Source organism: Nocardia sp. NPDC004711 (assembly GCF_053601595.1).
The window spans coordinates 112,405-225,736 of sequence record NZ_JBSGCB010000004.1 but is presented as its reverse complement, the minus strand read 5'-3'; the positions used below and the strand labels follow the sequence as shown (position 1 = coordinate 225,736).

Sequence of the window (113,332 nt, the reverse complement as noted above, 5' to 3'; positions counted from 1 at the left end):
CCTGATCTGGGGCGGCGGCTGGTGGTCGCAAATGGGTGCGCTCGACTACTCGGGTGGATATGTCATCCACCTGGCCGCGGGCACCACGGGCTTCGTGGCCGCGGCGGTCATCGGACCGCGGCTGACCCGAGACCGGGAACGGGCGGTGCCCAACAACCTGCCCATGGCCGCGGCCGGGGCGGGCATCCTGTGGCTGGGCTGGAACGGCTTCAACGGCGGCGACCCGTACTTCTCGGGTGCGGATGCCTCACTCGCCGTGATCAATACCAATCTCGCCACCGCGGTCGCGGTGCTGACCTGGGTGATCTGGGACATGCTGGCCGGTCCGTCGCGGCGGCCCAATTTCCTGGGCGCGGTCAACGGCATGATCGCCGGCCTGGTCGCCATCACCCCGGCGGCCGGCTTCGTGAACAGCTTCGGGGCCATGGTGATCGGTCTGATCGCCTCGACCCTGGTGTGGCTGTCCTGGAACAAGCTCGGGCGGACCCGGCTGTTCCGCAAGGTCGACGACACCCTCGGCGTGGTGCACACCCACGGCGTGGCCGGGCTGGCGGGCGGCATGCTGGTCGGCGTGCTGGCCGACCCGAACATCCGGGTGTACCTGGGCACCGGCGGCGCGGCCGACGCCACCTACGGCGGCTGGCTCTACGGGCACAATCCGAAACTGCTGCTCTGGCAGGCGGGTGCGGCCGCGACGGTGATCGTCTGGGATGCGCTGGTCACCTTCGTCATTCTCAAGGTGCTGAGCCTGTTCATGAGCCTGCGCATGCCCGACGAAGTGCTCGAGACCGGTGACGTCGGAGCGCACGAGGAAGAGGCATATCCGGACGACACGCTCGTCCACGCGCAACCGTCCGTGCGGAAAGCGGTGCGAACGGAAGCGGCCGTGCGGCAGGACGGAGCGGAGATCCCGGCCAAGGAATCCTGATGTCGGCGCCGCTGCACCTCGGCGGCATGATCGGTTACCACAATATGGACCCGGGCGGCGGTGCGGACGCGAAACTCCTCACGCTGGTGGTGCCGCCCGGCCTGTTCGATCAGATCAAACAGGCCCTCGCCGCCTTCGGTGTGCGGCGCATGGTGGTCACCCAGGTCTATCGCGTGGACGACCGTGACAACCGCGTCGAAAGCTATCGCGGACAACGCTTCGAAACCGATGTCTCCGCCGGACTGCGAGTCGAATTACTCGCCCGGATCGAGGATGTCACCGATCTGGTGCGCATGATCGGCCGGATCGGCTCCAACCACGAAGCCTCCAATATCGAGATCTGGATGATCGACGCCCGCCGCTTGTGAACGGCCGGAAAACTCGATTGCCGCGCTTCCGCCCCGATCGTATGGTCGGGGCGGGAGTGTGCCGTGCTGATTCGAGGCGGCGTGGCAATTCATCGGTGGGAGTTCGGGTTTGGCAGTGCAGTTGGCCTTCGGCGTGGTCGCGGAACGTGATCGGCGCGCCTGGCTGGTCGAGACGGGGGAGGCGATCGACCACGACGGGCCCGAGGGTGCGGCGGTCGTCCTGGGCGCACGGGACAGCGATCCCGCCCGCGTGGCCATCGCCTGCGCCGACCTGGCCGGGCTCATCGAGCTCGGCGGCACGGTAATCGCCGGGGCCGGAATCGATCTCGGCGACGGTTTCGTGTCCGCACGGCTGGCGGGCGCCGGCGGTGACCGGCGGGACGCGGTGCTGGCGGCCCTGCGGGTGCTGAAGGTCGGCGGCGGCCGGCGGCTCGGGGAGCGGACGGCGACCCTGGTCGCGCTGTTCGGGGTGACGGCCACCAAACCCGTGGGCGCGGCCGCCGAACAGGCCATCGGCGAGGGACGCTGGGCCGCAGTGGTATTGGCGTCCGCGGCGGCGGATCTGCTCGGACCCGAGCAACTGGTGCGGGTGCTCGAGCTGCGGGCGCCCGACGGCATCGATCCGGTGCCCGACGGCGCGGCGTCGGTGCTGGCGGCGAACCTGGGCCGGGTCCTCGAATCCTGCTCGCGCCCACGGCGGCTGGAGCTGGTGCTGGACCTGTGGGAGCAGGTGTGCGCGCGGCAGCGCGCCGTGCTCGAGCGCGAGCGGCTGCTGGCGAGCCATGATCTGAGCGGACTGGAGTCGCTGCGCGAACGTTCGAACCGGTTCTACGAGCAGCAGCTGGTCGAACTCGCGCAGGGATCGACCCCGGGGCCGCTCACCCTGCCGACGGCCATTCGATTTCGCCCGACCTGGCGCAATCTCTGGAAGCACTGCGCCGAGCGGATGATCCAGGACGCGCTCGCGGCCACTGTGCTGCTGCGGGCCGCCGTCGCGGTGCACGAACTCGGGGTGGTCGCGGGCATCGACCGGGTGCGCGAGGAGATCGCCGTGGTCTCCGGGATGCTCACCTCGCGAGAGATCAAGGCGGCCAGGTATCCCGTCGGTGAGCTGAACGCCCTGCCCGTGCGGCCCGGTGTCCATGTTCGCGAGATCGATGCGTGGCTGCGGCAGCAGCAGCCGCGCAACGCCGCCTATGAACGCTTCGTGCGCGCTCGGATGCGGACCGCGCTGGCTTCCGCGATCGTGGTCGACGAACGGTGCCGGATGCTGCTCTGCATCGACATCCCAGCACGCTCGTTCCCGGCGGAACACTGGGATTCGAGCTCGCTGCGGGCCTGGCGCGCGGTCGCCGGTTACACCGCGCAGCGGCCGCCCCAGGACTGGCGTTTCGACCCGCTGGTGCGCGTCCACGGTCAGCCCGGCCTCGCGGTCCGGCTGGCCGGGGATCCCGCCGCGGCCGAGCATGCCTCCGACCTGCTGTGGCTCGCCGACCTCGCCGATGCCATGGCGCGGGTGCGCGGACATGAGGCCGCCGTGCCGACGCACTACTACCGGGTACCCGACTTCGAGACGAATCCGCCGGCACCGCAACCGGATCCGCTGACGCCGCGGTCGGACTCCATCCCGCTCGCGGTCGCCGGAGCCGCCCAGCTGGTCGACCTCGGGGCGACCGTCCCTGCCCGGTGCCGGGACTGGGCGCGCCTGTGCGCCGGACTGGTGGGCAGCGGTGTCGTGGCCGCCGCGCTCACCAGCGAATTCGAGGTCGCCGAACCGGTCCTCGCCCACGACGGTGCCGGGTTGCCCGGGACGTCGCTGCGGATTCAGATCGCCCGCACCGCCACCCGGCTCGCGGAGTGGTCGGACCATATGGGCAATTGCATTGCGGGACAGTGGTATCAGAGTCAGGCCGTGCGCGGGCGGAGCATCCTGCTCGGCCTGCGCGACGAGCGCGACCACCTTCAGGTCAATGCCGAACTGCGCCGGGCCGGCCGCGGGTGGGCCGTGAGCGAGATCGCCGGACGATTCAACCAGGAAGCCGATCCCGCAGTGCGGCAGGCGGTCCGGGACTGGGCCGCGACCCTCCGCGTCGAGGAGCCGGAACCTGATCCGGTGGAGTTGGCGACTGCCGAGCCGCCCGCTCGGACCCGGCGCTCGGCACCTGATCCGGTCCGTGAGGTCGGTCCCGCACTACACGAAGCGGTCCGCAAGGCGATGGTCGAGTCGGAAGCCGCCCTGCGCGTCCTCGCCGCTCTGGCCGGGGACAGCGACGGCGATCCCAAAACGCTGACCGCCCTGCGCCGTTCGGGCACCGACCGGCTCACCGCCCTGTGCGCGACCTTCCTCGACGCCAACCCCGCCGCCCTGCCCGCCCTCTGGACCGCCGGCGGCAGCCGCCCCCTCGCCGCCGCGATCGAATCCCTGGACGCCGCCCTCCTGGGCCGCTACCCCCGCCTGCCCAGCGTCACGGCCGACGCACCCGTCCCGTCGAAACGGCTGCGCGCCTTGATAAAAGAGCCGGACATCGCCGCCGCCCGCAGCATGGACCTGATCGCCCAGCGCGTCCGCGCCGCCATCGGCCGCCTCGCCCGCCGCGGCGACCCCGCCCTCACCCACGCCATCACCCGCCACCCCACCCCCGACCTGCTCTGCCCCCTGATCCTCGCCACCACCTGCACCCCCACCCACTCCACCCCGGTGACCGCGATCAGCGCCCCCCGAGCCACCACCGTTCCCGGCTACCCCGCCACCTCCCTCTCCGCCCCCGAGGGCCCCTGGCTCACCGCCTGGCCAGCCGCCCTCGAACTCGGCACCCCCGACCCCGGCCCCGACCACGAAACCTTCTGGTCCCACATTGCCGACCATGGCCTCCTCATCCCCACCGCCTGGCTCGGTTCCGGTGGCTGGCCCGCCCTCTGGTCCCGAGCCCACCGGGAATAGCGTCGCCCTTCCTCGCAGGTATTCGGACCGCGCTCACGGTTGCTGGCTGCTGTTGTTCGCCGTGATCGGATCCGGCGACCGGTCGACAGGTTCGGGCTGGTTCTGTGGATCGCCTGGGTGTCGGAGGCGCGTAACCGTGTATGCCACAACGCGATACGAGAGGTAGGCGGGCGCGATCACCAGCAACACGATGCGCAGCGCCGTCAGGGTCGCGGCGACTGCCAGATAGCCCACGCTCATGCCGTCCGGGGAGCCGAATCCGTGTCGCTCCGACAGTGCCGCCAGGACGGGGCGCAGGGCGAGGTACAAGACGATGGGGATCAGCGGGAGCCGGATGAGACGCCATCCCGCGCGCAGCCACTGGGTGGTGAGGATTCTCATGCGGCGAGCTCCGGGCCGGAGGTGAGGAAGGCGAGTAGGAGGGCGTTGCCGATCACTCCGCCGTTGGCGAAGCGCAGGCGGTTGCCGCTGCGCAGGGGGAGGCCGGCGAGGTCGGTGGTGCGGAACAGGCGGGTGAAGAGGCCGCGGTGGCCGAAGGCGCGGGCCGGGGCGAGCGCGAAGCCGGTGGCCGAGACCGATATTCCGAGGATGACCGGACCGCTGTCGATGTCTCCGGTGCCATCGGAACCCTGTCCGTACTCGTGGATGGCGCTGAAGCCCAGGATGTTTCGTTCCTGGTGGAACAGTCCGGTCGCCAACTCCTCGGCGAGTGCGCGGTTCGCGAATCCGGCGAAGTAGGCGCCCAATCCGGTTCCCGAGGCGCGTGGGGCATCGTGCGCGTGCGCGTCGACTCCCATGCGCTGCACCAGCAGTCCGGTGCCTCGATCGAGCTGGACCGCACGAACCTGTTGCGCCCAATGGGAGAGCACGGCCGTGTGGTCGACGCCGGTCGCGCGGCCGTGCACCGCGATGGCCGCGGCGACCGCCGCCACATCGGTGGGATAGGCCTCGCCCGGAAAGGTTTCCAGCAGTGCGGTCGGCGAGGCGAGCAGGCGGCGCTCGTAGGAGGCGACCAGCGCGTCATCCTGGGCCGCGAGGTCGGGCGGGAACGCCGGGTCGACCAGCCGCGCCATCCCGAGCGCGAGCGCGGGATACGCGAGATACGCGTGCCCGTGCGGACTGTCCGGAACCGCCAGCCCGTCCTCGCCGTTCCAGGCCGCGGTGAACACGTCCCGCATCTCCGGCCGCAGACTTTTCGCTGCCGCACGAGTCGCGATGGGCGCGAACCGTTCCCGCCATTCCGGGTGCGCCAGACACACCTGAGCCAGCCCCAGGGCGGTCATCTGATGCGCGAGCAGCCCCCACATCCCGGTGATCTCCCCACCCGCGCCGCGCTCCCGCAGCTGATCATCGGCATCCTCGAACGCCACCAACTCCTGCGCAAGCCCACGCACCCGGCCCGAATCCCCATCGAACCACGCATCGGCATCCCGCCCACACCACCAGCCCGGCACCGACGCCGCCACCGACAACGCAGCCAGCAGCCCGGCCAGAATCGCAACCCAACGCCGAAACCTGTGTGCTCGAGGTATTTCGATCGGACTCCCCATGAGCCGAACCTACATTTCCCGCCCGACCCATGGCGACACGGTGCGCAGTCGGCAACAAGATCAGGGAGCTCTCAGCGACGGAAATCGGACAGATTTCCGCAGCAGTGAGAGCGCCCCGATCTTGGTTGCTGGATGCTCCTGATCCGGTCAGAGCTTGGCGACGGCGTCCAGGACTTCCTCGGTGGTGGTGGTGACGCCGAGACGGGGGAAGATCTTCTCGACGGAGTGGGTGTGGGCGGCGGGGTCGCGGTCGGCGGCGGCGTCGGTGGCGACGATGACGTGGTAGCCGTGTTCGTGGGCGGCCCGGGCGGTGGATTCGACGCCGATGCTGGTGGCGATGCCGCCCAGGACGATGGCGGTGACGCCGCGGCGGCGCAGGTGGAGGTCGAGGTCGGTGCCGTGGAAGGCGCCCCACTGGCGCTTGGTGATCCGGATATCGGTGGGCTGGATGTCGAGTTCGTCGAGGAGTTCGTCCCAGCCGGGCGGCGGGGTGAATGCGCCGGCGGGCTGCATGGTGCGGCCGGGCGGCATGTCGCTGCCGTCCGCGGCGAAGGTGATGCGCACCAGGACGACCGGCAGGCCCTTGTCGCGGAAGGCCTTGGCCAGCTCGGTTCCCCGGCGCACCACCTCGTCCGCGGGGTAGGGCTGGGTGGGGGCGGCGACGATACCGCGCTGCAGGTCGATGAGGACCAGAGCGGTGTTGGGATCGAGCAGGGTGTCGGTCAAGGTGCAATCCTTCTCTGGGAGTGGCGATTCCGGTCAGTCTTCGGTGAGCCGGGCGAGCAGCGGGATCGCGGCGATGAGCGAATCCTGTTCGCCGGGCGAGAGTTTGGTCGTGATCGCGGTGGCCAGCCAGTCTTCCTTGGCGTCGTGCGCCAGCCGGAGCAACCGCTGCCCCGCCTCGGACAGTGACAGCAGCACCTGCCGCTGATCGGTCGGATGCGGCGCGCGCACCACCAGCCCGCGCTCCTCCAGCACGGCGAGGGTGGTGCGCATGGACTGCGGCCGCACCCGCTCGGCCCGGGCCAGATCGGCGACCGACATCGGCCCCTCGTGTCCGAGCCGGCTCAGCGCCACCGCCTGGGAGGGCGTCATCTCGATTCCGGCCCGGGCCGTCCGCAACTGCCGCAACAGCCGGCTCGCCGCCACCCGCAGTTCGCTGGCGGCGGCGGCCACTGCTGCGGCCGACCTGTCCTCTCCGTTCGCGCTCACCGGCCCAGAGTGCCACAAACAAAGCCAAACTTGCAAGTTTGCCTGTCGAATTTGAGATCCTGCCAAGTGATCGCGGAGGAAGCGGGTGATCTCCACGGGCCCGGCCGACGTCTGTCCGAATGCCGCCAACGCGATGGCTGATTCCCGCCGGTCATCGGGGATCTGCTGGGCCAGAGTAGGTGAGGAGGAGACAAGACGATGGAGGAGGAAGCGATGCGCGTGTACACCACGATGGCCAGCCCGGTCGGGGAGTTGCTGCTGGTCGGGGAGCTGCGGGGCGACTCGGTGGAACTGACCGCGGTGTCGATGGCCGGGAGCAAGAGCATTCTGGTGGAGGGGGAGTGGACTGCGGACGCCGAAGCGTTCGCCGAGGTGGTGGGGCAGCTGACCGCCTACTTCGCCGGGGAGCGGAGTGAGTTCGATCTCCGATTCGGCAGCGCCGGAACCGATTTCCAGCGGCGCGTGTGGAGTGCCCTGGAGGAGATCCCCTACGGGACCACCACCACCTACGGGGAGATCGCGGCGCGCATCGGCGCGCCCAGGGCAGCCGTGCGCGCGGTGGGTTCGGCCATCGGTGCGAATCCGCTGCTGATCGTGCGACCCTGTCACCGCGTGATCGGGTCCGACGGCTCGCTCACCGGCTATGCCGGGGGAGTGGAGCGCAAGCAGCAACTGCTGAACCTCGAGCGGGCCGCATGACCACCGCCGCCCTCGGTTCGGTATGGGCCGGCCGGGTCGCCCAGCAGGAATGGGCGGCCCTGGCCGGTGAGCTCGACGACCACGGCCACGCGCTCACCGGCCCGCTGCTCACCGCCGCCGAATGCCGGACCCTGGCAGGGCTTTACGACGAGGAGGAGCATTTCCGCTCGACGGTCGACATGGCCCGCCACCGCTTCGGCTCGGGTGAATACCGCTACTTCACCCATGACCTCCCCGAGATCGTGGCCGAGCTGCGGTGGGCTCTGTATCCGAAACTGCTTCCCATAGCCCGGGATTGGGCCGCCCGGCTGGGCCGGCCCGGCACCTGGCCGGAACGCCTGGACGAGTGGATCGCCCAGTGTCATCGGGCCGGTCAGGTGAAGGGCTCGCAGATCCTGCTGCGCTACGGTCCCGGCGACTGGAATGCCCTGCACCGGGACCTGTTCGGCGACATGGTGTTTCCGCTCCAGGTCGTGATCGGCCTGGACGCGCCGGGCGTGGACTACACCGGTGGTGAATTCCTCATGGTCGAGCAGCGCCCGCGCGCGCAATCCCGCGGCGCGGCCATGGCGCTGCCGCAGGGGCACGGCCTGATCTTCACCACCCGCGATCGCCCGGTGCGCGGCACACGCGGCTGGTCGGCCGCGCCTATGCGGCACGGGGTGAGCCTGGTGCGGTCCGGCCAGCGCCACACCCTGGGTCTGGTCTTCCACGACGCCTGAGGGGGCGATGGTGTACACCCTGCTCGGCGCGGACGGCCGACCGTATGCCAGCCGGACCCCCGGCGTGCTGGGCGGCCATCGCCGCCTGAAGATCTACGGCCGCCTGGACTGTCCGGCCGCGCTGCGCGCCCTCGCCCGCGGCGGCTACACCGCCCACCGGGTCTTCTTCGCGGACGAGGCCACCGCGGTCGCGGCCGGCTATCGCCCCTGCGCGGTGTGCTCGCGGTCGGCCTATCGGGAGTGGCGGGCCGGACTCGCCGACTGATCGAGACCGGTTGGTAGCTAATACGCTGGATCCCATGCTGACCACGTTGGCCGTGGAGAACTACCGGTCCCTGCGCAAACTGCGGGTGCCGCTCGGCCGCCTGAACGTGGTCACCGGCGCCAATGGCAGCGGCAAATCCAGCCTCTACCGCGTCCTGCGCCTGCTCGCCGACTTCGCCCGCAATGGCGCGGTCGCCGGCCTGGCCCGCGAGGGCGGGCTCGAATCGACCATCTTCGCCGGACCCGGCCGCTCCGGACCGAACACCCCGCTCGTACTTCGGGTCGGGTTCGCGGGCGAGGACTTCGGCTACGCCGCCGAACTGGGCCTGCCGATTCCGGGCCGATCGATGTTCGATGCCGACCCCGAGATCAAATCCGAGGCCGCCTGGGCCGGTCCCGTGCTGCGCCCCTCGACCGTGCTCGCCGATCGCGGCGGACCCGTGGTTCGCCTGCGCGACGAGGCCGGCGGCTGGGGCATGGTCCCGCACCCGATGAAACCGTACGACTCCATGCTGTCCGAGCTGGCCGATCCGCAACGCGCGCCGGACCTGCTCGCGCTGCGCGAGCGCATTCGCTCGTGGCGTTTCTACGACCATCTGCGCACCGACGCCGCGGCCCCCGCCCGCGCACCGCAGATCGGCACCCGCACCCTGGCCCTGGCCCACGACGGCGCGGATGTCGCCGCGGCCCTGCAGACCATCCTCGAGATCGGTGACGCCGGGGCGCTGGCCGAGACCGTGGACCACGCCTTTCCGGGCAGTCGCGTCGAGATCGTGAACCGTGACGGCCGCTTCGAACTGCTGCTGCATCAGCCCAGGCTCTTCCGCCCGCTGGCCGCACCGGAACTGTCCGACGGCACCCTGCGCTACCTGCTGCTGGCCGCCGCCCTGCTGTCCCCGCGCCCGCCGCAGCTGCTGGTGCTCAACGAGCCCGAGACCAGCCTGCATCCGGACCTGCTCGCCCCGCTGGGCCGGCTCATCGCCCGCGCCGCCGAGGACACCCAGCTCGTGGTGGTGAGCCATTCGGACGAATTGATCGGCGTCATCGACGAGTACGCCGACGACGCGACCATGATCGAATTGCTCAAACAGGAGGGCGTGACGACGGTGGCCGGACAGGAAACTGCGGGTGAACCGCCCTGGTATTGGCCGGACCGTTAGTCGCTCGGTGACGTGGAAACCTATTCTGGGGACGTGAGTGTGGAAACCATCGGTGAACCGGGACCGCTGCCGCGTGGCCGGCACGGGCTGACCCGCGAACAGGTGGAGGCCTCGCAGTACCGGCGCCTGTGCACCGCCGTGCTGGAGGCGGTGGGTGAGCTCGGCTTCGCGGCCACCACCGTCGCCGATATCGTGACCCGGGCACAGGTGGCGCGCCGCACTTTCTACGCGGTATTCGGCGGGAAGGACGAATGTTTCGCCGCCGCATACGATCTCGCGGTCGGCGCGGCATTGGAACAGTTGCAGGAGACCGTCACCGGCCTCGAGGGCGTGAATTTCGCCGACCGGGTGCGGATTTCCTTCGAGATCTATCTCGGCGTGCTGTCCATGCAGCCCGGCGCCGCCCGCGCGCTGTATGTCGAAACCCTCGCGGCCGGACCGGGATTGGTGGAGCATCGGCTGCGCGTCCACGAGCGATTCGCGGACTACATCATGGCGGTGGCCCGGGTCGGTGTGCGCGACGGCGATCTGACCGCCGAACCCGATCGGCAGCTGGTCGACATGCTGCTCGGCGGCATCGACGATCGGGTGCGCGCCTGCCTGCATACCAAGGGCGCCCAGGCGCTGCCCGAACTGGCGCCGTTGTTCACCCGCACCGCCATGGCCATTGTGAGCACACCGGCGCCCTGACGGCTGTTGGTCGCCACAATCGCCCGGCATCCATGCCGGGCCGCGCTGTCACCTGGCACAGCGCCCGTGACACGGGCCACAGCACGCTCCTACGGTCGCAATCGGATTCGACGCGTTCGGTCGGATCCGCCGGACGCAGTAGGAGATTTCATGAGGCCGACCATCCGTACCCTCGGCAGTGCCGTATTCGCCAGTGCCACCGCCTTCGCGGTCGCGTTCTCGACCGGCGTGGCGCGCTCCGAGCCGGATTCCATCGGCGACTCCGGCAGCAGTTCCGGCTCGGCGACCGTCAGCACCGCCTCCGACACCGTCGGCGTGGGCCCGGAGATGTCGTCCTTCCTGGCCGCTTTCGGCTACGGCCTGACCCACCCGGATGCCGCGCCGCCCGGATCCAATGACTGGAACTGCAAACCGACCGCGGAGCACCCCAATCCCGTGGTGCTGGTGCACGGCACCTGGCTCAATACCTACGACAGCTTCTCGTTCCTGTCCCCGCAGGTCGCCCGCGCCGGATTCTGCGTCTACGCCTTCAATTTCGGCCGTGAGACGCCGCTGAGCGGCGGCGGTGTCGGGCCGATCCTGCCGGGCCGCTACGGTGTCGGGCCGATGGAGGAGTCCGCCCGGCAGCTCGGTCAATTCATCGATCGGGTGCTGGCCGCCACCGGCGCGCCCGCGGTCGATGTGATCGCCCACTCCCAGGGCGGACCGGTCACCAGCCAGTACCTGAAATTCGAGGGCGGCCTCGGGAAAGTCGGCAAGGTCATCAGCTTCGGCGCGACCACCCACGGCACCTCGCTGCTCGGCATCGCCACCCTCGGGCGCATCATCACCGATCTCGGCCTGAACATCCTCGGCTTCTACGAGCCGCTGATCGGCCAGGCCAATACCGAGCAGGTCCTCGGCTCGCCGTTCTACGCCAAGCTGAATGCCGACGGCGACACCGTGCCCGGCGTGGCGTACACCGCCGTCGGCACCACCCACGACGAGATCTCCAACCCCTACGAGTGGACCTTCCTCACCCCGGGCCCCGACGCCCCCGTGGAAAACCTCACGCTGCAACAGGATTGCCCCGAGGACGTCTCCGATCATCTCACCATCATGTACTCGCCCCGGGCGGCCTCCATCGCGCTGCACGCCCTGGACCCGGCCGCCCATCCCGAGCTGGTCTGCACCTTCAACCCCTGGATGATCGGCGGCAGCGGGCACATCTGAGCGACGTCCGGGGGCGCTCGCTCCCGAATCACCAGCACGAGGGAGGCCGGGGACTTGCCCCGGCCCTCTGGCTTCTCTCCGAAAGGATCACGATGACGATCGGCGATGCCGTCGAATCCGGCAGTTTCACAATGGAATCCGACCCGCCGCGCGGGCATCCCCGGCTACCCGGTGAGGATCCGTTCTACCGTTCGCCGATCGACCCGGGATCGGTTGCGCCGGGCACGATCCTGCGGTCGCGGCCGGTGCGGCTCGGCCTGTTCGGGCGCATTCCGCAGCGCGTCCGAGCCTGGCAATTGCTGTACCGCAGCACCGATCTCAACGGCCGGCCGGAGGCGACGGTCACCACCGTCCTGCTGCCCTGGGACGCGGAACCGTCCGCGGACCGCCCACTGCTGTCGTTCCAGTGCGCCATCGACGCCGTCGCGCCGAAATGCTTCCCCTCCTACGCTTTACAGCATCGCGCCCGCGCGCTGGGCGCCATCCCGCAGGTGGAATTCCCGCTCATCGCCGCCGCACTGGCCCGCGGCTGGGCGGTCTCGGTGCCCGATCACGAGGGCATCAACGGCCACTTCGGCGCGGCCCGCGAGCCCGGCCACCGCGCCCTCGACGGCCTGCGGGCCGCCCTGCGCTTCGCACCGCTGGGTCTGCATCCGCGCACCCGAATCGGCCTGTGGGGCTACTCCGGTGGCGGTCTGGCCACGGTGTGGGCGGCCGAACTCGCCGCGAGCTATGCCCCCGAACTCGATATCGTGGGCGCGGTCGCGGGCTCACCCGTGGGCGATCCCGCCTCGGCCTTCGTGCGCCTGAACGGTTCTCCCTTCGCGGGATTCGCGATGGTGTTCACCTCCGGGCTGCGCCGCGCCTACCCGGAATTGGACGGCTGCGTGCAGGGCCTGGTGTCGGAGGAGTACCTCGAACTGCTCGACCGCGCCGAATCGATCGCGACGTTCCCGCTGCTGGCCCGCTATGCGGGCCGAAATGCCAACCGGCACATCAAAGGTGGCCTCGGCGCGCTGCTGACCCGGCCCGAGATGCGGGCGGTGCTCGACGACATCCAGCCGGGCGCGCAGGCTCCCGCCATGCCGCTGTTCGTGGTCCAGGGTGTCAATGACGAGGTGATCGCGGTCGCCGATGTCGATGCGCACGTGCGGCGCTATCACGCCCGCGGCGCGCACGTCCGCTATCTGCGCGACCGGCTCAGCACGCATCTTCCCTTGCAGTTCATCGCGATTCCGGTGATGGTGGACTGGCTGGCCGACCGTCTGGCCGACCGGCCACTGCCGCCGTCGGAGGTGCGCACCGTCTGGTCGGTGGCCGCCTCGCGACGCGCCCTGTCCGAGCACCGTCACTTCGCCGCGCTGCTGGCGACCATGGTGTCCGGCCGCCCGATCCGCACCCGCTCGGACTTCCGATAGCTGCGCGCCACCAGCGCGGACCGCAGGTACCACAGCCCGGACGGCTGGGCCGGATCGAATCCGGTGAGCTGCCCGATCCGTTTGAGCCGATTGTCGACGGTATTGGTGTGCACGCCCAGCACACGCGCCGTATGCCGTCGGCTCAGGTCGTTTCCGATATGACGGCGCAGGGTTTCCAGCAGTTCCGGGTAGGCGTCCAGCGGATCGAGCAGGGTGCCGAGGTATTCGCGGGCCGGGCCCGGCCGGGTCAGCTGGTACTCCATGGCCAGGTCGTCGAAGCGGTGCAGGCCGGGCGCGCACTCCAGGCGGTGCACCATGTCCAGCAGTTCGTGCGCCTGCTCGGCGGCCTCCGGAATGCGGTGCGTCTCGGTGTGGATGACGGTGGCGGTCACCGGAACCTGTGCGGCCGTGGACAATCCGTCGACCAGGTCGCCGAGCTCGGCGGGCGTCACCTCGGCCGCGGGCAGCAGCACCGTGCCGCCGTCGGCGCTGAGCAGCGACAGCGCCCGGCCTCGACCGCCGCGGGCCAGCTCGGACTGGACCCGCCGCAGCTTGCGGCGGGCCACCACCTCACCGTCCACCCGGGGATCGTCCTCGCCCGGATGCGACGGAATGCTCAGTGCCAGCACGTAATACGACTCGTCGATCTCGATGCCGCCGGCGCGGGCCATGGTCGAGGCGGGATGCCCCGCCAGCAGGGCCGACGCCACCGTGTGCACCGCGGTGTGATGCTCGGCCACCACCGCCCGGTGCTCGCGCACATAGGACACCGCGAATGCCGAATCCACGATGGCCAGCACCTCGAACAGCCGGCGCGCGGTGACCGCGAGCCGGGCGTAGTCCTCGGGCCCGGTGGCGTCCACGATGAGATCGAAACCCACCGCGAAGCCGTCGTGCACGGCGCGGTGGATGGTCCCGATGGGAATGCCCTCGCGCGCCCAGTCCGCGCCCGCGCGTTGCAGCCGTTCGACCTTGGCGCTCACGTCACGGCCCTCCAGTACCCCGGCCGCGAGTTCCAGGCAGGTGCGGGTGACGGCGGTGACCTCCCCGCGCAGCGCGTCCCCGGGCAGGGTGCCGCAGCGGGCCACGTGTTCGGCGAAGTGCGCGACCAGGGCGGCGGACAAGCCGCGCGCATCACGCAGCGGTCCGGAAATCGGTGCGGCCGTGAGGGGTTGCGTTGCCTTGATCATGCGCGAATCCTCCACAGCTGTCTGGGAACGCCAGCGTTCCTACTGGCCCGTAACTGTAGCGTGGGCCACCTGGCGCGGCAATATCGATTGACCGCTTCCGCCGCGGACGGCCCATTGCCACGGCCGTTTCCGGCACGGGTCAGGAGTACGATCGGCCGTATGGAAAGCCCGGTTCCGGCAGCGGATGCCACCGAGATCACCGACAAGCGGCTGCTGCGCGGCTCGCGTACCCGCAAGGTGGTGCTCGGCCGGGCCGTGGACATCGCCTCGCTGGACAGCCTGGAGGGCTTGAGCTTCGGTCGCCTGGCCACCGACACCGGCCTCAGCAAGGCGGGCATCCAAACCCTGTTCCGCACCAAGGAAGCCCTGCAACTCGCCACCATCGACTACTTCCGCACGGTCTTCGTCGACACCGTCACCCGGCCCGCCCGGGCGAAACCCCGTGGCGCCGAACGCCTGCGGGCCCTGATCGAGCTGTGGATCGACTACGCCGCCGGCCCCTGCTTCCAGGGCGGCTGCTTCCAGTCCGCGAACCTGGCCGAATTCGACAGCCGCCCCGGGCCGGTGCGCGATGCGCTGGTGGCCAATCAGCAGGACTGGCTCGACCTGCTGGCCGGCGAGCTGTCCTACGCCTGCGACCACGGCGAAATCGCCGCTCTGGACGCCGATCTGGCGGCTTTCCAGATCGACGCGGTGCTCGCAGCGGCGAATACCGCACTGCGTCTGGGGGACGACAGTGCGGTGTCGAAGGTGCGCCGGACGGTGGAGGGCTTGCTGGCCAAACCCTGATCAGCGGTGAGGCCCTTCGGTTTTCGGGCCCCGCGCGCGATCAGCAGCCGGGCTTGCTCCAGAACGCCGTGCCCTCGACCTGCACCACCGGGCATGCGGTCCTGTTCCGGCTGCGTCCGGCATTGCTGTCGACGGTGCTCACGAGGGCGTCGGCGCGGCCCCGGCCCATCAGCGGGTGGTTCCTCAGAACCGCGTCGACGGTGCCGCCGTCCGCGTCGATGGTGAACGGGCACGACACCGTCGCCGTTCCGTTTCCCGGCATCGGCTGGACGCCGGTGCACAGCGGTGTGGGCATGACGATCCCGTTGACACTGAGCACCATCTCGTACCACACGGCGATGTCGTCCGGGTGTGGCGTGGGGATCGTCGCCGCGCCGAAGGGCTGCCGTGCGCTGGTCAGGGTTTCGATCGCGGTGCAGTCCGGTCCGCACGGGTCGCTCCAGCTGCCCGCGACGGTGATCTTGGTTTCCGAGTCGGTGGCGTTCTCGGTCGCGGCGGCCGCGTTCCGGAGGTCGCGGTAGAGCCCGGCCACCTCGTCGGCGCTCAGGGGCGCCACCCGGATGTCGAAGGCCGGCTCGGTAATTCGATCGACCTGGCCGGAGCTCACATAGGTGGTGACGGCGCCGCTGATGATCGGGGTGGACCGGTGGCCGTCGATGGTGATGGGCACGCCCGCCGTGACCGGCCGGTGCGCTTCCGCATTGGGGTCCAGATGCCGCCCGAGGGTCGAAGGAGTCAGGGCCGCCGGCAGGTCGAGGCCGCCGATCGCCGGGGGTTCGAGCAGCTGCCGGCCGTCGGAACGGACGGCGTCGTCGGCGGAGAAGCCGTAGGCGATCCAGGCCTCGGTGTTGCCCCGTACGAAGGTCTTGTCGCCGATCCGCTGGTACGACAAGGCTTTTCCAGGAGCGAATTCGAGAGTCCCGGACGCGTCACCGACATTCGTGACCCGCAGGTCCACGGTCGCCTGCTTGCCGTCCTGCCCGGTCAGGCGGCCGGTGTAGTGCGCTCCGGGCGCATTGATCAGGGCCAGCCGGGCGCTGTTCAATGCGCCCGGAGCGCGCGTGGCCGCGGCCGGCGACCGGTGTGACTGCCCGATGAGCAACCATCCCGCGATCGCGAAACCCGCCACCAGGACCACGACCAGGAACAGCATCACCGGCCACCAACGCCGGCGCTCGCCGGGATCCGCCGCGGCCCACATTCCGTGCACCGACTCCACCGCCGGGTTCTCGACTGTCATTCCTGCCCATCCACATACCGATAGCTCACGCGTTAGCGCCGCGTGCACTATAAGCCGCCCGAACCTGTGAACGGGGTGCGAAATGGCCTGTCGAGTGGGCGAATTGCGACAGTCACGGCATGATCGGGGAGTGGTGAGTTTCCCCGGTAGCAGTGTCCTCGTTGGGCGGGCGGCAGAGGTGTCCGCGCTGGTCGAGGCGGTGGGTGATCCAGGTACACAGACGGTCTTGATCGCGGGGGAGGCCGGGATCGGGAAATCCCGGCTGGTGGGGGAGTTCACCGAGCGTTTGGACTCTCGGGTGATGGTGCTGCTCGGTCGCTGCCCGGAGCTGGGGACCGGGGGCGTGGCCTACGCGCCGTTCCTGGCGTTGCTGCGCGGGCTGGTGCGGCAGCTCGGCGGCGAGGCGGTGGCCACGTTGCTGCCGCCGCATCCGGCGCTGGCGAACTGGCTGCCGCAGTTGGCCGTTCACACCGGCGGCGCCGCCCCGGAGGCCGACCGCATCCGCCTGTTCGGCGAAATCCTCACGCTGCTGGAGCAACTGGCCATGACTCGGCCGGTGGTGCTCATCCTCGAGGATCTGCACTGGGCCGATGACGCCAGCCGTGAGCTGCTCACCTTCCTGGCCGCCAATCTCGCCGACGCGGACGCCCTGCTGGTCGGCACCTACCGTCCCGGCGAGGCCGGACCGCTGCGCGGCCTGGTCGCCGAACTGCGCCGCAATCCGGGCGTGCGGGTGCTGGAACTGCACCCGCTGACCCGCCACGAGGTGGGCCGCCAGCTCGCCGCCCTGCTCGCCCGCGAGCCCGAACCCCGGCTCATCACCAAGGTTTTCGAACGCAGCGGCGGCAACCCGCTGTTCGTCGAGGCGCTCGGCCAGTGCCCCGACCAGCTGCCCGCCGACCTGACCGACCTGCTGCTCGGCTTCCAATCCGGCCTCTCCGCAGACGCTCTCGCCGTGGTTCCCCCGGCCGCCGTCCTCGGCTCCCCGATCCACCACGAACTGCTGGCCGCCATCGTCGACCTACCCCCGGACGAACTGGACCGCGCCCTACGGGAATTGGTCGACCGCCACCTGCTGCACACCACCGAGACCGGCTACGAATTCCGGCACGGCCTCATCCGCCAGGCCATCTACGACCGGCTGCTGCCCGGTGAGCGCACCCGCCTGCACGCCCGTGCGGCCGCGGCGCTGCGCGCCCGCGGCGAGGCCCTCGACGCCGAATCCCGCGCCGACCTGGCCCGCCACGCCCGCGCCGCCGGGGATCTGGAGCAGGCCCTGCGTGCCTACTGGTCGGCCGCCACCGCCGTACCCGCCACCCACCCGGAACGCCTCCGGCTCCTCGAACAGATCCTCGTCCTCTGGGATCGGGTGCCCGATGCCGAGCGGATCCTGCCCACCACGAAACTGGCTGTCCTGGAACAGATCGTCGATGTCGCGGTGGCCTGCGGCGCGACCGAGCGCGGCATCGCCGCCGCCGACGCGGCGCTGGCCCTGCTCGACCCCACCGGCGATATCGCCCCGGCCGAGTCCGCTACCGGAAGCACCGAGCCGAGGTCGGGCCGCCGCTCGGCCGGCCGGGACGACGGCGAGCGCGCCGCCGAGGCGGACGCCGACCGGTGCGAGGTCGAGCGGGTGGCGCGGATGTATCGGCGGCGGGCGTACCTGCGGGGGACCACCGGAGCCGGACCGGGAACGGATCTGGTGCGGGCACTGCAGCTGTTGTCGGTGGCGGGTGCCGGTGCCGAGCGGGCGGAGGCGCTGGTGCAATCGGCCTCCGCGCGGATCTTCCGAGGCGACGCCGCCGGGTCGGCGTCGGACGCCCGTGCGGCGCTGGTCATCGCCCAGCGACTGGAGGCGGACGCCCTCGTGGCGCGGGCGCACGCCCATCTCGGGCTGGCGGGGGCCGCCGCGGCGGAGGTGGCGGGGGATGGTTCATCCGGGCCGGAATCGGCGGCCGCGAACGAAACCGACTGGGCGCTGGATCATTTCGCCGAAGCTCATCGCGCGGCCGCCGCGGCCGGGGACGCGCGGATCGTGGTGGATGTCGCCACCTGGGAATCGGCGGTGCTGGTCGCGGCCGGGCGGTACGACGCCGCCATCGCCGCCGTCCGGCAGGGACTGCGGGCCGCGCACGAATCGTTCCGGTTCTCCGAGTCCGCACCGATCCTGTTCGTCAAATGGGCGCAGGCGCTCGCCGCGCTCGGCCGCTGGGACGAGGCCCGGGCCGTGGTCGACGAGACGCAGTTCGACCAGTTGCCGCCGCTCAGCCGGGCGGCGCTGACCCTGTGTCTCGCGCGAATCTCCCTGGCCGAAGGGAACATCGGTGCGGCGCGGGAAGCGGCGGCCGAGGCCGGACGGTTGCTGGGTGACAGCCGGTGGGCCGCGCAATATCGGCTCGAACTCGTCGCATTGACCTGCGCCGTGGACTCGGCGGCGGGCGACGAGACCGGGGCGGCGGCGGTACTGGCCGGCGTGCTCGCCCAAGGGGACGGTGCCGCAACCCTGTTCGCGCATCCGCACGACGCGTGGCCGCTGGTGGCGCTGGCCGCCCGAACCGCCGGAGCGCCCGCGGAACTGCTCGCGCTGGGCGACACACTGCCCGCGGTGTCGCCGGTCGATGCCGCCTATCGCGCCGTCTTCACCGCGCGGCTGGCCGGTTCGGCGGCGCGCTGGTCGGAGGCGGTCGCCGCCTGGCGCGCCGTCGAGCGGCCGCACGAGATCGCCGCCGCGCTGCTGGACGCGGCGGAATCGTATGCGGCCGAAGGGAATCGAGCAGCCACGGACCCGGCCGTGCGGGAGGCCGCCGAGATCGCGGCCCGGCTGGGTGCACTGCCGTTGCAGGAGGCGGCCGCACGGCTGGCCGACCGGGCCCGCCTCACCGCCGGGCGAACGACGGAAGCGCCGAAACCGCACGGCGGCACCGTGTCCGGCCGGCACGGCCTGACTCCGCGCGAGCTGGAGGTGCTGCGGCTGGTCGCCAAGGGCATGAGCAATCGCGGCCTGGCGGCCGAGCTGTTCATCAGCGCCAACACCGCCGGTGTACACGTCTCCAGGATTCTCACCAAGCTCGGCGTGGCCAGCCGGACCGAGGCCGCGGCCTTCGCGCACGACCACGGCCTGCTGGCGTCCTCCGGTGACAACGTCTGAGACTCAGGGCAATCGGGCCGGCAGGTCGAAGAGCCGGAAGATCTCCTCGACCTGGTAGGCGATCAGGTTGGTGACCAGGCCGTCACGAATCGTGAAGATCTGCAGGGTGTGCAGGGCGTACCCGTCGCCGTCGCGGACGTAGGCCGCCAGTGCCGGCTGGCCATTGGCCCCGATCGGCACCAGGCGCCAATCGCTGCCGTTGATGTCGAAGACACGCGCCATGAACCCGATGTAGTCCGCGCGCCCGACGTACCAATTGAGCATGGGCGGCATTTCCATGATCACGTCGTCGGACAGCAGCTTCTCCAGCGCCGCCAGATCGGCATTGCGGAACGCGGCGACATAGCTGTCGACGACGGCCCGCTGCTCGGCGCTCTCGGACACCTCGTCCTCGCGAATACCGCTCTGGCTCAGCGTCTTCCGGGCCCGCTGCAGCGCGCTGTTCACCGCTGCCGGGGTCATGTCCAGCGCCCGCGCCACCTCGGCGGCCGGCCAGTCGAGCACCTCGCGCAGCACCAGCACCGCCCGCTGCCGGGCGGGCAGCTGCTGCATGGCCGCGACCAGTGCCAGCCGCAGACTGCCCTGGGCCACCGCGGCTTCCGACGGATCGCCGAGCAGCGCGTCCGGAATCGGTTGCAGCCAAGGGATTTCCCCGCCGTGCACCAGTGCCTCGCGCGGATCGTCACCGGGTTCGTGGCCGAGTCCGGAAGGCATGGGCCGACGGCCGCGCTGTTCGAGCGCGGTCAGACAGGCATTGGTCGCGATCCGGTACAGCCAGGTCCGCATCCCGGCCCGCTTCTCGTCGTAGCTGTCGCGTGCCCGCCAGGCCCGCAGGTAGGTCTCCTGCACCAGATCCTCGGCGTCCTGCACCGACCCGAGCATGCGATAGCAATGCGCGAGCAATTCCCGTCGGTAGCGCCCGGTGTCCGCCTCGAAGTCCACGTTCGCCATGCTCTTGCTCCTCGAATCCGGGCCCCTGCTCCTCGAATCCGGGCCCTGCCGAACTTTGTACACCCGCGGCGATGAATCGGGCACGGCCCGCCGGTAGGTACTCGTGAGCCGCTCACCGCGGCCGCGATCCGAGGAGGAAACCATGACCGATACCGCTGTACAGACCGACCGCGAGGCCGTCCTCGACGTCCTGACCAACCTCTACCGCGCCTGGGCCGCCAATGACGCCGACGCCTTCGTCGCCGACTACGACCCCGACGCCACCACCGTCGTGCGGGGCGTGGTGAACGTGGGCCGCGAGGCGGTCCGGACCTCCATGGCCGCGGGTTTCGCCGGCCCGCTGCGGGATTCGCACACCGTCGACGAACCGCAGTCGGTCCGCTTCCCGGCCCCCGGCACCGCCATCGTGGTCAGCCGCAGCGCGGTGGTGCCCGCCGGGGAGACCGAGCCAGCGGCCGACGGCTGGATCGTGGCCACCTGGGCCCTGATCCAGCGCGACGGCCGCTGGCTGGTGACCTCGTACCACAACTGCCCGGCGTAGCCGCCCGAATGTCCGGCGCGTCCCGGACATGAGCGAGCCCCCTCCGGACAGGTGCCGGAGGGGGCTCGCCCACGCATTCCCGTCGTCGTTACGGCACGACCTCGACGGTGTCACCCGGGTTCAGGTAGTTGAAGAACTCGCGCGCCCCGTCCGGCGTCATGCGGATGCAGCCGTGCGACTTCTTGTCCACCGGTCCGATGTGGAAGGCGATGTCCCCGTTGAAGAACACCGCGTATTCCATCGGAGCGTTGTGCATGGTGCTCCAGTGGAACGGCTTCTTGAACGACACGTGGAACACGCCCGGCGGCGTCTCGAATCCGGGCATGCCGTGCGAGATGGGCGTGGGGCCGAAGATGACCTTGCCGTTGTCCATCAGCCACGCTTCGTTGCTGCCGAGCTTGAGGCAGGCGCGAGTACCCGCCGTCTGGCACGGCGCGTTGACATCGCTGGGTGCGATGCCGGGGACGATCGCCGGGACACCGGGAACGTCCGGACCACCGGGCCACAATGGTTCGGCTTGCGCGGGCGTCGCCGCGAATCCTGCGACCGCCACAGCGGCGATGACCGCCGATCGCGCCGCCAAGCCGAGGGAACTTCTGCTCATCATCGAGTTTCGACCCTCTCCTAACCTTGGCCCGCTGCCCTGTTCGATGCCGCTCTCAGGGCAAAGGGACATTGTTCGTTGGCACAAGCATGGGACCACTGGGTACCGGTGATCATTCTGACTGGTGGAAATCGAGATTCGCGGGATAAACCGCGACAGGCGCGCCGACACGCCCGAATTCACCGAACGGGTGGCAGCGTGCGCTGATTCGGGTCGACTCCGGTCGGCCGGTGCGCGCCATTGTTGGCGACATCCGGGCGCGGCGCGTTGGCGGATCCGCGAATCTGCTGGTCGTCGGGCGGATTGTCGCAGTAGTTCCAGCTGCTGAAGACGGGCACCGTGGCGATGGACGGGGGCACGGTCCGGGTCGGATAGTTGCACCACGGCCGCAGCCAGGCGTCCACGATGGTGTAGAACTCGCCGTCGTGGGCGGGCACGCCCATGGCGGAGGAGCCGACCACCAGCGCCGGGAACAGGGCGCGCAGCGCGGGCAGCCGCAGCAGCGCGGCCCGCACGATGGCGGACATGGTGGTGGCCAGGCTGTGGATCGGATCCATGTTCCGGTCCAGTACCGCATCGGCGATGCCCAGCTGTCCGGGTGCGCGGTCGAGGAGTTGCCGTAATTCGGCGTCGGCGGCGCGGGCCTGGTCGACCACGACCGACGCATTGCGGGTCAGCGTGCCGAGATCGGGCTGCGCGTGCGAGGTGGTGCCCGCGATGACGCGCAGATTCTCGATGAGGCTGACCGTCTGCGGCAGCCGGTTGTCCAAACCCGTGGTGGCGATGCTCAATCCGTCGATGAGGCCGCGCAGCTGATCGGGCCCGCCGCTGAGCGCGGTGTCCAGATTATCGAGGATCACCGCGAGCTTGTCGGGATCGATCTGCGCGATGAGCTCGCTGGTGTTCGTCAGCGTCTGGGAGACGGGCGTCGGCGTGGTGATCTTGCCGGGGTTGAACCGCACCACCTGCCCATCGTGCAGGTAGGGCGGATTGTCGGTGTTGGGCCGGAAGTCGATGTACTGCTCGCCCGCCGCCGACAGCGCCGAGACCGCGATCTGGGTATCGGCCGGAATCCGGTACCGCTTGTCGATTTCCGCGACCGCCGACACCATGGCGCCGCCGTTGCTGATCTCGATCGCCTTGACCGATCCCACCCGGTACCCGCGCCAGGTGACGTCGTTACCCGCCTGCAAACCGCCGGAGCGATCCAGTTGAACGGTGACGGTGTAGGTGCTGCCCGGTGCGCGCACCCGCGCCACATGGATTGCCAGATACGCCGCCCCGACTGCGAGTAGCAGGATCAGCGCCAGGTTCGACATCAGTGTCTTGTGCCCGCGCAGCACGCTCAAATGGCCCGCCTCCACCGCTGATCAGCGCTAATAGGATCGATGCATAGCAAACACCAGGCGAAACTGCGCGCTATCTAACCACAGTCGGGGCGTGGAATCCGGCGTGGGCGGGCCCGGGCGGGGCGGACCGCCCTCGGGCACGGGTGGGTGGTGGATCAGCCCTTCGCGTGTGCGGCCAGGTGGGCCTCGATGGCCTTCACGGCGAGGCCGACGCCGTCCTCGGCGGCGATCCGGGCGGCGAGCCGAGTGGCATTGTCGCGCAGACCGGTATCGGTGATGGCCTGCTTCAGCGCGGCGGTGAGCCGATCCTTTGACAGCTTCGAGTAGGGGATGGTGGCCGGGCTGACGCCGACATCGATCAGGCGTTGCGCCCAGAACGGCTGGTCGGCGTATACCGGCGCGCCGATGGCCGGCACGCCCGCGCGCAGGCCCGCGGCCGTGGTTCCGGCGCCGCAGTGGTGGACCAGCGCCGACATGCGCGGGAACAGCCAATCGTGCGGCACCTCACCGATGGTCAGCACATCGTCTCCGGCGATATCGAGTTGCAGCCAGCCGGTCTGCACGATGGCGCGCACGCCCGCCCGCCGCAGTGCGGCGCCGATGATCGCCGACATCCGGGCGCTGCCCGCGGCGCTGTCGACCATGCTGCCGAAGCCGAGGAAGACCGGAGCCGGTCCGGCGTCGAGGAATTCGACCAGGTCGGCGGGCGGCTCCCAGTCGTCGGGGCGCGGCGGCCACCAGTACCCGGTGACCTCCAGGCCGGGCCGCCAATCGCCCGGGCGCGGCACGACGCTGGGCGAAAAGCCGTTCAGGATGGGCCATTCGGCCGCGGTCCGGCCGCGGCGCAGGTCGAAGGCCGAGATCGACGGCAGTCCGAGTGCGCGGCGGAACCCGGCGATGGTGCCGGCGTAGAAGCGGTCGTTGAACCAGGCCCCGAAGTCGCCGGCCAGCCGGTTGCCGCGGGCGCCGAAGTCGTAGGCGCCCAGGGCAGCCGGGGCGTGGGCGGCGGTCGCGGACAGCGGCTGGAAACGCAGGCCGATCGCGGGGATGCCCTTGGCCTCGGCCAGCGGCAGGCCCGCGTACTCGGTGGGCGGCGGCAGCAGCAGCGCGTCGGCGGGTTCGTCGAGCAGCGTCTCGATCATGCCGAGTCCCATGCTGCGAACGCCGCTGGGGGAGGAGAACTTCCAGCCTGCCGCCAGCCGATTGATATCGGTGTCGGTCATGTCGATGTCGATATCGAGCGGCATCTGCCGGAATTCGAGCCCGCACCCGGTGATCTGCTCGGCGAACATCCAGTGCGAGGCCACCACGACCTCGTGCCCGGCGTCGCGCAGGCCCACGCCCAGTCCCGTCAGCGGGGCGATGTCACCGCGGCTGCCGATGCCGACCAGGATGATCCTGCTCATCGCACCTCCACGGTCTCGAGGATCGACAGCCACCGGGTGACGATGGCCCGCATCCGCTCGGCGCCCAGCCCGCCGTCGGGCGAGTGCACCGAATAGTGCACCTGCTCAACGCCTTCGGGCTTGCTGGTGCCGAGGAACATGCTCAGATCGAACATGGTCAGCCGGGACTGTTCGCGCGACTGGGCGTCCGGAATCCACACGCCCACATCGCCGAGGAAGTTGAAGTAGAACTTGGGGAAGTTGAAGGTCAGGAAGTGCGGCCAGCTTTCGGGGTGATGCCAGCACAGCAGGGTGAAGTCCTCCGGGTGCGGCGGATAGGTGGCGATGGCGTCGCGCAGGCGCGTCTCGAGGCTGCCCGATACCGGCCGCAGCAGCCAAGGGTAGTCGTCGGAGATCCAGGCGACCGTGCGCGACAGGTCGGTGCCCGGCCGCAGGCGGCTGTAGCGGCCGTGTTTCTGCACCTGGATGGGCCGTGCCACGCCGGTGGCGTCCTCGATCGCCAGTCCCAGTGCCACGAGCAGGATCCGGGTGTAGCTGGCGTCGTAGGCGGCGGGCAGCTCCACCAGCAGCCGCTGGGCCAGCGCGCCGTCGATGACGCCGTCGAAGTGCGCCGATTTCGGTGTGGCCGAACGGATCTGCTGATTGGGTTCGCTGTCGGAGGCCGCCAGCCAATAGTCCCGTTCACCCACCCGGGTGGGTGCGTGGCCGTCGAGGAACTCCGCCCACTCCGAGCCGGTGGTGGTCTCGGACGGCAGCGAGATCGCCTCTCCCGCTTCCCATTGCCGGACGTAGGTGGCGATGTCGTCCCACAGCACCCACATGGCGACGCCGTCGATGGCGACGTGGTGGGCGGTGAACAGCAGAATGTTCACGTCGTAGGAGCGGGTGAGCAGTACCGCGGTGACGACCTTCCCGGCGGGCGGATCCAGCCGCAGGTTGGCCCGGGCGGATTCCGCGTCGATCAGCTCCATGAGCGCGCCGGGGTCGAGGCTCTCGATATCGATGGTCCGCACGTCGACGCGGGCCGGGTCGATGACGCCACCGGATTCGGGTTCGATCTCGCAGGCCGCGCCCTCGCCGTAGCTGTAGCGACTGCGCAGGGCCTCGTGCGTGTCGATCAGGGTATTGACCAGCCGCTGAGCCTCTTCCAGCCCCATCGCCACCGGCACCGGGCAGGGAATGGTGACACCGAAGACGGCCGGGTTCGGGTCCCAGGTCAGGAATTTCTTGGCGGCGGCCGTGAGCCGGCCGGGGCGCAGATCGGTCATAATTGTCCTAGCGATCGGGTACTTCGGAAGCGAAAAGGGTTGTGGGCCAGGGTAATCGGGCGATGACGGTGGGCTAGCCGACGGCGGGAGCGAGCTCGATGCGCGAGAGCACCTCATCGCCGAGCAGGCGCAGGGCGGCCCAGCCCTCCTCGATCGGCAGCCCGCCGATCAGGGGGTTGATCAGGATTTCGGTACGGCCGCCCGCGATCTGGTCCCGCAGCTCGCCGGGGGTGAGGATCTCCAGGTAGCCGTGCGCCCGTAGCGCATCCACCGAATCCGGCACCGTCTCGTGCGGGCGCGGCACTCCGTCCCGTCGCCACGACGCGTACTCGCGAATCTCGGTCAGAATGTGCGGGCCGTAGCTGTGCCAGGCCGCGTCCGGATCGGTGTGCAGCAGGGTGAGTCTGCTCCCTGGTTCGGGCTTGTGAACGAAACCCGTTGTGCCGCAACGCGCCAGCTCCCGGTAGTAGAGCTCCTCCACCTCCGGCATGGCCATCGGCAGCGACAACGGCAGCCCGAACCGCGCCGCCCGGCGCGCAGCCGCCGCGCTCATCCCGGCGATGAGCAGTTGCGGATGCGGCGTGCTGCAGGGCTTGGGCGTGACGTCGAAAGGTTGCCCATGGATCTGGATGGGTTCGTCCCGCCAGGCCGCGATCATGATCTCCAGGGCCTCGTCCATGAGCTTGCCCCGGCGCGTGAAATCCCGGCCCAGCGCGGCGTATTCCTCGGGCCGGTAACCGATTCCGGCGACCACGGTCAGCCGCCCGCCGCACAGATTGTCCAGCACCGCCAGGTCCTCGGCCAGCCGCACCGGCTCGTACAGCGGCACCAGCAGCGCGCCGATGCTGATCCGCATCCGCTCGGTCCGCGCCGCCACCGCGGCGGCCAGCAGCAGCGGCGCGGGCAGCCACCCGGTCCCCGACCCGTGGTGCTCTTCGCAATTGACGACCGTGAACCCGATCCGATCGGCGTACTCCGCCATCTCCAGCGCGGCCCGGTACCGCTCGCGATGCCCGGCCGCCGGGTCGTTGACATTGGTCATGTTGAGCCGGAGCGCGGCCACCACGTTCATTCAGCCAATATCGACGCCGAAACCGCTGTCCGGCAACACTCTTCGCCGCCCCGGCCAGGTACTCGGCGCGGGCCCGCAACCACCGCGAGAGGCTCGCCGCCCTCCGGTGCCATCGGCAGGGGTACCGGGAGCGTCAGGGGGATGCGACAGGGTGCGGGGTGTCGTCGAGGAGGCCGAGTTGCGCTGCGCGGACCCCGATCTGGAAGCAGCTGCGCACCTCGAGCCGGATCATGAGGTCGGCGATGTGGCGGCGGTAGCTGCGCAGCGACATGCCCAGCCGGCGGGCGGCCGCCTCGTCGATCAGTCCGAGGTTGAGGGTATTGAGCACGGCGCGGGCGGTGGGGGTGATCTCGACTCTCACGGTGTCGAGGTGCCCGGCCAGGCCGTGGCCGGACTGCCAGCTCAGCAGGGCGAACTGATGCAGCGCGCGCAGCAGGGCGGGTTCGCGGACCAGGTAGGCGTAGGGGTGGTCGGCTCCCGCGCCGCTCCACAGCACCGCCACCGTGCGGTCGATGATCAGCACATTGTGAAAGTCGTTGTCGGTGACCCGGATCTGTGCGCCCTGCGAGGAATGCCGCAGCAGGGGCCGGCGGTCGCGCAGTTCCAGATAGTCCGGGGAGTAGAGCAGCCGCACCTGCTTGCCCGCGGCCAGCAGGTCGTCCACGACCACCTGCCCGAGCCTCAGGTGATCACTGGAGTGGGTGGGATTGGAGACCGCCACCACCGCCTCCCGCCGGGCATGGCGGAGCAGGTGGTGGACGTCCTGATCCCAGTGCCCCTCCTGGCTGAACCGGACGATGCCGGTGGCCAGGGCGCCCGTCTGCTGTCGCTGCATCACTTCCCCGATCGTGACACCGGCACCGGTCGCTCCCGGTGGATCTGGCAGCTTCCTGCCAGCCGGGCGGATCCGGCCTCGCGGCTTCCTACCTTCAGCCTATGCACATCAGTTTCAGCGATGAACAGAACCGGCTACGTAAACGGCTGCGCGAGTATTTCGCCGACCTCGTCACCCCCGAGGCGCGGGCGGCGCTGCGCCCGGGTCCGGGCGGCGAGCACGGCGACGGGACCGTCTACAAGGACGTGGTGCGCCGGCTGGGCGCCGACGGCTGGCTCGCCCTGGGCTGGCCGGAAGAGCATGGCGGACAGGGCCGTCCGATGCTCGATCAGCTGATCTTCCTGGACGAGGCCGCCGCCGCGGGCGTGCCGGTGCCCTATCTCACTGTGAACACGGTCGGGCCGACCATCATGCGCTACGGCACCGCGGAGCAGCGGGCGTTCTTCCTGCCGAGGATCGCGCGCGGCGATGTGCACTTCTCCATCGGCTATTCCGAGCCGGGTGCCGGGACGGATGTGGCTTCGCTGCGCACCCGCGCCGTGCGCGACGGGGACGAGTACGTCATCACCGGCGAGAAGATGTGGACCAGCCTCATCGAGTACGCCGACTACGTGTGGCTGGCCGCGCGCACCGACCCGAGCGCCGGCAAGCACGCCGGGCTCTCGATCTTCATCGTTCCCACGGCGGCCCAGGGGTTTTCGTGGACCAAGGTGCACACCATGGCCGGGGTCGGCACCAGTGCCACCTACTATTCCGAGGTCCGGGTGCCCGCCGCCAATCTGGTGAGCGGGGAGAACCAGGGGTGGGCGCTGATCACCAATCAGCTCAATCACGAACGCGTGGCGTTGGCCTCCGCCGCGCCGCTGCAGGAATCGTTGCGGCAGGTGACCCAGTGGGCGCGCGCCACCGTCCTCCCCGACGGCTCCCGCGTCATGGACGCCGAATGGGTGCGGCTGCACCTGGCCCGCGTGCACGCGCACGCCGAGTATCTGAAGCTGCGCAACTGGCGGACCGCGTGGGCGGCCGATCGCGGTGCGCTCGGCCCGGCGGATGCCTCCGCCACCAAGGTCTTCGGGACCGAGTTCGCCATCGAGGGATATCGGCTGCTCATGGAGGTGCTCGGCGCCGAGGCGGTGATCCGCGCCGATTCCCCGGGCGCGCTGCTGCGCGGGCGCATCGAACGCTGCCACCGGTCCGCGCTCATCCTGACCTTCGGCGGCGGCGTCAACGAGGTGCAGCGCGACATCATCGCCAAGAACGCCCTCGGCCTGCCCGTCACCCGCTGAGAAGAGGAGTAGCACTATGGATTTCGAATACACCGACGTGCAGCGGGAACTGTCGGAATTGGCTCGTGAGCTGCTCGCCGACTGGGCCGGCCGCCATCCTCGGCCCGGCGACACCGGGTTCGATCCGGACCTGTGGCGGGCCATGGCGGGCGCGGGCCTGCTGGACGCGGGGCTGCCCGAGCGCGCGAACGGCGGCGGCTACGGGCTGCTGGAACAGTGTGGCGTACTGACCGAGATCGGCCGGACCGTCGCTCCCGCACCGTATTCCACGAGTATCGCGGTGGTCGCGGCGACACTGGCCGAGTTCGGTGACGACGCGCAGGTGCAGCGCTGGGTGCGGCCGCTGCTGCGCGGCGAGACCACCTTGGCGCCGGCGCTCGCGCGTGACTTCGTCGCGTTCGAGGCCGAGCGCGGCGGGAACGGCTGGCGCATCCGGGGTTCGCAGTCGGTCGTCGCGGACGCGGCCTTCGCGGACGGATTCCTCGTCGAAGCCCGTTGCGGCGCGAATTCGATGCTGCTCCTGCTGGATCGGGGCGCCGACGGCGTCACCGTGACCGGGCAGCACGTGGTGAACGGAACGGACGCGGCGGTGCTGGAACTGCGTGATGCGCAGGTCCCGGATCGGGATGTGATCGCCGCGCCCGAGGCCGCCGCCTGGGCCCGGCGTCGCGCGGCGGTGGCCGCCTGTGCGCTGCAACTCGGCATCCTCGAACGCGCTCTGGAAATGACCTGCGAATATGCCCGCACCAGAAAGCAATTCGACAAACCCATCGGCTCGTTCCAGGCGGTGCGCCAGCGCCTGGCCGACGCCTATATCGATGTCGAAGCCGTTCGCCTGACGCTCTGGCAGGCCGCGTGGCGCGAATCCCATGGGCTCCCAGCGGAATCCGAGGTCGACGTGGCGAAATTCTGGGCGGCCGAGGCCGGTCACCGCGTCGCCCACGCCGCCATCCACATCCACGCCGGCACCGGGATCTACCTGGACTATCCGATGCAGCGCTACTTCACCGCGGCCAAACGCGCCGAGTTCGAGGCGGGTGGCGCCACCGCGCACCTGCGCACACTGGGTGCGCGCCTGGACGCGGATCTGTCCTGAGAGCTTCGGGGAAGGGGCCGGAGGCGCCGCCGGCCGGTGCCGGCGGCGGCTATCCGATCTGCATGAGCCGGATGCGCACCCCTCGTGCGCACGCGGGCATGACCTCATCGCGCGCGAGTACCCCGGGTGTTGCAGACCCGGGGAACCCGCGTACCTGCACGCTCCCACGGGCCGATAAAAAGCGAATAAACATTCTCTATCCGGTGGCCGGTCCCGGTGCGAACAGCGTCGCCAGTGTCGGTGCGGGCAGCCCGGCGCGGCGGAAGATCTCGGCTGCGTCGGCGTGCTCGCGGGCGGCGGCCTCGTGATCGCCGCGCGCCGTGCGGGCGGTCGCGCGCAGGGACAGCGCCCGCGCCCGGTCGAGGGGATCGGCCGCCTTGCTCAGCAGTCGCAGGGCCTGGGTGGCCTCGCTTTCCGCGGCGGCGTCGTTCCCGGCGCGCAGGTGGATCTGGGCCAGCCGGGTGCGCGCCCAGCCCTCCCACAGGCGCACGCCATTGCGATGGGTCATGCGCACCGCGTCCTCGGCCAGTGCCAGCGCGAGCGCGTGCTCGCCGAGCATCGAACGGGTGGCGGCCAATTCGTGGGTGGCCCAGCCCAGCGCGACCGCGTTCGACGACTCCTGGGCCAGCGCGATGGCCCGCTCGGCCACCGCGACCGCCTCCGCGTACTGGCCGGATTCGCACAGCGTGCGGGTGGCCAGGGCCAGGATCCACGCCTCCAGCGACCGATCGTCGAGTGCGCGGGTCCAGGCGATGGCATTGGCGTAGTGCCGATGCGAGTCCTTGGTATTGCCGGTGCGCCGATCCGCCACCCCGAGCAGGATCTCGGCCAGCACCTGCAAGCGCCGTTCGGCATCGTCGGCGGGCTGCGAAATGGGTTGCAGGAACTCCAGACTCGCCTCCACCTCGCCCAGCCCGATCTGCATCATGGCGCCCAGCGCCACCCGCAGCCGTCGCGCGCTGGCATGGTCGCCGTCGCGGATCGCGGTGTCCAGCAGGGCCTTCAGGCCGTCGGCGAGCTCGCGGGCGCGGCTGCCGGTGTCCATGAGCTCCGACATCACCCAGGCCAGATCGGCTGCCAGCGCCACCGCCCGCCCGCCGAGCCGGGCCGCCTGGCGGTGCAGTGCGATGATCACCGGCCGTTCGACATCGTTCCAGGACTGGCCTTCCGCCCCGCCGGCGAAAGTGTGGCCCGGCACGGTGGTGGGCACCAGCAGCAGCGTGGTGTTGCTGTAATCGAGTGCGCCGAGCAGGTTCTTGGTGCTGGCCAGGTAGTAGTCCAGCAGCCGGACCACGATCTCCGATTCCCGTTCGCCGAGATCGCGGTTCGCGGCGGTCCCGGCCAGCCGGGCCGCGAACAGCCGCAGCAGGTCGTGGAAGCGGTAGCGGCCGGGCGCGGGCGTCTCCAGCAGGCTCAGATCGACCAGCGATTCGCACACCAGCTCGGCCCGCGCCACCGGCACGCCCAGCAGTGCCGCGGCCCCGTCGACCGGGAAGTCCGGCACATCGGCGCGGGCCAGCATGCGAAACGCCCTGGCCTGCTCGGTGTTCAGCTGCCCGTAGCCGAGGCGGAAAGCCGCCTCCAGGGTCAGGTCGCCGGTCTGCAGTACCTCGAGGCGCTGGCTCTCGTCGGCCAGCCGCTCGGCCAGCGAGGCGATGGTCCACTGCGGCCGTACCGCCAGCCGCGCGCCGACGATGCGCACCGCCAGCGGCAGGCAGGCGCACTGCTCGATCACCGCGTAGGCCGCATCCCGTTCGGCCGCAACGCGTTCGGCGCCCAGGATGCGGGTCAGCAGCGTCATGGCCTCCTCGCGCTCCAGCACGTCGAGGCGGGTACGCCGCACCGCGGGCAGTTCGGTGAGCGCGGAGCGGCTGGTGATCAGCACCGCGGTACCCGGCGTACCGGGCAGCAGCTGCGCCACCTGGGCGCTGTCGCGGGCATTGTCGAGCACCACCAGAATCCGCTTGTCGCTCAACAGTGTTCGCAGGTGTGCGGCGCGATCGTCCACGGCGGGCGGGATATCGCCCTCGGCCACCCCGAGGCCGCGCAGGAATCCGCCCAGCGCGTCCCCGGGCGGGATCGGTTCGGGGTCGACGCCGCGCAGGTTCACATACAGCTGCCCGTCGGGGAACCGGTCGCGCACCTGATGGGCGATGTGCAGGGCGAGGGTGGTCTTGCCGACTCCGCCCATGCCGCCGACCGCCGAGATGGCCACCGCCGGTCTGTCGCCGGTGAGCTGGGCCGCGATCTCCTCCGCGACCCGGGACCGGCCGGTGAAATCGGCGATGTCGGGCGGCAATTGGGCCGGGGTGACCACCGCGCGGGCGGCCCGCGGCACGGGCGGCAGCTCGGCGCGCAGGATCCGCGCGTGCACGTCGCTGAGTTCCGGTCCGGGCTCCACGCCGACGCCGTCGACCAGGGCGCGGCGGGCGCGCCCGTATTCCTCGAGTGCCTCGGCCTGGCGGCCGGAGTGGTACAGCCCGGTCATGAGCAGTGCGCGGAAGCGTTCCCGCAACGGATGCTCCTCGATGAGCGGCCCGAGTTCGGCGACCGCCTCGGCGCTGCGGCCGGTTTCGATATCGAGGGCGAGGCGGTCCTCGAGGATGGAGAGCCGCCACTGTTCGAGCCGGGCCCGCTGCCGCTCGGCGTAGGGCCCCGGCAGTCCGCCCAGCGCGGCGCCCTGCCAGCGGGCCAGCGCCGACTCCAGGGTGTCGCGGGCGTTGCCCGGATCCTCGTAGCGCAGCCGCTCGGCCGCGGCGACCTCGTCCTCGACGTCGTGAATATCGGTGCGCCCGGGCGGGAGTCGCAGGGCGTAGCCGTCGCCGATGGAGATCAGCAGGGTGGAGGGTCCGCGGTTGACGCGGTCGGGTTCCAGTTCGCGCCGCAGTTTGGCCACGTGGGTACGCAGCGCGGGCACGGCGCGCAGGACCGGGTCCTCGCCCCAGATCCCCTCGACGAGCTCGGCGGCGGTGACCGCCTTGCCCTCGCGCAGGAGCAGTGCCGCCAGCACGGCGCGCCGCTGTGGCGGACCCAGATCCAAGGGCGTGTCCCCACGCCATGCGCGGACCTCGCCCAGTACGGCAAATCTCAGCAAACCGACCTCCCCGTCCGGGAGTCTAGAGGGGTCGAGACAGCGACGATTCGCCGACTATCCTGCACCGATTCACGCCTTCCCTCGGGGAATGGGTCCGTGGTCCGGACCGTCACCCATCCTGCGCGCCGCAGCGGCCATTGGTGGGTCATTGGCCGCTTCCAAGCGGCGAGTCCGACTCTGATCGCGGGCGCCGCACCGAGACGGCCGCCCCCGATCGTCTGGAGGCAACCCATGGGGCTGAAGTCCGCCGCCGTCATCGCCATGTGCGCCCTGGCCCTGGGGCTGGCCGCCTGCCAGGCGCAGCACGCGTCCACCGGTCCGGGCGGCGTCGGCACGCCGGCCTCGACCGTGGAACCCGCCGCCGACCAGCAACGCGGGCACGGTCGCTTCGTCGCCACCACCGAGCACCTGACCAGCAGCGGCAAGGGCAGTGTCGGCTTCGACATCGACGTGCCGCAGGTACGGGTCGAGGGCACGGGCGTGAACTGGCCCGCCGGACGGGAATTCGACGATGCCATGGTGCAGGGGCTGTGGACCTACGTCGACCAGCACCAGGATCCCGCGGTGATCACCGACCCGAACAAGTCGAGCACGGTCGAGCGCATCGGGACGCACGTGCTCAGCGGGGTGCTGTACCTGCGCGTCGACTTCCACGGCGCGCACCCGGAGGACCGGCTGTTCTCGCATGTCACGAATATCGATACCGCGCAGGAGATCACGCTCGCGAGCCTGTTCACCAACGAGCAGCAGGGGTTGAATGTGCTGGCGGCGCAGACGAAGACGCAGCTGACCCGCACCCGGGTCGCCGATGTCGTCCGGTTCGACGACGTCACAGCCGCCGCCCCCACCTTCCAGGTCTGGACCGCCACCCAGGTCGGACTGCACGTGTACTTCCAACAGGGGCAGATCGGGCCCGAGGCGGCCGGCGTCGTCGACGTCACCGTCCCGTGGCCGGACCTGAACGACGTGCTGAAGCCGGGCATGCTCGCGGTGCTGTCGAGCTAGCGCCGGCCCGGCCGGCCGCCACGCCGATCGAAACCGGACAGCCGGTCCTGCCTGCCACGTAACCTGTGGACGTGGCAATCGGTGACACGTCGCGCGGCGCGGCGCGGCCCGGAATCGCGCTGGCCACCGTCACCGCGGTCCTGTTCGTGACCTTCCTCGACACCACCGTGGTCTCCGTCGCGCTGGCCGACATCCGGTCGGAGCTCAGCACCGATGTCGTGCTGCTGCAGTGGGTGGTCAATGCGTACACCCTGGTCTTCGCGAGCCTCATGCTGGCGGCCGGATCCCTCGGCGACCGGTGGGGACGCAAGCGGGTCATGGTCGCCGGGTTGGCGATCTTCTGTGCGGGATCGGTGATTTCGGCGCTGGCGGCGAGCGTGCCGATGCTCATCGCCGGTCGCGCGGTGATGGGACTGGGCGCGGCCGCGTCCGAGCCGGGCACCCTGTCGGTGCTGCGGCAGGTCTTCCCCGATCCCCGCGCCCGTGCCAAGGCGCTCGGGGTGTGGGCGGCGGTGTCCGGTCTCGCCCTGGCCGCCGGGCCGGTGCTCGGCGGCGTACTGGTCGGGGCGTACGGCTGGCGATCGATCTTCTGGTTCAATCTGATCCTCGGCGTGGTGGTGCTGGCCGCCGCGCTGCGCTACGTGCCCGAGAGCGCGGATCCGCAACCGGGGCAGCTGGATTGGCTCGGCTCGCTGCTCGGCGCGATCTTCCTCGGTGCGGTGATCTATGCCGCGATCAGCGGCGAGCACCGCGGATACGGCGCACGCCCGGTGGTCGCGCTGTTCGTGCTGGGCGGGCTCGCGTTCCTCGCGTTCGTCGCCGTCGAGAACCGGGTTCGCAACCCCGTCTTCGACTTTCGCTATCTGCGGCTCCCACCGGTGCGCAGCGCACTGTTCGTCGCCTTCGCGGTCTACTTCGGGGTCTTCTCGATCTTTTTCTTCACCGCGCTGTATCTGCAGGTGATGATTCACTACTCGGCCGGGCGGACCGCGGCGGTGTTCGCGCCGATGGCCGTGGCGATCATGCTCGGAGCGGTGGCCGCCGGATTCTGGGTCGCCCGTACCGACGCCCGCACGCCGATGTTCGCCGGCTGTGTCGTGGGTGCGGCGGGCATTCTGCTGACCCGGCACGCGCTGGACGGCACGGTGGAGTTCGCGCCGCTGGCCGCCACCCTGGCCGTCGCCGGTCTGGGGTTCGGCGTCGCCGTGGTGCCGCTCACCGCGGCGGTGCTGACCGGTGTACCCGCCGAGCATTCGGGCATGGCGGCCGCGGCCACCAACACCATGCGGCAGGTCGGGGCGGCCGTGGGCGTCGCGGTCCTCGGCTCGCTGGTCAACGGTTTCCTCACCGCCGATCTGCGGATCCGCCTCACCGAGCTGGGCCTGCCCGCCGACCTGCAACCCATCGCCATCGACGCGGTCGAACGCGGCCGCATCCCACCGGGCCTCGACCTGGCCACAGCCATCAAGTACGCACCGCACGTCCACGAGGTCCTGCAGACGGCGACCGTGGCCTTCCGGCACGGACTCGATGTGGCGCTGGTGGTTTCGGCGCTGGCGATCCTGACGGCCGGGGCGTTCACCGCGCTCACCGGGCACGACGCCGACTCCGTGCGCTGGTGGCGCGAACTGCCCCCGGCCATGGGGGCTTTCGTCATGGCGACCGGAATCCTTTCCGTCGGAACGCATCTCACCGGATACGAGACGGTCTCACGGCTGCTGCTGGCGCTCGCGGGCATCATCTGGCTAGTGCTGGCCGCCGATTTCGTCTCCCGGCAGCTGTGGGATCACGACCGCTGGGTGTCCGAGGCCGACACCCCGGCCGCCCTGACCGCGGTGGCCGCGACGACCGTACTGGGGACCCGGCTGTGCCTGCTCGGCTGGCAGGTGGTGGCCATCGCCCTGCTCGTGGTCGCGACGGTGGTGTGGCCGATGCTGCTGGTCATGGTGATCCGGCACTGGAACCGGCGGATGCCGGGCGCGGTGTTCCTGGTCTGCGTGTCGACCGAGGGTCTGTCGGTGCTGGCGGCCACCCTGGCGCAGGACGGCGCCGGCGACTGGCTCGCCGCCGCGGCACTGGTGTGTTTCGTGCTCGGATTGCTGTTGTATCCGGTGGCATTCGCGCATTTCGACATCGCGGAGATCTGGCGGGGCGCGGGGGACCAGTGGGTCATGACCGGTGCCCTCGCGATCTCGGCCCTGGCCGCGTCCAAACTCACCGCCTGGCAGCGGTGGACGGGAATCCCGCATACGGTGCTCGGGGCAGTGACGCTGGCGCTGCTCGTCGTGAGCCTCGGCTGCTACGCGATTCTGGTCGGGGCCGAGGTGATTCGCTTCCGCCCCGGATACAACGTACGGCGGTGGGCAACGGTGTTCCCGCTCGGTATGACCTCGGTCGCGGCGCTCTCGACCGGCGCCGCACTGTCGCTGTCCTGGGCGTGGACCCTCGGCCGTGTGCTGCTCGTGGTGGCGATCGTCGTCTGGCTGCTGGTCGTGGCGGAACTCGCCGCGACCCGCCGGCCCGGCCGTACCGAGCCCACCCGGCTCACCGGGGCGTCGGATCGCTGAGTGACGGTGTGCCGGATGGTGATCGGGAAAATCGATTGCGCCCGAGCCGATCCGCCCGGCACGATCGTCGGCATGTTCGCACAGTCCATCGCCGCATTCCCCGCAGTCGCGGGCGCGATGGCTGCTGCCCTGGTGGTCTTCGCATTCGACGGCGCACGACGCTGACCTTCTCCGGGACGTCCCGGGACCTCAGACGGGGAAGGTCGGCTCGCTGCTGAGGTCCCCTCGAAACCTTGACTCCCGGTTGGAGAACCAATCATGGCCAAGCAGGCCTATGTCCGCACCAAGCCGCACCTCAACATCGGCACCATGGGGCATGTCGACCACGGCAAGACCACACTGACCGCCGCCATCACCAAGGTGCTGGCCGAGCGCGGCGGCACCGCCTTCGTCCCGTTCGACCGCATCGACCGGGCGCCGGAGGAGATCGAGCGCGGCATCACCATCAATATCGCGCACGTCGAATACGAGACGGCCACACGGCATTACGCGCACGTGGACATGCCGGGGCACGCCGACTTCGTGAAGAACATGATCACCGGCGCGGCCCAGCTGGACGGGGCCATCCTGGTGGTGTCGGCGGACGACGGCGTCATGCCGCAGACCGCCGAGCACGTGCTGCTGGCCCGGCAGGTGGGTGTCGAGCACATCGTGGTCGCGCTCAACAAGGCCGACATCGCCGACGGCGAGCTGCTGGAGCTGATCGAGCTCGAGGTGCGAGAGCTGTTGTCCGCCAACGGATACGACGGCGACGGCGCTCCCGTGGTGCCGGTGTCGGGGCTGCGGGCGCTGCAGGGTGACGAGCACTGGTCGGTGCAGCTGCTGCGCCTGCTCGACGCTGTCGACGACTACGTGCCGATGCCGGTGCGCTACCTCGACGCGCCGTTCCTCATGCCGGTGGAGAACGTGCTCACCATCACCGGTCGCGGGACCGTCGTGACCGGTGCGGTGGAGCGCGGACGCGTCCAGGTGGGCGACCGCGTCACGGTGCTCGGCTTCGGCGGCACGATCGAGTCGGTGGTCACCAGCCTCGAAACCTTCGGCCGGACCATGGAATCGGCCGAGGCGGGCGACAATGTGGCGCTGCTGCTGCGCGGCGTGCAACGCGGTCAGGTGGCGCGCGGCCAGGTGGTCGCGGCGGTCGGCAGCATCGCGGTGCACACCGGGTTCACCGCGCGGGTGCGGCTGCTGACGGCGTCGCAGGGTGGTCGGCGCACGCCGATCGTCACCGGATACCGGCCGCAGTTCTTCGTCCGCACCGGTGACGTCTCCGGTCAGGTGGCGGTGCCGGAGGGCCGCGCGATGCCGGGTGAGACCGTCGAGGTGGCGGTCACGCTCGACCGCGCGATCCCGCTGGAGCCTGGGCTCGGCTTCGCGGTCCGTGAGGGCAACCTGACGGTCGCCGCGGGGACGGTCCTCACCGTCGACGGCTAGCGGCGAACGAATCCCGGCCACTCAGTGTGGCCGGGATTCTCTCATCCGGCGTGCGAATCGTCGTCGACGATGGGGTTCATGGAACGTGGGCACTATGGGGACGACCATCGCGCATTCGCCGAACTGGCACGGGGTTTCGTGCGCAAGGAGGTCGCGCCGCACTATCTGGAGTGGGAAGAGGCGGGGATCGTGCCGCGCTCGGTCTTCGCGCGGGCGGGCGAGCTGGGACTGCTCGGATTCGCGGTACCGCAGACCTACGGCGGGCTGGGGGTGGCGGACTTCCGCTTCAATCAGATCCTCATCGAGGAATTCATGGAGGGTGACGGCGCGGGAGTAGGGCTGAATTTCGCGCTGCACAATGACATCTGCACGCCGTATCTGGTGGAACTGACCACCGAGGCGCAGCGGCAGCGGTGGCTGCCGGGATTCGTGGCGGGGACGCTGATCGCCGCCATCGGCATGACCGAGCCGGGCGCCGGGTCGGATGTCGCCGGAATCCGGACGGCCGCAGTGGATATGGGCGATCACTTCCTGGTGAACGGCGCGAAGACGTTCATTACCAATGGGATCAATGCCGATCTGGTGATCACGGCGGTGCGGACCTCCGCCGAGCGGCACCAGGGCGTGACCCTGATGGTGCTGGAACGCGGGATGGCGGGCTTGGAACGGGGGCGTAACCTCGACAAACTTGGCCTGCACTCGCAGGACACGGCCGAGTTGAGCTTCACCGACGTTCGCGTGCCCAGAGAGAATGTGCTGGGCGAGGTGGGACGCGGCTTCGAATACCTGATGCGCAACCTGGCTCAGGAGCGCATGCAGATCTCGGTGGCCTGTCTGGCGCGGGCGCGGGTGGCGCTGCGCATGACCATCGAATATGTCGGCGGCCGTGAGGCTTTCGGGCAGCCGATCGGGGGGTTTCAGAACACCAGGTTCACCCTCGCCGATGTTGCCACCGAGGTCTCGGTCGCCGAGGCGTTCATCGACAAATGCGTTCTGGAGCTGAACGCCGGTCGGCTCACGCCGGCCGATGCGGCCAAGGCCAAACTGTGGGCTTCGGAGATGGAATTCCGGTGTATCGATCGGTGTCAGCAGTTGTTCGGTGGGTATGGGTACATGCGGGAGTATCCGATTGCGCGAGCGGCGGCTGATGCGCGTATTACTCGCGTGTATGGCGGGACCTCCGAGATTATGCGCGAGATAATCGGCCGTGACCTGAATTTGACCGATCGGTCTCGGGGTGGGAATTAGCGAATTATGTTGCTTTACTGGACAATTCGGATTCCGTGAATGATCTTCGGGCGGTAGAATGGGGGTATGGATTGGGGTGGGCAGATCATCGACGACATTACCGCGGTGGACGCGGTCGGTGTGGTGGGTGACGCGCTCGATCTGCTGATCTTTTCTCTCTTTAGTTCCTGGCTTCTTTGGCTTTTGGTTCTTATCGTTTGAGTCCTTGGGCGGTCGCGATCAGCCGCTCCATCGCAGTGCGGGGCAGGATGCGGCGAATTGCGAACATCAGCGGGGCATTGCTTCCTACCGCATACAGTGGCTTCGGCCGGTCCGAGTCGGCTGCTGCCACAATGGTTTCCGCGACTTTCTCGGGCGGGATCCCTTTGCTCATCTGGCTGTCGAGCTTGGCCATGAACTTGGTGAACTCCGCGGCGTGCGGAGAGTCTTCAGCGATGTACTTCATCCGTCGCTCGCTCAGGCCGGTGTCGATCTGGCCGGGTTCCACGGTGGTGATCCAGACGCCGTACGGCGACTCTTCGAAACGGGCGGCGGTCGCGAATCCGCGCAGTGCCGCCTTGGTCGCAACGTAGGAGGAGCGGTAGGGCATGGGGAAGCTCCCCAGCATGGATCCGACCATGACAACGCGCCCGTAGCCTCGCTCGCGCATTCCGGGCAGCACCGCCTGTGTCAGCGATACCGCACCGAACACGTTGAGCTGGAACAGCCTTTCGATCGCTTCCCGGGGCAGTTCGGCGAGCGGTCCGGCCTGGCTCTCTCCGGCATTGTTGATCAGTATGTCGATCGCGCCGAGTTCGGTGGTGAAGCGGTCGATCGAGTCGAGGTCGGTGATGTCCAGTGCGCGGTACTCGACTCCGGCCACGCGGTCGGCGGCGGCGATGGAGTCGGGATTGCGGCTGGTGCCGATCACCTTGTGGCCGCGGGCCGCGAAGGCAGCAGCGGTGGCCTTGCCGATGCCGGAGGACGCGCCGGTGACCACCACGGTACGGGTCGTGTTGCTGCTCATACGGCAGACGTTATCGGGCTCGGCGGGACTCCGGCCAGGTGGTGGGCCGGCGTTGTGTCTGGACGTCGGGCCATGAACACAGGATCTCGGTGCAGTGGGCCTGGCGGCGTTCCGCGGCCGTCTCGCTGGTAACCGACCGGATGCCGAGCCACATACCGATGCCGAAGGCGGGTGCCGCCAGCGCGGGAATTAGCAGGATGGCGGTGAAGCTCATGGTGGGCAGGCCTCGATTGCTGGTCGTCGTCCGGACCGGATGTGGATGAATCGCAGGGGGGCACCGGCTGTTACGTGACGAATCGCGTGTCGACCGAAACGCATCATGTGTCGCATTCGAATCTGTCGGTTGCGCCACACCGGGCGGTCTCTCGTTGATATGTTTCGCCAACCCGATGGGGAACAGACATTTTGGTCGGGAGTAGTCGAAGAGGACGACGCGTACATGTTCGACTGGGATCTAGTCAGAAACACCTCCGGCGTGCACATCGTGGCGCGGCTCGCGGAGGAACGGGGGATGCCGGTGGGGGAGTGCCTGGCCGGCACGGGAGTGCCGCCCGAGGCGGTGATCGACAGATATGCGGAACTGTCTGCGCGGCAGGAGCTTACGGTGGTGCGCAATCTGCTCGCCCGATTCGGGGACGAATCGGGGCTGGGCGTGGAGGCGGGGCTCCGCTATCGCGTCTCGCTCCATGGACCGTGGGGGCTGGCGCTGCTGGCCAGCCGCACGCTGCGGGACGCCGTGCAGGTTGCCCTGCACTGCGTGGAGCCGGCCTTCGCCTTCGGGCGATTGAGCTTCGAGGAGGCGGATGGCGAAGGGCGGCTGCGGTTCGATGATTGGGAATTACCCGAGGAGGTCCGCGCCTTTCTGGGCGAGCGGGTCATGACCGGTGTTCAGGTGATCGCCCGGGAATTGTTCTCCGTGGGAGTTCCGGTGCGGCGCTTGAGTTTCCGGCACGGCGCGCCCGCCGATACCGCGCGATATCGGTCGGTCTTCGGGGTGGAACCGGACTTCGGCGCGGCCGGCACCGAGCTCGCGTTCGACGCCGCCCACCTGGATGTGGCGCTGCCGCAGGCCAACGAGTGGGCGCGCAGTCGGTGCGAGCAGATGTGCCGGGACCTGCTGGCCCGCCGCCACGCTCGTACCGGCGTCGCGGGCGCGGTGCGGGATCTGCTGATCCGCAATCCGGGGGTGCTTCCGGATCAGTCGGCGGTGGCGGCCGAGATGTATGTCAGTGCGCGCACGCTGTCGCGGCGGCTCCACGAGGAGGGCACCTCCTTCCGCACACTGCTCGACGAGGTGCGGCAGGCGTTGTCGGAGGAACTGCTGGACCGGACCGATATGACCACCGAGCAGGTGGCGGGGCGGCTGGGCTACGCCGAGGCCGCCTCCTTCATCCGGGCCTTCCGGCGATGGCAGGGTTGTCCGCCCCAGGAGTATCGCGCGCGCGGCAGGATGCCCGAGCTGGTGTAGCCGCGGCGCTCGGTGTCAGTGCTGCGCGGTCAGGAAGGTGCCCGCGTGCAGCGTGGTACCGAAACCGGGCGCGAACTCGCCGTACTCGTAGACCAGGTGGCCGCCGACCACGGTGGCGGCCACCGCACGGTCATTGCGGTTGACCATGCGCTGCAGGCCCGCGACGCCGGGGAACGGCGCCTCGGCGTAGGCGCTGCTGGAGCCGTCGAAACCGGCGGGGTCGATGACGACGATATCGGCGCGGCCGCCGGCTCGCAGGTGACCGGCGTCCAGGCCGTACCAGTCCGCCAACTCGCCCGTGACCCGGTGGATCGCGGTCTCGAGCGGCAGGAATCCGCGCTGGTGCGCGCGTTCGAGCAGGCGCAGCCCGAAGTTGTAGAAGGCCATATTGCGCAGGTGTGCACCGGAATCGGCGAAACCCACCTGCATCATGGGCGAACGCTGCAGCCGGTCCAGCACCTCCTCGCGGTCATTGGCGATGACGGTGCGCCACCGGAGCTTCGGGCCGTGCGTGACCGCCAGATCCAGCAGGGCGTCGGCGGGATCGATGCCGCGTTCGTCCGCTACCGCGCCGAAGGACTTGCCGACGACCTCCGGCTCGGGGCAGGACACGATCACCGCGTCGTACAGGTCGCGGTTCCACACGCGCGGGCCGTACTTCTTGGCCAGGTCCTTGCGGAAATCGCGGCGATAGGATTCGTCTGCCAGCAGTTCGCCGCGCTTCATGACGTCGCGGATATTGAGTGCGGCGACCCCGGAGCCGAACTCCTCGAACACCACCAGATCCACGCCGTCGGCGTACACCTCGAACGGGACCGGCAGGTGCTGCCACCGGAAGCGTGCTCCGCCAACGGTATTCACGATCCACGCCGCGGTGGTGGCGGCACGGGCGACGGTACGGTCGGCCTTGACGTCCATGCCGGCGATGAGGGTGGTCTTGAGCGGCTTGCGGAAACGGCCCGCGCTCTCGGCGAAGTAGCGGGCGATCTCGGCGCGGGCGGTGAGGTTGGGCGTGCTCTGATGCACGCGGCCGCGGCGGCGCAGGATCGCATTGAGGGCGTGGTACTCCCGCCAGGTGGCATACGTGGAGGGCAACTGCCGGGTGGGGAATCGGACGCCCTCCAGCTTGGAGAACGAGCTGCGAATCGTGGACAGCCCCAGGAATCCGGCGTCGAGGGCGTCGTCGAGCATGGCGCACATGCGGGCCAGCTCGGCCTCCGTCGGCCGTGCCGCGGCATCCACCGCGCGGGCCAGGCCCATCACCGTGACGCGCATATCCGAATGTCCCAGGAACGCAGCGACATTCGCGCCGAGCGGACGGTCGGCGATGGCCTTCGCGTAGGAGTGCGGGCCGTCCCAGTCCTTGTGCTCCTTGACGGCCGAATGCACCGCGTCCCACGGCAGTGCCTCGACGCGCGCGAACAGGTCGGCGCAGTCCTCGGCCTCCGAATACACGGTGGACAGCGAGCAGTTTCCGAGCACGACCGAGGTGACCCCGTGCCGGACCGATTCCCCCAATCCGGGATTCCCGAGCACCTCGGCGTCGTAGTGGGTGTGCACATCGAGCATGCCGGGCATCACCCATCTGCCGGTGGCGTCGACCGTGCGCTCCCCGTCCGGAATCTCGCCGCCGATGACCGTGACCTTGCCGTCGGTCACCCCGACATCCGCGCGGACCGGCGGCTTCCCGGTGCCGTCGAACACCGTGCCACCGCGTATCACCAAGTCGCACCGAGCCATCGCCATCACCCTGTTCCTCGGCTCGCCATTGAGGGTTTTTTACAGGCTATAACCGAAATGTGCGGTTGGTCACGGTTCATTGTGGCGGGAAAATCATCGTTGCGGCCCACGCCATAGGGCCACGACCTGGGACTGTCCATCGTGTCCCAGGTCGCGGCGCTCCATGCCGCCACGCCGCAGGTCGAATCGGATTCCAGCGGAATGGTTTTCATCCTCATCTTCGCGATCGGCGAGCAGCGCTCAGTGAGGCGTGGGGCAGAACGGTTCGCATGATGCGGGTGGTGCCGGTGCCGGTGCCTGTGGTTCCTCGAAGTGCGCGGAATTCACCAGCAGCAGGACTGCGATGGCGAATACGAGCACCGCGGCGGACGCGACCGCCACGAATCCCCAGTTGAGTCTCGGGAAGGTGATGACCTTGGTACCGTCTTCGACGACGAGGAAGAGCACCGCGGCATTCCCCGGCGATCGGGACAATTGGGACAAAACGGTGTGACGCCACCAGTTTCCAGTCATGGCAGCACTCGCCCCTTGCTGAATTCTGTTGGGATTCTGCTGTGAGTACAGCAATCTCCAGGCTACGCCCGAAAAATCGCCATAGCAATCCGCTATTGTGCGATTTCCGCTCGGCCCCTGAGTAGTTCTGCGGTGGCGCGTACCCCGCCGCCCGGCGAGTATGAAAACCATTGCCGGACTATCCATGTGGGAGAGCAATGAACGCCGATGCACGACGCCCCAAAGGGCTGGGCAAACGAGCCTGGCTGACAACGCACCTGGTCCGACGCATTCTCCGCACGCTGGCGTGGTCGAACTTCGTCCACGTCACCGTGATCGGCCGCGACCGGATCCCGAAAACCGGCCCGGTCATCATCGCGAGCAACCACATCTCGATGCTCGACGCGGTCTTCCTCTGGGGAGCGCTCCGCCGCCGCGCCATCGCCATTGCCATGGCCGAACTGTGGTCCTGGCCGGTTATCGGCTGGCTTGTCCGTCGCCTGGGCCAGATTCCCGTCATTCGCCGCGACTCCGACTCCGGCCGCAATGCCATGGCCCACGCAGAGCGAATTCTCCACCACGGCGGTGTGCTCATCATCTACCCGGAAGGCCGCCTGGTCCCGCCCGGCGACCACGAACCCTACAAACCCGGCGTAGCCAATCTGGCCTTGACAACCGGCGTCCCCATCATCCCGGTAGCCACCACCGGCACCGACAATGTCCTCCCCATCCGCCGCGCCGCCACCCCCGCCCGGCCCTTCAACCGCCGCCACCCGGTGACCATCCACTTCGGCGCGCCCATCAACCCCGCCGACTTCGACAATCCCGAAAAGCTCCTGGACCACCTCCGCCACCAGATCGAATCTCTCCAAACCCCTTGACTCCGGCTGAGGTCGCCGCGTGAATGTGCAAGTAATCCCAGGCCGACTGCTCGAAGCGCCGACACCGGGGGCGACCGGGATGGATCGCCGAGCCTTCGGTGAATTCATCGGTCCCCGAGGCGAACTCGCGTCCTACGCGTTCGGCTGGATGGCTGAAGCCGACCCGCACGCCGCCCGGTTCACCGTCGGCATCGGGGCGGGGAATCCTGGCGGTGGGACCTTTCATGCCGTGGTGTTCGTGCACGACAACACGCATGCCTTCGCCCTCGTCGACGACCCGTTCGAGAAGGTCCCCGCGTGCAGGAAGAGCGCGGCTACGGGAGTATCGCGTCGGCTTCTATTTCGACCAGGAGTCGCGGGTCGATCAGCTGGGAGATTTGGAGCATGGTGGCGGCGGGGCGGATGTGCGCGAAGACTTCGCCGTGGGCCTTGCCCACTTCTTCCCAGCGGGAGATGTCGGTGACATAGATTCGAGTGCGGATGACGTTTTCGAGGGAGGCGCCGACTTCGCTGAGGGCGGCGGCAATTCGGCGGAGAGCCTCGCGGGTTTGTTCGGCGATATCGTCGCCGCCCACGGGCGGGCCGTCGGGGGTGGCGGCGGTGGTGCCGGCCACCGCGATCCATTGGCCGACGCGGACCGCGCGCGAATAGCCGACGATCGGCTCCCATTGGGCACCTGAGGAAACAAGCTGTCGAACGGTCATCGTCCTATTCTGCACACTGCCGGGAGTGTGCAGCGGACCGGAGCTACCTCCGCGCTACAGGCCGACGCCGTGGCGGAAGTGGTGCGTCATCGATCGGGCAGGGCCTGGCACAGGGCTTCGAGTGCGGGGCCGAAACCGTGGTCGGAGGGCGTGCCGTAGCCGATGACCAGACCGTCGCGGTGCGGCATGCGGGCGGCGGGGTGGCGGTAGCGGCGCAGGCCGTCGAGGGCCAGACCGCGGCGGCGGGCGGCATGCAGGGTGGAATCCTCTGTGCCGTCCGGCAATTCGAGGACCGCGTGCAGCCCGGCGGCGATGCCGCTGACCCGGATGTCGGTGGCTTCTGGTCCATCGCGGGCGGCATCGCGCTGCGGCTGGTGCCCGAGCATCAGGTCGCCCGCGCCACCGCGGTCATCTTCGGCGGTGTCGAAACCGCCTCGGTGCTGGGCGTTCCCACCGGCACGTTCCTCGGCGACCGAGCGGCTGGCGCACCGCCTTCGGCGCGGTCGGCGTGCTCGGCCTGACCTCGGTGGTGTGCATGGTCTTCCTGATGCCGAGCCTGCCGGCCGAGCAGTCGGTCCACCTGCGGGAACCTTCGTGCGCCCGATCCTGCACGAGCACGGTGTCGACGATCGCGCGACCGGGGTGCTGCTGCTGGTATTCGGCATCGCCGGCATCTGCGGCAACTTCCTCGCGGGCGCGCTGGTCGCGAAGAGCCTGCGGCGCACCACCCTCGGCATCGGGGTGCTGCTGGTCGCGGCCATGGCCGCGCTCGCCCTCTTCGACACGAATATCGTTGCCGCCGGTACGATCCTGATGCTCTGGGGCCTCGGCTACGGCGCCGTCCCCGTCACCTTCCAGACCCGCATCCTGCGGGCCGCCCCGGACACCACAGAAGCGGCGTCGTCCCCGTTCGTCTCGACCTTCAATTTCTCGATCGCCCTCGGCGCGCTGGCCGGCGGCATCGCGGTCGACCACGCGGGCCCGCTCAGCGTCCTCTGGCTCGGGGGTGGTTCGATCCTGGCCGCCGTGTCGATCCTCGGCGGCCGAGCCCGGACTCCCCGGCGCGCCACCGCCCAGCCGGTCCGGCCTCCCCGATCGTGGTGGACGGCCCGAGGGGTGGTTCGATCGGGGTATGAGCGACGGTGGAGAAGCCAGGCGAGTTGTGTCCGCAGAGCGTGAGATAGCCGCCGGGGCCGCGCGGATATTCGAATTGATCGCCGATCCGGCGCAGCAGCCCCGCTGGGATGCGAACGACAATCTCGCGCAGGCGGAGCCCGGGCAGCGGGTGCGGTCGGTCGGTGACGTCTTCGAGATGACGCTCACCCATGGCGGGGTCCGCCAGAACCGGATCGTGGAATTCGAGGAGGCGCGCCGAATCGCCTGGCTGCCTTCGGAACCCGGTGCACAGCCGCCCGGCCACCTGTGGCGGTGGGAGCTGGAGCCGTTGGGCGACAACCGGACCCGCGTGACCCACACGTACGACTGGACCCATCTGGCCGATGAGAAGCGCCTGGCCCGGGCGCGCGCCACCACCTCGGAGAAGCTGCAGGCATCGGTCGATCGGCTGGCGGCGCTGGCCGAAGAGGAGTGATCGGCCGGCTGCGCGCCCAGGGTTCTCAGGAGGCCGCCTCCTGGAGCTCGCGCACCGCGGCGGTGCTGTAGCGGTAGTCGTCGAGTGGGAAATGCCTGTTTTCCCAATACATTTCCAATTGGGTCGAGGGCCGGAAGGCCGCGCCGTCGCCCTGGTAGTTGATGTAGTAGGTGTTCGAGGTGATACAGCCCTGGGTGAACAGGTGGGTCCGCTTGGCCCGCCTGTCCATCCGCGCGAAGTACTCGTCGTGCGGCTGCTGCCGCACCTCCACCCGGGTTGCGCCGCGCCGGCGAGCCTCCCCGATGACCCGCGCCGCGTGCGCCGAGGTCGATTCGATCAGCGGAATATACGAACCGGGCGCGTAAGCGTAGGGCCCGACGATCAGGAAGGCATTGGGGAACCTGGGCACCGACACCCCCTGATAGGCCTGGAAGCGGTGCTCGTCCCAGAATTCGCCCAGTTCGAGCCCGTCGCGACCGTAGATCGGATAGGGCGGCGTGTACCCCTTCTCCATCACCTTGAATCCGGTGGCGCACAGCACCATATCGAATTCCCGCTCCCGCCCGTCGGCGCTGACGATGCCGGTCGGCGTGAAATGCTCGATGGCCTCGGTGACCAGATCGACATGCGGGAGGGTGAACGTCTTGAAATACGAGTTCGAGATCGACGGCCGCTTGCACCCGAAGCGGTAGTCCGGCGTCAGCTTGCGGCGCAGCTCGGGATCGCGCACCTGACTGAAAAGAAAGGCCTTCATGGCGGTTTCGGCCGCCGTCATACCCATCGAGGTCAGCCGCGGATAGTTGGAGATGGCCAGCCCTGCCCCCAGCCCCGCGTTCACGCCCACATTGCCGAGAAGGCGCACTGTCCGCTGTAGCGGCGCGAAATTCAGCACCGCGTTCGCGACCGGCCCCATAGGGAAGTCCACCTTCGGCCCGATCCAGATGGCCCGCCGCTGATACACGGTCAGCTGCGCGACCTGCTTGGCCAGTTCGGGAATCACCTGCAGCGCCGTGGCTCCGGTGCCGATCACCGCCACCCGCTTACCCCGGTAGTCGTAGCCGTGATCCCACCGGGAACTGTGCATGATCTTGCCGGTGTAGTGGCCGACCCCCGGAATATCCGGATTGTGCGGCTGCTCCAGCCCGCCGACCGCGCCGATCACATAGCGTGCCGTGATCTCCGTGCCGTCCTCGAGGGCGATCCGCCACAGATCCCGCTCCTCGTCGAAAACCCCGAGCACGACGCCCGATCCGAGCCGCAGCTTGCCGCGCAGCCCCTGCCGATCGACGACCTCCTCCGCGTACCGCTGCAATTCCGCGCCGGGCGCGAAGAATCGCGACCAGTGCGACCGCGGCTGAAACGAGAAGTTGTACACCGGCGACGGAATATCCACGGCCACACCGGGATAGGTATTGGCCAGCCAGGTGCCGCCGACCTTCGGCCACTTGTCGACCAGGACGAAGTTCTCGACCCCGATGCGGCGCAGCGCGACACCCGCGCCGATCCCGCCCAGACCCGCACCGACGATCACGACCTCATGGGTGGGCCGGGGCTGGGAACCATTGGTAGCGATCATGACTGAGACCTCACGTCCTGGATGGATCGGATTCGAGAGCGCCGCCGGACTCGGCCGCCGCGCGCGCCCGCGCGATGACCTCCGGAAGCTGTTGCCGCCGTAACTTGCCCGCGGTCGTGCGCGGCAGTTCGGGCACGAACACGATGTCGCGCGGCACCTTGTAGCCGGCCAGCGTGGCCTTGATGTGCCGTTGCAGGGTGCGTGCCCCGGCCCGCGCCCCGGCCCGGAGCACCACGGCCGCCGCCAGCCGCTGCCCGAAATCGTCGTCGGGCACCCCGACGGCCCCGGCGTCGGCCACCGCCGGATGCGCCAGCAGCGCCTCCTCGACCTCCTGCGGGAAGACGTTCTCGCCGCCGGAGACGATCATGTCGTCGGAGCGGCCGTCCACGAACAGCCTGCCCTCGGCATCGACATGCCCGAGATCACCGGAGTCCATGTGCTGTCCGACCATCGTCTTGGTCCGGCCGTCGCTGTAGCCGGCGAACACGCCCGGGTTCTTGTTGACGATCCGCCCGGTGACACCGGTGGGCACCTCGCGGCCGTCGCCGTCGACGATGCGGATGTCCACGATCCCGGTCAACGGCCGCCCCACGGTCCCGGGCGCGGCCCGCAGATCCGCGGGCGTGGCGAAGGTCCCCGCGCCGGTCTCGGTGGAGGCGTACGCGTTGAACAGCACCTCACCGAACTCGTCCATGAAGGCGGTGGCCAGCCAGGCGGGCAGGGGAGCAGCGCCGCACACCACCATCCGCAGGCTCTCGAGGTGATGGCCGCGGCGGTCCGCCGCCGGCAGATCCATGATCCGCTTGATCATGGTCGGCACCAGGCAGGCGATCTGCACACCATGCCGCTCGATATCGGCGAGCACGGTGTCGGCGTCGAACCGGTCGTGCACGATGGCGGTCGACCCGAGCAGGAACGCCGCGGCGAGCGCCAGGAACCCGTAGGTGTGATGCAGCGGCGGGGCGATCACCATGGGCCGTCCGAGCCGCGGAATCGTTTCGATCCGGGCCAGGTCGCCGAGCGCGAGCACCATGCGCGGGCTCAGCCCGGCCAGCACGGACCGCGCGCCGAGTGTGCGGGGCGCGCCCTTGGGTACACCGGTGGTGCCGCCGGTGAGCAGAATGATCGAGCCCCCACCCGCGGGTTCGCGCACCGGCGGCCCGCCCGCGGCGACCAGGTCCGCGACGGTCGGCAAGCCGTCCGCGGCGCCTCGCACCACCACCCGCCGACCCCGGTATCCGGATTTGTCGATCGCGGTATGGAATTCGCCGTCGTACAGCAGCAATTCCACGCGTTCGCGGTCGAGCACCTCACCGATCTGCGGCCCGGCGAAGCCGTAGTTCAACGGCACCAGATCCGCGGAGAGCCGCGCCGCCGCATAGGCCGCGATCACGAATCCCCGATGATTGCGGCACAGCACCCCCACCCGCTGCCCGCGCCGCACATCCCAGCGCGCCCGCAGCGCCGCCGCCAGCCGCTGCACCTGCCGATCCAGCTCGGCCGCGGTGATCGGGCCGTCGTCGTCGATCATGGCGGGCCGATCCGGGAACCGCGCGGCGCACACCGACAGTGCCGTGGCCAGTCCGACCCCACCGCGCAATGCCCGGGCCAGCTGGGGAATCCGGGTGGGCGGCACCAGGTTCAGCGCGCCGCTGGCCGGAATCCACCCGGCCACCGTCACCGCGTCGTCGATCAGGTTGGCGGCTCGCTCGACCCGCCCGATCGGCCCGGCCCAGTCGACCGGCCGATTGTTCCAGTTCCCGGCCTTCGCGTATGTGGTCAGCAGCCGTTGCGCCGCACGGGAATTGTCCAGCGCATAGGACAGGGGCGCGCCGGCCCGCTCCCACCACGGCCGGATCGCCAGGGGACGGTCCACGATCGCCCGGCACACCATGCTCGCCGCCTCCTCGGTCGACATGCTCGGGGTGTAGCGATAGATCCGGTACGGCCCCAGCATGTCCGAGCGCACCAGTTGCAGGTGAACGGTCGTGACATCGATGCCGTCCGCGCGCAATTCCGGTGCGGCGCCGCGCATCCAGGAATTGAACGCGGACTTGGAGGCGATATAGGCCGTCCAGCCGACACCCGGGCCGTGCACACCGGCGGTACTGATATTGACGATGTGCCCCTGCCTGCGCGCCCGCATGGACGGCAGCAGGCTCAGCACCAGGCGCATGGGGCCGAGGAAGTTGATGCGCGCGGTGTCGTCGAAATTGTCCCAGCGGTCCAGCGAATCCGACAGCCAGCGGCGAATCGATCGACCGGCATTGTTGACGAAGACATCCACGTGCCCGTGCTCCGCCAGTACGTGCGTGATGAGTGCCGCGCAGGCCTCGGTATCGGAGAGATCCGCCGGATAGGGGTGGACGGTTCCCGGGAATTCCGCGGTCTCCGAACGTAATTCCGCCAGCAGGGACTCGCGGCGGGCGACTGCGAGCACGGTCGCGCCATTGGCGGCCAGGCGGCGCGCGGTGGCCCGCCCGACGCCCGAGGACGCACCCGTCACCAGGATCACCCGGCCCGTCACGGCCGGTGCCAGGCGGCGGTCGCTGATGCCGTATCCGGCCGCGCCCAGTGCGATCCGGACCGATTTCGGCAGTTCCATCATGGCTCGACTTCCTTGTCGAACGGCGGGGTCAGGCGGGCAACCGCTCGAATTCGTAGTCGGCGAACGGGAAGTGACGATGCGCCCGCTGCGCCGAGAAGAATCCGGTGGGCCGGATATAGGTGCTGTCGCCCTGCGAATTGCGGTAGTAGGTGGGCACGTGCGCATTCAATTCGGCCAGGTAGTAGCGCATGGCCGCGCCCCGCCGATACACGCGGCGGTGATAGGCGTCGTGCACGTCCTGACGGATGGCCACGAATGTCGCCCCGCGTCGCCGCGCCTCCGAAATGGCGCGCACCGCATGGTCGGCGGTCATCTCCACGAAGGCGTGCCAGCCGCTGCCGGTCCATGAATACGGGCCGACCAGCGTCCACCGATTGGGCAGCGCGGGCAGCGAGACGCTCTCGTAGGCCTGCAATCCCTGCTCGGTGAAATACTTTCCGAGATCGACACCGTCGCGGCCGACCACCATCCCGGGCGTGTAGGTCTCCGGATCGGAGAACACGTGATAGCCGGTGGCCAGCACGATCAAGTCGAATTCGCGCTCGACGCCGTCGGTGGTGCGGATGCCGTGCGCGGTGAATCGTTCGATGGGCGTGGTCACCAGGTCGACATTGTCCCGGTTGAACGCCAGCAGATACCCGGTGTTCAAGGTCGGCCGCTTGGCGATCGGCCCGTAGTCCGGGGTGAGGCCCACCCGAATCCCGGGATCGCGCACCATGAGTCGCAGCAGACCGCGATAGCCGCGAATGGCGGTCGTATCGAAGGCCCGCATGGCCGGCCGCACCACCGCCAGCGGTGCGTTCGACATGCCGCGCAGGGCGGCGTCGACCACCACCAGCACCGCGCCGTGCAGCGTCGCCTGCAGCCCGGGGGCCTGCAGGGCCAGCTGGACCGCGCGTGGAATCCGCGGATTGGGTTTGGGCAGGCACCACACCGGCGTGCGCTGGAAGACGGCGAGGCTGCCCACCGCGCCCGCGATCGCCGGCGTGATCTGCACCGAGCTCGCGCCGGTGCCGATGATCGCGACCCGCTTGCCGGTGAGGTCGTAGTCGTCGTCCCAGTCCGAGGGGCGCTGAATCGTGCCCTGGTACAGCGCCAATCCGGGAATTCCGGGATCGGTCTTCGGACTGATGAACGCCCCGACCGCGCTGATGACGAACCGCGCGGTCGTCACCTCGCCAGTGTCGAGGTGCAGCGTCCAGCGGTGCCGGTCCTCGTCCCACTCCTCGCTGACCACGGTGGTCCCGAACCGGATGTGCGGATAGAGCCCGAACCGCCGCGCCACCGTCATGTGATATCGCTTCACCTCCGCGCCGGAGGCGAACAGCCTGCTCCAGTTGGGGTTTCGCGCGAACGAGTACTGGTAGGCCAGGGACGGGATATCGACTTCCAGCCCCGGGTAATGGTTTTCGTGCCAGCTGCCGCCGACCTCGTGGGCCCGTTCCAGCAGGACGAAGTCGCGCACCCCGGCCCGCTTCAGCTTGACCCCCGCGGCAATGCCGCCGGGCCCCGCGCCGATGACGGCGACCTCGTGGTCCGGAGCCGAAAGCTCAGGAGGGCGGATGTCTTTGGATGCAGTGGTCACGACGGGGACCTTCCGGACAGACTCCGGCGCTACGTTGCGCCTGTCACCCAGGGTAGTTCTGTCTGGGACAGTGATCAAGACCTTGGGGTGACGGTGAGCCCGCAAGCCGGTCCGGTGCGGCTCAGCCCGCCGCGAACCCGGTCGCCGCCGCGCCCGCCCGGCGCAGCCGCACGGCCTCGAGATCGGCCGGCTGCCCGCCGCGCGCCCGATGCCGGTCCATGACCGCGCTCAATTCCGGTGACCAGCGCAGAATCTCGGCGCGCATCGGCCCGGTCGTCGCGAGCTGCGCGACCAACCCCAGCAAGGTGACCAGTCCGCGCTGGAACGGCATCAGATACGCGGGTATCCCGAGCTGGCGGTACACATTGTCCAGCCTGGGGCTCATGGCGTCGCGGGTGCGGCCGCGCAGCCACTCGGTATCGACCCGGGACGTCTCGTGCCGCAGCAGTTCGGTGAACGGCAGCAGCTTCTGGGCCAGCCCCGCGCTGTCCAGACCGCGCTGCTCATCGGTGAACCCGTGGCTGCGCGTGGCCCGGTCCAGCTCGGCCGGCCCGCCATTGATGAGCGCGTCGGCCAGGTCGTGCACCAGTGCCGGGAACTGGGCCGGCGGCCACGCCGGGCAGGCCCCGAAATCCACCACGCCCAGGCGGCCGTCGGGCAGCACCCGGAAATTGCCGGGATGCGGATCGCTGTAGAGCAGCCCCGAGCGCGGCGCGGACGACCAGAAGAACCGGACCGCCAGCATGCCCACCCGGTCGCGCTCGGCCTGCGCGCCCGTGGTGATCAAGCGGGACAGCGGAATACCGTCCAGCCACTCGCTGACGATCACATCGCCGCACTGCGCCACCACCTGCGGCACCCGGAAATCCGGATCCCCGGCGTAGGCTTCCGCGAAGCGGCGCTGGCTCTGTGCCTCGGCCGCGAAATCCAGCTCCATGCGCAGGCATTCGGCCAGCTCGTCCACCACCGCGCGACCGTCGGTGTGCGGCGCGAAAACCGGTGTCAGCCAGGCCAATCCGCGCAGCCGCTGCAAATCGCTGTCCACCGCCGCGCGGGCGCCGGGGTACATGACCTTGACCGCCACCGCCCGGCCGTCGTGCCAGATCGCGCGATGCACCTGGCCGATGGTGGCCGAGGCGGCCCGGCGATCGTCGAATTCCCGGAAGTTGTCCCGCCAATCCGGGCCGAAGGACGCCGCCAGCACCGTGTGCACGGTGCGCGGCAGCATGGGCGGCGCGGCGTCCTGCAGCCGGGCCAGCGCGATCCGATAGGGCTCGGCCAGCTCCGGCGGCAGGGCCAGCTCGTAGATGCCCAGCACCTGGCCCAGTTTGGCGGCGCAGCCCTTCAATTCGCCCAGCACCTCGGCCATGTGCTCGGCGGTGCGCAGCTGGATCTCCCGATCGATCTCACCCGCCGGCCGGCCCAGTGCCCGCTTGCCGGCCCCGGCCGCCTGCCGCCCGGCGTAGGCCAGCGGCACCGCGGCCAGTTTCGCGGTGCGAATCACTGTGCGGGCAGGCGGATTCCCGCCGATGTCCGCATCCCCCCGTCGCGCACCGCTTCGCCGCAAACTCATCGATCAACCAACCCCTAGCGCGCGTTTCGATCGAATGCGCATCACGGAGTCTGCCACGAAGTGAAACTATGCGGTACGAAAACCTGTACGCCCCGGTACCGCGTCCTGAATGGTGAGATGCGCGAAGGGAATCCGCTGGTGACGGGTCAGTGCCGGGCGGTGACCAGGGCCAGATCGGTGAGCCGGTGTGCCCGGGCGACCTCGGCGGGCGTGAACGGCTCCCCGGTACGCAGGAAGGTCATGGCCGCGAGATCGTCGTGCGGACCGATCTCGAGCAGGGTGCCGCCGGGCGCGCGGCCCGGGTCCGGATCCGGAACGTATTGCGCACCCAGCAGTTCGGCGATCACCAGCGGCAGTTCCGCGGGGTCGGCGGCCACCCGCGCGGCCAGTCCCAGTGCGCGCGTCTGGCCGTCGACCAGGGTGAGCGCCGACGCGGGCCAGATGCCGGCGGCGACCCCGCCCGCGCGGGCGATGGCCTGGGTCAGCCGCTGCGGGCCGAGCTCGGCCGGTGTGGAGACCACCAGCTCGTCGAGCACGCCGTTCTCCAGGTGATGCACGTGCACGGCCAGGATGTTGGCCCGCCGGTCGGCGAGCTGCTTGGCCAGCAGTTCCAGCCGCCCGGGCTTGTCGTCCAGGTGCACCCGGATGCGCCAGAGCCGCTCGGCGCTGTCGAGACGGTGGCGGTGGCGCAGTTCCGGGGCGTGCAGCCAGCGGCCGAGATAGCGCATGGCGCCGGGTTCGACCACCCAGATGACGAGGATGGTTGCGGCGACGGCGAGCACGGAAACCGTTGCCAGATAGGGCAGTTCGAGGTGGACGACCAGGGCGTGCAGGGCGAGTTCGACCGGGAAGACCGCGGCGAGTTTGGCCAGCGCCATGCGGGTGCGTTTCGGATGGGGCAGACGACCGCAGACTTCGCAGGCCAGCGTATGAATCTCGGTTTGCCTCATGTTCACCACAGTGCTGGACGCAGGTTTCCCCGGCTGTGGTGCGGTGTAAAGAAGGGGTGACGGAACCCGGCAAACCTCTTGCGGCAATTGGTCATTCGGTGAAGCGGGACACAGTCACGCCGGAGCTGTGCCCCGGCACACACCGATTGCGCCCTATTTGGGCGGTAGCGTCTTGGCGAAATCGACCCCGCGCCGGACCCATTCGTCGAGCACATCGTCGTCGGCGACGGTCGCGGTGGTGACGCGCAGCCACCCGTGCATCTTCTTGCCGCCCATCTCCATCGGCTCGACCGACCCCGCCCGCAGCAGCGCCGCGGAGGTATCCGGATCGGTCCGCACCATCAGCCCGCCCTTGCCGCTGGCCGCGACGGCCATATTGCCGCCCACCAGGAACGCCAGGCCGCCGAACATCTTCTTTTCGACCACATTGACCAGTTCGGGCCCGAGCGCGTCCCGAATCCGGTCGGCCAGCTCCTCGTCGTATGCCATACCCGGCATTGTGACCCACCCGACCGACAGATCCGGGCCGCGGCGCGGACTCGGGGCCCGGCCGGGCGCGGACCCACCGCCACCCCGCGCTACCGCCGGATCGCCGCGAGCTTCGGCCGGCTGGCGCACGAACAGGGCCTGTGCGGCTGCTGACCCGGCTCATCGACCGCATCCGGCCCGCCCTGGACCAGTTGGACGACCTCGCCTTCGTCACCGACACCGTGGCCGCGCTCCTGGCGCGCGGCAACGGGGCGCGGCGTCAGGTCAATGCCTTCCGAACCCGCGGCCAGCTCTCGGACGTGGTGGATGAACTGGCCGAGGCCACGCTCTATACGTGCCGATAGTCCCCGGTATCAGGGCATCGGCTGGTCGTCGACGATCATGTCGTAGTTGACCTTCGAGCCTTCCACGTTCGTGGTCTTGGCGGTGACGCCCCAGCGGGTGCCGTCGGATTCGGTCACCACGCACCGGATGGTCGAGCCGGTGGCGCCGCGCAGCAGGCCGTTGCAGGTGGAGGACTGCGGGGCGGCGCCCACCTTCGACTGGTAGAAGTTCGAGACACTGGAAGCCACATCGTCCGGCGCGACGAAGGCGTCGGTCAGGGTCAGGTCGTAGTAGACGTCCTTGCCGTCGACCTTGGTCACCTTGGCATTGATCGCCCAGGTCTGCCCGTCGGCGGAGGTGGCGGTGCAGGTCTGGGTGGCGTCCACCTTGGCGGGCAGGCTGCCGTCGCAGGTCACGGTTTTCGCGTCCTCGTGCGACTTGTCCTTGTAGAAGCTGGTGGCCTTCGTCTGCACGTCGCTCTTGCTCACCGAGTCCGAACCTGATGATGAGCACCCCACGGCGAGCAGCGGCACGAACGTCAAGGCCAGAGCGGCTGTCAGTTTTCTCATGGACAACTTTAGGCGCCGGTTTGCCGGGAAAATCTCGCGAATGAGCTTGCGAAACCGGCGAATCCGGCGTGTCCGGGGCTGGCGCGCCGCGGTGCGGGGCGGATTAGGGAACTTGACAGAGGACCGGCCCGGCGATCTGCGCCGGACCGGTCCTGCTGCCGCGATGGGTCAGTTCACCCGGGCGCGCCACTCCTCGAGCTGTGGGGATTCCGCGCCGATGGTGGTGGATTCGCCGTGCCCGGTGTGCACCAGGGTCTCCGGCGGCAGGGTGAGCAGGCGGTCGGCGATCGAGTCGACGATGGTGCCGAAGTCCGAGTAGGACCGACCGGTCGCACCCGGCCCGCCGTGGAACAGGGTGTCACCGGTGAACACCACGCCCAGGTCGGGGGAGTGGAAGCAGACCGCGCCCGGGGCGTGCCCCGGGGTGTGCAGCACGTGCAGTTCGGTCCCGCCGACCTCGATCACCTGTTCGTCGGACAGTTCGCCGTCGGGGCTGGTCTCCGGATGCGTGTGCTGCCACAGCACCAGGTCGTCGGGATGCATGAGCACGGGAGCGCCGGTGGCCCTGGACAATTCGGGCGCGACGCGAATGTGGTCGTCGTGCGCGTGGGTGACCAGGATGGCCTTGACCTTGCGGGTGCCGATGACATCCAGGATCGCCTCGACATTGTGGGGCGCGTCGATGACGACGCACTCCAGGTCGTCGCCGACCACCCAGACATTGTTGTCGACGTCGAAGGTCTCGTTGTCGAGGCTGAAGGTGCCGACGGTGACGGCGTGGTCGATGTGCGCCATCAGAACACCACCACCGAGCGCAGTACGTCGCCGTGATGCATCTTGGCGAAGGCGGCTTCGATATCGGTCAGCGAAATAGTCTCCGTCACAAAGGCATCCAGGTCCAGGCGGCCCTGTTTGTAGAGCTCGACGAGGTAGGGGAAGTCGCGTGAGGGCAGGCAGTCGCCGTACCACGAGGACTTCAACGATCCACCGCGGGAGAAGAAGTCGATGAGCGGCATCTCGAGGGTCATCTCCGGTGTCGGCACGCCCACCAGCACCACGGTGCCGGCCAGATCGCGCGCGTAGAACGCCTGTTTCCAGGTCTCGGGGCGGCCCACGGCATCGATCACCACGTCGGCGCCGAAGCTGTCGGTGAGTTCCTGAACCCGTTCCACCGCATCCTCTTTGGCGGCGTTGACGGTGTGGGTGGCCCCGAATCCGGTGGCCCACTCCAGCTTCCGCTCATCGATGTCGACCGCGATCACGGTGGTCGCGCCCGCCAGCTTCGCGCCCGCGATGGCCGCGTTGCCGACCCCGCCGCAGCCGATGACCGCGACCGAGTCACCGCGGCCGACCCCGCCGGTATTGATGGCCGCGCCCAGCCCGGCCATGACACCGCAGCCCAGCAGCCCCACCGCAGCGGGGGACACGCTGGGGTCGACCTTGGTGCACTGCCCGGCGTGGACCAGGGTCTTCTCCGCGAAGGCGCCGATGCCCAGGGCGGGGGTGAGCGGGGTCCCATCGGTGAGGGTCATGGGCTGGGAGGCGTTGAAGGTCGAGAAGCAGTACCAGGGCTTGCCCTTGCGGCAGGCGCGACACGAACCGCACACCGCCCGCCAGTTCAGGATGACGAAATCGCCGGGCTCGACATCGGTGACGCCCTCGCCCACCGATTCCACGATGCCGGCGGCCTCGTGCCCGAGCAGGAACGGGAATTCGTCGTTGATGCCGCCCTCGCGGTAGTGCAGGTCGGTGTGGCACACCCCGCAGGCCTGCACCCGCACCACGGCCTCACCCGGACCCGGGTCCGGGATGACGATGTCGGTGACTTCCACCGGGGCGTTCTTCGAGCGTGCGATGACGCCGCGCACAGTTTGGGACAACGAAATTCCTTCCTGGCTAACCGCAATGCCTTCGACTATCGCATCCGACCCCGCCCACGTCATCTATTACCCCGGGTGACGGAAAACGAATCTCCTTGTGGCCGATCGCAACCTGTGGCCTTTCACAACAGGGATTCCGCGGCGGCTTCGGCGATCGTAGCGGCCACGAGGGTCAGTGCCGGGGAATCGAGCCGCCATTGCTGCCAGTAGAGCGGGACATCTACGAATACCTTCTCATCCAGCGGAATCAGCTCGTCCTCGGGGCGGATCATGAGGTCGGGGATCATCCCCCAGCCCATGCCGGCGCATACCGCGTCATTGAATCCGGCCGAGGACGGTATGTAATGCCGGGGCGGATCCACGGGCTTGCGGGTGTAGTGGCGCATGAGCCGGAACTGCAGATCGTCCTTGCGGTCGAACAGCACCACGGGCGCGTGTGCGAACGATTTCGCATTCGCGCCGTCGGGAAACCAGGTGCGGGCGAAGGCGGGCTGGGCCATGGGCCGATAGCGCATGGCCCCCAGTCGCCGCACCGTACAGCCCTGCACCGGCGCGGCGGTGGAAGTGATGGCCGCCATGACGGTGCCGTCGCGCAGCAGGCGGGTGGTGTGTTCCTCGTCCTCGCGATGGATGTCGAACGACACCCCGGCGGCGGCGCGGCCGAGCGCCGGAATGACCCAGGTCTGCAGCGAATCGGCATTGACGGCGATGGGAATGACCACCCGGGCGGCGCCGGGCTGGTGCACGTCGCCGAGCTCGCGCGCGGTATCGCTGGTCAGCAGCTGGATCTGGCGGGCCAGCCGCAGCACCGTCAGCCCGGATTCGGTGGGCTGCACCGGTTTGGTGCGCTGCACCAGGATGCGGCCCGCGGCGTCCTCCAGCGCCTTGATGCGCTGGCTGATTGCCGACGGTGTCACGCTGAGCCTGCGGGCGGCGGCGTCGAAGGTGCCCTCGCTGATGACGGCGTCGAGCGCGCGCAGTTGGTCGAGCTGCAGATCCATAGTAAGAAATCGTAATGGTGCCTCAGAATCTTTAGCTGGCCTGGTGCTGGACGCCTGCCCTACTTTCGAGCGTGTGAACGCATCATCGGCGGCCCTGGCGGCCATTTCGGGACTCGGATTCGGCCTGTCGCTCATCGTGGCGATCGGTGCGCAGAACGCCTTCGTGCTGCGTCAGGGGATCCGGCGCGAGCATGTCCTGCCGGTGGTCGCGGTGTGCATCGGCTCCGACGTGATCCTCATGACCCTGGGTGTCGCGGGCTTCGGGGCGATCGTGAACTCGGCCCCGATGATCATGACCATCGCCAGGTACGCGGGGGCGGCCTTCCTGCTGGGCTACGCCGCCCTCGCCGCCAAGCGCGCGTTCTCCGCCTCCGCCCTGTCCGCGGGCGGCGGCGCGCCCATCGCGCTGGGCGCGGCCGTGGCCACCTGCCTGGCCGTCACCTGGCTCAACCCGCACGCCTATCTGGACACCGTCGTGCTGCTGGGATCCTTCGCCAATACCTATGCCACCCCGGATCGCTGGTTCCTCACCGCGGGAGCCATTGCGGGCAGCCTGATCTGGTTCGTCTCGCTCGGCTTCGGCGCCCGGCTGCTGGCCCCGATCTTCGCGAAGCCGCGCGCGTGGCGGGTGCTGGATTCGGTGATCGCCCTCGTCATGACGGGTCTCGCTGTCGGTTTGCTGGTGAGCTGAAACCCTGGGTGGCGGTGACGGCGGTCACATGCGTCTCACCGACGGCCGGATCGCCGAGGTGTGGCGTGGCCGACACCCTCACCCAGCTGATCCAGCCGGGTGTCGTCACCCTGTGGGAAATCGGTCTCAGGACACGGGCTTCCACGCGCCGACGTAGTTGCCGTTGTTGTTTCCGCTGGTGGGCAGGCAGGTGACGGCCCGGCCGCTCGAGGACTTGGCCACCACGTCCTTCTTGAGATTGCAGATCGTGCCGGGCTCGTGCGTTCCGCTGGTCACGGGTCCCGGGCTGTCCCACACATAGGTCGGCGTGGTCGATCCCGCGCGGCGCGAGCACAGCAGCTGGGTGCCGTTCGGGGCGTAGCCGAAGGTCCCGGCCTCGGTCGCGTTGCACGGGAATCCGAGCGAGGGCGTGCTGACCGACAGCCAGCGGAGCGTGTCGTCTCCGGCCACATTGCAGGTCAGGACCGAGCCGTCGCCCGCGACAGCGGTCTGGCCGGCCTGGGTGCAGGTCCCGCTGACCGCGGCCGCGCTGGTCGTCGTGGCGGTCGTGGTGGTGGTGGTGGTCGTCGTGGTGGTGGTGGCCGTGTCGGGCGCCGTGGTCACCTCGGCCGCCTGTGCGGTCGTCGTGGGTGACGCGGGTGTGGTGGTCGTGAGCACGATGCGCGTCGGCGCGGGGCCCGTCGTGGCATTCGGTGCCGCGTTCCAGCTGCCGTGGCCGGACAGGAGCAGGCCGCCGATGGCCAGCAACGCTACGGCGATCGTGGCCGTGAGACCAATGATCACGTACCGGCTGGCCTGCGAATTCCGCGGCCGACCGCCGCCGGGCCCGGCCTGCCGCCCGTCGTGGTCCTCGCGCACCGCGTCGAACACGACGGTGTCCTGCGTCCACAGCTCGTCCTGCGGATGATAGCCCGGTGGTATCGAATTGCCGCTCATCCCAATAGCTCTCGTCTCGGTGGTCCCGCTGTGATCACCGGGCACACCGAAGGGTAAACGGGGAGACCGCGCTGCGGTAGCCGAAGTTTCAGCGGCGGATGTCGGCCAGCCGCACCGGCTTGGCCTGATGCCGGGACAGCTCGCAGGCCTCGGCGATGTAGAAGGCCTCCAGGGCGTCGGCGGGCGGGCACGGATTGGCCAGCCGGCCGGTGATCACGCCCAGGAAGGTGGCCAGCTCCTCGGTGTAGGCGCCGTGGAAGCGGTCCATGAAGCCCGGATAGGCGGGCAGGCCCGAGGGCGATTGGCCGGGTTCGACCGAGTGCAGCGGGGCGCGCTCGTCGAGCCCGACGATGGCATTGCCCTGAGAGCCCAGCACTTCCAGCCGCACGTCGTAGCCCGCGCCGTTGTAGCGGCTGAGCGCGACATTGGCCAGCGAGCCGTCGTCGAGGCGCAGCACCACCGCGGCGGTGTCGACATCGCCCGCCTCAGCGAAGAACCGGTCTCCGCGATTGGATCCGGTGGCGTAGACCTCCACCACCTCGCGGCCGCTGACCCAGCGGATGATGTCGAAATCGTGGACGCCGCAATCGCGGAACAGGCCGCCCGAGCGCGGAATGTACTCGGCGGGCGGTGGCGCGGGGTCGAGGGTGGTGGCGCGCAGGGTGTGGATCCAGCCCAGATCCCCGGCGGCGACGGCGGCGCGCGCGGCCCGGTACCCGGCGTCGAAGCGGCGCTGGAAGCCGATCTGGACCGGCACGGTCGAGCGCTCCACGCGTTCGACCACCTGCAGCGTGCCCAGAATGTCTGCGGCGATGGGCTTTTCGCAGAAGACCGGGATGCCGCGGTCGACGGCGGCGGTGATGAGGGCCGGATGGGAATCGGTGGCGGTGGTGATGACCAGGCCGTCGATACCGGCGGCGAAGAGCGCCTCGATATCGGGCGCGTACTCCACCTCGAGCTTGTCGGCGGTGGCGCGGGCGCGTTCGGCATCGGTGTCGGTGACGACGACCGCGCCCACGCCCGGTAGGGCCCTGAGGGTTTCGGCGTGGGAGGTGCCGATGCGGCCGGTGCCGGCGAGGCCCACTGTGATCGGGGACATGGCGATGGCTCCTGTCAGTCGCGGGGTGGGGCGGTGGTCGAGCGGACGACCAGGGACGGCTCCAGGCGTTTGCGCACCGGGTCGGTGCGGTCGGCGCGCAGTCGCTCGGTGAGGGCCTCCACGGCCAGCCCGCCGATGCGGGTGCGCGGCTGGTCGATGGTGGTGAGCGCGACGTGCCGCAGCGCCGCCAGCGAGGTGTTGTCGTACCCGACGACCGAAACGTCCTCGGGCACACGCAGTCCCGCCTCTTCGAGCGCGGCCATCGCGCCCACGGCATTGAAATCGTTGCCGCACACCAGTGCGGTGGGAAAAGTGCCGGGGGAGAAGATGTTCAGCAGGGTGCGGATGGCGGCCGCGCCCCCCTCGTCGGTGTGCTCGCTGGGAATCACCATGGGTTCGAGGTGGTAGCGGGCCATGGCGGCGGTGTAGCCCTTGCGCCGCGGCGGCGCCGCGAAGGCCGCGCCGCCGTCGAGGTGCACGATGCGCCGATGTCCCAGGGCGACAAGGTGATCCACGGCCAGCGCCGCGCCGAGCTCGCCGTCGTCGTTGACGGTGTCCACGGCCGGGCTGGTGGAGGTGCGTGAGACCAGGACGACCGGGCAGCGCGCCGCCGCGTCGCGAATGGCGGAGGCCGGCAGCACCGGGGAGAGCAGGATGACCCCGCCCGGGCGGAAGCCCAGCAGGCTCTCCAGCGCGGTCCGTTCCCGTGTCGCGCTGCGGCGGCCGGTATTGAGGATGAGCTCCAGTCCGGCCTGCCGCGCCGCCTCGTCCATGCCCTCGACCACATCGGCGAAGAAGGGATTGCGCAGGTCGGACACCATGACTCCGACGATATTGGAGGTGCGGCTGGCCAGCGACCGCGCCATGGCGTGCGGCTGGTAGCCGAGTTCGACGGCCGCGGTGAGCACCGCGCGGCGGCGGTGCTCGCTGACCTTGGGGGAGTTCCGCATGACCAGCGAGACCAGTGCACGGGAGACGCCGGCGCGGGCGGCGACGTCCTCCATGGTTGGTCTGGTCATGGTCGCCTCCCGTCGGTATCGATGTGTGTCGCACGCTACAGCCTTGCCGTGGCCCGAGGCAATGGAGCGCTCTAATCGGATATTCTGGACATCGGTATCCGGCGCCATTTCGCCTGGAAGGCAGCATTTTCCAGGTTTACGCACTACTTTTCGGCACATGTCGAACCCTTGACACCGGAGTGAGCCAGGTTACATTGTTGGAGCGCTCCAACGAGCCTCACCGATGGCCAACGACGGGTCTGGGAAGTGCCGATGACCGAACCGCTCCATCCACTGCGTATCACCCCCTTGCGCATCGCCGCCGCGCCGATCTCCTGGGGAGTCTGCGAGGTCCCCGGCTGGGGGCATGTCCTGGAACCGGACATCGTCCTGGCCGAGATGGCGGACCTCGGCATCACCGCCACCGAGTTCGGCCCGCCCGGCTACCTACCCGACGACCCCGTCGAGCTACGAAAGACCCTGAGCACCTACGGTATTGCGCCGATCGGCGGCTTCCTCGCCCTGGTGCTGCACCGCGAACCCGACCGGGCCGTCACCGCCGCCCGCGCCGCGGCCGAGCGGTTCGCGGCGGCCGGCGCCGAGATCCTGGTGCTGGCCGCCGCCACCGGGCAGGACGGGTACGACACCCGGACGCCCCTCGGTGATCGTGAATGGCGGACCCTCATCGACACCGCGGCCGTGGTCGGCGAGATCGCCGCCACCCACGGCCTGCGCGTCGCTCTGCATCCGCATGTGGGCACCCACGTCGAGACGGCCGCCGAGGTCGATCGCTTTCTCGCAGACTCCGGGCTGGACCTGTGTGTGGACACCGGGCACCTGCTCATCGGCGGCACCGACCCGGTCGATCTGGTCCACCGTCACGCGGATCGCCTCGGGCATATCCACCTCAAGGATGTCCGCGCGGCCGTGGCCGCCGAAGTACGCAGCGGCAGTATCGAATACAGCGAGGCCGTCCGGCAGGGGCTCTACGTTCCGCTGGGTACCGGAGATGTCGATATCGCGGCCCTGATCCGCGCGGCGCACGCCGCGGGATACCGGGGCTGGTACGTGATCGAGCAGGACACCGCATTGCGTCCCGGCGCTACCGCCGCGGGCCCGACGGGCGACGCTCGGCGAAGTCTGCGACACCTGGCCGAGATCGGCGCCGGTCTCGCCTCGGCTCGGATCTAGTGGGAGGTGACGACGACGATGTCCGCAATCTCCCGATCGCGCGGCCCCCGCTGGCTGCGCCTGTCGCCCTGGCTCGCGGCGGCGGCCGTGCTCGCCGCCTGTAGCGGCCCCGGTGCCGATGGCACCGGACCCGCCCAGGCCCCGGTCGCGGTGGGCACCCTGAAGTCGGTGGCCGTGGTGACGCACGGCTCGCCCGGTGACGCCTTCTGGAACGTGGTCAAGAACGGTGCGGAAGCCGCCGGGAAGGATCTCGGTGTCCGGGTCGAGTACAACTCCTCGGGCGATCCGACCCAGCAGGCCAAGCTCATCGACAATGCGGTGGCCCAGGGCGTGGACGGGCTGGTGGTGTCCATGGCCAACCCGGACGCGCTGAAGCCGTCGGTCGAGAAGGCCGTCGCTGCCGGGATTCCCGTGGTGACGATCAACTCCGGGGAGGCCGAGAGCGTCCAGTTCGGGGCCATCGGCCATGTCGGCCAGAGCGAGCGCCTGGCCGGTGAATCCGCCGGGAAGCGGCTGGCCGATGCCGGAAAACACAAGATGCTGTGCGTGATCCACGAGGCCGGGAATGTCGGCGCGAACGAACGCTGCGCCGGCGCCACCCAGGGCTTCGGGGCCGCGACCACGCTGCAGGTGGATATCAACAACCCGACCGATGTGCAGTCGCGCATCAAGGGCGCGCTGGAGGCCGATCGCTCCATCGACGCGGTGCTGACGCTGAATTCGCAGATCGCCGCCCGCGCGGTGGACGCGGTGCGCGAGTCCGCGTCGAAGGCGACGGTGGCCACCTTCGACCTGAATTCCGATGTGGTGAGCGCGATCCGGGCCGGGACGCTGTTGTTCGCGGTGGATCAGCAGCAGTACGAGCAGGGCTATCTGCCGGTGGTGATGCTGAAGCTCTACAAATCGAACCTGAACACCGTGGGCGGCGGCCATCCGGTACAGACCGGCCCCGCGTTCGTGGACAAGAGCAATGTCGATGCCGTCGCCGCGCTGGTCGGCCAGGGCACGCGGTGACCCGGCGGGAGACGATGAGATGACAACGACGACAACGACATCCGAGACCACCACGGTCGCGCCGCCGCCGGATCGGCTGGCCATCCTCAACCGGCTGGTGGCCCGCCCCGAGGTGGGCGCGCTGCTGGGCGCGGGGGTGGTCTTCGTGTTCTTCGGTCTCGTCACCACGAAATTCATGAAGCCACTGGGTATTTCGACCTGGCTGGACGACGCCTCCACGCTCGGCATCATGGCGGTGGCGGTGGCCATGCTCATGATCGGCGGCGAGTTCGACCTGTCCACCGGCGTGATGACCGCCTCCACCGCGTTGATCACCGGGCTGCTGGCGGTGCACGCGGGCTGGAATGTCTGGCTCGCGCTGGTGGTTTCGCTGGTCTTCGCGCTCACGGTGGGTGCCCTCAACGGGTGGGTGGTGATGCGTACCGGATTGCCGAGCTTCATCGTCACGCTGGGCACCTTTCTGGCACTGCAGGGCCTGAATCTCGGTGTGACGCGCTGGGCCACCGGCACCGTGCAGGTGTCGGGCGTGCGCGGCGCGGACGGATATCGGTCCGCCGGTTGGGTTTTCGCCTCCACCACCAAGATCGGCAATGCCAGCATCCAGGCGTCGGTGGTGTGGTGGATCGTGGTCACCGCCATCGCGGCGATCGTGCTGGCGCGCACCCGGTTCGGCAACTGGATCTTCGCGGTCGGCGGCTCGCTGCCCACCGCCCGCGCGGTGGGCGTGCCGGCCACCCGCACCAAGATCCTGCTGTTCATGACCACCGCGTTCGCGGGCTGGATCGTGGGCGCGTGCAACCTCCTGCGGTTCGCAGGCGTGCAGGCCAATCAGGGTGTGGGACTGGAGTTCCAGTACATCATCGCCGCGGTGATCGGCGGCTGCCTGCTCACCGGCGGGTTCGGTTCGGTGGTGGGGGCGGCCATCGGGGCGCTCATCTTCGGCATGGCGCGGCAGGGCATCGTGCTGGCGGGCTGGAACAGCGACTGGTTCATGCTGTTCCTCGGCGTGCTGCTGTTCTCGGCCGTGCTGGTCAACAACGCATTCAAGAAGCGGGCGGAAAGGGTACGCCGATGACCGCGACGGACAACGACAGCGCCGGGACCGCGGTGCCGCTCATCGAAACGGTCGGCATCGGAAAGAGTTACGGCGGCGTGGTGGCGCTGCGCGACGTGTCGACGGTGGTGCAAGCCGGTGAGGTTACCTGCGTGCTGGGCGACAACGGCGCGGGCAAATCGACGCTGATCAAGATCCTGGCGGGCGTGCACCAGCACGACACCGGGGAGCTGCGCATCGAGGGGCAATCGACGCGGCTGTCCTCGCCGCGTGCGGCGCTGGATCTGGGCATCGCCACCGTCTACCAGGATCTGGCGGTGGTGCCGCTGATGAGCGTGTGGCGCAACTTCGTGCTCGGCTCCGAGCCGGTCAAGCGCTACGGCCCGCTCGAGCTGCTGGACCGCAGGCAGGCGCAGGACATCGCGCGAAAAGGTCTGGTGGACATGGGGATCGACATCCCCGATCTGGAGCAGCCGGTCGGCACGCTGTCCGGCGGTCAGCGTCAGTGCGTGGCCATCGCGCGGGCGGTGCACTACGGGGCCAAGGTCCTCATCCTCGACGAGCCGACCGCGGCCCTGGGCGTGAAGCAGGCCGGTGTGGTGCTGCGATATGTGGTGCAGGCGCGCGATCGCGGACTGGGCGTTGTGCTCATCACCCACAACCCGCATCACGCCTACCCGGTCGGCGACCGCTTCCTGCTCCTCAAACGGGGCGCCACGCTGGGCAGCTACGAGAAGTCCGCGATCGATCTCACCGAGCTGACCCGGCAGATGGCCGGCGGCGCCGAACTCGAATCGCTGCAACACGAATTGGAGCGGGTGGTGCCGTGACCGAGCTGGAGGTGCTGACGATCGGCCGGGTCGGCGTCGACCTCTACCCCGAGCAGAGCGGGGTGCCGCTCGCCGAGGTGACGACCTTCGCGAAATTCCTCGGCGGCACGGCCACCAATGTGGCGGTGGCGGCGGCGCGCCTGGGCCGTCGCGCCGCGGTGCTGACCAAGGTGGGGCCGGACGGGTTCGGGGATTTCGTGCGCGATGCCCTCGAAGGGTTCGGGGTGTCGGCACGGTACGTGGGGACGGCGGCGGGACTGCAGACGCCGGTGGTGTTCTGCGAACTGAAGCCGCCCGCGGACCCGCCGCTGCTGTTCTATCGCGCGCCCATCGCGCCGGACCTCACCCTCACCGAGGACGAGATCCCCTGGGACGTAGTCGATTCCGTGCCGCTGCTGTGGGTGACCGGAACCGGGGTGAGCGCCGAACCCGGCCGCACCACCCAGCGGGCCATCCTGGAACGCCGGGCCCGGCGCGGGCACACCGTGCTGGATCTGGACTACCGGCCCATGTTCTGGCCCGATGCGGCGACCGCGCGCGCCGAGATCGGCTGGATGGTCGACCACGTGAATGTGGTGGTGGGCAACCGGGCCGAGGTGGAGGTGGCGGTCGGCACCGCCGATCCCGACACCGCCGCGGACCGGCTGCTGGCCCGCGGGGTCCGGCTGGCCGTGGTCAAGCGCGGCGCGGAGGGCGTGCTCATCGCCACCGGCTCCGAGCGCTGGACGGTGCCGCCCTGCCGGGTGGAGGTGCTGTGCGGGCTGGGCGCGGGCGACGGATTCGGGGGCGCGCTCATCCACGGGCTGCTGTCCGGCTGGGCTCCGCATCGCCTGGCCGCCTACGCCAATGCCGCCGGCGCGCTGGTGGCATCGCGGCTGGCCTGCGCCGATGCCATGCCGACCGATGCCGAGATCGAGGAGATGCTGTGCACCTGAACGATGCGCGGTGGTACGAACTGCTGCACACCCGCGCCACGGACCCCGAGGCCGTCCGGCGCGCCTACGCCGACCGGCGGCGACGCGCGAACCTGCTGTCGGACCGCGGCACCCTGTTCCTGGTGGCCGCCGACCACCCGGCCCGCGGCGCGCTCGGCGTCGGCGCCGACCGCACCGCCATGGCCGACCGCCGCACCCTGCTGGAAAGGCTGCTCATCGCGCTGGCCAACCCCGCCGTCGACGGCGTGCTCGGCTCGCCCGACATCGTGGAGGAATTGCTGCTGCTGGACGCCGTGCACGAGAAGATCGTCATCGGCTCCATGAACCGCGGCGGGCTGGCGGGCGCCGACTGGGAGATCGACGACCGCTTCACCGGCTACGACGCCGAAGCGCTGGTGAAGTACCGCCTCGACGGCGGGAAAATGCTGCTGCGCCTGGTCGATTCGGATCCCGGCACCATCCCGACCCTGGAGGCCTGCGCCCGCGCGGTCTCCGAACTGGCCGAGCACGGGCTCATGGCCATGGTGGAACCCCTGCCCTACGCCCGCGACGCCGACGGTGCGCTGGCCATGCACAAGGACTCCGCCTCACTGCAGCGAGCCATTACCGTCGCCTCCGGTCTCGGGGTCACCTCCGCCTACACCTGGCTGAAAATACCTGCGCCCGAGGATGTCTCGGTGCTCGACGCCACTACACTCCCCGTCGTCATCCTCGGCGGTGCGCCCTCCGGCGACCCGGAATCCGATCTCGCCTCCTGGGGCGCGGCCCTGCGCCACGATGTCGCGCGCGGCCTGGTGGTGGGCCGCAGCCTGCTCTACCCGCCGGACGGGGATGTCGCCGGTGCGGTGCAGGCCGCCGCCCGGGTGCTGGAGGCGGCACGATGAGCTCGGTGCTGAAGGACCTGCATCGACCGGCCGGAACGCTGGCGGATTCGGGCGATCCCGTGCTGCTGACTCCGGAGGACGCGGGCTGGGCCTACGCCGGGTTGCGGGTGCTGCGGCTGGCGGCGGGGGAGCGGCGGGTGGTGAGCACCGGGGACTTCGAGGCGTTCGTGCTGCCGCTGGCCGGGGCATGCACCGTGCGGGTGGACGGGCTGGTGTTCGAACTCGCCGGGCGGGATTCGGTTTTCACCCGGGTGACCGACTTCGCCTATGTGCCGCGCGACGCGGAGGTGGAGCTGACGACGGTGGACGGGATCGAGGTGGCGCTGCCGATGGCGCGCTGCACGAGACGGCTGGACCCGAAATACGGTCCGGCCGAGCGGGTTCCGGTCGAGGTGCGCGGGGCGGGGCGGGCGACGCGGCAGGTCACCAACTTCGGGACGCCGGGTGCGTGGACGCACGCCGACAAGCTGAACGCGTGCGAGCTGCTCACGCCCGACGGGAACTGGTCCTCGTATCCGCCGCACAAGCATGACGAGGCCTCCGAGTGCGAGGTCGTCAACGAGGAGATCTATTACTTCCGCATCGCCGGGCGCGACGGAATCGCCATGGGGCCGGAGGGTTTCGGGATGCACCACATTTACACCGCCGACGGCTCGCTCGACGAGACCGTGGCGGTCCGGGACGGCGATGTGTTCCTGGTGCCGCACGGCTATCACGGTCCGTGCACGGCCGCGCCCGGGTACCCCATGTACTACCTGAACGTGCTGGCCGGGCCCGCGCCCGAGCGATCCATGGCCTTCTGCGACGACCCCGCGCACGCCTGGATACGGGCGGCATGGGCGAGCCAGGCGGCGGATCCGCGGTGCCCGGTCACCTCCCACGAAGGACGGCTCGCATGAAGCTCACGACCGCGCAGGCCCTGGTGGCCTGGCTGATCGCCCAGCGCTCCGAAACCCTCGAAGGCGACGAAGTGCCGCTGTTTCCCGCGGCTTTCGGCATCTTCGGGCACGGCAATGTGCTCGGCCTCGGGACCGCGCTGGCCGAGCATCGCGACGAGCTGCCGCTGTGGCGCGGGCACACCGAGGAGGGCATGGCCCTGGCGGCGGTCGGGCTGGCCAAGGCCACGCAGCGGCGGCAGGTCGGGATCGCCACCTCCTCGATCGGGCCGGGCGCGCTGAACATGGTGACGGCCGCCGGTGTGGCACACGCGAATCGGCTGCCCGTGCTGCTGCTCCCCGGGGACACGTTCGTCAGTCGCGCGCCCGATCCGGTGCTGCAGCAGGTCGAGCACTTCGGCGACCCGACCGTCACGGTCAACGACGCGTTTCGTCCGGTGAGCCGCTATTTCGACCGGATCACCCGGCCCGAGCAACTGCTCGCGACCCTGCCGCAGACGGCGCGGATCCTCACCGACCCCGCCGAGGCCGGGCCCGTGGTGCTGGCCCTGCCACAGGACGTGCAGGCCGAGACCTACGACTTTCCGGACGCCCTGTTCGAGCCGGTCGTCCATCACGTGCCGCGCCCACGGCCGGATCGGCGCGGCATCACCGAGGCCGCCCGCGTCCTGCGCGACGCGCAGCGTCCCCTGCTCGTCCTCGGCGGGGGTGTGCGGTATTCCGGTGCGGGCGGGCAGGCGCTGGAATTCGCTCAGCGCCACGGGATTCCGGTGACCGAGACGACCGCGGGCCGCACGCTGGTCCCGCACGACCATCCGATCTACGCGGGACCGCTGGGCATCACCGGTGCGGCGTCGGCCAATACCCTCGCGGCGGCGGCGGACGTGGTGCTGGCGGTCGGCACCCGCCTGCAGGACTTCACCACCGCGTCCTGGACCGTCTTCGCGCCGGAAGTCCGTCTGGTCCACATCAATACCGCCCGCTTCGACGCCGTGAAGCACGGCGCGCTGGCCGTGGTCGGCGATGCCGACGCCACCCTGCGCGATCTGGAACCCGAAGTCGGCGAGTGGCGCGCCGACCCGGACTGGACGGCACGGGCCGCCGCGGTCCGGGCGGACTGGGACGCGCACATCGACAAACTGCGCGCGCCGACGCCGGGGACGCCCAGCTATGCGCAGATCGTCGGCGCCGTGAACGATCTCAGCGGCGCCTCCGACTACGTCATGACCGCCTCCGGCGGGTTGCCCGGCGAACTGGTGGGCGGCTGGCGCGCGGCCGGCGGCGTACCGACCATGGATGTCGAATACGGCTTCTCCTGCATGGGATACGAGCTCGCCGGAGCCTGGGGTGCGGCGCTGGCCCGGGCGCGATCCGGTGCCGTGGAACCGGAGGGCCTGGTCACCACCCTGCTCGGGGACGGCTCCTACCTGATGCTCAACTCCGAGCTCTTCTCCGCCGCCTTCGCCGGGCATCCGCTGGTCGCGGTGGTCTGCGACAACGACGGGTACGCGGTCATCGCGCGACTGCAGCAGGGACAGGGGGCCGAGCCCTTCAACAACTTCTACGCGGATTGCCGCACCAATCACGCCACCCCGCCCCGGGTCGACTTCGCCGCGCACGCGCGGGCATTGGGTTGCGCGGTGTTCACCGCGAGCGAACTCGGCGAGTTCCGCGACGCCTACGCCGGCGCCCGCGACGCCGCCCGCACCGGGCAGCGGCCCGCGGTCGTGGTGGTCCGCACCCGTCCGTCGACCTGGACCGAGGCCGGCGCCTGGTGGGAAGTCGGTGTGCCGCAGCATCTCTCGGGACGCGCCGAGTACGACCGGAACAAGCCCGGGCAACTGCGCTACACGCGTCCCGCATGATCGACGCCGCCACGCGCGGGTGCTCGGAAATCCGGGCATCCCGCCGGTTGGGCGGCCCGCGCGCCGAATATATGGCAGACTCGGCGCAAACACGCGGACGGTCGCCGATCGGGAAGGCGCGTGCACGGGTTACGGGAGTTTGAAGGTCGCAATGGATCTCAGCGCCATCGAGCGCCAGGTGGCCGCGGATCGCGGGGCCGCGCGGGACCGGACACCCGAAACCGAGCTGGCACTGGCCACCTCGCTGTGTGAGCTCGCCCGCGCGCTCATGGCCACGAAGAACGACTCCGCCCAGCGGGATCGGTCGGCCTCGGCTCTGGAGCCCGCGCAGGAGGCGGTGCTCATCCGGCTGCGCTGGCTCACCGCCGGGCATGTCACCGCGCCCTTCGCCGCCGAGGTGACCGAGGCGCTGCGGTTGTTCGAGCAGGCCGCCCGCACCATCGGGCATCGGGAGCTCGCCACCTCCACCATCCGCAATGCCTGCCAGGCGTATCGGCATGTGGCGCAGAACTATCCGCTCGCGGCGGGCGCGTCCGCGGACGCGCTGTCCAAGTGCAGCGTGTGGCTGTGCCGGCTGGACCCCAAGGCCGCGGTCGCGGCGGGGGAGGACGCGGTGCGTATCCGTGCCGGGCTCTTCGCCGCCGACCCGGATCAGGCCAACCGCTACCTCGCCTCGTTGAACACCCTGCTGCGCACCCTCATGGTGGGCCGCCAGCGCAAGCAGGCGCTGGCCATGTACCGCGAGTGCTACGCGGGTGTCACCACCCCGGCCATGACGCAGCGGCTGCGCGAAATCCGGGTCGAGGACATCGGATTCACCAGCAAGACCGTCACCGCCCTGCGCAAGCTGGAGTGCGCCACCCTCGAACGCGCGGGCTACCTGACCCAGCAGCAGATCCTCTATCAGACAGCCGGTGACCTGGCCACCATCGAGGAGATCAACTGGCAGCTGGCGCTGGTCGGCCTCAAGCCGCTCGCCGCGGGCGCGCTCCCGGACCAGCCGTCCAAACCGGTGGAGATCAGCACCTCCTTCGGCGCGCTGAGCGTGCGCTGCTCCTCGCGCAATGCCGTCACCCTGGTGCGCGCGGCCATCCTCGCCGCCTACACCGCCGACGGCGCGCAACCCGTGCCCAGCTCGGCGTATCTCGGTGTCGACGAAAAGCACTGGAGCACACCCGAACCCGAGCCCAACCGCGCCGAACGACTCGGCGGGGACGTGGTCCTGATCGAGAAGGTCTCCGAGCACTGGGTCTCGGTGAAGAGCCTGAACTGGGAGGTGGCTCCCGTCGGCCGCCACCCGCTGGCGCTGCGCCTGTCGCAGGAGTGGCCGGTCGTCAGCGTCACCACCACCGAGCAGATGTCCTACGAGCTGTGCTGGTACGAAGGCGGCGCCGCCACCCAGTACGCGGCCCTCGGTCTTCCTGCGGCCCAGACGCCGCTCGAAAAGCCGCTGGCCCCCTTGGATTTCAAGGCCCTGTCCGACTACGGCGCGGACTACGCCTCCGAGACCCAGGTCCGCTCCGCGTTCGGTAATACCACCATGTTCACCAAGCTCACCTGCCTGCCCGGCAGTGGTATTCGCCAGGCCGCCGAGGCCGGCCCGCTGGCCTCGCACGGCTCCAACATCCTGTATTTCCGCGGCGTCGACGAGTAGTCGGCGCGCTGTTCGCTGCCCCACCGGATATCTCCACGAGGTATCCGGTGCCGGCGCATGTCGTGTCGAGCACTGGCCTGCAAAATTAGAACGTGTTCTAATTCGGTCATGAACGGATTCGTGAAGGGCGAGGTCGATCCCGCCTTCCGGGCTGTGCGTGAGGTGTTCGAATCGAGCTTCGCCGACGGGCGGAACGCGGGGGCGGCGGTCGCCGTTTTCGTGGACGGGCGGGCGGTCGTCGATCTGTGGGGCGGCGTGGCGGATGCGCGGGCGAACCGGCCCTGGGAACGGGACACCCCCGTGGTGACCTTCTCCTGTACCAAGGCCCTCACCGCCACGGCCGCCCTCGCCGTGGCCCACGACCGGGGAATCGGCTGGGACGAACCGGTGACGACCTGGTGGCCGGAATACGGTGCGGCGGGCAAGGAATCGACGACGCTCGCGGACCTGCTGGCCCACCGCGCCGGGCTGCCGGCCTTCGACCGCCCGGTCTCGGTCGAGGAGGCCGCGGATCCGGCGGCCATGGCAGCGCTGCTGGCGGCGCAGGAGCCGATCTGGGCGCCCGGCGCCGAACACGGCTATCACGCGCTGACCTTCGGGTGGCTGGTCGGCGAATTCGTCCGCAGGCATACGGTATCCACGGTCGGCGACTACGTGCGCCGGCACTTCGGCGCGGAGCTGTGGATCGGCGCGCCGCCCCACATCTCGCGGCAGTCCGCGCGCACTGCTTTCCCGCCTGCCTCGGAGATGGCCTGGACCGATCCTGGCCCGATCGACGCGGCCGCGGTCACCAGGATGGCCGCCGCCTTCCGCGACCCTGGCTCACTCACGATGCGCGCCTCCACGAATCCCGTTGGCTCGTACAACAAGCCGGAGGTTCTGGCGGGCGGCTGGCCTGCCTCCGGCCTGGTCACCACCGCTCGCGCGCTGGCCCGCTTCTACGGCGACCTGGTGGGCGGCGCCCTGCTGCCCACGGCCGTGCTGCGCGACGCGGTCCGTGAGCGGGTGCGCGGTCCCGACTCGGTGTTGTTGCTGGAGAGCGCCTTCGGGCTCGGATACATGCTCCCGTGTGAGAACTTCATCCTCCCCGAGCCTGCCCGCTCCTCGGCGTTCGGCCACCCGGGCGCGGGGGGCGCACTCGGCCTCGGCGACCTCGACAACCGTGTCGCGATCGCCTTCACTCCGAACCTGCGCCGCGACTGGCTCTCCGGTGATCGCCGCGCCCACGACCTGGTCGCCGCCACCTACAGCGCCCTGTAACCGGGAGCCCCGGATGCCGGATGGCGTAAGTCATCCGGCATCTGGGGCTCTGTACGCGGCGCGGTCCGGCAACTCCGTCGGGCAGCCGCGCCGAGATCTGGATCGGCTCGGCCGTCCTGCTGCTCACCCTGGTCGCGGTGCTGCGGCAGCGGTGAGCGAGGCTGCGATCCCGTGCCCGGCAGACCGGGCAGGGCACCGAGATAAGTCTCCGTGCGCGCCGAGTACCCGCTGAGCAGCAAAATGCCGCATAAGGGTTGAAGTGTACGAAACGGTTTCGTACACTTCAGGAGTCCTGATGATCGGCAGCGCGGGGAGGGCTGAAATGTCCAGTGTTAGAGCGCATCTGATGATGTGCGCGATGCGAGTGCTGTGTGTTCGGCGTGGTCTCGACGGGGACGAGCGGATTCGGCGGTCGATCGCGGCGGATCGGCGGAAGGGGCCTGCCGTGCCATCGGCCGCGCTCCGGGCGCGGCTGGACGTGCGGGAGGAGGAGTTCGAGGGACACGGCGTCTATGTCCTGGGTCCGCGATCCGGGCAGCCTCGGCGGCGAGTGCTGTACCTGCACGGGGGCGGCTGGGTGCGGCCCATCACCGACCCGCACTGGCAGACGATCGCGAAACTGGTGGAGCTGCTGGACTGTTCGGTCACCGTTCCGATGTATCCGCTGGCACCCGAGCACACCGCCCGGGAGATCTTCGCGTGGCTGATATCCCTCTACGCCGACCGGGCATCCGGCGACGAGCTGGCGCTCATGGGTGATTCCTCGGGCGGCAACCTCGCGCTGTCCCTGGCGATGCAGGCCCGCGATCGCGGGCTCCCCGCACCGGCGCGGCTGGTCCTGCTCTCGCCGCTGGTGGACGCGACCGTCAGTGATCCGGTGATCGACGAACTCGACCGGATCGACCCGATCATCCCCGCCCGCGGGCTACGAGTGCTGACCCGGATGTTCGCCGGTGATCTCGACCTGAGCGACCCCGTGGTCAGCCCGCTGTTCGGGAGTCTGGACGGGCTGCCGCCGATCGCCCTCTTCAGCGGGACGCGCGAGATCCTCAGCGCCGACGCCCATCGGCTCTGGTCGAAGGCGACAGCGTTGGGCTTTCCGCTGACCTGGCACGAGTATCCGGGGATGCCGCACGTCTGGCCGCTGTTCCCGATTCCCGAGGCGCGGCGCGCGCTCGACGAGATCGCCGCCTTCGTCGTCGGTGCCGGCGGGATCGATCGGGGCCTGTCGCGAGTGCCGGGTTCAGCGGGGTGAACGAAACCGTGTCGTACTCTTCGGTCGTGGTTCGAGGACAACAGCGTGTCGACGCGATCTTGGCGGCAACCGTGGACCTGGTCGCCGAGCGCGGCTACCCGGCATTGACCATGGACGCGGTGGCCGCGCGTGCCAATGCCAGCAAGGCGACCATCTATCGCCGCTGGCGCAACAAGGCCGAGCTGATCAAGGCGGCGCTGGACGCCCACGACGCCCAGCAGAATGCCGACATCCCGGATACCGGCAGCCTGCGCGGCGATCTGGTGGCGGTGCTGGAAACATTGCGCGACAAGGCGTCCGACCGGATCGCCGCGATGATCGAAGGCTTGATCGCCGCCATGCGCCATGATCCGGAGCTGGCCGCCGCACTCCGGGAGCACACGGAGAACGAGGAGCTGTCCCCGTTCCACGACGCGCTACACCGCGCGATCGCCCGTGGCGAGCTACCAGGGGACACCGATACCGAACTCATCCACGACGTGGCCGAGGCAATGATCATGCGCCAGTTGCAGATCGGCGCCCCCTTCGATGCCGCCTTCATCGACCGCCTCGTCGACGACGTCCTACTCGTCCTACTCCAGCATCGAGGAACCACGCAGTGACCGTTCTGATCGTCGGCGCCGGTCCGACCGGGCTCACCCTGGCCTGCGACCTGGCCCGCCATCACGTGCCGTTCCGCATCGTCGACAAGGCCGCCGGAGTCTTCCCGGGTTCCCGGGCCAAGGGTCTGCAACCGCGCACCCTCGAGGTGTTCGAGGACCTCGGCGTGCTCGACGCCATCCGGGCCGGCGGCGAGCCCTTCCCGAAATTCCGCCTGTACCACGGGCGGGAGGTGGTGTGGGAGCGCACGGTCTCCGAGATGCTCGGCGCCCCGGGCCTCACTGCCTCACCGGCGGTGCCCTATCCCGGCACCTGGCTCATTCCGCAATGGCGGACCGAGGAAATCCTGCACGCCCACCTGACCGAACTCGGCGGGCAGGTCGACTGGAACACCGAAATCATCGGTGTCACACAGGATTCCACCGGCGTCATGGCGCAGACCGCTGACGGTGAGATTCGCGCCGACTATCTCGTCGCCGCCGACGGTGGACACAGCACCGTACGGAAGGCGCTCGGCGTCGGTTTCGCGGGCGACACCTTCGAGACCGAGCGCACCCTGATCGGCGACGTGCGCGCCGACGGCCTGGATGGCCGGTTCTGTCACATCCTGACCGGGAACGGTGCTGTGGGCGACCGCTTCTCGCTGTGGAACCTGCCGGACAGCGACCACTACCAGTTCGTCGCCTCGATGCCCGCCGACCAGGTGCCGGACCTGACCCTGGACGGGGTGCGCCGGCTGTGCGGGGACCGCTCCGGCCGCACCGACATCCGCCTGCACGATCTGCGATGGATCTCGCTGTACCGGGTGAGCGTCCGCATGGTCGACCGGTATTGGGTGGGCCGGGTGCTGCTGGCGGGCGACGCCGCCCACGTACATTCCTCGGCCGGGGGACAGGGCCTCAACACCGGGGTGCAGGACGCCTACAACCTCGGCTGGAAACTTGCGGCCGTGCAGGCCGGTGCGGACCCGCAACTGCTGGACACCTATGCGGCCGAACGAATGCCGGTCGCGTCGGCTGTGCTGGGCCTGACCACCCAGCTGCACCGGCAGGACTTCCACGGCGGCGGGGCACCGGCCATCCACCAGCTCGACATCACCTACCGCAACGGTCCGCTGGCGCTCGACGACCGCAGCGAACCCGGCGAGCTCCGCGCCGGAGACCGCGCCCCCGACGGACTCTCCTCCTCCGGCACGAGGCTTTTCGATGTCTTTCGCGGACCGCATCACACCCTGCTGGCCTTCGGCGCCCCCACCCCCGACCTCGGCGTCCCCGCGATCGCCGTGCCGATAGCAGGGGGCTACGACGTGGCCCCGGGCACCTACGTTTTGGTCCGCCCCGACGGCTATGTCGGCGCGATCAGCGAATCCGCCGAAGTCATCGGGAAATACCTGCGGCGCTGACTTCGGGGTGCGTTTCCGGGCCACTCGGCAACTCCGCTGCGAGTGTCTGGAACACGCAATTTGTCGCAACTGTCCAGTGCGGATTTCGGTAACAGTGATTCAAGTCACTCATGACCGCTACCCTGTTTTCACCCGGCTGCTCGTGCTGCGTCGCGAAGGGCTTTTCGGCTGCGCGAAACGCCGTGGAGAGAAAGGCGTCTCGAACATGAGTAGCACACCGACCGCGGTACACCCGGCCGCGGACTTTCCCCCGCCGACGCTGGTCACCGGGCTGTGGCGGCGCAAGCTGCCGCACTATCCGGAAACGCCCGCCCGATCCTGGTATCTGTTCCTCGTTGTCGTCGTGTCGGTAGCGCTGTACTACCAGCTGTTCGTGTCCGGCGCGGTCGGCAATCAGCTGATCGCCTACTTCAATCTGAGCTTCCGGTACTTCGTCGGCATCTTCATCATCGGCGCGGCCTTCGGGGCCGTGGCCTCGGTGGTGACCGGGGTGCTCGACCGGTGGGGGCGGGCCAATATCGTCGCCTACGGCACGGTGATCACCTCGCTGCTCACGCTGTTCGCGCAACCGCAGTGCACGACCAAAGAGGCGTACCTGGCCGTCTACTGCATGATCAGCATCGTCGAGGGCGCGGTGCTGGTGGCCACGCCCGCGCTGGTGCGCGACTTCTCGCCGCAGCTGGATCGCGCCTCCGCCATGGGGTTCTGGACCCTCGGCCCGGTGCTGGGCGCGCTGGTCACCACCGAGATCTCCACGCACACCCTCGACGCCCACCCGGACTGGCAGTTCCACTACCGGCTGGCCGGCATCATCTGCACGGTGATCTCCGTGTTCGGCCTGATCGGGTTGCGTGAGCTCAGTCCGCGACTGCGCGACCAGATCATGGTGTCGCTGCGCGACAAGGCGCTGATCGAGGCACGGGCGCGCGGACTGGATGTCGAGGCGCTGGAACGCAATCAGTGGAAGCAGATGATGCATCTCGACATCGTCGGCTCGGCGCTGGCCATCTCGATCTTCCTGGCGTTCTTCTACACCATCGTCTCGTTCCTGCCGGTCTACATGGCGACCAACTTCGGCTTCACCGCCGCACAGGCCAATTCGCTGGGCAACTGGTACTGGATCGCCTCCGCCATCTCACTGGTGCTGACCGGCATCGTGTCCGACGCGATGAAGGTGCGCAAACCGTTCATGGTCTTCGGCGCGATCATCAGCATCATCGGCTGTTACCTGTTCCTCAGCTACACCGACAAACCCGGCACCGACTACTACACCTTCGCGGCGGTCATGAGCTTCACCGCCGTCGGCACCGGCATCGCCTACTCCACCTGGATGGCGAGCTTCACCGAGACGGTGGAGAAGCGGAATCCGGCGGCCACGGCGGTCGGGCTCGCGGTGTGGGGCGGCGTGCTGCGGACCGTGGTGACGTTCGTGTTGCTGGGTCTGCTCTTCGTGGTCACCGCCGCGGGCACGCTGGTGAACTACGGTCCGCGGCTGCAGACCATCAATGCCAAGTACCACGACGAGATCGCCACCATCCAGACCGTCGGCGCGGATACGCTCACGGCCCTGGGCAAGAATCCGAATGACGAAGCGGCACAGGTCGCCGCGCTGGTGAAGCTGACCGGAGATTCCGCCTCGGACGTGAAGACCACCGTCGAACTCAATGCCAAGTACCCGGACGAGCTGGCCACGCTCCAGGCGATCGACACGCAGGTCCTGGTGAAGCTGATGACGAACCCGAACGATCAGGCGAGCGCGGCGACCGCGGTCGGCCAGGTCGCGAAGAAGTTCAACGTCCCGCCGGATCAGGCCATCGCCCGGATCGCCGCCGCGCAGAAGGTGCCGGTCGATCAGCTCGCAGTGGCCTCCCAGACCGGACCGGCCCTGACGGCGGCGAGCGCCAAGCTCAAGGCCGTGAGCGCCATACCCGCCGACGATCTCGCCTATCTGTCCGCGCACGGGCAGGACGTGAAGCAGGCCCAGATCGACTCGCCCGAGCAGTGGAAGCGCTGGTGGTGGATCTGCCTGGTCGCGCAGATCTGCTTCATCCCGTTCGTGTTCATCATGGCTGGACACTGGAGCCCGAAGAAGGCGGCCGAGGAGGCGGCCGAGCACGACGCGGCCGTGGAGCGTGAGCTGGCGACCATGACCGAGTAGGCGGAAACCGTGTAGGTCCCCACCCATAAAGTACAGTTATTGAAGTGACGAATCCGGTAGCCGCGACCTTCGATCTGCTCGGCGATCGCCTGACGCTGACGATCCTGCGGCATGCCTTCGTCGACCACGCGCGCCGGTTCACCCAGTGGGCCGATCGCACCGCAGCGCCGCCCGCCGTGCTCACCGCGCGGCTGGCGGCGCTCGTCGATGCCGGGGTGCTGGTACGCACGCCCCGGCCGGGCGCGGTCGATCGCTACGAATACCGGCTCACCGACCTGGGTTTGGCGACCTGGGAGATCCTGGTGTGCGTCTGGTCCTGGCAGCGGGAGTGGACGGCCGAGTGGGCGCTGCTGCCGGAGTTCACGCACACCCGGTGCGGGCATCGCGGCCCGCCGGTCGTCATGTGCCGGGGCTGCGGCCGCGACGTCACTGCCCACGACACCGAGGTGGAACTGGATCGGGATGCGCTGTGGCGCCTCACCTCCGGCCGCCGGCGCTCGGTGCGGGCGGCCCCGCTCGCCCGCGGCGACGCGCGTTTCGACGAGATCATGGAGGCCATCGGCGACCGGTGGAGCGCGGCCGTCACCGGGCTGGCCCTGGCCGGAGCGCGGCGGTTCTCGGATTTCCGTGCGGCACTGGGCATCTCGCCGACCACGCTCACCGAACGGCTGGCGCGCCTGGTGGACGCGGGCATCCTGCAGCGGCCCGAGCCGGACGGGCGCGACTATCGGCTGACCCCGCGCGGGCGAGCGCTGTTCGGGGTCTTCGCCTTCCTGCTGGCCTGGTCCCAGCGCGCACATCCGGAGACGCCGGAACCGGGTCTGAGCCTCCGGCACAAGGAATGCGGCGCGGTGCTGGTCCCCGCGCTGCGCTGCCGGGGCTGCGCGGCCGTGCTCGGCCGGCGGGACGTGCGCTTCGAGCCGCCGCCCGAGCGCCCGGCTCTTGACAGCCCTGAGTGAGACGCGTATCACTTCATTAACTGTAGTGAATCTCGCCGGGTGTCGACTCCCGGTCGCTGGAGGCTTCGCATGCCGCTCAACGAAGAACTCATCGCTCCCGCCGCCGAGGCGCTCACCAACCCGTATCTGGAAGGCCCGTACGCGCCGTGCGCGCAGGAGACCACGGCCACGAATCTCACTGTGCTGCACGGAGAGCTGCCGGCCGACCTCGACGGCGTCTACGTCCGCAACGGCCCCAATCCGCAGTTCGCCCCCATCGGCCGCTACCACTGGTTCGACGGCGACGGCATGCTGCACGCGGTCCACTTCGAGAACGGCCGGGCCACGTACCGCAACCGCTTCATCCGCACGGGCGAGTTCGATGCCGAGCATGCGGCGGGAACCGCGTTGTGGCGCGGCGTGATCGAACCCTGGGAGCACAATCCGCCCGGTGACCGCCGCGAGCGCAATGCGGCCAATACCGATGTCGTCTACCACCACGGCAATCTGCTGGCCCTGTGGTACCGGGCGGGCAAGCCCTACGCGCTCGACCCGGTCAGCCTCGAGACCCGCGGCGTGGACACCTTCCAGGGCACCCTGCGCGGCGAGGTGTCGGCGCACGCCAAGGTGGACGAGCGCACCGAGGAACTGTTGTTCTTCGACTACGGCATCCATTCGCCGTATCTGCGCTACGGGGTGGCCGACCCGGGCGGCACCGTCACGCATTTCACCGGGCTGGAACTACCCGGCCCGCGTCTGCCGCACGACATGGCGATCACCGAGAATCATTCGATCCTCATGGATCTGCCGCTCTACAACGATCCGCGCGCGGCCGCGGCCGGCCGCTTCAAGATCTTCTTCGACCGCACGCTGCCCAGCCGGTTCGCGGTGCTGCCGCGGTATGGCGAAGGGGCGCAGTCGAAGTGGTTCGAGGCCGAATCCGGCTACATCTACCACACCGTCAATTCCTGGGAGGAGGGCGAGGAGATCGTCCTGGTGGTCTGCCGGGTCTCCGAACCCAGCCCGGTGTCCGACCGCGCTCACCCCCTGGCCCAGCTGCTGGCCTATCTGCGCCCGGAAGCGAAGCTGCACAGGTACCGCTTCAACCTCCGCACGGGCGTCACCCGCGAGGAGGTCATGGACGACGTCAACACCGAGTTCCCCGCCATCGATCAGGGCCGCACCGGCCGCGCGGGCCGCTACTCGTATCAGATGCGGCTGTCGGTCGACCGCACCATGATCTTCGACGCCGTCATCAAATACGACATCCGCACGGGCGCAAAGCAGACCGCGCCCTTCGGCGACGGCATCTTCGGCAGTGAGCTCACCGTGGTCCCGCGCCCCGGCGGCACCGCCGAGGACGACGCCTGGCTCACCATGTTCGCCCACAACAACCACACCGGTCTCGGCGAGGTGTGGATCTACGACGCCGCCGACCTCACCGCGGGCCCCGTGTGCCGCCTCGGCCTGCCGGTCCGGGTCCCGCTCGGCTTCCACGCCACCTGGGTCAGCGGGGACCGCATGCGCGCCGCCGCCCGCCCGCTCTCCTGAAAAAGGTTGTCCGCGTGCCCCTTCCGCATCTGAGTGTCAGCCTCCCGTACTGGCAGAACCGTGACCCCCTGGACGCCCTGCTGGTGGCCGAGGCCGCCGACAAGCTCGGCTTCCACCGCCTCTGGATCGGCGAGATGGCGACCTTCGACGCCTTCGCCCTGGCCACCGCCCTCGGCCGGGCCCCGGGCCGGATCCCGCTGTGCCTCGGCCCGCTCGCCGTCGGCGTCCGCAGCCCCGCGACCATCGCCATGGGGACGGCCACCGTGGCCGCCCTCACCGGCCGCCCGGTCGACATCGCCCTGGGCAGCTCCAGCACGGTGGTGGTCCGTGACTGGCACGGCCGCCGAAGGCACCGCACCGCACGGCATCTGGAGGAGACGACCCGGATCGTGCGGGCCCTGCTGGCCGGGGAGAAGGTCGAATACGACGGCCTGATCGAACGCATGCGAGGATTCCGTCTCCGCCTGCCCGCCCTGCGCCCGACCCTGGCCCGCAGCGTGCACGGACCGGATGGGCCGGCCGAGATCGGCTGGCCCACTGTGGGATCCGAGCACGGCCGGGCATCCTCGAACGGCCATGGCCGAGAACATTGGTCGCGGCACCCCACTCTCGGCCCGTCGACCGGCGGCGAGATCATTGTCGCGGCCTTCGGCGAGCGGGCGCTGGAGGCCGCCGCGCGCTGCGCCGACCGGGTGGTGCTGAATCTGGTGACCCCGGCCCAGGTTGCCCGATGTGTCACCGCGCTGGGCGAATTCGCCGCGCGGGCCGGGCGCGCGGCGCCGCCGGTCTCCGTGTGGGTGATCGCGGCCGCGGATCCCGACCCCGACATGTACACGACCGTCCGGCAGGGTGTCGTCGGATACCTGCGCGCCCCCGGGTATGACGCCATGTTCACCGAGGCCGGATTCGGAGACGTGGTCCGGCTGGCGCACGGCGGAGCTCATCCGCGTGCGGTGCTGGCGGCCATTCGGGATGAATTGCCCGCAGCCGTAGGCATGTTCGGCGATACCCGAACAGTGGCGGCCCGCCTCGGCGAGTACGGGGACGCGGGGGCCGACGAGGTGGTCATCGTGCCGGTGACGACGGCCGACGACCCGGCCGGATATCGGACCCTCGACGCGCTCACCGGGATCGTTACGGGATCGGGCCCCGGAGTGCCGGAGACTGGCGGAGAAGAGTCCGACCCGGAGTCGGCAGAACAGCGGAGGCATATCGATGAGTGAGGCGTTCGTCTATGACGCGGTGCGGTTGCCGCGGGGGCGGGTGCGCAAGGGTGGGGGCACCTTGGCGGAGGTTCCGCCGTACGAGTTGTTCGGGCAGTTGCTGGCGGCGCTGGAGGAGCGGGGCTGTCCGCCGGCGGCGGTCGACGACGTGCTGGTCGGGGTGAGTACCGCGGTGGGGGAGCAGGGCGCGAATGTGGCCCGGGCCGCGGTGTTGTGGGCGGGATGGCCGGATTCCGTACCGGGGGCGGTGGTTTCGCGACTCTGCTGTTCCGGTCTGGACGCGGTGGAGGGCGCGGCGGCGCGGGTGGCGGCCGGGTTCGCGGATGTGATCGTCGCGGGCGGGGTGGAGTCGATGTCGCGGGTGCCGATGCTGGCGGATCGGCCGGCCATCGCCGGGGACGCCGATCTGGGGGAGCGGACCGGGTTCGTCACCATCGGGGTGTCGGCGGATCTCACGGCGGCCGAGTACGGCATCACCCGGCCGGAGCTGGACGCCTTCGCGGTGCGGTCGCATCGAAAGGCCAGCAGCGCAGCCACATCGGCGTCGGTGATCCCGGCCCGCAAGGGCGGCACCGTGCTGCTCGCCGCCGACGAGGGCGCGCGGCCGGACGCGTGCGCGTCGGCCTTCGCGGCGCTGCCCACCCTGTTCGGAGCCGATCCGTCCTGGGAGCGGGTGGCCCGCCGGACGCCGCAGGCGCGGCGTCCCGTCGCCGGGCTGCACACCATTGCCACCGCGCCGCAACTGGCCGACGGGGCTTCGGCACTGCTGCTGGGCAATCGGCGCGCCGAGCACATGCTCGGGCGGCCGCCGGTGGCGCAGATCGTGGGCACGGCCCAGACGGCCGTCCGCTCACCGCTGCTGACCGCGCCGACCAGTGCGGCCCGGGTGGCCCTGCAGCGGGCGGGCATCTCGCCCGCGCAGCTGGATGTGATCGAGGTGAACGAATCCTTCGCCGTCACACCGCTGGTGCTCATGCGTGAGCTCGGAGTGGACGCGGCGCGGGTGAATCCGTCCGGCGGTGCGGTGGCGGTCGGGCATCCGCTCGGCGCGACCGGCGGGATCCTCATCGCCCAGGCGCTGGACGAGCTGCGCCGCCGCGACGGCGAGCACGCGCTGGTCGCCATTCCCGCCGCGCTCGGGCTCGGCTCGGCCGTGGTGCTGCGTCGCATGACCTGACCCGCGGCCCGCACTGTCACCGGACCAGCTGCGCCGTCACCGGACCAACTCATCACCAGGGAACTCCGATGGTCGAAATCTCCTCCTCCGCAACGACGTCCCCCGCCCGCCCGGTGCACGCCTGCCATCCGGCGGACACCGTGCGCACCTACCTCGAGCGCGGCTGGTGGCAGCCCGAGACGATTCCCGACGTCCTCCGCCACCGCGTCACCGAGGCCCCCGACGCGCCCGCCATCACCGACCCGGCCAACCTGGCGGACCTGACCGGCGCGCACCCGCGCACCCTCACCTGGCGCGAACTCGACGACCACGTCAGCGATATCGCGGCGGTCCTGCTGGCCAACGGGATTCGGCAGGGCTCCACCGTTGCGATCCAACTGCCCAACTCGATCGCCCTGACCGCCGTATACCTCGCACTGTGGCGGCTGGGCGCGGTGGCCACGCCGATGCCCGCGTCGTTCCGGCGGCACGAGCTGTCGGGCATTGTCGCGGCGACCGTGGCCGAGGCCGTCATTACCGTTGGGGCGCTGGGAGATCGGGCACTCGCGGCGGAGGCGCTGACGGTTATCGGCGGGCAGGGCGCTGTCTTCGCCTTCGGGCCGGGCGTCCCGGAGCAGGCGATCGCCCTCGACGGCCCGGTCGGCGCAGCTGCCCGCAAGCGGGTACGTGACTACACCTGTGCGCTCCCCGTCACCGTCAACGATCGCATCACCATCTGCTGGACCAGCGGCACCGAGGCCGCGCCCAAGGGCATTCCGCGCTGCCACGGCGACTGGCTCGCCGTGGCGGGCGGCGTCCAGGACGGGCTCGGCATGACCCCGGATTCGGTGGTGCTCAACCCCTTTCCCATGGTGAACATGGCCGGATTCGCGGGCTCGTTCCTGCCGTGGCTGCTGGCGGGCGGGCATCTGGTCCAGCACCACCCATTGGATCTGCCCGTGTTCTTCCGGCAGCTCGCCGAGCACCGGGTCACCCACACGAGCATGCCGCCCGCCCTGCTCACCATGCTGCTGCAGAACGACGCCCTGCGCGCCCGCGCCGACCTGTCCTCGCTGCGTACGGTCGGCTCCGGCGGTGCGCCGCTGCCGCCGCCGGTGGTGCGGCGCTGGCAGGAGGAACTGGGCATTCAGGTGATCAACTTCTTCGGATCCAACGAGGGAGTGAGCCTGCTGGGCACACCGGCCGATCTACCGGATCCCACCCTGCGCGCCCAGCATCTGCCGTACTACGGTGCGGCCGGGGTGCGCTGGTCCACCAGACTGGCGGAACGGACAGCGGTGAAACTGGTCGACGTCACCACCGGGGCGACGGTCACCGAGATCGGCGGACGCGGCGAACTGCGCCTGCGCGGCCCGGCCGTCTTCGGCGGCTATCTGCCCGGCACCGCCACCGCCGAGCCCTTCGACGACGAGGGATACCTGTGCAGCGGTGACGTTTTCGAACGATGCGGCGACGGCGGCCGGTACCTGCGCTTCGTCGACCGCGTGAAGGAGATCATCATCCGCGGCGGCATGAACATCGCGCCCGCCGAGATCGAGGGGCTGCTCATCGACCATCCCGCGATCGCGGATGTCGCCGTGGTCGGCTACCCCGACGCGGTGCTCGGCGAAAAATGCTGTGCCGTGGTCGTTCCCGCGCCCGGCGCCACCGTGACCCTCGCCGACCTGGTCGAGCATCTGCAGGCCCGCGAGGTCGCCTCGTTCAAACTACCCGAGCGCCTGGAGCTCACCGATACGCTGCCGCGCAATCCGGTCGGCAAACTGCTGCGCCGGGAACTACGCGCCCGGCTCTGACCACTCTTCGATCGCAGGAGGACCCCGTGTCCGTGCACATTCTGGGCGGCGGCCAAACCGATTTCGCCGTCAACTGGCACCGCGTCGGCCTCGGTTTCGACGCCCTGATCCGCGCCGTCCTGGACGAGACGCTCGCCGCCGTCCGCCTCGACGCCACCGCGATCGAGGTGATCCACATCGGCAATGCCTTCGGCCAATTGTTCACCGGCCAGGGCCAGCTCGGCGGCATGCCCGCCACCATCCATCCGGAGCTGTGGGGCATTCCGGCCGCCCGCCACGAGGCCGCCTGCGCCTCCGGCAGCATGGCCGCCCTCGCCGCCATGGCCGATCTCGAATCCGGCCGCTACGACTGCGCACTCGTGATCGGCGCGGAGCTGGAGAAGACCGTCCCCGGCGGGCAGGCGGCCGCCTACATGGGCGCGGCGGCCTGGGCGGGCCACGAGACTCAGGACACCGACCTGGTGTGGCCGACCCAGTTCGCCGCCATCGCGGCGGAATACGACCGGCGCTACGGCCTCGATTCCGCTCACCTGCGCGCCATCAGCGCGCTCAATATCGTGAATGCCCGCTCGAATCCCCGTGCCCAGACCAGGAATTGGTCCTACACCGACGCTAGCTTCACCGCCGACGACACCGCCAACCCACCGGTGGCCGGTGTCCTGCGCCGCCAGGACTGCAGCCAGATGACCGACGGCGCGGCGGCCGTGATTCTCGTCTCGGACCGGTTCCTGCAGCGGCACAGCACCATCCGCCCCGACACCACCGCGCTGATCTCGGGCTGGGGCCACCGCACGGTCGGCCTTTCGCTCGACGCGAAGATCCACGCCTCCGCCGCCGAACCCTATGTCTTCCCACACCTGCGCACCGCGGTCCTCGACGCGCTGTCCCGCGCCGGTCTGGCCGATATCCACCAGCTCGGCGGCCTCGAGGTTCACGACTGCTTCTCCATGTCGGAGTATGTGGCCATCGACCACCTCGGCCTCACCGCGCCCGGCGAGAGCTGGAAGGCCGTGGAATCGGGCGACATCACCCGCACCGGCAGCCTGCCGATCAACCCCGGCGGCGGGCTGATCGGCATCGGCCACCCGGTCGGCGCGACCGGTGTCCGCATGCTTCTCGACGCGTACCAGCAGGTCACCGGACAGGCGGGCGACTGCCAGCTGCCGGGCGTCACCCGCTACGGCACCGTGAACATCGGCGGCAGCACCACCACGGTCGCGAGTTTCATCGCCGAATCCGTGCCCGGCTGACCCCGGGACGGCCCGGAGTCGCCACCACACCGGACGCGGGCCGTGCGCACCGCGGTCACCTCTCACCCGGCGAGTTCGGTTCTCACCCGGCCAGTTTGGCGGGGTCGCGCACCGCGCCCCGGTCGGCCGAGGTGGCCAGCAGGGCATAGGTTTTCAATGCCAGCGAGATCTCACGCTCACGATGGCGCGGCCGGTAGCCGCCGTTCGCCTCCAATTCCGAGCGGCGGGTGGCCAATTCGGCGTCGTCGACGTGGAGGGTCAGGGAGCGCGACGGGATGTCGATGGTGATGGTGTCGCCGTCCTCGACGAGCGCCAGCGGGCCACCCGCCGCTGCCTCTGGGGAGATGTGGCCGATGGAGCAGCCGGAGGAACCGCCCGAGAAGCGGCCGTCGGTGATCAGCGCGCACTCCCGGGCCAGGCCCAGGCCCTTGAGATATGAAGTCGGATACAGCATTTCCTGCATGCCCGGCCCGCCGCGCGGACCCTCGTAGCGAATGACCAGCACGTCACCGGCCTTGATCCGGCGCGACAGGATCGCCTCGACCGCATCCTCCTGCGACTCCACCACCACGGCGGGACCGGTGAAGGTGTGCATGTGCGCGGCCACGCCCGCGGACTTCACCACAGCCCCATCGGGAGACAGGTTGCCGCGCAACACCGCGAGGCCGCCGTCGCGCGAATGGGCATGGGCGACATCGCGAATGCAGCCCGCTGCGGCATCCAGATCGAGGGCGTGCCAGCGCTCGGACTGGGAGAAGGCGCTGGCCGACCGCTTGCCGCCGGGAGCGGCGTGGAACAGCTCCCGCGCCGCCGCGGAGGGGCGCTCGGCGCGCACGTCCCACTCGGCCAGCCACGCGTCGAGTGAATCCGCGTGCACCGCATGCACATCGCGGTGCAGCAGTCCGGCCCGGTTCAGCTCGCCGAGCAGCGCCGGGATGCCGCCCGCGCGGTGCACGTCCTCGATCAGATAGTCGCCATTGGGCGCCACCTTGCACAGGCACGGCACCTGCAACGACATCTTCTCGATCTCGGTGAGCGTGTAGTCCAGCCCGGCCTCCTGCGCCGCCGCGAGCAGGTGCAGCACCGTGTTGGTGGATCCGCCCATGGCCAGGTCCAGGGCCATCGCATTGTCGAAGGCCTGGTGGGAGGCGATGTTCCGGGGCAGGACCGAGGCATCGTCCTCGTCGTAGTAGCGGCGCGCCAGGTCCATGACCGTGCGTCCCGCCGCCCGGTACAGCTCGGCCCGGGCGGTGTGGGTGGCCAGCGTGGTGCCGTTGCCCGGCAGCGCCAGGCCCAGCGCCTCGGTGAGGCAGTTCATGGAGTTGGCGGTGAACATGCCCGCGCACGAGCCGCAGGTCGGGCAGGCGTTCTCCTCGATGCGCTCCAGATCCGCGTCGGACACCTCGGGCGAGACCGCCTCGGCCATGGTGACGATGAGGTCGAGCCGGCTGCGCACCGTGCCGTCGACCAGCACCGCGGTGCCGCCCTCCATCGGTCCGCCGGAGACGAACACCGTCGGGATGTTCAGTCGCAGGGCCGCCATGAGCATGCCCGGAGTGATCTTGTCGCAGTTGGAGATGCACACCAGCGCGTCGGCGCAGTGCGCGTTCACCATGTACTCGATCGAATCCGCGATCAGGTCCCGGGACGGCAGCGAGTACAGCATGCCGCTGTGCCCCATGGCGATTCCGTCATCGACCGCGATGGTGTTGAACTCCCGCGCGATACCGCCCGCCGCCCGCACCGCCTCGGAGACCATGCGGCCGACCGGCTGGAGGTGGGTGTGGCCCGGCACGAACTCCGTGAAGCTGTTCGCGATCGCGATGACGGGCTTGCGGCCGATATCCGCCGAGGGCACGCCGCTGGCCCGCATCAGGGCGCGGGCCCCGGCCATGTTCCGTCCGTGCGTGACCGTACGGGAGCGCAACTCGGGCACGATGCCACCTCCTCCTCAATCTGCAACCAGATGGTTGCAACCGTGTGGTTGGAGTTTGCCACGCCCGCGGGCCCAAACGCAACCGTGTGGTTGGAGATGGTTGGATGGACGTCATGGCGTGGGATACCGAGAGGACCAGACGGCTGCTGCTCGAGGCGGCGGTACTCGAGTTCGCCGAACGCGGACCCGACGGCGCCCGGGTGAACGCCATCGCGGCCCGCGCCGGGATCAACAAGGAACGCATCTACCAGTACTTCGGCGACAAGCGCGGCCTGTTCGAGGCCGTGCTCACCGACCAGCTCGAGCAGCTCGCCGCCGCCAGTCCGCTGACCGCCGACAAGGCCGGCGACCTGGCCGAGTACGCCGGGCACGTCTTCGACTTCCACCGCACCCACCCGCAGTTCCTGCGCCTCATGTACTGGGAAGGGCTGCAACCGCAGGACGGTCAGCTACCGGGCGAGTCCGCCCGTGCCTCGCACTACGCGGACAAGGTCGCCGCGCTGGCGGCCGCCCAGCGGGCGGGCGCCCTGCCGGACGAGGTCGCCCCCGGCTACCTGCTGTACGCGGTGGCGGCCCTGGCCGCCTGGTGGTTCGCCGCCCCGCAGGTGGTGCGGATGATCCTGGGCGCGGACGCCGACGATCCGGAAACCCTGCGCGCGGCATTGGTCACGCTGGTGCGCCGGCTCGAGGTCCGGGACTAGCGGCGCGTCACTCCCCGGAAGCGATGTTCGCGACGAACAGCGGGAGCCGGCGGGCGGCGATCCGGGCGGGGAACGGGACTTCCGGGCCCGCCTCGCCGCGGCCGACTATACGGGGATTGACGAGTTTGTACTGGCGAAAAGCGTGAGAGGTAGCGGCTTCTCCGGCGGCGAGAACGTTTTTGATCCAATCGGTCCGGCCGTGGCCCATGACCACATAGAGCGAGCCGTCGAAGCGAAAAGCGTTGACCGGTGTGGAATACGCTCGGCCCGACTTGCGGCCGCGGTGTTCGATCACGGCGAACCCGGGCAGATACGGCGCGAGCGGGCGAACCACCGGGTTCATATACCTGACCTGTAAGCGGTCCAGCCACGCCGGGAACATGTTGGGTTCGGTTGTCGGCATTTCGGTGCCCCCTGTCCGCGCCTGATGTCTCAGACAGACTACAACCTCGCTCCCGGCCAGCGAGGATTCGGCGCGTCGACCGCGAGTGCTGCGTGAAGGAGGACTGATGGTGTCACCGGCTCCAGCCCCCGACGACATGCCGCTCGACGGAGTCACCGCTGTAACCCCGGGAAGGCCGCCGTCGGAGGTCGGCTGCTGTGTGCGGTATTCGCTCAGCTCTTGGCCGCGGGCTCGGCGGTCTGCCCGGCGTGCTCGGTGGTGTCGGCCGTACGCTCCGCTCTGATGTCGGCCTGCCACTTCTCGAAATCGGTTCGCATCACCTCGATCTGATGTTCGAGGGCTTCTCTGGTGTCCGACCACCACTTCTGGGCGACGTCCCGCAGTTCGGCCGTGGTCTTCTCGAACTCGCTGCCTTCGCGCTCGAAGGTCGCCTCCAGCTCCTCCCGACGTGCCTGGAGCGCGGCGCGGTTCTGCTCGCGCGCCGCGGCGGACGACTCCTCGAACCGCTTCACCTGTGCGGCGAGGTCCATCAGCGATTCCGACAATGGTTTCATAGTCTTGTCCTCTCGAATCTCTGGATCCGCGTTGGGGATCCGGCATCGGCCACCACCAAGCCTGGCTTCCGCGACCGGCGGGTCCAAGGGCAGAACGTCCTCTGAAATACCTGCCACTCGGCATCGATTGCCCCGTCCGCCGCGTTGTGTCGGTCGAAATCAGCTGGGGATGAGGGCGTCTGACAATGCGGTGAGTACAGGGGCGCAGCCGGTGTCGAGAATGAGGGTGGCCAGGGCATCGGCACGGGTGCCGCCGCGGTTCAGGATGATGAGCGGGCGGCCGGATTTGGCGGTGCGCCGGGCGAAGCGGAGACCGGACATGACCGTCAGGGACGAGCCGACGACCAGGAGGGCGTCGGCGGAGTCCACCAGGTCGAGGGCCGCCGCGACGCGGGGTTTGGGGACCGATTCACCGAAGTAGACGATGTCCGGTTTGAGGAGGCCGCCGCAGTGCAGGCAGTCGACCATCCGGAATGAACCGGTATCGGCCACGACCGCGTCGGCGTCGGGCGCGACTTCGAGACCGTCGAGGGAAACCGATTCGGCGAAGCCGGGATTGGCGGCCTCGAGCCGTTCGGCCAATGCCATGCGGGAGGTGAGCGCGTCGCAGGTGAGGCAGCGGACCCGGGCGTAGACGCCGTGCAGGTCGATGACCCGGCGATGACCGGCCTTGGTGTGCAGCAGATCCACGTTCTGGGTGAGCAACCCGGTGACGAGGCCCGCCCGTTCCAGGCGGGCCAGCGCGCGATGCGACGGATTCGGCCGGGCCGCGTCCATCCGCCGCCAGCCCACGTGATTGCGGGCCCAATAGCGTTGGCGGAACACAGGATCGCCGACGAACTGCTGATATGTCATCGGCGTCCGGGGCGGTGCGCCGGGGCTGCGGTAGTCGGGGATCCCACTGTCGGTGGAGATGCCCGCACCGGTGAGCACCGCGACCCTGCGGCCGGAGACCAGGTCCAGCAGGCGATCGAGCTGCTGCGCGGAACCGGAATCGGGCATGCGGCCAGCCTACGACGCGTCCGTCGGGTGCCGCCGGTCACGTCGTGTCACATCCGCCGGCCCTGCGTCGTCTCTTTGGCAGGACGCCACCACGGCGGCGGCGCGAGACGAAGGAGATGGTCATCATGGCGAAGACGGTTCTGGTCACCGGCGGCACCGGCACCCTGGGCAGCCTGGTCACCCCGCTGCTGCGGGAGTCCGGCGTGCACCTGCGCGTGCTGAGCCGCACCGCGCGGATGGCGCAGGACGGCATCGAGTACGTGGCCGGCGACCTGCAGACGGGCGCGGGTATCGCCGAGGCGGTCGCCGGCGTCGACACCGTCCTGCATCTGGCGGGCACCACCAAGGGCGACGGTGAGAAGGCGCGCACCCTGGTCGAGGCCATCCAGGCTGCGGGCGTGTTCCCGCACCTGATCTACATCTCGGTGGTCGGCGCGGACCGGATCCCGGTGGAGAGCGCCATCGACCGCCAGACCATGGCCTACATGGCATCGAAGCGGGAAGCCGAACTGGTGGTGGAGAATTCGGGCCTGCCGTGGACCACCCTGCGCGCCACCCAGTTCCACGACCTGCTCTTCACCATGGTCTCGGCGCTGGGCAGGATGCCGCTGGTGCCGGTCTTCGACTTCCGCTTCCAGCCCATCGAAACCGCCGAGGTGGCAGCACGATTGGTGGAACTGACCCTGGGTGAGCCCGCGGGCCTGGTCGACGAGATCGGCGGCCCGCGCATCTACACCATGAAGGAACTCGAGCGCAGCTACCTGGAGGCCACCGGCCGCCACCGTCCGGTCTTCACCATGAAGGTCCCGGGCAAGGCGGCCCGCGCCTACGCCGCGGGCGGCAACCTCACCCCGGAGCACGCCGCCGGCGGCCGCACCTGGGAGGAATTCCTGGCCGCCAAGCTCGTGGTCGCGTGAGCGGACGACCTGCGGAAACCGGTGTCAGCGCGGTCCGTTGGTGTTGAGGTACACCACCGGACCGTCGAACCGGCCGTGCGCGTTCATGTCCAGCAGCGCGGCCATGGCTTTCGCGGTGTAGACCGGCTCCAGCCGCATGTGCTCCCGATCCTCCGAAAGTGCCAGTGCCGTAGCTGCTTCCGGCATCGGATAGCCGTATCCCGGACCGAGGTAATCGGTGACGATATCCAGATTGGCGGTGGGGGAGAGGTGCTCGGGTAACCGCGCGCCGCGGGACCGCAGCAGCCGCTCGGTACGGCCCGCCAGCTTGGCGAGCGCCGGTTCGTCGAGGCGCAGCGTGTCGTTCACGACCACACCCACCACCCGCGTGCGCAATCCGGCCAGCCGCAAGCCGAGTGACAGCCCCGCCGCCGTCCCGCCCGACCCGACCGGAATCACGATGTGGCCCGGCTCCGGAATCTCCCCGGTGCTCACCTGGTCCGCCAATTCCAGTGCGGCCTCGACATATCCGAGCGCACCCACCGGCGACGACCCGCCCGCGGGCAGGAAGTAGGGCGGTCGCAGGCCGGTGAAATGCCGGGCCAGCAGATACGGAGCGCTCAGGATCGTGCGCGCCTTGGTGTGGGTGAAGTGCAGTTCGGCGCCCGAGGCCCGCAATCGCTCGAGTTGTGCCCGCACATGCTCGTCGACCGGCTGATCCACCAGCGCCAGCACGGTTTTCAGCCCGTGTTCGTGCCCGTACAGCGCGGTCGCCAGCCCCCAGTTGGTGCCCAGCCCGCCCACCGTCACGATGGTGGTCCGCTGCCGGCGCAGTGCGTCGGGCAGCAGCCATTCCAGCTTGCGGACCTTGTTGCCGCCCCAGCCGCCGTCACCGAAAGCGCTGTCGTCCTTGAGCCAGATGTCGGCGCCCGCCGTGTCGAGGGCCTCCAGTCTCCGCACCGGCGTCGGGCCGGTCCCCAGCCTCACGTGGGGCAGGGTCCGCTGGAGCTCGGGGTAGCGGCGGTGCAGGTGCGGGGTCATCACGCCAACCCTATCGACTGTCCAGTTTTTCGACGAGTGTGGTGGGCAGCACACGGGCGCCGAATTCGCTCCTGCTACGTTCCGAACTGTCATTAACTTCGGCAAGGAGATTTCATGCCTGGTGTAACCGATCGCGTCGTCATTGTCACCGGAGCCGGTGGCGGACTGGGCCGGGAGTACGCATTGCTGCTCGCCCGCGAGGGCGCGCTGGTCGTCGTCAACGACCTCGGCGGTGCGCGCGACGGCTCCGGATCCGGGCACAATATGGCCGACGCCGTGGTCGAGGAGATCCGCGCGGCCGGCGGCACCGCCGTCGCCAACTACGACAGCGTCGCCACCGAGGAGGGGGCGAAGGCGCTGGTCCAGACCGCGATCGACAGCTTCGGCGCGGTGCACGGCGTGGTCAACAACGCGGGCATCCTGCGCGACATGAGCTTCGTGAAGATGACCCCCGAGGCCTTCGAGGCCGTGCAGCGCGTGCACCTGTTCGGCTCGTTCTTCGTCACCCACGCCGCCTGGCCGCACTTCCGCGAGCAGGGTTTCGGCCGCGTCGTCATGGCCACCTCCACCTCCGGCCTGTACGGCAACTTCGGCCAGGCCAATTACGGCGCAGCCAAACTCGGCATGGTCGGCATGATGAACACCCTTGCCATCGAGGGCCGCAAGTACGACATCGGCGTCAATGCCGTCGCGCCTATCGCCGCCACGCGGATGACCGCCGACATCGCCTCGGCCGAGATGCTCGAGAAGCTGCCGCCCGCCCAGGTCGCGCCCATCGTCGGCCACCTGATGAGCGAGGACTGCACCGACTCCGGCATGGTGCTGGTGGTCGGCGGCGGCTCGGTGCACCGGACCCAGCTGTTCGCCAACCAGCCCGTGTTCTTCAGTGAGGTCCCGACGATGGACCAGGTGCGGGAGAATTGGAGCCGTATTACCGATATGTCCGACGCTCGGCCCGGGGTGAACCCAGCGGGCTGAGCCTGCTCGAGGGGGCTCGCCATGAGCGAGAACACGTGGGACGCACTGGTTGTCGGAGCCGGAGCGGGCGGGCTGTGCGCGGCCGCCCGGCTCTCGCACCACGGCTACCGGACCCTGGTGGTCGAACGCCTGGACCGGATCGGCGGACGAGCCTCCACCACCGAACTCGACGGTTTCATCGTCAATACCGGCGCGGTGGTCGTCGAACTCGGCGGCATCACCGAACGGACCTTCGAGGAGGTGGGCGCGAAATTCGAAGTGCGCCCGGCGGATCCGCCGATTCTGTTCCGCATCAACGGCCGTGACGTGGATGTCACCAGCGGCGGCTGGGGGCTGCTCATCTCCCAGCTGACCCGCCAGGGGGCCAGGCTGCTCACCGGAATCGGCGCGGCCCGTGCTGACGGCGGGCTGCCCGACCGGGAACTGTCCACCGCCGACTGGGTGCGGCGATACACCAAAAACGATGCGGTGCAAGGCATCTTCCGCAATATGTGCGGCTCGATCTTCGCCGTCGGCTCGGAGGAACTCCCCGCGCGCGTGTTCCTCACCTACTTCACCCGCGCGTCGGCGTTCAAGAAGCTCGGCTTCTGCCCGGAGGGCACCATCGGTATCTGGAAGGCCCTGGCGGAGGTGGTGGAACGCAATGGGGGGCAGGTGCGTCTGGGCAGCGAGGTGCAGCAGCTGCTCGTCGAGGACGATCGCGTCGTCGGGGCCCGCATCCGGCACGAGGGTGAAACCTCCGATGTCTCCTGCGCTTTCGCGGTCAGCGACATCGGGCCGTCGGCCACACTGGATCTCGTTGGCCCCGAACATTTTCCGTCCGACTATGTCGGCTCGGTGCTGCAACGCGACCTGCCGTGCGCCATGATCTCGGTCAACTTCGCCAGCCGGGAACCGCTCATCGACGCGCCCGGCCTGCTCAGCTTCGCCCGTACCAGGCGGCTGTGCTACGTCGCCAACTTCACCGCCACCTGCCCGGAGATGGCCCCCGAGGGCTGGCACCTCTACGTCGGCACCGGGGTGCCCAAGCCGTCGGTGGGCGACTTCGACTCCGAGGCCGAAACCGCGCTCGTGCTCCAGGATCTGCGCGAGGAGATCCCGGGCTTCGACACGGCCCGCATCCTGTCCATCGCCGTCACCCGCGACGACTGGCCACCCCAGCGCACGGTCGCCGGCTACGACCTGCCCCACGACACCCCCATCGCGAATCTCTGGAACGTCGGCGACGCGGTCAAGGAGTACGCCAACGGCGGCATCACCGCCTGCACCGAGACCGCGAAGATCGTCGTCGACGAGATCATCGCCAGCGGCGTGGGTCGATCCGCAACGTGACAACTGATTTCGTGGCGATGAGGGTAACTCGTGGGGCACCCCCGGGATCGGTTCGGCACCTGACCGGCAGCACGCGTGCGCGGCCGGCAACGGCTCGTCAGCCGGGCGCCGAAGTCCCGGGGAGGCGGATCAGCTCGGTGATTCCGGGGAGCCGGTCCACCATGGCCACAACGTAATCCGCGACGATCCCGATCAGCACGGGCCGCTCCACCTTCAGGCCGCCGTCGAGCCATACCAGGATCAGCTCGGCCGCGCCGCCGGTGATCAGCTGGGCCAGTGCGGTCAGGGCGGTGTCGTCGCCCTCGGGAATGTCGAGCAGCACCCGCGTCTGCTCGATGAGCAGCTGCGCCACCCGGCGCATGCCCTCGAAGCGGCGGCGCATGAGCATCTCGCTACCGTAGGCCTGCGCGAAGGCGATGTTCGCCCGGCGTGGATCGTCGGTCACCGTGATGATGAGCGCCGCCACCCCCGCCCGCAGCTTCTCCTCGGGCCCGCCGGGGGTTTCGGTCATGGCCGTGCGAGCCTGCTCGAGGGCCGCGCCCTGCACCTCGTCCAGCAGCGCGGAGGCCAGCGCGTCCAGACCGGTGAAGGATTCGTAGAAGAAGCGCGGCCCCACCTTCGCCTGCTCGCACACCCCGCGCACGGTGAGCGCGGCCAGCCCCTGCGTGCCGACGATCTCGAGGGCCGCATCCAGCAGCCGTCGCCGGCGCTGCTCCCGGCGCTCGTCGGTCGTGGTGCCGCGATAGGTCCCGTTGAAAGCTCGCGTCACCCTGACAGCTTGGCACAGAAATCGGGAAACGACCGTTTACGGAAACTTTCGTTTCCGCTACCGTTGAGGCATGGCTGTGCGAAAAGCCGTGGTGAACCATCGAATTCAGTGCCGCGCCGCCGGGGTACTGGAGCGCTATCCCAGCGTGCCGCGGGCACTCGCGACACCGCCGCCGGGCAGCGGGCTCAAACCGGTGATGGGTGACTACGGCCCGCCCGGCATCGGCCACGTGGTGAGCACCCTCGCCGACCCCCTCACCTTCGGCCGCGACCGGATGCGCCGCTACGGCCCCGTGCAGTGGATGGGCGTCTTCGGGCGGCAGGTGGTGGGCATCGGCAGCCCGGCCGCCGTGGAGGAGGTGCTGCTGGACCGCAAGCACGTGCTCTCCGCGCAACAGGGCTGGGAATTCCTCATCGGCCCGTTCTTCCGCGGCGGAATCCTGCTGCGCGACTTCGACGATCACGCCTACCACCGCCGGATCCTGCAGCAGGCCTTCACCCGCCCGCGGCTCATCGGCTACCTCAACCTCACCACCCCGCGCATCGTGCGCGGCGTCGACTCCTGGCGACCCGCCCCCGATTTCCCGCTCTACGACCACGTCAAGCGCATGCTGCTGGAACAGGCCACCGTGGTCTTCGCGGGCGCGGAACTCGGTCCCGAGGGCACCCGCCTGTCCCAGGCCTTCGAGGACGCCGTGCACGGCGGCAAGGCCATCATCCGCACCAATATGCCCGGCGGCGTGTGGAATCGGGGCCTGCGCGGCCGCCGGCTGCTCGAGGACTACTTCCGCCGGGAGCTGCCCGCCAAGCGCGCCGGCGACGGCGAGGACCTGTTCAGCGTCCTCTGCCACGCCGAGACCGAGGACGGCGAATCCTTCACCGACGCCGACATCGTCGACCACATGATCTTCGTCATGATGGCCGCCCACGACACCAGCACCCTGGCCATCTCCATGCTGGCCTACGAACTGGCCCGGCACCCGGAATGGCAGCAGCGGCTGCGCGAGGAATCACAGGCGCTGGGCAAACCCACCCTCGACTACGCCGACCTGGACCGGCTGCCCGCCCTGGAGATGGCCTTCCGCGAAACCCTGCGCATGTACGCCCCGGTCGGCCAGATGGTGCGAGAAGCGCTGGAGGACACCGAGATCGCCGGGTACTTCATCCCCAAGGGTGCGCTGGTCATGGTCGGCTCGTACTCGATGATGCGCAGCGAGGAGTACTGGCACGACCCGGACGTGTTCGATCCGGAACGCTTCGATCCCGCACGCGCCGAGGACAAGTCGCACCGCTTCGCCTGGCCGCCCTTCGGCGGCGGCGCGCACAAGTGCATCGGCCGGTACTTCGGCGGCATGACCGTCAAGGCCACCATGCACCGCATGCTGCTGAACTACCGCTGGAGTGTGCCGGACGGCTATCAGGTGCCCCTGGTCGCCGGTACCGGCCCGACGCCGGCGGACGGCCTGCCGATCCGCCTGCGCCGGCTCTGAGCCTCACCCGCCCCCGGCGGCCGCCGCGTGGCGGCTCACCGGACGTCGCGCGGAATCCCGAGTTCGATATCCAGATAGCGCAATTCCGGATCGCGGCGGCGGCCGTTGCGGAACGCCCGGAACACCAGATCCTGCGGATGCCCGACGGTGAACACCTCGGTGAAGGTGGCCACCGTCCGCCGCGGCGCGCCCTCCAGGCTGGGATTGAACCCGGTCTTGGCCAGTGGACCCTCCCAGATGAGCGCCGCCCCGCCGGGCACGCTGTGCGGGGCGAAACTCCAGCCCAGCTCGCGCATGCGCCGGTCGAACTCGCCCGCGCCGAGTCCGGCCACATCCCAGCCGCTGGCCTCGTTGAAAAGCTGCCTGCCGTGCAGGAATTGAACGAAGCACGGGTCCGGTCCGGGGTGCGGAGTGCTGAGGTTGATCACCCCGTCCCAGGGCAGCGTGGTCAGCGCCCAGCTCAGCCTGTCCTCGAAGTCGGCCCAGTTCGAACACGCCACCGGCGCTTCGCGCTCGCTGGGGCGGTCGGCGGGCAGGCCGTAGCTGCCGCTGCCGGGCGCGTCCATGCTCCAGGTGGCGAAACGCAGCCGGTCCCCGTCCATGTCGAGCCCGTCGCGCAACACCGCCACCACGGATTCGGCCACGCCGCGCCGATGATCGATCGACTCCCCGCGCTGCCATCCGGTGCTCCATTCGCGCGCCAGCCGCGGCTGCTGGTGCACCCGCTGCATGGCCCGCCACTGCGGATCCGGTGCGGTGGCATCGGATTCCGAGGGCAGCGGCACCGGATCCCAGGTGCCGTCGGGTTGCGCGCGCAGCACGGTGAGCAGCGCTTCGGCCTCGGCGGTGTCGTCGGGGACGGCGATCAGCACCTCGATCTCGGTGCCCTGCTGCGCGAAATGCACACGGCGGCCGGTGAGTTCGTCACGAACCTGAACGAAGCGCGGGTTCCATCCGAGTCCGGACTCGTCGGCGTCCTCGTCCTCCTCGAGAAAAAAAGGCATCCATTCGATCAGCACATCCCATCCCTGCGAACCCACCTTGCCTCCCTCCGGGTTCTCGCCAAACTACCCCCCGGCCACCTTTCGCGCCCCCCGGTGGGTACCGGCCAGGCTGTGCACTGTGGTAGAACCTGTTCTAGTTTTTCCACCTGAAGGACCGCGAATGAACTGGTACACCGGCAATACCGTCTACGACACCGTGCTCACGATCGCTTTCGCGTTCGCAGCTTTCGTGCTGATCGGCGGCCTCTTCGGGCAGAGTCCCTACGGCCGCTTCGCCACCGCCAAGCTCGGACTCAATCTCAATCCGAAGCTCGGCTGGTGGTTGATGGAGATTCCGGCCACCGTGGTCTTCGCTGTCGCGTACCTCAGCGGTCCGCGCCGCTTCGAGCCGACTTCCCTGGTGCTGGCGGCCATCTGGATTCTGCACTACGGCAACCGCGGCTGGTTCTTCCCCCTCTCCATTCGCCAAGTGCCCGGCAAGACCAGCAGTTTCAATGTTTCCGTGCTCGGCATGGGCATGTTCGTGACCGCGCTGCACGGCTACCTCAATGGTGCGCTCTTCAGCCACGATTATCTCGGGCAGTACGGCACGGATTGGCTGACCGACCCGCGCTTCATCATCGGGCTGATCGTCTACCTCTGCGGTTTCGCGCTGCTGGTGAGCTCGGAGGGGATCGTCCGGAATCTTCGCGACAAGAACAACCCGGGGGCAACGGAATACAAGATCCCGTACGGTCTGGGATTCCGATTCGTCACCAGCCCCACCTATCTCGGCGAACTGGTCGCCTGGGCCGGATTCGCCATTCTCACCTGGGCGCTGCCCGGCGTGGTCATCTTCCTGATCACCTTCGGCAATCTGGTGCCGCGCGCCTTCGCCACCCACACCTGGTACCGGGAGAAGTTCGAGGACTACCCGGCGGAGCGAAAAGCGCTGGTGCCGTTCGTCATCTAGGCTCGCCGAGCGCGCCGTGGCGCAGCGCCTTGTCGCGGTACATGGCGACGTCCACGGCGTGCATGAGCTCGTCGATGGCGGTGGAATCGGTGTCCACCAGCGCGGTGCCGATGCTCGCGCCCACCTGCACCAGCAGTCCCGCCACGTCGAACGGATCGCGCAGCGCGGCCAGCAGGCCGTCCGCGACGGTGTCCAATTCGTCCTGACCCGAGCAGTTCTCGACCAGGACGATGAACTCGTCACCGCCCAGCCGCGCCGCCACCCCGTTCGGCGGCAGGGCCCGGCGCAGCCGCTGGCCCACCTCGCACAGCACCCGGTCGCCGGCGGTGTGGCCGCGGCGGTCGTTGATCTCCTTGAAGCCGTCCAGATCCAGGTAGCAGACCCCGACCTGGCCCGTGGCCGCGGCGAGACGGTCGAAGAACAGCAGGCGGTTGGGCAGGCCGGTGAGCGAATCGTGGTGGGCGTCGTACCAGAGCTGATCGGCCAGCTGCTTGCGGTCCGTGACATCGACGGTGACGCCGATCAGGAAGCGCGGCTTACCCTCGCTGTCGCGGACCACCGTCATGGACAGGTCGATGGTGGTGTGCGTGCCGTCCGGCTTGGTGTGCCGGGTCTCGAAGCGGAAGCGGTCGATCTCACCGGAGAGCAGGCGCTGGAACAGGGAGAACGCCTCACCGATGTTCTCGGGGCCGAGAATGTCGGCCACGGTATGGCCGGGCATGGACTCGGCGGCGACGCCCAGGGTGTCGGCGAAGGCGTTGTTGACGTCGACCACCTTGCCGGTGGCGGCATCGACGGTGCCGATGCCCACCGACGCCCCCTCGAAGATGGCCTGGAACCGCGCCTCCGACAGCTGGCGGCGCGCCTCGGCCTCCTGGACCGCGGTGAGGGCGGCGCCGAGCGTCGTCTCCTGCTCGGCCAGCGCCACATTGCGCAGCCCGGCGGTGAACTCGGCGGCGAATTCCGCGGCCAGTTCGATGGCGCGATCGCGGACCGGCCCGTAGTCCGCGCAGCCGGGGTCGGGGCAGGCGTCGGTCACCAGGTCCTTGCACAGCACCAGCACCGAGCGGTGCACGGCCAGCGGGTCACGGTAGTTGGCGGCCACCAGGGCGACCGCGGCCTCCCGCGCCACCGACATGTCCCCGGTGCCGCGCACGGCCGCGATCAGGCGGTCACCGAAACCGTCGAGCAGATCCTCCACCTGGGCCCGGGTGAGCGTCGGCGCGACCGCGCCATCGAGAGCGGCGGCCCATCGGACCGCCAACTCGTGTGCTGCCACCGGTGACCCCCTGCCCCTGACTCGTCCGAACCACTCAGGCCTTGCGGCCCACACCCGCCAGTCCCAGCGAACGGCCCGGCGCCTCATGCTGGTCACGGTCGGATTCCGGCCGCCACAGCGGCAATTCCACCACACCGGGCTCGATCGGCTCCCACTTGCCGAACAGCGCGGCGATCTCGTCGCGGCTGCGGAACTGCAGTCCTATCTTGCTGACATTGTGCGAGTTCTCCACCAGCTTCGCCGCGTCGTCGGGGCGCGTGGCCGAGGTGAGATGCGAAATCGCGACGTAGCTGCCGACGGGCACGGCGTCGTGGAGTGCGTTGACCTTGTCGATGGGGGCGTAGTCGTCGCTCATCAGGTGCAGGACCGCAATGAGAAGGATGCCGACAGGTTGGTCGAAGTCGATGATGCCGGTGCCCCGCGCCTGCTCCAGCAGCGCCGCGGGCTCGCGTAGGTCGGCCTCGATGGCGGCCACCCGGTCATTGCCCCGCAGGATGGCGCGGGAGTGGGCCACGGCCACCGGATCGATATCGACGTAGAGCACCCGGCACTCCGGATCGATGGCATGCGCCACCTCGTGCACATTGCCCGCGGTCGGAATGCCGGAACCGATGTCGAGGAACTGCCGCACACCCGAATCCACCAGGAAGCGCACCGCGCGCCGCAGGAAGGCCCGATTGCTCAGCGCCAGCCGCGGCAGGTCGGGGACCAGCGACTTGCCCGCCGCGGCGGCCTGCCGGTCGACCTCGAAGTTGTGCGAGCCGCCCAGTAGCGCGTCGTACATGCGCGCGGGGCTGGGCCGGGTCATGTCCACGCCCTCCGGGGCCCATGCCGGTCGTTCCATCCCGAATCCCTCCTTGCCGCAACGATGGAGTGCCCGCCTGCGGTGCGGGCGGGCCAAAGATCCGGGCAAATCCGGTGTTCGGGATCACCCGGACGGTGTAGGGCGAATGTTAGTCCCCGTTCACCAGAAACCTTGCAGCGATACCACTCTCGCCCTGAGGTGGGAGAATGCTCACCCGGCGGTTGACGCCGCGCAGGTGCTGTGCGTGAGCGGGGGCACGCAGACCCCGGTCACATCCGCGAGCAGCAGCCGCGCGCCGAAGGCCAGTGAGCACAGCGCAATCGCGCCGAAGGCCAGCACCCACAGCAGGCCCGGGATCCGGGTCAGGTGGGCCAGCTGGTCGGCGTCGGAGTTCGGCTCGTGTGCGCGATTGCGCTGCAGCTCGATCACCGGCCGCACCGCCGCCAGCAGCAGGAACCAGGCCGCCAGATACGCCAGCGCCGCCTGGGTGGTGTCGCTGCCGAACCAGGACACCGCGAACACCACGCCGCCGGTCACCAGGATCGACAGCAGGCCGTACCAGTTGCGCACCTTCACCAGCAGCACCAGCAGCAGCGCGATGGTCAGCCACAGCATGAGCGTGAGGCGATGCGCGCCCAGCAGCGCCGCGTAGGCCAGTCCCAGCAGCGCGGGCGCGGGGTAACCGGCCGCGGTGGTCAGGATCATGCCGAGTCCATAGGGTTTCCCGCTCGACACCGTGAGTCCGGAAGTGTCCGAATGCAATCGGATGCCGTTGAGCCGCCGCCCGGTGAGCAGCGCCGTGAACGCGTGCCCGCCCTCGTGGGCGATGGTCACCGCATTGCGCAGAATCCGCCACGTCGGCCGGAACGCCACCAGCAGCAGCGCCACCACACCGGTCCCGACCACCAGTTGCCACGGCGGCGGTGACTGTGTGGTGGACAGCCGATCCACGACCGTGCTACCCCGCTGAACGAATTCCGCTGTATTCACCGCCGCACCCTATCGACTCCGGCCGAGAGCGACCACAGCTCGCGGCCCGGCGGCCGGCCGGCCCGGCGGCGCACCGGTGCGGATCCGCCGGGTCGCGGCGGAGTGGAGCGGAAGGGGCACAGGCGGATTCAGTTCACGAAGATGTCAGCTCCCGGACGGCGGATATCAACGCGCACAGCCGTTTTGGGGACTACGCTGCAGATCGGCAGTGACACCGGGTGCCCGTCCGGTACTGCCCGGGTGGGTCTCGTCGGTATCCCGAGGCATGGTCCCGAATAGTTGATGCCGCCGGAATCCCATCCCCTGCCCGGCGGCGTCGCCTGGCAGGGGTCTGTCGGTTTCGGCGGCCGCGGTTCAGGCCGCGGCGTAGGGCCTGGGATCCGGTGTGGTTTCGTGCTTGGCGTCGGCGCTCGCGCCCGGCGCCCGGTGGGCGCGCAGCCGGAAGGCGATGCATTCCAGCAGTTCGCGGGTATGCACCGGCAGGAGCAGGCATTCCGAAGCACCCGCGGTCAGGATCGTTTCCAGGGATTCGGGATTGTGGTCGGTGCTGAGCGCGATGATGGGCGCGGTGGTCCGCGCGCGCAGCTCGCGGCACAGCTCGGCCGCCGCGACATCTGGCACCGCCCGGTCCAGCAGGATGACATCGGGTTTCAGGCGGTCCTGGGTGCGCAGGGCCTGCCGTCCGCTGGCGTTCTGGAAGGTGTGGTAGCCCGCCGCGGCGAGCACCAGCACCGTGATCTCGGCGACGGCCGGATTGCTCTCGACCACCAGGATCTTCGCCGGCGCGGTGGCCCGCTCACCCTGTGGTGAACGTGCGTATGCCGTTGTTGTCGATTTCTGGACTCTGTTCATGATTGCGGTCCTCCGCTCGGCGGGATCCCCCGACCCATGCCGTCAACCGTCGAGCGAAACATCACCACGTGGGCAATTCGTTCCGACTTTGCCCTTGGTGCAATCGACGGAACCCGACGCTATCTCGTTGCCCGTCCGTTATGCCAGGAAAATGCAGGAATTTGCCGAATGATCGCTGAAGTCTTCTCGGCTCGGCCACTGGTCGTTCACCTACCGTACACTTCGAATTCACTGCCTGGTTGGCTTTGTGACCAGGTGCAATGGTGAAGGCCCGAAGCGGATCGCCCGTTCGGGACCGCTATCGGCGGGATTATCCGCTCTCGCCGGGCGACCACGGCACGACGCTGCCATAGCGGATCAATTGCCCGTAGTGCTGCGGCCCGGCCGGTTTCAACGCGAGCTCGAGTAGCTGTGCGGCGGCCTGCGCCGGAGTGGGTGCGCGGGTGACGTCCCACCACGGTGCCGAAGTTGTTGACCTCCGCGTAGTCGGCGACGATCCGGCGCGGGTCGTCGTCGGGTCCGACCCGCATGACGGCATTGCCGAACACGATGTCGATGCCGCCGTGGCGGTTTCGCAGTTCGGCGGCGAGGCGGTCGGCCGCGTGCGGGTCGGCCACGTCGAGGAGTTCGCCCCCGGACCTGGGCGCCGCCGGCGGGCAGGCTCTCCACGGCGTGCATCACCCGGTCCGGGTTCCGGCCCATGAGATAGACGGTGTCCGCCGGGCTGAGCCGCTGAGCGAGCCCTTCGGTCAGCGCCGGCCCGAGGCCCTGGGTGGCGCCCGTGACGAGAGCGATTGCGGGGCTTGTCATTCGGATCCTCCGATCGTGCGTATCCGGCTCATGCCAACCAACGCTGGAAAGGGCCAGGGCATGTGGCCAGCGAGAATCACTCAGAGGTGGTATGCGTGAATGTCATGGCCTTCGGTGATGCGTCCCTGACCGCGCTGCGTGTCTTCCGGGAGGTGGCCGAACGTGGAACGCTCACCGCCGCGGCGACCGCGCTCGGGTACACCCAGTCGGCGGTGTCGCGGCAGATCGCCGCGCTGGAGCGGGCGGCGGGCACCGCGCTGCTGCAGCGGCGCCACGACGGGGTGCGGCTGACACCCGCCGGGCAGGTGGTGGCGCGGCGCGCGGCCGCGGTGATCGACCAGATGGATGCCACCGCAAGGGAATTGGCCGGACTGCCGGAGGATCGGGCCAGCGTGCGGTTGGGCTGGTTCCCGACGGCCGGGGCCTGGCTGGTGCCGCACGCGCTGGCCGAGTTGCGGCGTACGCATCCGGGGATCACCGTGATCACCCGCGAGGGCCGCACGCCCGCGCTGGTCCGGGCGCTGCGCGCGGGCACGATCGATCTCGCGCTGGTGTCCTCGGCGCCGCCGTTCCGCCCGCTGGACGGCGAGACTCCCGCCCTGCTGACGCAGGTCCTCGCGGAACGCCCACTGCTGGTGGCGGTTCCAGCGGACCACCCGCTCGCGCGGGGCGACTACATCGACGTGCGCGACCTGCACGGCCGGCACTGGATCGCGGGCTCGCACGGTGAGCACGCCATGGGCGTCTGGCCCGGGCTCGGCGAACGCCCCGAGATCGTCCACACCGCCCACGATTGGCTCGCCAAACTCCAGCTCGTCGCCTCCGGCGCCGGGATCACCACCATCCCCGCCTCCGCACGCCCGGCCCTGCCCGCCGGCGTCCGGGCCCTCCCGGTCCGGGGCGGCCCCACCGAAACCCGCCGACTCCTGCTGGCCCGCCTGCCCACACCCATGCCCGACCCGGCCGCGTGTCTCGCTGCCGCCCTGCGCACCGCCGCTCTGGGCTGACACCCGCCCGGTACGGGTATTGGTGCGGGTGGCTTTCATTCCCGTTGCAGCACTGCGCCTCCGAGGCGCGGCCGCCTGACTCCGACACTCCGAACGGTCAGAGGGCTTCGAGGATCATGGCGTTGGCCTGGCGTGTGCAATTGCCTGGGCATCGCCTCGCGCGAGTGCCGGAGTCAGGACGGTTTGTTGTGTCCGATCCCCGGGGCGAAGTCTCGCCATTCGCGCGCCCAGGCGGCGTGGTGGCGGTGCAGGAGGATGCGGTCGGCACAGCAGACCAGAACGGTTGCGCCGCAGCAGGTTGCGATCACTGTCAGGATGGCGGTGTCGATGCCCTGGACCACCGCGTCGGACGTGGGCCGCGGCGCGGTGGTGGCCCGCCCCGAGGAGTCCAGCCACTGGGTCACGGTGCTGCCCCGCTTCGCCGAGTTCGGGACGACAACCACGGCGATATCGTTGCGGCCGTGGATATTCCACGCCACGGTGGCCTGCGGCGGTCCGGACGCCACCACCCCCTGGCCGACCGGAACCGCGATGCCGAGGGGATCGGAGACGACCGTGGCCGTCACAGCGGTCTTGGCGGCGTTCTCGGCGCGGATGTGCGCGCCGGTGGTGGTGGCGGCCGAGATTCCCATGACGACCGCCAGCGGAACGGATGCCACGGCCACGAGCACCGCGACCATCCGCCAGGCCGCCTGCAGACGGTCCGAGGAACGCATCAGCCGATTGCGGCTCCACGGAGCGGTCCGGTGGATCCGAATGGGTAGCGCCGCCGAGCGCGGCATCGTCGTTCGCCTCCTGCCTCGATGGATCAATCGCGGCCGAGAGCATGCGCGAGCTGAGCCTTGGACATGCTGGAGCGGCCCTTGATATTACGCTGCTCGGCCTCGTTGTAGAGCTGGTCCCGGGTGAGGCCCCGGGGACCCCGGTGTCCATTCGATGCCGCGATACCCGGACAGGGCATGGTGAAACGGGCCGGGAGTAGCCACCCCGGTGGTCCGGTGGCAGACTGAATCCAGGTTGAGACTCCAGCCGATCCCGATCCCGCATGCCTTCTCACCGTTCGAGCGTGTTGTCGATACGACCCGCGCCCGAACGCTCTGTCGTCGAGCGGATCGGCCACTCCCTGCTGGGAGGTATGTCATGTCAACGGTGTCCCTCGCACATAGCCTTGTTGCGAATGAGATAACCGGCCGCCGCTCGCGCCGCACGCCCAATGGGAACGGACGGCCGACCGCTGGGACCGGAATCACCGATTGCCTCATCATCGCGGTCACGGGCGAGCTCGACATGAACGGGTTGCCCGCGTTCCGGACCGCGCTGTCCGTCGCCGTCGATGCCGCGCCGCCCGTGGTGATCGTGGATCTGCGTCGTACGCGATTCCTGAGCGTGCGCAATGCGGTCGTGTTGCTCGATGCCGTTCAGCATGCCACCCGGTGTGGTGTCGGCATTCTCGTACCGAACGCGCCGCGCGCGGTCGAACGAGTACTCGACGTGACCGGGGTCAGGACCCTGGTCCATCGCGAGCAGGACCTGTCGAGCAACTGATCGGCAGATCCGGCCCGGGCCCGCTGTCGACCGTGCACGAGCAAATACCCGATCGATGAGTTCCGCCGGTTTCCCGACCGCTTCGCGGGGTACGCGATGAACGAAAACGGGGACCGATCGCAAAACGGGATTGATTCGATGGGGTGGTGACCGATGAGTGAATCGCCACAGGGTGACAGGATCGGCGACGGCCGAGCGCCGAGCCCGCTATTCACCGACCGGCAGAACAACGGTAAGGCGCACCGGTTCACCGACTCCGCAGCGCTGGAGTCACCCGCTCTGACCGGTCGGGTGGCACTGCGCATCCCGGCGGTCGCCGGGCAATTGGCGATGCTGCGCGCGCTCGCCGAAACCATCATGCTCACAGCCGATTTCACGATCGACGTGGTGACCGATGTGCGGGTCGCACTGGACGAGGTGGCGACGACATTGATCGCGGCTGCTGTGCCGAACGCCTCGATCGAGTGTGATTTCCGGTTCGACGAAGAGCGGGTCCGGGTGCGCGTGGGCGCGGTGACCGGGAGCGATGCCGGATTGATCGAGCACAGTTTCGGCTGGCATTTCGTGGAAACGCTGACCGATTCGATCGCGGTGAGCAGTGCGGAATTCGACGTGGTGCAGTGCGGGTACCCGGTCGTCGTGGAGCTCACCCGGCTGCGTGGGGAAACTCGCCCGGGATGACGAGGGCAGGAATCGTCCGTCCGGCGCCCGGTGGACGTCCTGGCGGCGCTCGGAATCCTCGGCGCGGCACTGTTCTTCGGCGACAGCATGATCGCCCCCTATATCTCGGCCGACGTCGCCGACTACTTCCGGCTGCCCCGCCACCGCACGGTGGTTCTGGGCGAGCGGATCGAGGTGTGACGCCGCGGGTCAGCTGGACGCGCGGGAACGGGTGGCGGGCACGGGCGGGGCCGGGTGGAGCTCGTAGACCGCGTACGCGGTGCCCAGCACGGGCTGGGCCACATTGCGGACCGGTATCCCACCGGGCGTCTCGCCGTGCTCGGTGCCCGCATGGGCGTGGCCGTGCAGGGCGAGGTCGGCGCCGGCCGTGTCCATGGCCTCACCGAGCAGGTAGGAACCGAGGAAGGGATAGATCTCGCGGGGCTCGCCGGCGAGGGTGGCCTCGATGGGCGAGTAGTGGGTCAGGGCGATACGGATATCGGTGTCGAGCGCACTCAGCGCCGTGTGCAGTGCGTTGGCGAGATCAACGGTGTGCGAGGCGAATTCCCGCATCAGGGGTTCGCCGAAGACGCTCGCGCACCGGCCCGCGAAGCCGCCGCCGAAGCCTTTCGTGCCGGCGATGCCGAGCATCGTCCCGTCGATGCTGAAAGCGACGCCCGTGCCCTCGAGCACCACGATTCCAGCATCCGCGAGGACGGCGGCGACCTCCTCCGCCGCATCCCCGTGATAATCGTGGTTGCCGAGTACCGCCGCAACCGGGATGCCGAGCCCGGAGAACTCACGCGCGGCGACCTGGGCCTCGGCCACGGTGCCGCACTTCGTCAGATCCCCGGCGAGGAGCAGGACGTCCGCGTGCCGGTGCAGGTCCTCAAGCGCGGGACGGTACAGGCCCTGGGAATCGGTGCCCACGTGTACATCGCCAACGGCCGCTATCCGCATGTGCCACTGTCCTTTCCCGGGTCACGTCCCGAGCGTTTCGATGGTCCCGGGTGTCCTCGGCGGGGTCACGCGGACCTCGTTGCGGATTCGGGATTCGGGAAGTTGTTCGCGTACAACGAGTTCCACCTGCCGCCGGCGCTCCTCGGTGGTCACCGCGCCGGTCAGCACCACGACGCCGGCCTGCAGCCGCACCTGGACGCCGAGTTCGGAGGTCCGGGGATCCTCGGCCAGCGCTCGATGGACGTGCGCCGTGTCGTATTGCGGGAATTCGCTCATGACGGCACTCCGATCACCTCGAGGTCGGCCAGCAGGCCGAGGAACGCGCGGGCGTAGGGCGAGTGCCGGGTCTGTGCGCGCACCTCGGTCCAGTCGACCTGCTCACGCAGGTCCCGGGCGATTCGGAGCAGCGGCGCCAGGTCCAGTCGGTGCGCGTCGAACACCAGCATCTTGTCGATCATCAGATCGGTTCCGCTGATGACCGGCGCCACCGCGGACCCGATGCGCATGACCTCGGCGCGATCCAGCATCTCGTCGGTGACCTCGCGATCGCTGGGGCGGTAGATCAGGTCGATCAGGACGTCCCCGTCGTATGCCTTGGTGAGCCAGTCCTCCGGGGCGTCGGCGATGCGCAAACCGCCCGCGACCAGGGCGCTGCGGGCCCGGGAGACATCGGCGGGCTTGATGAACAGGTCCACATCGTGTTCGGATGCCGGACCGCCGCGGGCGTACACCGCGCACCCACCGGCCACCGCGAATCGGATATCGGTCTGCGCGAGCGTGTTCACCGCCCTGGTCAGCGCGTGCAGCAGTTTGTCGACGGAGGTCGCCATAGTGGCGCGATACCCACTTCGGCCTCGATGAATCACTCGGGCGTGGCCGCATCCCGCGCGGTCGGTCGGACTGAAGCCGTTGCACCGTTCGCCGTAGAGGCCTTCGGTGATCAGGTGCGGCTACCGGCCGCGCACGAGTGCGCCGAGAAACAGGCCGTGCATCCGGGCGCGTCGGCAGAGCAGCAACGCCCAGCCCGCCGCGTCTCGCGGAATCCGGACCGAAATCCCCTGGCCTGCAACCGAACAGGCCGGGGACTTCGTGGTGACAGCGACCTCCGGCGATGTGATCGTTCTCAGGTAGGCAGGTTGACGGGGTGCCGGTGGCAGCCCTCCAGGGTGGCATTCGCCAGCTCGGTGATGACATCGCCGACGTCTCGACGTATCCGGAAGGCCCCGAGTTGGCGACGCGCGCCATTGCCGCGGGCGAGTACGGTCCGGAGGGTGCTGGTGACGAAGTCGCGGTCACCCAACTCCTCGAGTGCCGGCCCGACGTGATCGACGAGTTCGGCGAGTAGCGCGCGAACCGGCATGACACTGCCGTTCATAGGGTAGACACCGTTGCCGTCGATGCCCGTACGAGCAGCCTTCCAATACGCCGCGCGCAGCAATTCATGCTGGACCGCAGGTGCGATGATCCCTTGCTCCAATGAATTTCGCGCGGTCATTACCGTGGCTCGCACCAGGGTGGCGAGCAGGGCGGTCTCCTCGACCGTGGCGGGGATGTCGCTGACCCGGATCTCGACGGTCGGATAGTTCAAGGACGGGCGGACGTCCCAATACACCATCGTCTCGTCGAGAATGGAGCCGCTCGAAATCATCATGGCGACCAGGGCGTCGTAATCCTCGGTCGACGTGAAATAGGGTGGAGGTCCGGCGCTGGGCCAGCGTTGCCACAGAATGTTTCGCCAACTGGCGAACCCGCTGTCGACGCTGCGGTAGATCGCGGAATTCGCGGTCAGTGCCAGGAACAGCGGCAACCAGGGGCGCACGAAATTGCTGACCTGGAGGGCTGTTTCTCGATCCGGAACCGCGACGTGGACATGGCAACCGCAGAGCCCCTGCTCATGGGCGAGCAGGCCGAAATGTTGCTCGATGCGCCGGTATCGGGGTGTGTCGGTGAACGGGAACTGGTGCGGAACGGTCGGCGGAATGGCCACCGCGAGCAGACGAGCGCCGTTCTGCTCGGCGCAGGATGTCACACCGAGGCGTAACTTGCGCAATTCCTGAATCAACTCGGCCGTGCTGGAGTGCACGCGGGTATTCGTCTCCACCTGGCATCGAGTGAGTTCCAGCTTCAGGTCGATCCCGCTCTCGGCGGCGGTCCGTGCCACCTCTGCGTTGTTCGCTGCGGGCGCACCCGTCACAGGGTCCGCAAGCAGGAATTCTTCCTCAACGCCGACGGTCGACTGTGCCGGGTCCATTGCCATGAGGTTACTCGCGAGTCCCGTCTCGCTCGTCCGGAACACCATGGAAAGGCCGTGTTGGGCCTGTTTCCCGGGAATGACCGGGTGGGCGGATAATCGCGGTGTGACAGAGGGCGGCGATATCTCACCCGAGGGCACCCGGGCGTTCGAATCGGTGATGGGTGTGGGGAGCCGTTCTGCAGTCGTCACCGCATCGTCGACACCGCCGGAGAAGTGCACGACGTACTGGTCGTGGGTGATCAAATGCTCGACGAAGCAGGCCAGGTGGTCGGAACTGCCGGGTACTACATGGACATGACCGAGACGCTCGCCGAGCACAGCCGGGAGACTCTCGACGACCGGCTGCCGGAGTTGTACGCCGCGCGAGCGGTGGTCGAGCAGGCCAAGGGCGCGCTCATGCTCGTCTACGGCGTCAGCCCGGATCAGGCGTTTCGCATTCTGATCTGGCGGTCTCAGGAAACCAATATGAAATTGCGCCTGCTCGCGACCCAGCTGGTCGCGGACCTGCCTTCGATCGCCGATTCGAGCGCCGGGCTGCGGACGAGGTTCGACCATCTGCTGCTGACGCTCCACGAACGTGCTCGATCCACGCCATTCGTCGAAGGCTGTTGATTCCACGGTGTTTGGTGTCTTCTGCCTCGCAGAACGGGTGTGTGGGGTAGCAGTATCCCCTGGCCTGCAATCGAAATCGATGAGGTCAGGGGATGTCGGGTGTTGCGCTGATGTGTGCGATCG

108 protein-coding genes (1 of these 108 cut by a window edge) are annotated in these 113,332 nt (G+C 69.5%); 59 read left to right on the top strand and 49 right to left on the bottom strand.

Translation table 11 applies throughout. The annotated features are described in order from the left end of the window. From ACWEKS_RS05585 to ACWEKS_RS05575, 3 genes are all read left to right on the top strand, one after another. Positions 1-928, top strand: partial view of an ammonium transporter gene (locus ACWEKS_RS05585; RefSeq protein WP_354846267.1) — the 3' portion only. The gene continues 494 nt to the left of window position 1, outside the view; the window shows 928 of its 1,422 coding nt (coding positions 495-1,422); the start codon falls outside the window, past its left edge; its stop codon occupies positions 926-928. Next, the gene (locus ACWEKS_RS05580) at positions 928-1,296 is read left to right on the top strand and encodes a hypothetical protein (protein WP_452338969.1); all 369 of its coding nucleotides are present in this window, start codon (positions 928-930) and stop codon (positions 1,294-1,296) included. The genes ACWEKS_RS05585 and ACWEKS_RS05580 overlap by 1 nt, the downstream gene beginning before the upstream one ends. A gap of 109 nt (positions 1,297-1,405) precedes the next feature. Next, a complete protein-coding gene (locus ACWEKS_RS05575) occupies positions 1,406-4,237 on the top strand; it encodes a hypothetical protein (protein WP_452338968.1) in 2,832 nt (943 codons plus the stop codon). A 33-nt stretch (positions 4,238-4,270) separates the two neighbouring features. Here the strand turns inward: ACWEKS_RS05575 and ACWEKS_RS05570 are convergent, their stop codons facing one another. From ACWEKS_RS05570 to ACWEKS_RS05555, 4 genes are all read right to left on the bottom strand, one after another. Further along, complete coding sequence (locus ACWEKS_RS05570; protein ID WP_452338967.1) at positions 4,271-4,618, bottom strand: hypothetical protein; 348 nt, start codon at positions 4,616-4,618, stop codon at positions 4,271-4,273. Next, on the bottom strand, positions 4,615-5,787 hold the full coding sequence (locus ACWEKS_RS05565; RefSeq protein ID WP_452338966.1) for a hypothetical protein: 1,173 nt from the start codon (positions 5,785-5,787) through the stop codon (positions 4,615-4,617). The genes ACWEKS_RS05570 and ACWEKS_RS05565 overlap by 4 nt, the downstream gene beginning before the upstream one ends. A 147-nt stretch (positions 5,788-5,934) precedes the next feature. Next, complete coding sequence (locus ACWEKS_RS05560; RefSeq protein ID WP_452338965.1) at positions 5,935-6,513, bottom strand: hydrolase; 579 nt, start codon at positions 6,511-6,513, stop codon at positions 5,935-5,937. A gap of 33 nt (positions 6,514-6,546) precedes the next feature. Further along, positions 6,547-6,999, bottom strand: a complete 453-nt coding sequence (locus ACWEKS_RS05555; RefSeq protein WP_379385248.1) for a MarR family winged helix-turn-helix transcriptional regulator — start codon at positions 6,997-6,999, stop codon at positions 6,547-6,549. 198 nt (positions 7,000-7,197) lie between these two features. On the opposite strand from ACWEKS_RS05555, the gene ACWEKS_RS05550 reads away from it, so the two are divergent. From ACWEKS_RS05550 to ACWEKS_RS05520, 7 genes are all read left to right on the top strand, one after another. Beyond that, on the top strand, positions 7,198-7,698 hold the full coding sequence (locus ACWEKS_RS05550; protein ID WP_452338964.1) for a methylated-DNA--[protein]-cysteine S-methyltransferase: 501 nt from the start codon (positions 7,198-7,200) through the stop codon (positions 7,696-7,698). Next, positions 7,695-8,420: a 2OG-Fe(II) oxygenase gene (locus ACWEKS_RS05545; RefSeq protein WP_379439760.1), complete on the top strand. Its 726-nt coding sequence runs from the start codon at positions 7,695-7,697 to the stop codon at positions 8,418-8,420. Before ACWEKS_RS05550 ends, ACWEKS_RS05545 begins: the two co-directional genes overlap by 4 nt. A gap of 7 nt (positions 8,421-8,427) precedes the next feature. Then, a complete protein-coding gene (locus tag ACWEKS_RS05540; RefSeq protein ID WP_452338963.1) occupies positions 8,428-8,685 on the top strand; it encodes an Ada metal-binding domain-containing protein in 258 nt (85 codons plus the stop codon). A gap of 34 nt (positions 8,686-8,719) precedes the next feature. Continuing rightward, positions 8,720-9,844 (top strand): AAA family ATPase, encoded by a 1,125-nt coding sequence (locus tag ACWEKS_RS05535; RefSeq protein ID WP_452338962.1) that lies wholly within the window; start codon positions 8,720-8,722, stop codon positions 9,842-9,844. 33 nt (positions 9,845-9,877) lie between these two features. Further along, positions 9,878-10,534, top strand: a complete 657-nt coding sequence (locus tag ACWEKS_RS05530; RefSeq protein ID WP_379385237.1) for a TetR/AcrR family transcriptional regulator — start codon at positions 9,878-9,880, stop codon at positions 10,532-10,534. 150 nt (positions 10,535-10,684) lie between these two features. Then, complete coding sequence (locus tag ACWEKS_RS05525) at positions 10,685-11,746, top strand: esterase/lipase family protein (RefSeq protein WP_452338961.1); 1,062 nt, start codon at positions 10,685-10,687, stop codon at positions 11,744-11,746. Positions 11,747-11,838: 92 nt separating this feature from the next. Then, positions 11,839-13,164, top strand: a complete 1,326-nt coding sequence (locus tag ACWEKS_RS05520) for a lipase family protein (RefSeq protein WP_452338960.1) — start codon at positions 11,839-11,841, stop codon at positions 13,162-13,164. Here the strand turns inward: ACWEKS_RS05520 and ACWEKS_RS05515 are convergent. Then, positions 13,095-14,354, bottom strand: a complete 1,260-nt coding sequence (locus ACWEKS_RS05515) for a PucR family transcriptional regulator (RefSeq protein WP_379403581.1) — start codon at positions 14,352-14,354, stop codon at positions 13,095-13,097. The two genes, ACWEKS_RS05520 and ACWEKS_RS05515, sit on opposite strands and share 70 nt — an antisense overlap. 159 nt (positions 14,355-14,513) lie before the next feature. On the opposite strand from ACWEKS_RS05515, the gene ACWEKS_RS05510 reads away from it, so the two are divergent. Beyond that, positions 14,514-15,143: a TetR/AcrR family transcriptional regulator gene (locus ACWEKS_RS05510; RefSeq protein ID WP_452338959.1), complete on the top strand. Its 630-nt coding sequence runs from the start codon at positions 14,514-14,516 to the stop codon at positions 15,141-15,143. A 40-nt stretch (positions 15,144-15,183) separates the two neighbouring features. On the opposite strand, the gene ACWEKS_RS05505 is transcribed toward ACWEKS_RS05510, so the two are convergent. Then, a complete protein-coding gene (locus tag ACWEKS_RS05505; protein ID WP_452338958.1) occupies positions 15,184-16,383 on the bottom strand; it encodes a hypothetical protein in 1,200 nt (399 codons plus the stop codon). 133 nt (positions 16,384-16,516) lie between these two features. Between ACWEKS_RS05505 and ACWEKS_RS05500 the strand changes: the two genes are divergently transcribed. Beyond that, positions 16,517-19,531, top strand: a complete 3,015-nt coding sequence (locus ACWEKS_RS05500) for a helix-turn-helix transcriptional regulator (protein ID WP_452338957.1) — start codon at positions 16,517-16,519, stop codon at positions 19,529-19,531. A gap of 3 nt (positions 19,532-19,534) precedes the next feature. Here the strand turns inward: ACWEKS_RS05500 and ACWEKS_RS05495 are convergent, their stop codons facing one another. Further along, positions 19,535-20,626 (bottom strand): sigma-70 family RNA polymerase sigma factor, encoded by a 1,092-nt coding sequence (locus ACWEKS_RS05495; RefSeq protein ID WP_452338956.1) that lies wholly within the window; start codon positions 20,624-20,626, stop codon positions 19,535-19,537. On the opposite strand from ACWEKS_RS05495, the gene ACWEKS_RS05490 reads away from it, so the two are divergent. Continuing rightward, positions 20,625-21,023, top strand: a complete 399-nt coding sequence (locus ACWEKS_RS05490) for an SgcJ/EcaC family oxidoreductase (RefSeq protein ID WP_452338955.1) — start codon at positions 20,625-20,627, stop codon at positions 21,021-21,023. The two genes, ACWEKS_RS05495 and ACWEKS_RS05490, sit on opposite strands and share 2 nt — an antisense overlap. An 88-nt stretch (positions 21,024-21,111) precedes the next feature. Here ACWEKS_RS05490 and ACWEKS_RS05485 read toward each other — a convergent pair whose 3' ends face one another. From ACWEKS_RS05485 to ACWEKS_RS05460, 6 genes are all read right to left on the bottom strand, one after another. Beyond that, complete coding sequence (locus tag ACWEKS_RS05485; protein WP_452338954.1) at positions 21,112-21,630, bottom strand: L,D-transpeptidase; 519 nt, start codon at positions 21,628-21,630, stop codon at positions 21,112-21,114. Positions 21,631-21,806: 176 nt separating this feature from the next. Next, entirely contained in the window at positions 21,807-22,970 is a 1,164-nt protein-coding gene (locus tag ACWEKS_RS05480; RefSeq protein ID WP_452339035.1) for an MlaD family protein, read from the bottom strand. Between the two features lie 161 nt (positions 22,971-23,131). Then, positions 23,132-24,382: a glycosyltransferase gene (locus ACWEKS_RS05475; RefSeq protein WP_452338953.1), complete on the bottom strand. Its 1,251-nt coding sequence runs from the start codon at positions 24,380-24,382 to the stop codon at positions 23,132-23,134. Beyond that, the gene (locus ACWEKS_RS05470; protein ID WP_452338952.1) at positions 24,379-25,650 is read right to left on the bottom strand and encodes a condensation domain-containing protein; all 1,272 of its coding nucleotides are present in this window, start codon (positions 25,648-25,650) and stop codon (positions 24,379-24,381) included. The genes ACWEKS_RS05475 and ACWEKS_RS05470 overlap by 4 nt, the downstream gene beginning before the upstream one ends. A 73-nt stretch (positions 25,651-25,723) precedes the next feature. After that, positions 25,724-26,722, bottom strand: a complete 999-nt coding sequence (locus tag ACWEKS_RS05465) for an LLM class flavin-dependent oxidoreductase (protein ID WP_452338951.1) — start codon at positions 26,720-26,722, stop codon at positions 25,724-25,726. 133 nt (positions 26,723-26,855) lie between these two features. After that, entirely contained in the window at positions 26,856-27,560 is a 705-nt protein-coding gene (locus tag ACWEKS_RS05460) for a hypothetical protein (protein ID WP_452338950.1), read from the bottom strand. Between the two features lie 98 nt (positions 27,561-27,658). Between ACWEKS_RS05460 and ACWEKS_RS05455 the strand changes: the two genes are divergently transcribed. After that, positions 27,659-28,843, top strand: coding sequence for an acyl-CoA dehydrogenase family protein (locus ACWEKS_RS05455; protein ID WP_452338949.1), 1,185 nt, complete (start codon positions 27,659-27,661; stop codon positions 28,841-28,843). Between the two features lie 16 nt (positions 28,844-28,859). Further along, complete coding sequence (locus tag ACWEKS_RS05450; protein WP_452338948.1) at positions 28,860-29,939, top strand: acyl-CoA dehydrogenase family protein; 1,080 nt, start codon at positions 28,860-28,862, stop codon at positions 29,937-29,939. A gap of 196 nt (positions 29,940-30,135) precedes the next feature. On the opposite strand, the gene ACWEKS_RS05445 is transcribed toward ACWEKS_RS05450, so the two are convergent. Next, the gene (locus tag ACWEKS_RS05445) at positions 30,136-33,033 is read right to left on the bottom strand and encodes a BTAD domain-containing putative transcriptional regulator (protein WP_452338947.1); all 2,898 of its coding nucleotides are present in this window, start codon (positions 33,031-33,033) and stop codon (positions 30,136-30,138) included. 231 nt (positions 33,034-33,264) lie between these two features. On the opposite strand from ACWEKS_RS05445, the gene ACWEKS_RS05440 reads away from it, so the two are divergent. From ACWEKS_RS05440 to ACWEKS_RS05415, 6 genes are all read left to right on the top strand, one after another. Then, on the top strand, positions 33,265-34,038 hold the full coding sequence (locus tag ACWEKS_RS05440; RefSeq protein WP_452338946.1) for an RsiV family protein: 774 nt from the start codon (positions 33,265-33,267) through the stop codon (positions 34,036-34,038). A 71-nt stretch (positions 34,039-34,109) separates the two neighbouring features. Further along, positions 34,110-36,605, top strand: a complete 2,496-nt coding sequence (locus ACWEKS_RS05435) for an MFS transporter (RefSeq protein WP_452338945.1) — start codon at positions 34,110-34,112, stop codon at positions 36,603-36,605. Between the two features lie 15 nt (positions 36,606-36,620). After that, the gene (locus ACWEKS_RS05430; protein ID WP_452338944.1) at positions 36,621-36,770 is read left to right on the top strand and encodes a hypothetical protein; all 150 of its coding nucleotides are present in this window, start codon (positions 36,621-36,623) and stop codon (positions 36,768-36,770) included. Between the two features lie 93 nt (positions 36,771-36,863). After that, positions 36,864-38,039, top strand: a complete 1,176-nt coding sequence (tuf, locus tag ACWEKS_RS05425; RefSeq protein WP_452338943.1) for an elongation factor Tu — start codon at positions 36,864-36,866, stop codon at positions 38,037-38,039. Between the two features lie 78 nt (positions 38,040-38,117). Further along, on the top strand, positions 38,118-39,287 hold the full coding sequence (locus ACWEKS_RS05420) for an acyl-CoA dehydrogenase family protein (RefSeq protein ID WP_452338942.1): 1,170 nt from the start codon (positions 38,118-38,120) through the stop codon (positions 39,285-39,287). A 66-nt stretch (positions 39,288-39,353) separates the two neighbouring features. After that, positions 39,354-39,488, top strand: coding sequence for a hypothetical protein (locus ACWEKS_RS05415; protein WP_452338941.1), 135 nt, complete (start codon positions 39,354-39,356; stop codon positions 39,486-39,488). On the opposite strand, the gene ACWEKS_RS05410 is transcribed toward ACWEKS_RS05415, so the two are convergent. Together ACWEKS_RS05410 and ACWEKS_RS05405 are read right to left on the bottom strand one after the other, a co-directional pair. Further along, positions 39,478-40,293, bottom strand: a complete 816-nt coding sequence (locus ACWEKS_RS05410; protein ID WP_452338940.1) for an SDR family oxidoreductase — start codon at positions 40,291-40,293, stop codon at positions 39,478-39,480. The genes ACWEKS_RS05415 and ACWEKS_RS05410 overlap by 11 nt on opposite strands. Before the next feature lie 10 nt (positions 40,294-40,303). Continuing rightward, a complete protein-coding gene (locus ACWEKS_RS05405) occupies positions 40,304-40,507 on the bottom strand; it encodes a hypothetical protein (protein ID WP_452338939.1) in 204 nt (67 codons plus the stop codon). A 225-nt stretch (positions 40,508-40,732) separates the two neighbouring features. Between ACWEKS_RS05405 and ACWEKS_RS05400 the strand changes: the two genes are divergently transcribed. After that, the gene (locus tag ACWEKS_RS05400) at positions 40,733-41,761 is read left to right on the top strand and encodes an AraC family transcriptional regulator (RefSeq protein WP_452338938.1); all 1,029 of its coding nucleotides are present in this window, start codon (positions 40,733-40,735) and stop codon (positions 41,759-41,761) included. Between the two features lie 15 nt (positions 41,762-41,776). On the opposite strand, the gene ACWEKS_RS05395 is transcribed toward ACWEKS_RS05400, so the two are convergent. After that, a complete protein-coding gene (locus ACWEKS_RS05395) occupies positions 41,777-43,501 on the bottom strand; it encodes an N-acyl-D-amino-acid deacylase family protein (protein ID WP_452339034.1) in 1,725 nt (574 codons plus the stop codon). Between the two features lie 240 nt (positions 43,502-43,741). After that, positions 43,742-43,948: a hypothetical protein gene (locus tag ACWEKS_RS05390; RefSeq protein ID WP_452338937.1), complete on the bottom strand. Its 207-nt coding sequence runs from the start codon at positions 43,946-43,948 to the stop codon at positions 43,742-43,744. Between the two features lie 263 nt (positions 43,949-44,211). Between ACWEKS_RS05390 and ACWEKS_RS05385 the strand changes: the two genes are divergently transcribed. Beyond that, a complete protein-coding gene (locus ACWEKS_RS05385) occupies positions 44,212-44,874 on the top strand; it encodes a lysophospholipid acyltransferase family protein (RefSeq protein WP_452338936.1) in 663 nt (220 codons plus the stop codon). Positions 44,875-45,188: 314 nt separating this feature from the next. Here the strand turns inward: ACWEKS_RS05385 and ACWEKS_RS05380 are convergent, their stop codons facing one another. Further along, entirely contained in the window at positions 45,189-45,578 is a 390-nt protein-coding gene (locus ACWEKS_RS05380; RefSeq protein WP_452338935.1) for a RidA family protein, read from the bottom strand. Positions 45,579-45,664: 86 nt separating this feature from the next. Further along, on the bottom strand, positions 45,665-45,964 hold the full coding sequence (locus tag ACWEKS_RS05375; protein ID WP_452338934.1) for a hypothetical protein: 300 nt from the start codon (positions 45,962-45,964) through the stop codon (positions 45,665-45,667). On the opposite strand from ACWEKS_RS05375, the gene ACWEKS_RS05370 reads away from it, so the two are divergent. The 3 genes from ACWEKS_RS05370 to ACWEKS_RS05360 all read left to right on the top strand — a co-directional run bounded on the left by ACWEKS_RS05370 (position 45,953) and on the right by ACWEKS_RS05360 (position 47,169). Next, the gene (locus ACWEKS_RS05370; protein ID WP_452338933.1) at positions 45,953-46,099 is read left to right on the top strand and encodes a hypothetical protein; all 147 of its coding nucleotides are present in this window, start codon (positions 45,953-45,955) and stop codon (positions 46,097-46,099) included. The genes ACWEKS_RS05375 and ACWEKS_RS05370 overlap by 12 nt on opposite strands. 73 nt (positions 46,100-46,172) lie before the next feature. Further along, on the top strand, positions 46,173-46,757 hold the full coding sequence (locus ACWEKS_RS05365; protein ID WP_452338932.1) for an MFS transporter: 585 nt from the start codon (positions 46,173-46,175) through the stop codon (positions 46,755-46,757). After that, positions 46,711-47,169 (top strand): SRPBCC family protein, encoded by a 459-nt coding sequence (locus ACWEKS_RS05360; RefSeq protein ID WP_452338931.1) that lies wholly within the window; start codon positions 46,711-46,713, stop codon positions 47,167-47,169. The genes ACWEKS_RS05365 and ACWEKS_RS05360 overlap by 47 nt, the downstream gene beginning before the upstream one ends. A 25-nt stretch (positions 47,170-47,194) precedes the next feature. Here ACWEKS_RS05360 and ACWEKS_RS05355 read toward each other — a convergent pair whose 3' ends face one another. The 6 genes from ACWEKS_RS05355 to ACWEKS_RS05330 all read right to left on the bottom strand — a co-directional run bounded on the left by ACWEKS_RS05355 (position 47,195) and on the right by ACWEKS_RS05330 (position 55,950). Next, entirely contained in the window at positions 47,195-48,745 is a 1,551-nt protein-coding gene (locus tag ACWEKS_RS05355) for a flavin-containing monooxygenase (protein ID WP_452338930.1), read from the bottom strand. A 10-nt stretch (positions 48,746-48,755) separates the two neighbouring features. Further along, positions 48,756-51,353, bottom strand: coding sequence for an SDR family NAD(P)-dependent oxidoreductase (locus ACWEKS_RS05350; protein WP_452338929.1), 2,598 nt, complete (start codon positions 51,351-51,353; stop codon positions 48,756-48,758). 28 nt (positions 51,354-51,381) lie between these two features. Then, complete coding sequence (locus ACWEKS_RS05345) at positions 51,382-52,938, bottom strand: flavin-containing monooxygenase (protein ID WP_452338928.1); 1,557 nt, start codon at positions 52,936-52,938, stop codon at positions 51,382-51,384. Positions 52,939-53,059: 121 nt separating this feature from the next. Further along, positions 53,060-54,511: an ABC1 kinase family protein gene (locus tag ACWEKS_RS05340; RefSeq protein ID WP_452338927.1), complete on the bottom strand. Its 1,452-nt coding sequence runs from the start codon at positions 54,509-54,511 to the stop codon at positions 53,060-53,062. A gap of 146 nt (positions 54,512-54,657) precedes the next feature. Continuing rightward, on the bottom strand, positions 54,658-55,461 hold the full coding sequence (locus ACWEKS_RS05335; RefSeq protein WP_452338926.1) for an amino acid-binding protein: 804 nt from the start codon (positions 55,459-55,461) through the stop codon (positions 54,658-54,660). A gap of 153 nt (positions 55,462-55,614) precedes the next feature. Continuing rightward, the gene (locus tag ACWEKS_RS05330) at positions 55,615-55,950 is read right to left on the bottom strand and encodes a TfoX/Sxy family protein (protein WP_379428042.1); all 336 of its coding nucleotides are present in this window, start codon (positions 55,948-55,950) and stop codon (positions 55,615-55,617) included. Between the two features lie 140 nt (positions 55,951-56,090). Between ACWEKS_RS05330 and ACWEKS_RS05325 the strand changes: the two genes are divergently transcribed. Beyond that, positions 56,091-56,294 carry a hypothetical protein gene (locus ACWEKS_RS05325; protein WP_452338925.1) on the top strand — a complete coding sequence of 68 codons (204 nt, stop codon included), beginning with the start codon at positions 56,091-56,093 and terminating at the stop codon, positions 56,292-56,294. A 9-nt stretch (positions 56,295-56,303) separates the two neighbouring features. Here the strand turns inward: ACWEKS_RS05325 and ACWEKS_RS05320 are convergent, their stop codons facing one another. The 4 genes from ACWEKS_RS05320 to ACWEKS_RS05305 all read right to left on the bottom strand — a co-directional run bounded on the left by ACWEKS_RS05320 (position 56,304) and on the right by ACWEKS_RS05305 (position 59,724). Continuing rightward, positions 56,304-56,843 (bottom strand): DUF4333 domain-containing protein, encoded by a 540-nt coding sequence (locus ACWEKS_RS05320; RefSeq protein ID WP_452338924.1) that lies wholly within the window; start codon positions 56,841-56,843, stop codon positions 56,304-56,306. Between the two features lie 168 nt (positions 56,844-57,011). Further along, positions 57,012-57,638, bottom strand: a complete 627-nt coding sequence (locus ACWEKS_RS05315; protein ID WP_379428039.1) for an MBL fold metallo-hydrolase — start codon at positions 57,636-57,638, stop codon at positions 57,012-57,014. After that, a complete protein-coding gene (locus tag ACWEKS_RS05310) occupies positions 57,638-58,723 on the bottom strand; it encodes an S-(hydroxymethyl)mycothiol dehydrogenase (protein WP_452338923.1) in 1,086 nt (361 codons plus the stop codon). Before ACWEKS_RS05310 ends, ACWEKS_RS05315 begins: the two co-directional genes overlap by 1 nt. Before the next feature lie 122 nt (positions 58,724-58,845). After that, entirely contained in the window at positions 58,846-59,724 is an 879-nt protein-coding gene (locus ACWEKS_RS05305; protein WP_452338922.1) for a LysR family transcriptional regulator ArgP, read from the bottom strand. 73 nt (positions 59,725-59,797) lie between these two features. Here ACWEKS_RS05305 and ACWEKS_RS05300 point away from each other — a divergent pair, with 73 nt between their 5' ends. Then, positions 59,798-60,415 (top strand): LysE/ArgO family amino acid transporter, encoded by a 618-nt coding sequence (locus ACWEKS_RS05300; protein ID WP_452338921.1) that lies wholly within the window; start codon positions 59,798-59,800, stop codon positions 60,413-60,415. 126 nt (positions 60,416-60,541) lie between these two features. Here ACWEKS_RS05300 and ACWEKS_RS05295 read toward each other — a convergent pair whose 3' ends face one another. From ACWEKS_RS05295 to ACWEKS_RS05285, 3 genes are all read right to left on the bottom strand, one after another. After that, complete coding sequence (locus ACWEKS_RS05295) at positions 60,542-61,351, bottom strand: hypothetical protein (protein ID WP_452338920.1); 810 nt, start codon at positions 61,349-61,351, stop codon at positions 60,542-60,544. An 88-nt stretch (positions 61,352-61,439) separates the two neighbouring features. After that, the gene (locus tag ACWEKS_RS05290) at positions 61,440-62,450 is read right to left on the bottom strand and encodes a Gfo/Idh/MocA family protein (RefSeq protein ID WP_452338919.1); all 1,011 of its coding nucleotides are present in this window, start codon (positions 62,448-62,450) and stop codon (positions 61,440-61,442) included. A 14-nt stretch (positions 62,451-62,464) separates the two neighbouring features. Continuing rightward, a complete protein-coding gene (locus tag ACWEKS_RS05285) occupies positions 62,465-63,469 on the bottom strand; it encodes a LacI family DNA-binding transcriptional regulator (RefSeq protein ID WP_452338918.1) in 1,005 nt (334 codons plus the stop codon). Between the two features lie 252 nt (positions 63,470-63,721). On the opposite strand from ACWEKS_RS05285, the gene ACWEKS_RS05280 reads away from it, so the two are divergent. The 20 genes from ACWEKS_RS05280 (at position 63,722) to ACWEKS_RS05185 (ending at position 88,378) form a co-directional block, all read left to right on the top strand. Continuing rightward, positions 63,722-64,639, top strand: coding sequence for a TIM barrel protein (locus tag ACWEKS_RS05280; RefSeq protein WP_452338917.1), 918 nt, complete (start codon positions 63,722-63,724; stop codon positions 64,637-64,639). Positions 64,640-64,657: 18 nt separating this feature from the next. Then, positions 64,658-65,653 carry a sugar ABC transporter substrate-binding protein gene (locus ACWEKS_RS05275; protein ID WP_452338916.1) on the top strand — a complete coding sequence of 332 codons (996 nt, stop codon included), beginning with the start codon at positions 64,658-64,660 and terminating at the stop codon, positions 65,651-65,653. Between the two features lie 19 nt (positions 65,654-65,672). Next, complete coding sequence (locus ACWEKS_RS05270; protein WP_452338915.1) at positions 65,673-66,728, top strand: ABC transporter permease; 1,056 nt, start codon at positions 65,673-65,675, stop codon at positions 66,726-66,728. After that, positions 66,725-67,537 (top strand): ATP-binding cassette domain-containing protein, encoded by an 813-nt coding sequence (locus tag ACWEKS_RS05265; RefSeq protein WP_452338914.1) that lies wholly within the window; start codon positions 66,725-66,727, stop codon positions 67,535-67,537. The genes ACWEKS_RS05270 and ACWEKS_RS05265 overlap by 4 nt, the downstream gene beginning before the upstream one ends. Then, entirely contained in the window at positions 67,534-68,472 is a 939-nt protein-coding gene (gene iolC / locus ACWEKS_RS05260) for a 5-dehydro-2-deoxygluconokinase (RefSeq protein WP_452338913.1), read from the top strand. Before ACWEKS_RS05265 ends, iolC begins: the two co-directional genes overlap by 4 nt. Further along, complete coding sequence (locus tag ACWEKS_RS05255) at positions 68,463-69,356, top strand: Cgl0159 family (beta/alpha)8-fold protein (protein ID WP_452338912.1); 894 nt, start codon at positions 68,463-68,465, stop codon at positions 69,354-69,356. Before iolC ends, ACWEKS_RS05255 begins: the two co-directional genes overlap by 10 nt. After that, positions 69,353-70,255 carry a 5-deoxy-glucuronate isomerase gene (gene iolB, locus ACWEKS_RS05250; protein ID WP_452338911.1) on the top strand — a complete coding sequence of 301 codons (903 nt, stop codon included), beginning with the start codon at positions 69,353-69,355 and terminating at the stop codon, positions 70,253-70,255. The genes ACWEKS_RS05255 and iolB overlap by 4 nt, the downstream gene beginning before the upstream one ends. After that, positions 70,252-72,117, top strand: coding sequence for a 3D-(3,5/4)-trihydroxycyclohexane-1,2-dione acylhydrolase (decyclizing) (iolD, locus tag ACWEKS_RS05245; protein ID WP_452338910.1), 1,866 nt, complete (start codon positions 70,252-70,254; stop codon positions 72,115-72,117). Before iolB ends, iolD begins: the two co-directional genes overlap by 4 nt. Positions 72,118-72,268: 151 nt before the next feature. Continuing rightward, positions 72,269-73,771: a hypothetical protein gene (locus ACWEKS_RS05240; protein WP_452338909.1), complete on the top strand. Its 1,503-nt coding sequence runs from the start codon at positions 72,269-72,271 to the stop codon at positions 73,769-73,771. A gap of 108 nt (positions 73,772-73,879) precedes the next feature. Continuing rightward, positions 73,880-75,031 carry a serine hydrolase domain-containing protein gene (locus ACWEKS_RS05235; RefSeq protein WP_452338908.1) on the top strand — a complete coding sequence of 384 codons (1,152 nt, stop codon included), beginning with the start codon at positions 73,880-73,882 and terminating at the stop codon, positions 75,029-75,031. Between the two features lie 445 nt (positions 75,032-75,476). Then, positions 75,477-76,286, top strand: coding sequence for an alpha/beta hydrolase fold domain-containing protein (locus ACWEKS_RS05230; protein ID WP_452338907.1), 810 nt, complete (start codon positions 75,477-75,479; stop codon positions 76,284-76,286). Positions 76,287-76,312: 26 nt separating this feature from the next. Next, positions 76,313-76,888: a TetR/AcrR family transcriptional regulator gene (locus ACWEKS_RS05225; protein WP_452338906.1), complete on the top strand. Its 576-nt coding sequence runs from the start codon at positions 76,313-76,315 to the stop codon at positions 76,886-76,888. After that, complete coding sequence (locus tag ACWEKS_RS05220; protein ID WP_452338905.1) at positions 76,885-78,288, top strand: FAD-dependent monooxygenase; 1,404 nt, start codon at positions 76,885-76,887, stop codon at positions 78,286-78,288. The genes ACWEKS_RS05225 and ACWEKS_RS05220 overlap by 4 nt, the downstream gene beginning before the upstream one ends. Positions 78,289-78,493: 205 nt before the next feature. After that, positions 78,494-80,446, top strand: a complete 1,953-nt coding sequence (locus ACWEKS_RS05215) for an MFS transporter (RefSeq protein WP_452338904.1) — start codon at positions 78,494-78,496, stop codon at positions 80,444-80,446. A 44-nt stretch (positions 80,447-80,490) separates the two neighbouring features. Then, positions 80,491-81,405, top strand: a complete 915-nt coding sequence (locus ACWEKS_RS05210; protein ID WP_452338903.1) for a winged helix-turn-helix transcriptional regulator — start codon at positions 80,491-80,493, stop codon at positions 81,403-81,405. A 69-nt stretch (positions 81,406-81,474) separates the two neighbouring features. Next, complete coding sequence (locus ACWEKS_RS05205) at positions 81,475-82,935, top strand: carotenoid oxygenase family protein (protein ID WP_452338902.1); 1,461 nt, start codon at positions 81,475-81,477, stop codon at positions 82,933-82,935. A 14-nt stretch (positions 82,936-82,949) separates the two neighbouring features. Beyond that, on the top strand, positions 82,950-84,158 hold the full coding sequence (locus tag ACWEKS_RS05200) for an LLM class flavin-dependent oxidoreductase (protein WP_452338901.1): 1,209 nt from the start codon (positions 82,950-82,952) through the stop codon (positions 84,156-84,158). Beyond that, positions 84,151-85,335, top strand: a complete 1,185-nt coding sequence (locus ACWEKS_RS05195; protein WP_354846448.1) for an acetyl-CoA C-acyltransferase — start codon at positions 84,151-84,153, stop codon at positions 85,333-85,335. The genes ACWEKS_RS05200 and ACWEKS_RS05195 overlap by 8 nt, the downstream gene beginning before the upstream one ends. A 68-nt stretch (positions 85,336-85,403) precedes the next feature. Continuing rightward, positions 85,404-87,128, top strand: coding sequence for a class I adenylate-forming enzyme family protein (locus ACWEKS_RS05190; RefSeq protein WP_452338900.1), 1,725 nt, complete (start codon positions 85,404-85,406; stop codon positions 87,126-87,128). Between the two features lie 26 nt (positions 87,129-87,154). After that, positions 87,155-88,378 (top strand): acetyl-CoA acetyltransferase, encoded by a 1,224-nt coding sequence (locus ACWEKS_RS05185; protein WP_452338899.1) that lies wholly within the window; start codon positions 87,155-87,157, stop codon positions 88,376-88,378. Between the two features lie 82 nt (positions 88,379-88,460). Here ACWEKS_RS05185 and ilvD read toward each other — a convergent pair whose 3' ends face one another. Then, positions 88,461-90,314, bottom strand: coding sequence for a dihydroxy-acid dehydratase (gene ilvD, locus ACWEKS_RS05180; RefSeq protein ID WP_452338898.1), 1,854 nt, complete (start codon positions 90,312-90,314; stop codon positions 88,461-88,463). Between the two features lie 104 nt (positions 90,315-90,418). Here ilvD and ACWEKS_RS05175 point away from each other — a divergent pair, with 104 nt between their 5' ends. After that, complete coding sequence (locus ACWEKS_RS05175) at positions 90,419-91,015, top strand: TetR family transcriptional regulator (protein WP_452338897.1); 597 nt, start codon at positions 90,419-90,421, stop codon at positions 91,013-91,015. A 7-nt stretch (positions 91,016-91,022) separates the two neighbouring features. Here ACWEKS_RS05175 and ACWEKS_RS05170 read toward each other — a convergent pair whose 3' ends face one another. The 3 genes from ACWEKS_RS05170 to ACWEKS_RS05160 form a co-directional block, all read right to left on the bottom strand. Next, positions 91,023-91,418 carry a nitroreductase family deazaflavin-dependent oxidoreductase gene (locus tag ACWEKS_RS05170; RefSeq protein WP_452338896.1) on the bottom strand — a complete coding sequence of 132 codons (396 nt, stop codon included), beginning with the start codon at positions 91,416-91,418 and terminating at the stop codon, positions 91,023-91,025. Positions 91,419-91,630: 212 nt separating this feature from the next. Beyond that, positions 91,631-91,972, bottom strand: a complete 342-nt coding sequence (locus ACWEKS_RS05165; protein WP_452338895.1) for a hypothetical protein — start codon at positions 91,970-91,972, stop codon at positions 91,631-91,633. Between the two features lie 159 nt (positions 91,973-92,131). Continuing rightward, positions 92,132-92,974, bottom strand: coding sequence for an NAD-dependent protein deacetylase (locus ACWEKS_RS05160; protein ID WP_452338894.1), 843 nt, complete (start codon positions 92,972-92,974; stop codon positions 92,132-92,134). A 125-nt stretch (positions 92,975-93,099) separates the two neighbouring features. Between ACWEKS_RS05160 and ACWEKS_RS05155 the strand changes: the two genes are divergently transcribed. Continuing rightward, positions 93,100-93,891 (top strand): SDR family oxidoreductase, encoded by a 792-nt coding sequence (locus tag ACWEKS_RS05155; RefSeq protein WP_452338893.1) that lies wholly within the window; start codon positions 93,100-93,102, stop codon positions 93,889-93,891. Positions 93,892-93,915: 24 nt separating this feature from the next. Here ACWEKS_RS05155 and ACWEKS_RS05150 read toward each other — a convergent pair whose 3' ends face one another. Beyond that, positions 93,916-94,911, bottom strand: coding sequence for a 1-aminocyclopropane-1-carboxylate deaminase/D-cysteine desulfhydrase (locus ACWEKS_RS05150; protein WP_452338892.1), 996 nt, complete (start codon positions 94,909-94,911; stop codon positions 93,916-93,918). Between the two features lie 114 nt (positions 94,912-95,025). Here ACWEKS_RS05150 and ACWEKS_RS05145 point away from each other — a divergent pair, with 114 nt between their 5' ends. Beyond that, positions 95,026-95,889 carry an SDR family oxidoreductase gene (locus ACWEKS_RS05145; protein WP_452338891.1) on the top strand — a complete coding sequence of 288 codons (864 nt, stop codon included), beginning with the start codon at positions 95,026-95,028 and terminating at the stop codon, positions 95,887-95,889. A gap of 21 nt (positions 95,890-95,910) precedes the next feature. Then, a complete protein-coding gene (locus tag ACWEKS_RS05140; RefSeq protein WP_452338890.1) occupies positions 95,911-97,221 on the top strand; it encodes a phytoene desaturase family protein in 1,311 nt (436 codons plus the stop codon). Positions 97,222-97,318: 97 nt separating this feature from the next. On the opposite strand, the gene ACWEKS_RS05135 is transcribed toward ACWEKS_RS05140, so the two are convergent. Continuing rightward, positions 97,319-97,990 (bottom strand): TetR/AcrR family transcriptional regulator, encoded by a 672-nt coding sequence (locus ACWEKS_RS05135; RefSeq protein ID WP_452338889.1) that lies wholly within the window; start codon positions 97,988-97,990, stop codon positions 97,319-97,321. 70 nt (positions 97,991-98,060) lie between these two features. Between ACWEKS_RS05135 and ACWEKS_RS05130 the strand changes: the two genes are divergently transcribed. Next, positions 98,061-99,479: a cytochrome P450 gene (locus ACWEKS_RS05130; RefSeq protein WP_452338888.1), complete on the top strand. Its 1,419-nt coding sequence runs from the start codon at positions 98,061-98,063 to the stop codon at positions 99,477-99,479. A 35-nt stretch (positions 99,480-99,514) separates the two neighbouring features. Here the strand turns inward: ACWEKS_RS05130 and ACWEKS_RS05125 are convergent, their stop codons facing one another. Continuing rightward, positions 99,515-100,519, bottom strand: a complete 1,005-nt coding sequence (locus ACWEKS_RS05125; RefSeq protein ID WP_452338887.1) for a TY-Chap domain-containing protein — start codon at positions 100,517-100,519, stop codon at positions 99,515-99,517. A gap of 124 nt (positions 100,520-100,643) precedes the next feature. On the opposite strand from ACWEKS_RS05125, the gene ACWEKS_RS05120 reads away from it, so the two are divergent. Next, positions 100,644-101,435, top strand: a complete 792-nt coding sequence (locus ACWEKS_RS05120; protein WP_364616770.1) for a phosphatidylethanolamine N-methyltransferase family domain-containing protein — start codon at positions 100,644-100,646, stop codon at positions 101,433-101,435. Here the strand turns inward: ACWEKS_RS05120 and ACWEKS_RS05115 are convergent. The 4 genes from ACWEKS_RS05115 to ACWEKS_RS05100 all read right to left on the bottom strand — a co-directional run bounded on the left by ACWEKS_RS05115 (position 101,428) and on the right by ACWEKS_RS05100 (position 105,361). Further along, a complete protein-coding gene (locus ACWEKS_RS05115) occupies positions 101,428-102,714 on the bottom strand; it encodes a diguanylate cyclase domain-containing protein (RefSeq protein WP_452338886.1) in 1,287 nt (428 codons plus the stop codon). The genes ACWEKS_RS05120 and ACWEKS_RS05115 overlap by 8 nt on opposite strands. A gap of 34 nt (positions 102,715-102,748) precedes the next feature. Next, positions 102,749-103,558 carry an SAM-dependent methyltransferase gene (locus ACWEKS_RS05110; protein ID WP_452338885.1) on the bottom strand — a complete coding sequence of 270 codons (810 nt, stop codon included), beginning with the start codon at positions 103,556-103,558 and terminating at the stop codon, positions 102,749-102,751. 171 nt (positions 103,559-103,729) lie between these two features. Next, the gene (locus tag ACWEKS_RS05105; protein WP_354846495.1) at positions 103,730-104,509 is read right to left on the bottom strand and encodes a M50 family metallopeptidase; all 780 of its coding nucleotides are present in this window, start codon (positions 104,507-104,509) and stop codon (positions 103,730-103,732) included. Between the two features lie 354 nt (positions 104,510-104,863). Further along, on the bottom strand, positions 104,864-105,361 hold the full coding sequence (locus ACWEKS_RS05100; RefSeq protein WP_452338884.1) for a response regulator transcription factor: 498 nt from the start codon (positions 105,359-105,361) through the stop codon (positions 104,864-104,866). 914 nt (positions 105,362-106,275) lie between these two features. Here ACWEKS_RS05100 and ACWEKS_RS05095 point away from each other — a divergent pair. Continuing rightward, positions 106,276-107,178: a LysR family transcriptional regulator gene (locus tag ACWEKS_RS05095; RefSeq protein WP_452339033.1), complete on the top strand. Its 903-nt coding sequence runs from the start codon at positions 106,276-106,278 to the stop codon at positions 107,176-107,178. 173 nt (positions 107,179-107,351) lie between these two features. Here ACWEKS_RS05095 and ACWEKS_RS05090 read toward each other — a convergent pair whose 3' ends face one another. Next, a complete protein-coding gene (locus tag ACWEKS_RS05090) occupies positions 107,352-107,960 on the bottom strand; it encodes an Rv1733c family protein (RefSeq protein WP_452338883.1) in 609 nt (202 codons plus the stop codon). Between the two features lie 358 nt (positions 107,961-108,318). On the opposite strand from ACWEKS_RS05090, the gene ACWEKS_RS05085 reads away from it, so the two are divergent. The 3 genes from ACWEKS_RS05085 (at position 108,319) to ACWEKS_RS05075 (ending at position 109,584) form a co-directional block, all read left to right on the top strand. Then, positions 108,319-108,723 carry an STAS domain-containing protein gene (locus ACWEKS_RS05085; RefSeq protein ID WP_452338882.1) on the top strand — a complete coding sequence of 135 codons (405 nt, stop codon included), beginning with the start codon at positions 108,319-108,321 and terminating at the stop codon, positions 108,721-108,723. Between the two features lie 153 nt (positions 108,724-108,876). Next, positions 108,877-109,404 (top strand): ATP-binding protein, encoded by a 528-nt coding sequence (locus ACWEKS_RS05080; RefSeq protein WP_452338881.1) that lies wholly within the window; start codon positions 108,877-108,879, stop codon positions 109,402-109,404. Positions 109,405-109,434: 30 nt separating this feature from the next. Further along, positions 109,435-109,584 (top strand): hypothetical protein, encoded by a 150-nt coding sequence (locus ACWEKS_RS05075; RefSeq protein WP_452338880.1) that lies wholly within the window; start codon positions 109,435-109,437, stop codon positions 109,582-109,584. A gap of 9 nt (positions 109,585-109,593) precedes the next feature. Here the strand turns inward: ACWEKS_RS05075 and ACWEKS_RS05070 are convergent, their stop codons facing one another. The 4 genes from ACWEKS_RS05070 to ACWEKS_RS05055 form a co-directional block, all read right to left on the bottom strand. Further along, positions 109,594-110,343 (bottom strand): metallophosphoesterase family protein, encoded by a 750-nt coding sequence (locus ACWEKS_RS05070; protein WP_452338879.1) that lies wholly within the window; start codon positions 110,341-110,343, stop codon positions 109,594-109,596. 21 nt (positions 110,344-110,364) lie between these two features. Beyond that, positions 110,365-110,619, bottom strand: coding sequence for a BON domain-containing protein (locus ACWEKS_RS05065; RefSeq protein ID WP_452338878.1), 255 nt, complete (start codon positions 110,617-110,619; stop codon positions 110,365-110,367). Further along, entirely contained in the window at positions 110,616-111,173 is a 558-nt protein-coding gene (locus ACWEKS_RS05060; protein WP_452338877.1) for a hypothetical protein, read from the bottom strand. The genes ACWEKS_RS05065 and ACWEKS_RS05060 overlap by 4 nt, the downstream gene beginning before the upstream one ends. A 293-nt stretch (positions 111,174-111,466) precedes the next feature. After that, positions 111,467-112,594: a glutamate--cysteine ligase 2 gene (locus ACWEKS_RS05055; protein ID WP_452338876.1), complete on the bottom strand. Its 1,128-nt coding sequence runs from the start codon at positions 112,592-112,594 to the stop codon at positions 111,467-111,469. Positions 112,595-112,840: 246 nt separating this feature from the next. Here ACWEKS_RS05055 and ACWEKS_RS05050 point away from each other — a divergent pair, with 246 nt between their 5' ends. Then, positions 112,841-113,209, top strand: a complete 369-nt coding sequence (locus ACWEKS_RS05050; RefSeq protein WP_452338875.1) for an ANTAR domain-containing protein — start codon at positions 112,841-112,843, stop codon at positions 113,207-113,209. Positions 113,210-113,332: the final 123 nt, after the last annotated feature.

Bases quoted from the DNA above. Each gene is read 5' to 3' on its own strand.
- ACWEKS_RS05580 (WP_452338969.1), top strand. From the start codon at position 928: ATGTCGGCGCCGCTGCACCTCGGCGGCATGATCGGTTACCACAATATG.
- ACWEKS_RS05570 (WP_452338967.1), bottom strand. From the start codon at position 4,618: ATGAGAATCCTCACCACCCAGTGGCTGCGCGCGGGATGGCGTCTCATC.
- ACWEKS_RS05565 (WP_452338966.1), bottom strand. From the start codon at position 5,787: ATGGGGAGTCCGATCGAAATACCTCGAGCACACAGGTTTCGGCGTTGG.
- ACWEKS_RS05550 (WP_452338964.1), top strand. From the start codon at position 7,198: ATGGAGGAGGAAGCGATGCGCGTGTACACCACGATGGCCAGCCCGGTC.
- ACWEKS_RS05545 (WP_379439760.1), top strand. From the start codon at position 7,695: ATGACCACCGCCGCCCTCGGTTCGGTATGGGCCGGCCGGGTCGCCCAG.
- ACWEKS_RS05540 (WP_452338963.1), top strand. From the start codon at position 8,428: ATGGTGTACACCCTGCTCGGCGCGGACGGCCGACCGTATGCCAGCCGG.
- ACWEKS_RS05535 (WP_452338962.1), top strand. From the start codon at position 8,720: ATGCTGACCACGTTGGCCGTGGAGAACTACCGGTCCCTGCGCAAACTG.
- ACWEKS_RS05525 (WP_452338961.1), top strand. From the start codon at position 10,685: ATGAGGCCGACCATCCGTACCCTCGGCAGTGCCGTATTCGCCAGTGCC.
- ACWEKS_RS05520 (WP_452338960.1), top strand. From the start codon at position 11,839: ATGACGATCGGCGATGCCGTCGAATCCGGCAGTTTCACAATGGAATCC.
- ACWEKS_RS05515 (WP_379403581.1), bottom strand. From the start codon at position 14,354: ATGATCAAGGCAACGCAACCCCTCACGGCCGCACCGATTTCCGGACCG.
- ACWEKS_RS05510 (WP_452338959.1), top strand. From the start codon at position 14,514: ATGGAAAGCCCGGTTCCGGCAGCGGATGCCACCGAGATCACCGACAAG.
- ACWEKS_RS05505 (WP_452338958.1), bottom strand. From the start codon at position 16,383: ATGACAGTCGAGAACCCGGCGGTGGAGTCGGTGCACGGAATGTGGGCC.
- ACWEKS_RS05490 (WP_452338955.1), top strand. From the start codon at position 20,625: ATGACCGATACCGCTGTACAGACCGACCGCGAGGCCGTCCTCGACGTC.
- ACWEKS_RS05495 (WP_452338956.1), bottom strand. From the start codon at position 20,626: ATGGTTTCCTCCTCGGATCGCGGCCGCGGTGAGCGGCTCACGAGTACC.
- ACWEKS_RS05485 (WP_452338954.1), bottom strand. From the start codon at position 21,630: ATGATGAGCAGAAGTTCCCTCGGCTTGGCGGCGCGATCGGCGGTCATC.
- ACWEKS_RS05475 (WP_452338953.1), bottom strand. From the start codon at position 24,382: ATGAGCAGGATCATCCTGGTCGGCATCGGCAGCCGCGGTGACATCGCC.
- ACWEKS_RS05470 (WP_452338952.1), bottom strand. From the start codon at position 25,650: ATGACCGATCTGCGCCCCGGCCGGCTCACGGCCGCCGCCAAGAAATTC.
- ACWEKS_RS05465 (WP_452338951.1), bottom strand. From the start codon at position 26,722: ATGAACGTGGTGGCCGCGCTCCGGCTCAACATGACCAATGTCAACGAC.
- ACWEKS_RS05455 (WP_452338949.1), top strand. From the start codon at position 27,659: ATGCACATCAGTTTCAGCGATGAACAGAACCGGCTACGTAAACGGCTG.
- ACWEKS_RS05450 (WP_452338948.1), top strand. From the start codon at position 28,860: ATGGATTTCGAATACACCGACGTGCAGCGGGAACTGTCGGAATTGGCT.
- ACWEKS_RS05440 (WP_452338946.1), top strand. From the start codon at position 33,265: ATGGGGCTGAAGTCCGCCGCCGTCATCGCCATGTGCGCCCTGGCCCTG.
- ACWEKS_RS05430 (WP_452338944.1), top strand. From the start codon at position 36,621: ATGGTGATCGGGAAAATCGATTGCGCCCGAGCCGATCCGCCCGGCACG.
- tuf (WP_452338943.1), top strand. From the start codon at position 36,864: ATGGCCAAGCAGGCCTATGTCCGCACCAAGCCGCACCTCAACATCGGC.
- ACWEKS_RS05420 (WP_452338942.1), top strand. From the start codon at position 38,118: ATGGAACGTGGGCACTATGGGGACGACCATCGCGCATTCGCCGAACTG.
- ACWEKS_RS05415 (WP_452338941.1), top strand. From the start codon at position 39,354: ATGGATTGGGGTGGGCAGATCATCGACGACATTACCGCGGTGGACGCG.
- ACWEKS_RS05410 (WP_452338940.1), bottom strand. From the start codon at position 40,293: ATGAGCAGCAACACGACCCGTACCGTGGTGGTCACCGGCGCGTCCTCC.
- ACWEKS_RS05405 (WP_452338939.1), bottom strand. From the start codon at position 40,507: ATGAGCTTCACCGCCATCCTGCTAATTCCCGCGCTGGCGGCACCCGCC.
- ACWEKS_RS05400 (WP_452338938.1), top strand. From the start codon at position 40,733: ATGTTCGACTGGGATCTAGTCAGAAACACCTCCGGCGTGCACATCGTG.
- ACWEKS_RS05395 (WP_452339034.1), bottom strand. From the start codon at position 43,501: ATGGCTCGGTGCGACTTGGTGATACGCGGTGGCACGGTGTTCGACGGC.
- ACWEKS_RS05385 (WP_452338936.1), top strand. From the start codon at position 44,212: ATGAACGCCGATGCACGACGCCCCAAAGGGCTGGGCAAACGAGCCTGG.
- ACWEKS_RS05380 (WP_452338935.1), bottom strand. From the start codon at position 45,578: ATGACCGTTCGACAGCTTGTTTCCTCAGGTGCCCAATGGGAGCCGATC.
- ACWEKS_RS05375 (WP_452338934.1), bottom strand. From the start codon at position 45,964: ATGCTCGGGCACCAGCCGCAGCGCGATGCCGCCCGCGATGGACCAGAA.
- ACWEKS_RS05360 (WP_452338931.1), top strand. From the start codon at position 46,711: ATGAGCGACGGTGGAGAAGCCAGGCGAGTTGTGTCCGCAGAGCGTGAG.
- ACWEKS_RS05355 (WP_452338930.1), bottom strand. From the start codon at position 48,745: ATGATCGCTACCAATGGTTCCCAGCCCCGGCCCACCCATGAGGTCGTG.
- ACWEKS_RS05350 (WP_452338929.1), bottom strand. From the start codon at position 51,353: ATGATGGAACTGCCGAAATCGGTCCGGATCGCACTGGGCGCGGCCGGA.
- ACWEKS_RS05340 (WP_452338927.1), bottom strand. From the start codon at position 54,511: ATGAGTTTGCGGCGAAGCGGTGCGCGACGGGGGGATGCGGACATCGGC.
- ACWEKS_RS05335 (WP_452338926.1), bottom strand. From the start codon at position 55,461: ATGAGGCAAACCGAGATTCATACGCTGGCCTGCGAAGTCTGCGGTCGT.
- ACWEKS_RS05330 (WP_379428042.1), bottom strand. From the start codon at position 55,950: ATGGCATACGACGAGGAGCTGGCCGACCGGATTCGGGACGCGCTCGGG.
- ACWEKS_RS05320 (WP_452338924.1), bottom strand. From the start codon at position 56,843: ATGAGAAAACTGACAGCCGCTCTGGCCTTGACGTTCGTGCCGCTGCTC.
- ACWEKS_RS05315 (WP_379428039.1), bottom strand. From the start codon at position 57,638: ATGGCGCACATCGACCACGCCGTCACCGTCGGCACCTTCAGCCTCGAC.
- ACWEKS_RS05305 (WP_452338922.1), bottom strand. From the start codon at position 59,724: ATGGATCTGCAGCTCGACCAACTGCGCGCGCTCGACGCCGTCATCAGC.
- ACWEKS_RS05295 (WP_452338920.1), bottom strand. From the start codon at position 61,351: ATGAGCGGCAATTCGATACCACCGGGCTATCATCCGCAGGACGAGCTG.
- ACWEKS_RS05290 (WP_452338919.1), bottom strand. From the start codon at position 62,450: ATGTCCCCGATCACAGTGGGCCTCGCCGGCACCGGCCGCATCGGCACC.
- ACWEKS_RS05285 (WP_452338918.1), bottom strand. From the start codon at position 63,469: ATGACCAGACCAACCATGGAGGACGTCGCCGCCCGCGCCGGCGTCTCC.
- ACWEKS_RS05280 (WP_452338917.1), top strand. From the start codon at position 63,722: ATGACCGAACCGCTCCATCCACTGCGTATCACCCCCTTGCGCATCGCC.
- ACWEKS_RS05275 (WP_452338916.1), top strand. From the start codon at position 64,658: ATGTCCGCAATCTCCCGATCGCGCGGCCCCCGCTGGCTGCGCCTGTCG.
- ACWEKS_RS05270 (WP_452338915.1), top strand. From the start codon at position 65,673: ATGACAACGACGACAACGACATCCGAGACCACCACGGTCGCGCCGCCG.
- ACWEKS_RS05265 (WP_452338914.1), top strand. From the start codon at position 66,725: ATGACCGCGACGGACAACGACAGCGCCGGGACCGCGGTGCCGCTCATC.
- iolB (WP_452338911.1), top strand. From the start codon at position 69,353: ATGAGCTCGGTGCTGAAGGACCTGCATCGACCGGCCGGAACGCTGGCG.
- iolD (WP_452338910.1), top strand. From the start codon at position 70,252: ATGAAGCTCACGACCGCGCAGGCCCTGGTGGCCTGGCTGATCGCCCAG.
- ACWEKS_RS05240 (WP_452338909.1), top strand. From the start codon at position 72,269: ATGGATCTCAGCGCCATCGAGCGCCAGGTGGCCGCGGATCGCGGGGCC.
- ACWEKS_RS05235 (WP_452338908.1), top strand. From the start codon at position 73,880: ATGAACGGATTCGTGAAGGGCGAGGTCGATCCCGCCTTCCGGGCTGTG.
- ACWEKS_RS05215 (WP_452338904.1), top strand. From the start codon at position 78,494: ATGAGTAGCACACCGACCGCGGTACACCCGGCCGCGGACTTTCCCCCG.
- ACWEKS_RS05205 (WP_452338902.1), top strand. From the start codon at position 81,475: ATGCCGCTCAACGAAGAACTCATCGCTCCCGCCGCCGAGGCGCTCACC.
- ACWEKS_RS05195 (WP_354846448.1), top strand. From the start codon at position 84,151: ATGAGTGAGGCGTTCGTCTATGACGCGGTGCGGTTGCCGCGGGGGCGG.
- ACWEKS_RS05190 (WP_452338900.1), top strand. From the start codon at position 85,404: ATGGTCGAAATCTCCTCCTCCGCAACGACGTCCCCCGCCCGCCCGGTG.
- ACWEKS_RS05175 (WP_452338897.1), top strand. From the start codon at position 90,419: ATGGACGTCATGGCGTGGGATACCGAGAGGACCAGACGGCTGCTGCTC.
- ACWEKS_RS05170 (WP_452338896.1), bottom strand. From the start codon at position 91,418: ATGCCGACAACCGAACCCAACATGTTCCCGGCGTGGCTGGACCGCTTA.
- ACWEKS_RS05165 (WP_452338895.1), bottom strand. From the start codon at position 91,972: ATGAAACCATTGTCGGAATCGCTGATGGACCTCGCCGCACAGGTGAAG.
- ACWEKS_RS05160 (WP_452338894.1), bottom strand. From the start codon at position 92,974: ATGCCCGATTCCGGTTCCGCGCAGCAGCTCGATCGCCTGCTGGACCTG.
- ACWEKS_RS05155 (WP_452338893.1), top strand. From the start codon at position 93,100: ATGGCGAAGACGGTTCTGGTCACCGGCGGCACCGGCACCCTGGGCAGC.
- ACWEKS_RS05150 (WP_452338892.1), bottom strand. From the start codon at position 94,911: ATGACCCCGCACCTGCACCGCCGCTACCCCGAGCTCCAGCGGACCCTG.
- ACWEKS_RS05145 (WP_452338891.1), top strand. From the start codon at position 95,026: ATGCCTGGTGTAACCGATCGCGTCGTCATTGTCACCGGAGCCGGTGGC.
- ACWEKS_RS05140 (WP_452338890.1), top strand. From the start codon at position 95,911: ATGAGCGAGAACACGTGGGACGCACTGGTTGTCGGAGCCGGAGCGGGC.
- ACWEKS_RS05130 (WP_452338888.1), top strand. From the start codon at position 98,061: ATGGCTGTGCGAAAAGCCGTGGTGAACCATCGAATTCAGTGCCGCGCC.
- ACWEKS_RS05120 (WP_364616770.1), top strand. From the start codon at position 100,644: ATGAACTGGTACACCGGCAATACCGTCTACGACACCGTGCTCACGATC.
- ACWEKS_RS05110 (WP_452338885.1), bottom strand. From the start codon at position 103,558: ATGGAACGACCGGCATGGGCCCCGGAGGGCGTGGACATGACCCGGCCC.
- ACWEKS_RS05100 (WP_452338884.1), bottom strand. From the start codon at position 105,361: ATGAACAGAGTCCAGAAATCGACAACAACGGCATACGCACGTTCACCA.
- ACWEKS_RS05095 (WP_452339033.1), top strand. From the start codon at position 106,276: ATGGCCTTCGGTGATGCGTCCCTGACCGCGCTGCGTGTCTTCCGGGAG.
- ACWEKS_RS05090 (WP_452338883.1), bottom strand. From the start codon at position 107,960: ATGCCGCGCTCGGCGGCGCTACCCATTCGGATCCACCGGACCGCTCCG.
- ACWEKS_RS05085 (WP_452338882.1), top strand. From the start codon at position 108,319: ATGTCAACGGTGTCCCTCGCACATAGCCTTGTTGCGAATGAGATAACC.
- ACWEKS_RS05080 (WP_452338881.1), top strand. From the start codon at position 108,877: ATGAGTGAATCGCCACAGGGTGACAGGATCGGCGACGGCCGAGCGCCG.
- ACWEKS_RS05070 (WP_452338879.1), bottom strand. From the start codon at position 110,343: ATGCGGATAGCGGCCGTTGGCGATGTACACGTGGGCACCGATTCCCAG.
- ACWEKS_RS05065 (WP_452338878.1), bottom strand. From the start codon at position 110,619: ATGAGCGAATTCCCGCAATACGACACGGCGCACGTCCATCGAGCGCTG.
- ACWEKS_RS05060 (WP_452338877.1), bottom strand. From the start codon at position 111,173: ATGGCGACCTCCGTCGACAAACTGCTGCACGCGCTGACCAGGGCGGTG.
- ACWEKS_RS05055 (WP_452338876.1), bottom strand. From the start codon at position 112,594: ATGGACCCGGCACAGTCGACCGTCGGCGTTGAGGAAGAATTCCTGCTT.
- ACWEKS_RS05050 (WP_452338875.1), top strand. From the start codon at position 112,841: ATGCTCGACGAAGCAGGCCAGGTGGTCGGAACTGCCGGGTACTACATG.